Consider the following 113047-nt stretch of genomic DNA (forward strand, 5'->3'; position numbering starts at 1 on the left):
TGCCGGCGTCGCTCGATCAGGTTGCCGAAGTAGGCGTACATCTCCTCCAGGCCTTGCGCGGCGGCGCCGGGAGTATTCGCCGGGTCCAGGTTGCCGACCAGAAACATCAGGATCACATCGGTCCAGCGCCGCAGCTTGAGCGCATCTTTTTTGGGGATGCCGTAGAGCATCGCCAGCACTCTGGCCGGCACCTGATTGAACAGGCGGCTCATCAGTTCGGCGGAAGGGCCCACTGTGGCGAGGAGTTCATCGGTAACCGCCTGGATGTCTGCCCGCAGCGCTTCAATCGAGCGCGGCGTGAACGCGCGGCCGAGCAGATGGCGGCTGGTCTCATGGACTTTGCCATCCTGGGCGTACATCCAGCGCGATGCTTTTTCAATAAAGGGCTCGTACATCGCGCGTTTTTCGGGCGGCAGTTGCGCGTTTACCAACTGACGTATCCGATCTGAGGAGTAGCGGGTGGCGTCGCTCTGCGCTTTGAAGACGTCGTCGAAGCGGGTCAGCATCCACGCCTTGTGCTGGGAACTCCAATACACGGGATGATGGGTGCGTAGAAACGCGTAGGCCGGGTAGGGATCGCGAACCGTGTCGGGGTCGCGGAAGTCGGGTTTGCCTTGAGGGTTCATGGTTATTGATCCTCATACAATGCGCGGGTGAACTGCTGGATGTAGTCGGCTTTCGCGATAGGCGCGTCGACCAGTTCGTCAGGCGGCTTCAGCCAATCGCCGAGGCAGGCAATGCGCGCAATGCTGGCGCACGGTTCGTCATCGTGAGCGAGGCCCCAGCGGTGCAAATAGGCGACAAACACTGCGATCAAGTCGCGCAGCAGGCCCGGTTCGAGCGGCTGGCCTTCGAGCGCCTGAATGATCAGATCGAGGGCGCGGGCGTAAGTCAGCCCCACCGCTTGCGGGTGGGAAAAATCACCGGCGTCTCGGCACTGCCGGACAATGCTCCGCTCGATTGCCTGGCCCGGGTTACAGGGCGCAACCCGGTCAAATCGCGGACGGGACAGCGCATCCTTGATCACTTGGTAGGCCATCACGCTGTTGTCCCCGGCGAATGTCGGGCTGATCTCGAAGTCCATGCGCAGGGTGACGATCTGGTTGTAGTGGTGAAACCCTTGTGAACCACACAACTCACGGCACTGGGCGATCACTTCCAGGCCCATCCAGGTGCCGATGCATTTGCTTAATGCCGCGAGAATGTGCAGGTCTTTACGCCGTTCGGTCTGCGGCCATTGCGCTTCGAAGCGTTCTAGGATGGCTTGCTCAAGATACTTGAGGGCCAATGCCTTGAGCTGGACGTTGTACAAGCGCTGGCGAAACAGCGGGTTGCCCAGTAGCGGGCCGGCCTGTGTCAGGCGGTGGCGGGCGAATTGATAGGCCAGGTGCGCGCTCAATCCCGCACCAAGGCGCGAGGCGGCCATCAACAGCAGGCGCTCCTGGAGGAACGTCTCCAGTGCATTGATAAAGCGTTCGTTTTTGGGCAGGTCGCTGACGAACTGGCCGTTGCGGGTAAACCTGGCGTGGCGTTGCAACAAGGCGTCGGTGTTCAGCTGCATCTGGCAAAAGCGCAAACCGCCGACCTGATTGGCGTGAATGCCGCCCTTGGGGTCGCAAGCCATGACCTTGACACCCGAGCGCAACGGGCCGTTCTCTGTGTCGCGAATCACCACGCGAAACCAGTGGTGCCCCTGGTCTTCGCCATTGACCTGCAATCGCGCGAGTACCATCGCCACCTGGGCGGCATACAAACTGTTGCCGATCCAGTACTTACAGGCGCCGGCGCACGGTGAGTCGAGCACCAGGCAGTGCCGGGCAGGATCGTAGGTAACGGTTGTCTTGAGGTTACGCACGTCGGTGCCGCTGGCGATTTCAGTGCAGCCAAAGGCATACACAGCGCGCATCTGAATGACTTCATCGCGGTAGCGCGCCACTTGCTCCGGGCTGCCCTGGGTCAGTAAGGCGTTGGCGGCAATCATATGGTCGACCAGCGAGGAATACAGTGCGTAATCGTAGGCACCGATCACGCCGATCTGTTCGCACAGCGCCCTGAAATGTGATTCGTCCGGTTGGCCGAGCCACATGTCATTGTTGATCACCCCGGCATTGAAAATGGCGTGCATACGCCTGATGGTCAGGTCCATGTAGGCCCTGAGGGGGAGGTGGTGACGTTCTCGAGCAGCAAATAATGGGGTGCGAAGCAGGTGTTGCAGACATTCGTTCATGCCGTAACCCTCAGCCAGACTCTGCGTGTCTTCGCTACTGGGTTACGGCGTTCCAGACCTCAAGTGAACCACTGACATAGTTAGAACTTTAGCCGCCGTGTACTGCGTCGCAACTCTGTGGACACGCCACTCGTCGTGCGCCATACACGGGCTCAATTGACACGGCTTGCCAGCACCTCACCGATACTGCGGCGGCGCGCGTGGGTTTCTGCGGCGTGGATCAACTGTTCCAGTTCATTGGGTTCCACATCGTAGAACTGTTCCATCTCGGCCAATGCCAGCTTCAGGTCGGCGGCGGTAATCGCCGGGTCGCGCGCGGCCCTGGCATCCTTAAAGATCGCTGTCGGCGACTCGCTGGCACCTTTGGGATAGCGCGTGCGGGTGGCATTGTTGTAGGCCAGTGCGCAGGTCAATAGCGCTCCGGCGCCGAGCATCACCACCGGCAGTTCCTGCCAGCCGAGCGCCGCCGAGGCCGGATCGGCCAGTACCAGCGTCATCGCCAGGCCTCCCGCGGGTGGGTGCAGGCAGCGCAGCCAGCAGATCAGGATCACGGTCATGCCTGCTGCCAGGCAGGCGCTGCCCAAGGTGCGCCCCAGGACCCGCGCGACCAACAGCGCGACCACGGCCGCACACAGGTAGCTGCCGATGATCGACCACGGCTGGGCCAGGGCGCCGGATGAAACGGCAAACAGCAGCACGGCCGACGCGCCCAGCGGGCCAAGCAGGTGCAGGGCGACCTCCATGCCAAACACTTGGGCGCAGAGCCATACGCTGAGCAGAGTGCCCAAGGCCATGCCGATCGCGGCACGGCTCCATTCGGCAGGGCGGGTATTGATGGCGGCGGGTAACCAACGAGCGAGCATCGACAACTTCCATAAACAGCGGGCAAAAAAAAGGCTTGTCTGGTTTCCCGGAAAAGCCCTTGAAAGTTCCTGCATTTGGGGGAGGAACCTGCGTAGTGTGCCGAGCGCGATGCAAGGTCGCCAATGCATATTAATGCAGGTTAAATACAAAAATAATGGACTCAACTGGCCGGCTGCCGCCGGCGCGGTCAAGGTCGGAGGGGTTTGTCCAAGTGCAGCAGCACGTAGGGATTCTTGTCGAACGTGCCGGTGAGCGTCGGTGTGATCGAGCGCAATCGCGGGTCTTGCAACGCTTCGAAGTCGTCCTGGCTCATGACCAGCCACGCCGGGCCTTGCAACGTCGCCAGGTCGGCGGGCTGCTGTGTGAACAACGGCACTCGGTCGCAATCGAGGTTGACGATGAACTTGATGGCTTTGGCATCTTTGCCCAGCGCATGCAGCACGACGGGCGCCGGTTGCTGGTTGACCTGGGCCTGGACTTGCAGGCTGAAGGTACGCGTGTCATAGAGGCTACGCTCCAGTGGCTCGACCACCCAAATATAGGTGGTCCATACCGCCAGCACGGCAGTCAGCGCCGGCGCCAGCATGCGCAGGCGTGCCTGGAACACTGCCACCAACGCCAGCACTTGAAGCACGCCAAGCACGCCCAACACCCAGCCGATGTGCGCCAACTGCTCCGGGTAACGCGGGCGCGCCATCCAGAGCCCGGCGATCAGCAACGCAGGCAACACGGTCCACAGGCTCAGCATCAAACCGCGCAGCCAGCCGAACAACCGGCCGTGGGCGACTTGAAACGGATACGCCGCAATAATGGCCGCCATCGGCAGCATCGGCAGCACGTAACGCGCTTTCTTCGCCTGGGGCACCGACAAGCCGAGCATCACCAGCAAGCCCGCCGCGGCGCAGTACAGCACCAACTGCAACGCCGGATCAGGTGCGCGTCGGCCGCCCAGCGCTATCGCCAGCAGTACCAGCAACGCCAGCGGGTAAGCCAGCGCGTAGTTGCCCAGGGAACTGCTGAAGTAATACAACGCACCGCTGGAGCCTTCGCTGCCATCCATCCGCCCGAGGAACTGCATGCGGATCACGTCCTGCATGAACGCTTCGCCGCCACTGAGCTTGGCCAGCAGCAACAGCAGGCCGACGCACGCCCCCAGCAGTGCCAGGGCCAACAGGCCGAAGCTGAACAGTTGGCGCCATTGACGGTTGATCAGGAAGTAGCTGCACAGCACGCCTGTGGGAATCACCAGGCCAATCGGTCCACGGATCGCAAAGCCCACAATCAACAGCAGGTACAGCCAATGCAGGCGCTTGGCGGCACCGAAGTGATCATGTGCATAACCCAGGTAGAACACCGTCAGGGCCACGGCCGCGAGCATCTGGTCCAGCGACACAGCGCGGGTTTCGCTGATAAACGTGCTGCTGAGCAACAGCAGCGCAACACTCAGCAGGCCCCAACGCTGGGAGTAGGGCGCCGTCAGCCGATACACCAGCATGACGATCAGCGCCGAAGCGATGGACGTCGGCAACCAGGCCGTGAAGCTGTTGACCTGGCCCAGGGGCAAGGACAGCAGCCACGTCATCAGCGTCGAGGTCGCCAGGTAATCGGCATACGGTTGCCCGTAGGTCGTGGGGAAGAAGCTCGGCCCATGGCGCAGCATCTCCTGGGCGAATACCACGAAGCGCGAGTCAAACCCGATGATTGCCTGGTGCCAGTTACCGGCGATGAATAACAGCAACGCCAGCAGCGCCAACCCCAGCGACTGGCGCCGGATCGCTGCGTTCATCAGTTGGGGCATTTGATCGTTCACTTGTCAGGCTTCCCGTGCTTGCGGCACCCACTGTTGCTGGGGAATCGGCAACTGGCAGGAGTCGCCACGGCCCATCGGGAAGTACTGGAAGCCTTTGCGCGCCAGGCGCTCGCCGTCGTACAGGTTGCGCCCATCGAAGATCACCGGAGTGTTCAGGCGTTGGTGGATCAGGTCGAAGTCCGGTGCCTTGAACTGCTGCCATTCCGTGCAGATGATCAGCGCATCGGCGCCGCTCAGGGTGGATTCCGGAGTGCCCATCAGCATCAGCCGTGGGTCGTCGCCGTAGATCCGCAGGGTTTCCTGCATGGCTTCCGGGTCAAACGCGCGCACATTGGCGCCGGCTGCCCACAGCGCTTCCATCAACACGCGGCTCGGGGCATCGCGCATGTCGTCGGTGTTGGGCTTGAAGGCCAGGCCCCACAGGGCGAAGGTCTTGCCGCGCAGGTCGCCCTTGAAGAAGGCGTTGATGCGCTCAAACAGCTTGCTCTTCTGGCGCTGGTTGATCGCTTCGACGGCTTCGAGCAGGTCGCTCGAGCAATGGGCCTGCTTGGCGCTGTGGATCAGCGCGCGCATGTCCTTGGGGAAGCACGAGCCGCCGTAGCCGCAGCCTGGGTAGATGAAGTGATAGCCGATGCGCGAGTCGGCGCCGATGCCCAGGCGTATCGCTTCGATGTCCGCCCCCAGGTGTTCGGCCAGTTCGGCGATCTGGTTGATGAAGCTGATCTTGGTGGCCAGCATGCAGTTGGCGGCGTACTTGGTCAGTTCGGCGCTGCGCAGGTCCATGAAGATGATGCGATCGTGGTTGCGGTTGAAGGGTGCGTACAGGTCGCGCATGACTTCGCGCACTGCTTCACGCTCGCAGCCGATGATGATGCGGTCCGGGCGGCGGCAGTCGGCAACCGCCGAACCTTCCTTGAGGAATTCCGGGTTGGAGACGATATCGAACTCCAGGTGCCGGCCGGTCCCGTGCAGGGCCTTTTCGATATGGGCGCGCAAGGTGTCGCCGGTGCCGACGGGTACAGTGGATTTTTCCACCAGGATCACCGGCTCGATGCGATGGCGGGCAACCGCATCGCCGACCGACAGCACGTATTTCAAGTCCGCCGAACCGTCTTCATCCGACGGCGTACCCACCGCGATAAACAGCACTTCGCCATGTTCGACGGCGAGCTTTTCATCGAAGGTGAAGCTCAATCGTCCGCTTTCAAGGTTCTCCTTGACCATCGCCGCCAACCCTGGCTCGAAAATGCTCACATGGCCCTGCTGCAATTGCCTGACCTTGTGTTGATCAACGTCCATGCAGATGACATCGTGACCGACTTCGGCCAATACAGTGGCCTGTACCAGACCGACGTAACCACTACCAAATACACTGATTTTCATGGGGCATTCCTGGGGCTTGCTGTGCTAGCACGACGAGAGTTAATAACCAGTACACCGAGGATGACCAAGGCCACCCCCAGGGTTTTTGAAAGCGAAAAATGTTCGTTGAACACCGGCAGGCTGGCGGCCAACAGGTAGACCAGCGCGTAGCTGATGCTGAGCAGCGAATAGGCGCGGCCCAGGGGCAAATCCTTGAGCGCACAGAGCCAGCACAGCATCGACAGCGCATAAGCGAGGATTGCCAGGCTCACCACGCCGAGGGCGCCCAGGTCGATGGCGTTGCTGCTGAATGCGCCGAGCCATTCGTCCGGCAGGGGCAGGCGCGTCATGCTCCAGCGCATCCCCAACTGGGCGGCGCTGACCAGGCCGACACTGCCCAGGGCGAAGGCAAACCCGCGAGCCCGGCTCATACCTGGCGCCCCAGCAGCACGACGCCGGCAATCACCAGCGCCACACCCAGCCAATGCCGGGTGTCGATGTGCTCCTTGAATACGAAGCGCGCCATTAACGTGACCAAGACGAAATTGAGGCTGAGCATCGGGTAGGCAATCCCGACTTCAAGGCGCTGCAGCACCAGCAGCCAGACCAACAAGCCAAAACCCAGGCACAACAGCGCGGCCCACAACCAGGCAGAGCGCAGTTTCAGGGCCCAACCGTCAGGCTGGTCGCGCCAGCTTTCCACGGCGAACTTCTGAGCGACCTGGCCCATGCAAGTGAGCAGGCAGGCGGCCAATAACAGGAACAGGGTGATCATGGCGCAACCTGCGGGAAAATCAGGATCACGATATTGCCTTGCTCATAGCGCTTGCCATCCGGGGGCAGCAGGTTCACTTCGGCGATCTCCTCGTCACCCTTGACGCGCATCACCACGCCCACAGAGCCTTGCCGGCGGGCCTCGTTCATCCATTGCTGGACCTGGGTCATGTCGACCTTGCGCTGGGCGGCGTCCGGGTAGGCGAGGCCGTATTTCACTTCGCCGATGGTGTTATAGAGGGTGATGTCGGTGCGTTGCAGGCGCCAGGCCAAGGCCGATGCCGCGCCGAGGTCATTGCTGAGCAGGGCGGATGTCGGTTGCAGTTCCTGCAGGTGGTCGATGATGAATTGATCCGGCGTCTTGTTGTACACCACCGAATGGGGCAGCGCGGCCGGGGCCAATGCCAACAGCAACCAGCTGCCCAGCGCCGGTGCGGCCCACAGTTTCAGTGGGCGTGCAACCTGCAACAGGTTGGCGATGATCCAGCCGAACAGGCCGGTGAATACCAGCACCAGGCTGAGGGTTTCCTGGCCGTGTTCGTACAGCGGTTTTTTCAGTTGGAACCACGTCAGCGCGAGCAAGGCCACGACACCGAGGATCAGGTTCAGCCAGCCGTTGATGCGCAAGGCACGGTCACGGGCCTGGGCCAGTTTGTCGGTGAGCGCGTTACCCATGAGCAACGCCAGCGGCAGCAGGCACGGCATGATGTAGGACGGCAGCTTACCTTTGGCCAGGCTGAACAGTGCCAGCGGCATCAGCAGCCACAACAGCAGGAATGCGGTGCCGGGCGCGCGCTTCTGCTGCCAGGCCTGCTTGACGGTGGACGGCAACAGCGCCAGCCACGGCAGGCTGAATGCGACCAGCAGCGGCAGGTAGTACCAGAATGGCTCGGCGTGCTGCGCGTCTGCGCCGGCAAAGCGTTGGATATGCTCATGCCAAAAGAAGAAGTTCCAGAAATCCGGCTCCTGACTCTGCACCGCAAGCGCCCAGGGCAGGCTGATGACAATCGCCACGGCGACGGCGACCAGGCCGTAACCGAGCAGCTCACGCAAGCGCTTCTGCCAGATCGCGTAGGGCAGGGCGATCAGCACCGGCAGCAGCCAGGCGAGGAAGCCTTTGGTCATGAAACCCATGCCACAGGCAACCCCAAGCAGCGCCCAGGACCCGACGCGACCGTTGCGGGTGGTGCTGTCGAAGCAAAACCACAGCGCCACGCCGGTCAGGTTGACCCAGAAGGTGAACTGCGGGTCCAGGTTGGCATAACCGCCCAGCGCCACGACGCTGAAAAAGCTCATGTACAGCACTGTGCTGACCAGGCTCTTGTGCGGGTCATTCCACAACCGGCGCGACACCCAGTACACCAGTAGAATGCTGAGCCCAGTGCTCAAGGCCGACGCAAAGCGCACGCCGAACAGGTTTTGCCCGAAGATCGCCTGGCCCAGCGCGATCATCCAGTAACCGGCAGCCGGTTTTTCGAAATAACGAATGCCCATAAAGTGCGGCGACGCCCATTTGCCGGTCAGCAGCATTTCCTGGCTGATCTGTGCATAGCGGGTTTCATCCGGAATCCACAGGCCATGGGTGGCCAGGGGCAACAGATAAAATGCGCCGAATGCCAACAGCAGCAGGGGCAGCGCCCAACGGCGGATCATGCCTGCTGCACTCCGAGCCAACCCTCACGGCCGCTCAGGGCGCCGCGCACCAGTTGTTGCTGGGGCAGGGTGGAGACGTCCGCCGGGAGCAGATCGCCCAGCGGTTTGAAATGGATGCCGCGCTGCCCTGCCTGGGCGAGCAACTGGCGAAAATCGTTGGACATCAGAATCCCTTCTACTTCTGCGTGGATCGTGTAGACGTTCAGCTTCGACTCTGCGAAGCGGTCGAGAATGAACCCGTTGAAATCCTTGGCAGCCACCACCGGCCCGACGACTTCGTCGAAGGTCGGCAGGTCTACCGGAATCTGTGGGGTGCCCGCGCTGCCATCGGCCAGGGTCGGACGAAACAGGCTGGTGCCCCGGCAATCGCTGTTGTAGCGAAAGTTGAAGGCTTGCTTGGCTTGCACCACGCGTTCATCGGCGCGCCAACCGGCGGCCGCTGAACAGTCGATACGTTCACCGAGGATGTCGCTCAAGGTGTCCACACCGCGTCGGACCTGCTCGATCAACTGTGCGTCGCTCCAACGTCCGGCATTGGCCTGCCAGCCATGGTGATCCCAGGCGTGCAGGCCGACTTCATGCCCGGCGGCCTTGGCCTGGCGCATCAAGTGCCCCAGGTCACGGCCGATCGGCTTGCCCGGCCAGGCGGTGCCGGCGAGCAAGATATCCCAGCCATACAGGCCGGCGGCGTTGGAACGCAGCATCTTCCACAGAAATTGCGGGCGGATCAGGCGCCACAAGTGGCGCCCCATATTGTCCGGCCCGACACTGAAGAAGAACGTCGCTTTTACCCCGGCTTCATCCAGGGACTCGAGCAACCGTGGCACGCCTTCGCGGGTGCCGCGGTAGGTGTCGACATCAATGCGAAGACCTGCCTGCATCAGCGCTTGTCCGCGATTTCGAGCATGGCTTCACGCAGGAAGAAATCCAGGGTGTTGCCGATGGTTTCGCTCATCTCCACGGTCGGCTCCCAGTTCAGCAGGCGCTTGGCGTTTTCGATGCTTGGTTTGCGGTGGGCCACGTCCTGGTAACCGGTGCCGTAGAACGCCTTGCTTTCCACGTCGCGGAAACCGGCGAACGGCGGGAAGTTGCCGCGCAGCGGGTGAGCTTCGAACTGACGCAGCAGTTCTTCGCCCAGCTGGCGGATGCTCGCTTCGTTTTCCGGGTTGCCGATGTTGATGATCTGGCCGTTGCACGCATCGTTGTCGTTATCGATGATGCGCGCCAGGGCTTCGATGCCGTCGGCGATGTCGGTGAAGCAGCGTTTCTGCTCGCCACCGTCGAACAGGCGGATCGGCGTACCTTCCACCAGGTTCAGGATCAACTGGGTGATCGCGCGGGAGCTGCCGATACGTGCCGAGTCCAGGCGGTCCAGACGCGGGCCCATCCAGTTGAATGGACGGAACAGGGTGAACTTCAGGCCCTTGGCGCCGTAGGCCCAGATCACACGGTCCAGCAGTTGCTTGGAGACCGAGTAGATCCAGCGTTGCTTGTTGACCGGGCCGACCACCAGGTTGGAGGTGTCTTCGTCGAAGTACTGGTCCTGGCACATGCCATAGACTTCAGAAGTCGACGGGAAGATCACGCGCTTGTTGTACTTGACGCAGTAGCGCACCAGCTTGAGGTTCTCTTCGAAGTCCAGCTCGAACACGCGCAGCGGGTTGCGGGTGTATTCGATTGGGGTGGCGATGGCCACCAGCGGCAGGACCACGTCGCACTTCTTGATGTGGTACTCGATCCACTCGGTGTGAATGCTGATATCGCCTTCCACGTAATGGAAGTTCGGGTGGCTGCGCAGGCGCTCGATGGCGTCGGAGCCGATGTCCAGGCCGTAGACTTCGTAACGGTCGTCACGCAGCAGGCGTTCGGACAGGTGGTTACCGATAAAGCCGTTCACGCCCAGGATCAGCACGCGGGTGCGACGTGGCTTGCGGCCGGACTCGGCGCCGCGCAGGACGGAACCGTCTACCAGGCCCAATTCGTTGGCCAGGGACGGGCCGGCCAGGTACAGACCGTTGTCGTTGCGCTGACCGAACTTGATCACCAGCGAGTCTTCACCGCACGCGATGCGCAGCGGGTTGACGCTGATCACGCGGCCAGGCGCCAGGCCTTCGTTGCCCTGGACCACTTCGGCTTGCCACACGATCAGCTTGTGCTCGCCCACGGCGCAGAAAGCGCCCGGGTACGGTTGCGTCACGGCGCGCACCAGGTTGAACAGTTCTTCAGCCGGTTTTTGCCATTCCAACTTGCCATCCGCTGGAGTGCGGCGGCCGAAATAAGTGGCCTTGCTTTCGTCCTGGGCGGTTTCCGCCAGTTTGCCCGCGGCCAGTTGCGGCAAGGCGTCGCGCAGCAGGCTGCTGGCGGCGTCACGCAGTTTGGCGTGCAGGGTCAGGCCGGTGTCGGAACGCTCGATCGCGACTTTCTGCTGGGCCAGGATCGCGCCGGCATCGGCACGCTTGACCATGCGGTGCAGGGTCACGCCGGTTTCGGTTTCGCCTTTGACCAGCACCCAGTTGGCGGGCGCGCGGCCACGGTATTTCGGCAGCAGCGAGCCGTGCAGGTTGAACGCGCCTTTGCGGGCGGTGGCCAGCAGGGGTTCGCTCAGCAGGTTGCGGTAGTAGAAGGAGAAGATGAAATCCGGGTTGAGCTTGGCGATGCGCTCGATCCACAGCGGGTGGTTGGCGTCTTCCGGTGCATGCACCGGGATGCCTTTGCGGGCGCACAGTTGCGCGACGGAACCGTAGAAATTGTTTTCCTTGGGGTCATCGGCATGGGTGAACACGGCAGCAATGTCGTAACCGGCAGTCAGCAGGGCTTCAATGCCAGCACAGCCAATATCGTGGTAAGCGAAGACAACAGCTTTTGAATTCATGACGAAACCTGATCGGAAGGGGAAGTAGTGGTGGTATGGGAGGACACCATGCCGTCAACGACGACCACGGGTGCCGGTGCTGCCGGTTGGTTGCGCAGCACTTTTTCAATAAAGAACCGGGGGCGGGCGCGCACATCGCTGTACATGCGGCCCAGGTATTCACCCAAGAGGCCCATGCCGATGAACTGGCCGCCGGTGAACACGAACAGCACCGCGAACAGCACGAACGTGCCGCCGCCGGCCCATTGGGCGCCGAAGGCCAGGCGCAGGACGATCAGCGCAACGGCGAACAGCACGCCCAGGCCCGCCAGGCTGAAACCGACGATGGACAGCAGGCGCAGCGGGGTGGTGGTCATGCAGGTCAGCAGGTCGAACATCAGGCTGATCAGGCGCATGGCGCTGTATTTGGATTCGCCGTGTTCGCGCTCAGCATGGTGTACGAGGATTTCAGTCGTGTGACGGGCAAAACCGTTGGCCAGGATCGGAATAAACGTGCTGCGTTCGCGGCAGGCGAGCATGGCGTCGACGATGGTGCGGCGGTACGCGCGCAGCATGCAGCCGTAGTCACTCATGGCAACGCCGGTCGAACGCTGCACGGCCAGGTTGATCAGGCGCGACGGCCAGCGGCGGAAGGCCGAGTCCTGGCGGTTGTTGCGCACGGTGGCAACCACGTCGTAGCCCAGCGCGGCTTGTTCCACCAGGCGCGGGATTTCTTCCGGGGGGTTCTGCAGGTCGGCGTCGAGGGTAATCACCACTTCGCCCCGGCACTGCTCGAAACCGGCCATGATCGCCGCATGCTGGCCATAGTTGCGATTGAGGATCACCGCGACCACATTGCTGCCGTCTTCGGCGGCGGCGTCTTCGAGCAATTGGGCGGATTTGTCGCGGCTACCGTCATCCACCAGGATGATTTCGTATTCGTAGGCCAGTTGCTTGCAGGCTGCCGTCGTGCGACGCAGCAATTCAGGCAGGCTCTCTTGTTCGTTGTAGACCGGGATGACGATCGACACACAATGAATAGGGTAGGGTTTCAAAGATTCATGACCTCGGGGTTTGAGCAACTTGGAGCGTAAAGACAACAGTCACTGGCCGAAAAGGCGGGTGTCTGGTTGAACCTGCTGTGGAGTTGGTGTGTTCATCCGACCATCCTGATGGGTTATTGAGATCTTCCATGTGCCGCCGAGAGTAAAGATCAAAAATTACAAAGATAAAGACGAATCAACAAGTTACTCGGCACAGTGCGGTTCGTTCTCAAGTCCTGCGGCCAAGATTAAGCGTAAAAATGTTCAACGAATATGAAAGCCGTATGAAAAACTCGTTTATTTGACAGGTAGACAGCTAGGGTTCAGCTACACAACTAAGGCACTGAGGGCATTGTTTATTTAGCGTAATAGGAACGTTTTACATGGCGCCGGGCTCCACTGAGTAGGCGCGGATCTGCGTGCTGCGTGGCGGCAGTGTCTGCTACGTGTGTTTATTGAAGAATCTTCTCTGCATTGCGCCTCAAGTGCCGGTAAAGTAAGCCATCTCTTGCCAGGGTACTCGGATGAATAGCGTGCAGCGTTTAGGCGGCCAATGGCGGCCGGTGTTGATGGGATTGTTGATGAGCGCAGCCTGCGTCACCACCGCATGCGCCGATGACGCAGTGGCGCTGACCACGGTGGTCCAACTGCCGGAAGGGGTTGAAGTGCGCGGCAAGGAAGTTGCCGCCTACACCTGGGACGACCGCCAGGGCAAGAACCTGCTGGTGTTGGCCGAGCAAATCAGCGAACGCGAGGATGACGGCACCCAGTCGGCGTTTGTCTACGCGGCCCAGTATCTGATCGACGGTGACCGCCCCAAGCGCATGTGGATGCTCTACGACGACGTGCAGCACTGTGAATTCGATGCCGCGCTGCGCTTCGACATGGCGGCGACCAAAGTCACCGACCTTGCCGGCGACGGCACCACCCAGGCTACGGTGGGTTACACGCGCACCTGCACCAGTGATGTCAGCCCCAATGAATTCAAACTGATCATGCATGTCGGCAAGGCGCAGAAGTACCGCCTGCGCGGGGTCGACCGGGTCGGCGCCGCCTGGTGGGACGAAGAGGCCGGGGCACTGCGTGGCATGCCGCTGCCCAGGGACTGCAGCGTCGCCGGGCAACAGGCGTTGGTCAGCCAGTACAAGGAGCAGGGCACCGAGTTGCCTTTGCCGGGCTGCTACAGCGACGAGAAAGACTTTGCCAAGGCGCCGGAGGCCTACCTGACGTTCATGCGTCAGCACTGGTTCGCGCTGATGCAGAAACAGGATGCTGAATGGGGCCAGGCGCAGACCCCGTCCCAGGAGCCGACCGAGGACGAAGAGAGCGCCCCGTGATTTGGCGCCAGGGCCGATCGTGCGTTAGACTCGGCCGTCGCCAATTCAATAAATACCTCGAATAAACAATTGGTTACTCGAGGTATTTAATCCAAAGGCTGATCTACCTTGACTGAGTCTATCCGCAACCCTCTGACCCTCTACCTCACCCGCCTGGCGCCCTCCAGCCAACTGACCATGCGTTACGTGCTGCAGGATGCCGCCGACCGCCTGGGCTTCGAGGACATCAACCTTGAGGAGATCGACTGGCACCTGCTGCAACCCGAACAGGTGATCGCGCTGGTTGCGGCCTTGCGCGAGGACGGCTACGCGCCCAATACCTCATCGCTGTATGTCAACGCTGTGCGCGGGGTCATGAACGAAGCCTGGCGCATGAGCCTGATCAGCCAGGAACACCTGCTGAAAATCCGCACGGTCAAGGCTGCGCCCGGCACACGCCTGAGCCAGGGGCGCAACCTGCGTCGCACGTTGATCCGCGAAATGATGGACGTATGCGCTGCCGATCCGCGCCCTCAGGGCCTGCGCGATGCTGCAGTGATCGGCATCTTGTATGGCTCAGGCATGCGCAAGTCGGAGTCGGTCAACCTCGACCTGGCGCAGATCAACTTTGGCGAGCGCAGCCTGCGCGTGATCGGCAAGGGCAACAAGGAACTGATCAAGTACGCGCCGGGTTGGGCCTTCGCCAAATTACAGGCCTGGCTCGAATTCCGGCGCGAACAGCTCAAGGAGGGCGAGCCAGACGATGCGTTCCTGTTCAACCGCATCCGCCGGGGCAGCCACATCACCCGCGAACGCATCACCAAGCATGCGATTTACTACATCGCCCGCCAGCGCGGTCAGCAAGTCGGGGTGACGATCATGCCCCATGATTTCCGGCGGTCTTTCATCACGCGGGTGATCGAGGAACATGACCTGTCGATTGCACAAAAACTTGCGCACCACACCAATATCCAGACCACCGCCAGCTATGACATGCGCGACGACAATGAGCGCCGGCGCGCGGTGGATCGGTTTGACCTGTAGCCGCCGGCGAGCGCGGTCGCCGCGCTCCATCCTCGGGCATGGCTCAGGAGGAAGGCGGGGCGCCGGGCAGCAGGTGCGCCGGTAAACGGCGCAAGGTCCACAACGTGGTGAACATTGCCGCGACCGCACACAGGGCGATGCCAATCAACATCGGCGCCGGGGTGTGATCGGCGAAGATTCCCACCAGGGTCATGGAGACCGCGGCCGTGATCATCTGGATCGCGCCGAGCAGTGCCGACGCGGAACCCGCCACCGCGCCATGATCCTCCAGGGACAACACACCGGCCGCCGGTAACAGCAAACCGAGAAAGCCGAAACCGATAAACAGCAGTGTCATCATCAAGGCAAGGTGACTGCCCCACAGCGTGGTGGCGGCCAACACCACCATGACCGCCGCCACACCCACCACCGACCAGCGAATCAGCGGTGCCAGCCCGAAGCGTGCGCTCAGGCGGGCGGTGAGCTGGCTCATGGCAAAAAATGACGCTGCGTTCAGCGCAAAGCACAGGCTGAATTGGGTCGGGGTCAACCCGAAGTACTCGATGTATACGAACGGCGCGCTGCCGATAAACACAAAGAACGTTGCCAGGCCGAACCCGCACACCACCGATAAACCGATGAACACCGGGTCGCGCAACAACGCCCCATAACTGCTGAATGCATGCCCCAGGGTCTTGCCCAGTCGGCGCTCGGCGGGGTGGGTTTCAGGCAATTGCACGATGGTCATGCCCAGGCACAACACGGCCACCACCGCCAGCACGGCAAACACCTCGCGCCAACTCCAGAGCGCAATCACCAGGCTACCGGCCAATGGCGCGAGGATCGGCGACACACTCATCACCAACATCAGCAAAGCCATCAGGCGTGCCGCTTCATGGCCGGTATACAGGTCACGCACAATAGCCCGGGGAATCACCATCCCCGCGCACGCGCCGAACGCCTGCACGGCGCGAAAACCAATCAGCACTTCGATGCTCGGCGCCAGGGCGCAGCCGATACTGCCCACGGCGAAGATCACCAACCCGGCATAGATCGGCGGCTTGCGCCCGAACACATCACTGATCGGGCCATAAAACAGCTGGCAGACGCCGATGATCATGAAGAACACCGTGAGGCTCATCTGCACCGCTGCCGGCGAGGCCTGCAGGCTGGCGCCCAGGGTCGGCAGCGCCGGCAGGTAGATATCGATGGCGAAGGGGCCGACGGCCGTGATCAGACCTAGCAGCAAAGCAAGGCGGGCGATACGTTTAGGCATGGGCAGTTCCGGGTGAAGCAAAGGTCGGTCAGCTTAAAGAACCGCCCCCGCGCAAACAAGGCGGGCAAGGCTTTGAGTTTATCTGCGCAGATCTGCGCAATTGAGCTTCAATAACAGGGAGCCTATGCCGATAACAGTATCAGTGACGCTCTAGCGGTTGGGTTCCCAACCGGCTGTCCAGGCTACGGGGATGACCAGCATGACGATCAAATTACGCTTGTGGCTATTGATTGCGACCGGGTTGCTCACAGCTTTGATCATGAGCCTGGCCGGTTACCTGGGAAACGTCCGGATGGCCGATGCCGTGCAGGATAACGAGATCAGCATGACGGTGCTGCGCAACCACATGGAAGCCGACATGATGCACGACGCCCTGCGCGCCGATGTGTTGTCGGCGATGTTGGTCGGGTTGGGTAAAAGCACCAGCACCAAGGCCGAGGTCGGCAACTCGCTCAAGGAGCATGCCGAGCACTTTCGCCAAGTGCTGGAGGACAACCTCAAGCTGCCGCTGGGCGACACGCTCAAGACCAGCCTGGAAAAAATCAAACCCAGCCTGGATACCTATATCAGCGCTGCTGAACGCATTACGGCACTCGCGCTGGACAACCCGGAGGCCGCTCGCGGCGAACTGGAGACCTTCAATACAGCCTTCAGCCAGTTGGAAGGTCAGATGGCGAGCCTCAGCGAGCTGATCGAAAACAATACGCAGCAAACCAGCATCGGCACCCGACAAACCATCAGCAACGCCAACTTCACCTTGGGCGTGGTGTTGATTGCGAGCCTGCTGCTGCTCCTGGCGCAGGGCCGCTGGGTTTCGCGGAGCATCATGGGGCCGTTGCAGGCCGCAAGCCGCATCGCCGACAGCATCGCCCGTGGCAATTTGAGCGAACCGATTGTCGAGCCCCAGCGCAAGGACGAGGCCAGCGCGCTGATACGCAGCCTCGGCACCATGCAGCGGGACCTGCGCGGCATGATCGAAGTGGTGCGCAGCAATGCCCATGGCGTCAATGGCATGAGCGAGCAACTGAGCCAGGGTTGCCATGAGGTGGCGGGCAGCAGTCAGCAGCAAAGTAGCGCCGCCAGCACCATGGCGGCGGCGGCCAGTGAAATGACCGCCAGTATCGAGGAAATCACCCAACATGCGGCGCGCGCACTGAACATGGCCAACCAGGCAGAAGCCTTGGCCAAGGACGGCGGTCGGGTGATCCACCAAGTGGTCAGTGACATGGCCGGCATTGCCCGTTCGGCGCAGCAGTCGGCTCACGTCATCCGCACGCTGGACAAGGAGTCCGAGGCAATCTTCAGCATTATCCAGGTCATCAAGGGCATTGCCGATCAAACTAATCTGCTGGCCCTGAATGCCGCGATCGAAGCCGCCCGCGCCGGTGAACAGGGGCGCGGTTTTGCGGTAGTCGCCGATGAAGTGCGCAGCCTGGCCGGACGCACCAGCGCCTCGACCCAGGAAATTGCCAGCATGGTCGGCCGTATCCAGCAAAACACCCGCGAAGCGGTGACCAGCATGGAGGAGGGCGTCACACAAGTGGACAAGGGCATGGCCGTGACCGCCGAAGTCGAGCGCGCCATCCGCGAGATTCTCCAGGCCACCCTCAACACCACTGAGTTGGTCAACGACATCTCCCGCACCATCAGCGAGCAAAGCCTGGCCAGTAACGAAATTGCCCATCAAGTGGAGATGATTGCCAGCATGTCGCAGCGCAACAGCCAGGTGATCGGCACGACGGCCTCGACGACGGACGAGTTGTCTGCATTGGCGGGGAAATTGTCGCAGTCGGTGGATCGATTTCGGCTCTGAGCATCACCGCTGATTTAGACAACTCGACTCAATCCTAACGCCAGCAGCCATCGGCAATTCGTGATGGCTGAGGGATGAGGTTTGGCTGTTTGGTAGGCTGGCGGCTAGGGATATACGATCGTGACAGTCGTCATGGCAGCATTGAATCGGTGCTGTCTCGTTACTCAATCAAAGACTCTTTGTAAGGTTGCCTAGCATCTCTTTTGCGGTAGAGACAACTTTGGAGTTCATTTCATAGGCTCGTTGAGTGGTGATCATGTTGACCATCTCTTCAACGGTACTCACGTTTGAGGTTTCCAAGGTGCTCTGCAATGTTGTGCCGATACCATTGACTCCCGGAGTGCCGACTTGAGGAGCCCCGCTGGCGGCGGTTTCCAGAAAGAGGTTGGCGCCTTGTGCTTGCAAGCCTGCCGGATTAATGAAATCGGCTATCTGCAGATTTCCAATCACCTGCGAGGCAGGGCTGCCGGCGACAGTGATCGATACAGTCCCGTCCTGGCCCACGGTGAATGTCTGGGCGTTGTTGGGAACAACGATCGCCGGTTCCAGGGCGAACCCATTCGCTGTGACGATCTGACCGTTTGCATTTAAGTGGAACGTGCCGTCCCTAGTGTAGGAAAGGCTGCCGTCGGGTTGCATTATCTGGAAAAAACCACGGCCGTTCAGCGCCAGGTCCAGAGGTTGACCGGTCGTTTGCAGGCTGCCGGCAGAGAAGTTTTTCTGGGTGCCGACGACATGCACCCCGGTGCCTAGTTGCAGGCCAGAGGGCAGTGCGCTGTTCTGGGTTGACTGTGCGCCTGGCTGTCGTTTGATCTGATAGACAAGGTCTTGAAACTCGGCGCGATCACGTTTGAAGCCGGTAGTCGAGACGTTCGCCAGATTGTTGGAAATAGTGGTTAGGTTAGTGTCCTGGGCAGAAAGCCCCGTTTTTGCGACATACAGTGCAGGAAGCATCCAAATCTCCTTGGCGGCCGTTTTGCGTGGTTAGGATTTGTCGGGGAGGGCAAACACAATTGACTTCCGAACGAGCCTCACGTCATCTGGAGTAACGTCTTGTTGATGGTGCTTTCGGTCGAAATCGTCTTGGCGTTTGCCTGGTAGTTGCTCTGGGCCTTGATCAGGTTCACCAACTCGGTGGTCAGGTTAACGTTGGAGTTCTCCAGAGCATTGGCGACGATCGATCCCAGTGTTCCGGCCTGAGGGACGTCATAACCCGGCTGGCCAGAAGCAAAGGTTTCCTTCCAGGCAGTGCCGCCTGCCGGCTGCAGGCCTTGCTCGTTGTTGAAACTCGCCAGCGATAGCTGGCCGATCGCTTTACTTTGCTGGTTGCTGAACGTGGCGAACATCACACCGCTACCGTCGATTTTCAGGCCGGTAATTTGCCCCGTCGCGTAACCATCGGTGATCGGTGGGTTGCGATAGCTGGCTGAGTTGTACTGTGTAATGTTGGCCATGTTGATGGCAACGCCGGCCGGGTTGGCGGCAGCGCCGTTATATTTCCATGCTCCGTTTTCCAGTGCGCCCGGCTTCCAGTCGGTAATCGTCAGGGTGGTATTGGACGTTGCGGAGGGGGGGATCGTGATAGTCGAAAGAGTGCCCGACGTATCAAATGTCAAAAGGGAACCCCTCGGCGCGACACCGGCAATGCCACTGATTGCCGTACCGTCTGGGTTTCGCCCATCGATCAGGGTGTAAGACATCCATTTATTGGCGTCCGTCTTCACCATGTACTGCACCATAGCGTGCGAGTTGCCTTGGGTGTCGTACAAGGTGGTGCTGTATTGGGTCGTGAAGCTGCTGGTGTCGGTTGGGTCGAACGGCTTGGTGGCTTGGTTGATCGCCGGCGCAGACGCGTTCAGGTTGCTGGTGGAGTCCACCTTGCTGGAAGCCTTTGGCGGCAAGTTCGACAGGTTCAGCCGCAGGTCGGTCAACCCGCCCTTGATGATCTTGCCGTCGGCGTCTGCGGCGTAGCCTTGCAGGCGTGAGGTGCCCGTATTGTTGGTGATGTAGCCATCTTTGTCTGCGCTGAAGGCACCGTTACGGGTGTACTGCAGAGAGCCGTCGCTGCCTTTCTGCACAAAAAAACCACCGCCTTGGATCGCCATATCCAGTGTGCCACCACTGCCGTTGACATCGCCTTGAGTGAACTGCTGGGACACAGCGGACAGGTTCACACCATTACCGATAGCATTGTGCCCAGTACCCAGCTTGGCAGCCGCATAGATATCAGCAAATTCTGCACGGGATGATTTGAAACCGGTTGTGGCGACGTTGGCGATGTTATTGCCAGTGACATCCAACTGTTTGTTGGCCGCATACAGCCCGCTGAGCCCAATATTAAAAGACATAGCCACTCCTTATTTTGCCATTCAGTTTGAATTTGAAGCAGGGGGCTGATCTGGCCGGGATTGAAGCATGGGGTTGCTGAGGCACCCTTGGAGCATCTTTTTCAGGCCGTCAGTTAGTCATCCAAGCGCCCACCGCTTAATCGGCGATGACTTTAGAGATGCTGATTGTGCGCAAAGAATGTTGGGTTTTATGGGAGGAACCATGGAGGAATGATGGAGGCGTCAGATTTCTTGTGGGAGGCATAACTTAAACGGTGATCTGATGACCGACGTGACAAGGTACATTGTGTTCGCACTCTTCCAAGGACAGACAATGCTTATCGTATTCAGCGGCCTTCCGGGCACTGGAAAAACCACTATCGCCAAGGCCCTCGTCGCTACGACAGGCGCCCTCTACCTGCGGATCGATACGATCGAACAAGCGATTCGAAACTCCGGTGCTCTTGCGCAAGACGTGGGGCGCAGTGGCTACATGGTCGCGAATGAACTCGCCCTGAGTAATCTTCGTCTAGGCCGTATGGTCATCGTTGATTGCGTAAATCCAGTCATCGAAAGCCGAATGGCGTGGAACGAAACCGCCTCGAAAGCGGGTGTTCGGTTGGTAAATATTGAAGTGATTTGCTCGGATAAAAACGAACATCGGCGCCGCATAGAAACGAGGCTGGGTGATATTCCCGGGTTGATTCCACCAACCTGGCAATCTGTGTTGGATCACGAATATGAAGCGTGGGCCGAAGCTCCGTTTTGCATAGACACCGCGCTGACTTCGCCGGAGCAAGCAGTATCGATGCTCACCGAAGGCTTATTGTCCAGTGAGTAGTGGCGGCTAATGGGTGCTTAGTCTGCGGTGAGGGCAGGGGAGACAACGGTGAGGATTTCCGAGTCGAACTGACGCAGATTGGCTACGGCTTGGCCCCGCCATTCGTCAGCAAAGTGCCTTGCCGCTTATTGACAGCGAAGCTGTATGGGGAAATACTCGCCTCCATATTCATATATATGACTAGATGACAGGGTGAATAAAGTCGATGAGTTCTCTTTCCAGTGATGTTCGCTTGCCGCTTTACCAACGCCTGCGTGACCATTTGGCTGAACAGATCGCCAACAATCGCTGGCGTCCGGGGGAAGCGATTCCCACCGAAGCTGCGCTTTCAGCGGAATACCAACTGTCTACCGGCACCGTGCGCAAAGCGGTCGATGCATTGGTCAGTGAAGGTATCCTGGAACGTCAGCAAGGTCGAGGCACTTTCATTCGCCGGCCTCAGTTCCAATCTTCGCTGTTCCGATTCTTCCGTTTTCAAACCGCTGCCGGCGAGCGTCGGGTGCCAGAGAGTCGCATCCTGTCGATCGAACCGGTGGCCGCGCCCTCGGCGGTGGCCCAGGCGTTGGGGCTGCCACTCGACGCACCGGTGATCCGCATTGTTCGTGTGCGTCTGCTTGATGTTCAGCCGGTGCTCGCCGAAGAAATCTGGTTGCCCCGCAACCGCTTTCAGCCGCTGCTGGAGATCGACCTGAGTAGCAAAGGGCCGTTGTTGTATCCGATCTATGAAGAGGTCTGCGGTCAGGTCGTCGCCTCGGCCGAAGAAACGCTGACCGCTGAGTCGGTGAATGACGTGTACGCGCGATTGCTGCAAGTCCCGGTCAACAGCCCGGTGGTGGTGATCGAGAGGCTGGCGCGTGATTACGCCGGTACACCGCTGGAGTGGCGTCGTTCTCGCGGGCATGCCGAGCACTTCCGTTACCGCGTGGATATTCGCTGACCCGTGCCTGGGTAGCGTTTCGTTCAGCGGCGAGTCGGTCGCCGCTGGTTTGATCGTTTTGTCTGTTCTGACTGGCCTCGTAGCGGCGCGGTTCGCTCTCGGCTGCCTCACGTTCCACCTATAAGGATAAGAATCATGTTTAGCTGGTATCGCCAAGTCACTCCTCGGGAGCGCAAGACGTTTTGGGCCTGCTTCGGCGGATGGTCGCTCGATGCGCTGGAAGTACAAATGTTCGGCCTGGCGATTCCGGCGTTGATCGCCGCGTTCGCCCTGACCAAGGGCGACGCAGGGCTGATCAGTGGTGTCACCCTGGTCACTTCAGCCATTGGTGGCTGGGTAGGGGGGACGTTGTCCGACCGCTACGGCCGGGTACGCACACTTCAGTGGATGATTTTGTGGTTCTCGGTCTTCACCTTTCTGTCCGCGTTCGTGACGGGATTCAATCAGCTCTTGATCGTCAAAGCGCTCCAGGGTTTCGGCATCGGTGGCGAATGGGCTGCCGGCGCAGTGCTGATGGCTGAGACAATCAACCCTCAATATCGCGGCAAGGTCATGGGGACGGTGCAAAGCGCCTGGGCCGTAGGTTGGGGGCTGGCGGTAGGGGTGTTTACGCTGATTTACTCCTTTGTACCCCAGGACATGGCCTGGCGTGTGATGTTCCTGGTCGGATTGCTGCCGTCGTTCCTGATCATCTGGGTACGTCGCAACGTCGAGGAGCCCGACAGCTTCCAGCGCCTGCAAAAAGAAAACGCCATCCCGCAAAGCTTCTTCAAATCCCTGGCCGGCATTTTCCGCCCTGAACTCATCCGCGTGACGCTGTTCGGTGGCCTGTTGGGCCTCGGCGCGCACGGCGGCTACCACGCAGTGATGACCTGGCTGCCGACGTTCCTCAAGACAGAGCGCAACCTGTCGGTGCTGAACTCTGGCGGCTACCTGGCGGTGATTATCTTCGCCTTCTGGTGTGGCTGTGTGGTCAGCGGATTTTTGATTGACCGTATTGGCCGTCGCAAAAACATCGTGTTGTTTGCGTTGTGCTGTGTCGTCACCGTGCAGTGCTATGTGTTCCTGCCGCTGACCAATACCCAGATGCTGTTCCTGGGGTTTCCGCTCGGCTTCTTCGCGGCTGGCATTCCGGCGAGTCTTGGTGCGCTGTTCAACGAGTTGTATCCAGCGGACGTGCGCGGCGCCGGTGTCGGTTTCTGCTACAACTTTGGCCGAGTGCTTTCCGCGGTGTTCCCGTTCCTGGTCGGCCACATGAGCGACTCCATGTCCTTGGGGTCTGCAATTGGCATCGACGCAGGGGTCGCCTACGGTGTGGCGGTGATCGCGGCACTTTGCCTGCCGGAAACCCGTGGGCGCAGTCTCGTGGCCTCGACTGCACCGGTGCAAACCACGGTCGACGGCAACGAGACCGCCCGGGCCTGATGACCATTACCTTCGATAGATGAAATCCATGCCTGATACCTGTCCTGCGCCGATCACCGGCATCGACTCCCACGCTCATGTGTTCAGCCGCGAGCTGAACCTGGCCGCTGCACGACGCTATACCCCTGGCTACGACGCCACACTTGCGCAGTATCTGAAGCACTTGCAAGCCCATGGCCTGAGTCATGGTGTATTGGTGCAGCCGAGTTTTCTCGGCACCGACAATAACTACCTGCTGGCTGCGCTGAGGCAGGTGCCGGAGCGATTGCGAGGGGTAGTGGTGCTGGAGCGAGGTGTCAGCCGCGTCATGTTGAACGACATGGCTCGGCTGGGCGTGGTCGGCATTCGCTTGAACCTCATGGGCAAAGCCTTACCTGACTTTCACGACGCTGCCTGGAAGGACTTCTTCGGCCACATCGCTGAACTGGACTGGCACGTGGAGTTGCACCGCCAGGTGGAGGATTTACCGAAACTGATTCGTCAGCTGATGCCGTTTGGGATCAAACTCGTCATCGATCACTTGGGGCGTCCGGACGCGCGTTTTGGCCTTGATCAGCCAGGTTATTCCGAGGTGCTGGAACTGGGGCTGAGCGGGCAAGTGTGGATGAAGGTGTCCGGTATCTATCGACTGGAAGGTACGCCACAACAGAACCTCGAGTTTGCCCGGATGGCGTTACCGCTGCTGGAGCAAAGCTTCGGCCGTCGCCGTTTGGTGTGGGGCAGCGACTGGCCGCATACGCAACATGAAGAAGGCGTCGGTTTCGATACGGTGATCGATCAACTTCAAGCACTGGAGTGCTCGACGGAGCTTATGCGTGCGCTGCTAGTGGACTCGCCACGGATGTTATTCGGGTTTGCAAAAGGCGAACGCTGAAACTTACGCGTAAGTTTCTGGCTACTTCAGACCTTCCTTAGTTGTAGAGTAGGTAGGAAGGGATGAAGGAGCATATTAATAGCTCAACTAAATGGCTATTTAGTTGAGCTATATTCTTCCAGTTTACTGGCGTTGTTTTAAGTACTCGATAAACGGCTCGATATCAGAGGAGCACAGCAGATGTGCAACGCTGCGTACCTCGGTCTCAGGCCAATACCACCAGGCGGATTCTTCCAAGACCTGGCGAACAGGCTCATCAAAACGCCAACGGATAAACTTGGCGGGATTTCCGCCTACTATGGAATAGGGCGCGACATCTTTGGTCACCAGCGCACCGGCCGCCACAACGGCGCCATCGCCAATGGTGATACCCGAAAGAATCTTTGCATGGGAACTGATCCAGCAATCATTGCCGATCACGACGTCGCCATTGCTGCCGCCGAAGTCAGTGATGTAGGCAACTTCTTCGACCTTGGCGGGAAACGGATAACAGCTTAGCCAGTCGATGCGATGATGACCGCCCAGATAGACTTCGACGTTACCGGCAATCGACGTATAAGCGCCTACACGCAATGTGGTTCCTTCATGCCAGTCATGTACCTTGAGATCGCCATAGGTGCCAATTCCAAAGCTAAATTGCGGATAACGGTTGCGCAGTTTTTGTGTTGCACGCTCAAGCTTCGGCAGTGCACGCAGCGCTTTGCGTTCCTGACGATCGCGCCAGATGCGCAGTAGCTTCATGGGAAGAACCTTATTCAAACGTTGGAATGGGACGTTATCCTGAAGAATGAAAAACGGGGTTGCAAGCGAGCAAGTGAAATGGAGGGTTTGTTTTTTCGGCCTGTTGGGCCTCAGGTCTGAGGGCGAGAGGCAGCGCCAGGCATAAAATCTGACCACAACAGGCCCACAGTTCTGCATATGTAGGTTCGCATAATGAGGTCGACGTTATGGTAGCGAAGCCGCCCGAACGGGCAGAATCCGACGCTGGGAAAATCGCGAAGCCCCGGCGAGGATTTAGCCATAACGTTTATTATGCGAGGCCATCGTTTACACTAAGTGCCCCCATTTTTGCCGAAGAGCTTTTCCAATGGATTTGAAAAACGCTGCTGAGTTTGATCGTGTTGTAACGTGCGTCCTGACTGCTCTCGCCGAGAGTTTTCCAAGGCCTATGGATCTTAATTTCCATGCCTTGGGTCTTGCTGATGGCCCAGGTTCTAACCTTGTAAATGGTCGTTATCTTGATACGGAGAGCACGCCTCAGCATCAGTTCGCTTCGCACTGCGTCCGCTTTCTTTTAGCTGAAGAGTATATTTCTGGAACTGTTCATCCCGTCTGGGCGGCCGGTGTGCTGTTAACAGCCAAGGGGCTTGAGCTGATTAATGCGATTCCTGATTCTCTTCTGCGCGGCACGCATTCTTAACATCTCGTTCTGAAATTTCTGATAACTGCAGTTATCAGAAATTTCTGGTATCGCCTTCAAGTGTGGCTTCTGAGCCCAGGTGAAACTCATGACAGAGCAAGAAAGCTACGCCAGTGTCTGGGATGCAATATGCGATTCACCAGGTGAAGCGACCGTCATGAAGCTCAAGTCGAAGCTGCTGATCGTTTTGCAGAATCGCGTCAAAAGCTGCTCGGGAAAGGAAGCGGCTGCTTTTCTTGGCATTACCAAGCCGCGGCTAACTGAGTTAGTCCAGGGCAAAATAGATCGCTTCACCCTTGAACAGCTCGCCCAGTTGGTTGTAGCTGCTGGCCTTGACGTAGAGATACAGGTCAAACCTCGACTGCCCGAAGGGCATTAGGCGCCATAATTTTTCACGGTGAAAACTTGATCTTTCCGCGCCGATACCCGGCAACGCCGGCCGGTCTTCAGACAAAGAAAAACCCCAGCGATCGCTAGACCACTGGGGTTATCTTCGCAGGTCACGTTCCCAGGCTCACGCACCTGGTACTTCGCGCCCTAATTACTGCTTTTCGAAACGGCTTTGTTCAGTTCTTTTCTGTGAATCACCCATTAAATTAGGTCAAAATCACATGTGGTACAATATGTCAATCCGCAGAGATATTTAAATTCAACGCGGATGCACATTATTAATTGAGGAATATTTAATGGTAAATCAGCAAGCCGAAAAATTTGATGCCGCTGTGATCAACATTTTTAGCCATCTTCGAATGTCCTTTCCAGAACCTCTATTTATAAAGGCTGATTCCGCTGGATATACGGTCGTGAGCAAATCTGCTGGAGATGAAGATTTTGGATCGGGCCCTGGGATTGACTTAAGTTCTGATGAGAAGCATTTCATGGCATGCGTCCAATGGCTCGAACAAGAAGGTTACATTCGGCACTCAGGGGCAGGCTTCAATGGCTTTGATGGTGCAGTGCTCACTAGAAGAGCCATCGATTTGCTGGGTGTCCAGCTGCGATCATTTGATCCAGAAACTTATCGTGATGATTGACCGAGGTTAGATTTGAGCGTGGTCGGGGGCTTTCAGCACGTTGAAAGGCGCGCCTCTTGGCCCCCTGGTTCTTATCCGAAGGTTCGCATAATGTATATTATGTTAAATCATGTGCCAGGTTAGGAAGCCGCGGATTCGCGCTGTCCATTTCCACTTACCCCTAGTCGCTTTTCCACAAAACCCCGGTTGCTGAAAAATCAGCGCTGTTGGCGCTCCATTCTCACACCCGCCCTTAGGTCGCCCTGTCACGGAATCTCCGTTTCCGTATCTGAAGCTTTGGTGACTCGCTAGCACCCAGTACGTCTGCTAAACGTAAATGCACCACGCAAAGATTCTAGCGCGGGTTCACCAATGACGCGGCCATTCATCCCATTCCCAATCTTTCCTCCCTACAGTCATTGGCGGCCTATTTGCATCCAGGGGCTAGAAAAGATGCTCAACTATTGATAGCGGCAAATGTGGACTAGCAGATACATCGCCGATACCGGCCTCTTTCGGCTTACGGCAGAAATTATTTACCTTGCACCACTCAAACATGTGCATGGCTGATGGCTTTGTAGACACGCATCAATCTTAAAAGCGGCCACCAGTCATATAGAAAAATCTGCAGCGGTCGCCACATTGCCACCCAGCCAACGATCATCAGGCTTTCGCGCGCTGTGCCGACTACAGCGCCAGTGCCCAGTTGGCCAATGACATCGACTGCAATCAGGCAAAGGGTAACAAAGGCGATGCCGATCACCAGGCTGATGCGGCCATCTCGAAGGAGGTGTTTTAACTCACTGCGCGTGAGGCCTGCCTTATGATCAAAGTAATTGTGGATTGCCTCGATCATGATCGCACTTGGATCGCCCTCTGCTGGTAGGTGCTCAAGGTGGATTGTGATACGAAGCCGGCTGTCCGACGAAAATTCCGCCGCCCAAGTCTCAATGAACGCTTCAGCTTCGCGATCGAGATCCTTGTTAAGAAAAGGTGTCGGATCCATCGAGTTAAACAACTGCCCAAGCTCGCGTACTCGAAGTTGAAGGTGATGCTCTGGTTTTTTTCTCATGGCACTTACCGATTGTGACGACTACGTCAGCGCTAACCTGACACGGCCTATCACAACAAGACAACTCTATCGATGCTGCCCTATCGCAGCGCAGCCAAATTGCCGCCGCCAACCTGACGGAAATGTAATCACGCGCGGGCTGATGATGTGACATCTTGCTCGCAAAATGGCAGCTGGCACCGACTCTCTGAAGCGAGCCATGGCCCTACTGTGGCAGCGCTTTCGTATCTGCCTGGACTCCGACTGACTGGATACCCCTCCATGCATTCCAGAACATCAAGACGCACTTTCGTGAAAGCCTTGGCGGCAGGCGGGGTACTCGCAGGCTTTGGGCTGTGGCGCAGCCCGGTGTGGGCAATTACCAGTCCGGGGCAGCCGAATGTGCTCGCTGGCACTCATTTCGATCTGACTATCGGTGAAATGGGGGTGAACTTCACGGGCACGCCCCGCTCCGCCATGACCATCAACGGCAGCCTCCCCGGCCCGATACTGCGCTGGCGCGAGGGCGATACGGTGACGTTGCGGGTCAGGAATCGGCTCAAGGAAAACACCTCGATCCATTGGCACGGCATCATTCTGCCGGTGAACATGGACGGTGTACCGGGTCTGAGTTTTCACGGCATCGAACCGGGCGGCCTGTACGTTTATTCGTTCAAGGTCAAACAGAACGGCACCTACTGGTATCACAGTCATTCCGGGTTCCAGGAGCAGGTCGGCGTCTACGGCCCTTTGGTCATCGATGCAAAGGATCCCGAACCCTTCAGCTATGACCGCGACTATGTGGTGATGCTGTCCGACTGGACGGATGAAGACCCAGCGCGGGTCATGAAGAAACTCAAGAAACAATCCAGCTACTACAACCTGCACAAGCGCACCGTCGGCGACTTCATTGATGACGTCAGCAAGAACGGTTGGTCTGCGACCGTCGCGGATCGGAAAATGTGGGCTGAAATGAACATGAACCCCACCGATCTTGCCGACGTTAGCGGCGCCACCTACACCTACTTGCTCAACGGACAGGCTCCCGACAGCAACTGGACAGGCATTTTCAAGCCCGGCGAACGGCTGCGCCTGAGGTTCATCAACGGCTCGGCGATGAGCTACTTTGACGTGCGTATTCCTGGGCTGAAAATGACTGTCGTCGCCGCAGACGGGCAGTACGTGAAACCGGTGAGCGTCGATGAGTTCCGCATCGCCGTGGCCGAAACCTTTGATGTGATCGTCGAACCCACCGAAAATGCATACACCTTGTTCGCCCAGTCGATGGATCGCACCGGTTTCGCGAGAGGCACATTGGCTGTACATGAAGGGCTCTCGGCCCCTGTGCCGTCCCTGGATCCACGTCCGTTGATCACGATGAGCGACATGGGCATGGGGGATATGGCCGGCATGGATCATGGCGATATGACGGGTATGACCCAGGACTCGATGCAAGGCATGGAGAGTATGGATCACAGCCAAATGGCGGCCGGCGAGGACAACGGCATGCAGGGTATGACGGGCATGGACGGTGGATCGATGCAGAGCATGGATCACAGTCAGACGCCAGTCTCGGCAGACACGTCGGGGCACTCGATGCCGGGCATGAGCAGCATGGACTCGATGGAGCCTCACCCGGCCTCGGAAGCGAATAACCCGCTGGTCGACATGCAGACGATGAGTCCCACACCGAAACTCAACGATCCTGGCATGGGACTGAGAAACAACGGTCGCCGGGTGCTGACCTACTCAGACCTGAAGAGCACCTTCCAGGATCCCGATGGTCGGGAACCCAGCCGCACCATCACGCTGCACCTGACTGGACACATGGAAAAGTTCTCGTGGTCTTTTGACGGCGTCAAATTCGCGGACGCCGAACCACTTCATCTCAAATATGGAGAGCGCATCCGAGTGGTTCTAGTCAACGACACCATGATGATGCATCCCATTCATCTGCATGGCATGTGGAGTGACCTGGAGGATGAAAACGGTGATTTCATGGTTCGCAAACACACCATCGACATGCCGCCCGGCACCAAACGCAGCTACCGCGTGACCGCCGACGCCCTGGGGCGATGGGCGTACCACTGCCACCTGATGTACCACATGGAAATGGGCATGTTCCGCGAAGTCCGTGTACAAGAGTAGGAGCCAGACATGAACTTCGATAGAACCGCTAAACCGCTACTCGCCGGCCTGGCCATCCTCGGGATGGGTGTCATGACGCTTGCTTATGGGCAGACCGAGCCAATGCAAGGTATGGACGGCAACCAGATGCAGGAGATGGATCACTCCCAGATGCAGGGTATGAAACCCGCAGCGCCCCAGCAAAGCCGTACACCCATTCCGGCGCTCACCGATGCCGATCGCGCGGCGGTGTTTGAAAGCCATGCCGGCCACCAGATGCACGACAGCGCCATCAACTCATTTTTCCTGATCGATCAACTCGAATGGCAAGACGCTGACAAGGGCAGCGCATTACGTTGGGAAGCCAACGGCTGGATTGGCGGCGACACGGATCGTCTCTGGCTGCGTACCGAAGGCGAGCGAACCAATGGCGTGACCGAAAGCGCTGAGCTTCAGGCACTCTGGGGACACGCCGTCAGTCCCTGGTGGGACGTGGTCAGTGGTGTGCGACAAGACTTCAAACCTGGCGCACCGCAGACCTGGGCGGCGCTGGGGCTGCAAGGCATGGCGCTCTACGACTTTGAAACTCAAGCCACCGCTTACCTGGGCGAGGCCGGCCAGACCGCGCTGCGGCTCAAGGGTGACTACGATATTTTGCTGACCAACCGTTTGATTCTGCAACCCACTGCGGAAATCAACCTCTATGGCAAAAACGACCCGCAACGGGCCACAGGCTCAGGGCTGTCGGACACCGAGGTCGGCCTGAGACTGCGCTATGAAGTACGCCGCGAGTTCGCACCTTACATCGGCGTGACCTGGAACCGCGCCTACGGCAAAACGGCGGATTACTGCCTCGAAGAAGGCGAAGACCAGAGCGATACGCGCTTTGTCGTCGGTGTGCGAATGTGGTTCTAAACCTGACCGAAAGATACATCCATTCTAACAGTAACACCCCACCCACGGCCCAGGCCGTCAGGAGCCTTGCATGTCATCGTTTAAAGCCCTCGGTGCTGTCGCTGCACTCAGCATCGGTTTGTTGTTGAGCACTGCCGCCCAGGCGCATCCAAAACTACTGTCCTCTACTCCGGTCGATGGCGCCACCGTGGCTGCACCGGCAAAAATCGAACTGAATTTCTCGGAAAAGCTCACCACCCAGTTTTCCGGCGCGAAATTGATCATGACTGAAATGCCGGGCATGTCTACCCACTCCCCCATGGGTGTCAAAGCGAGTGTCGCGGGTAGCGACGATCCGAAAATGATGGTCATCACCCCGGCAGCGCCGCTCACACCTGGCACATACAAGGTCGAGTGGAGGGCGGTTTCTTCCGATACCCACCCGATCACAGGTACCGTGACCTTTAAAGTCAAGTGATCCAGGGGGCGTGCCGAGATAAGCCAAAAATTAGGACATTCGTTCTGTAAGTAACTGTTTTTAAGGGAACTGCTCATGTGCTGCGGAAGGACGGTCGAGAATAGAGGGTGGCCACTTGGGATTCTAACCAGCCCTGCTTACAAACCTTGGCTACGGTTTGCGTCGTAATAACGAGCCAGCCGCATTCTCCTCGAAAGCTCCAGCTTCCTCGATATAGCCGTGTACGGTGCCATCGTGCCGCCAGCCACCCTGTCGTTTGATCTCAAGGAAATCCGCCCCAGCCCGATGCGCACTGGTAGCCAGTCCCCGACGCAGACTGTGGCTGCTCAGTTCGGGCACATACAACAGCCCTGCGGCTTCGGCACGTGCCGTCAGGATGGTATTCACGCTGCCCTCGTGCAGTGCCACCTCGCCGAGTACGCCCCAGCGGCTGATGCGCCGGAACAGTGGCCCCTGAACGATCTGAGCCGCGTCCAACCACCGGCGTAGCGCTGTCGCGGGGCAGCAGATGCTGTCGCCGTATGGGATCGCCTTGTCGAGTCCCTCGCCCTCCTGATCGGTCTTGGAACGGGGCAGCGTGATCCGTAGACCTTCCTGCTCCCACTCGAGGTATTGCATCTCCAGCGTGACCAATTCGCTGCGCCGGAACGCACCAAAATACCCGACCTGGAGCAGTGCACTGTCCCGCAGTGTCGCCAGTCCGTCGAGCGTGTTCAGGTGCACCACGATGCGTTCGAGATCCTCTAGGACCAGGGCCTTGGCTTTTTGTCGAGGCCGCCCGTTCACCCGCTCAATACCGCGCAAGGTTTTGCCCACGGTGGCGCTGGCGGTAGGGTCAGGAAAACCCTGATAACGGTGCCATTGCGACAGCGCCGTGAGGCGCAGGGCCAGGGTGCGCGGGTTCAATACTTCCGCAAAAGACAATAGATAACGAATCAGCGCGGCTTCATCGCACGGCAGCACGCCGCCCCAGGCGAGAAAGTGGCGAATGGCCGAGCGGTAGGTGCGCCGGGTGTTGTCGGTTGTCGCGGCGGCGAGAAAACGCTGATGTTGCTCAGCCAATTGTTCGGGGGTGGTGAGCGTACCGGGGGTACGCGCAAGTACTGTCGGCTCTTCGTGCCGCCTGGTGGGGAGGTTTTCGTCATTATTGCCGGCTGTCATCACGAAGCGCCTGTTTAGGCCATGTGTACCGCAGATTATAGACACAACCCTCGATCGCGATGACTTAACTCACGATAACCGCGCTTATCGTGGGTCAACTGACGGTCTCAGTCGGCTGAACTATTCTGTACTTAAATCGAGGTATTACGTTTTCCATAATACGGTACGAAAAAATCCGAGGTGTTCATGGCCCGTTCCGGCGTCCTCTACCTGCATGTTGCCCAGGCGGCCACCCAACTGGTGAAGAACACCGCCCTGGCCAGGGAGTTGCGCGCCTCGCCCTTGTTCAGTCCGGCATGCACGCGGCGACGTAGCTCTACGCTTTGCAGCCAGTCGAGGATGAACAGTGTGCGCTCAATCCGGCCCAGTTCGCGCAAGGCCACGGCCAGACCGTTCTGGCGCGGGTAGCTGCCGAGCTTGCGCAGCATCAGCGAGGCAGTGACGGTGCCCTGCTTGATCGAGCTGGCCAGGCGCAGGATGTCGTCCCAGTGGGCGCGGACATGCTTGATGTTCAGGGTGCCGCCAACCATTGGGCGCAATGTCGGGTAGTCCTGGACGCTATTCGGAACATACAGCTTGGTTTCGCCGAGGTCGCGGATGCGCGGTGCGAAGCGGAAGCCCAGCAGGTGCATCAGGGCGAAGACGTGATCGGTGAAGCCAGCCGTGTCGGTGTAGTGCTCCTCAATCCGTAGGTCGGACTCGTGGTACAGCAAGCCGTCGAGCACATAGGTGGAATCGCGCACGCCGACATTCACCACGCGGGTGCTGAACGGTGCGTACTGGTCGGAGATATGGGTGTAGAACAGCCGCCCCGGCTCGCTGCCGTACTTCGGGTTGACGTGCCCGGTGCTTTCGCCCCGACCGCCCGCCCGGAAGCGCTGGCCATCGGAAGAAGAGGTCGTGCCGTCGCCCCAGTGAGCGGCGAAGGTATGACGGTACTGGTGGTTGACCAGCTCGGCTAGGGCCGCCGAGTAGGTTTCGTCTCGGATGTGCCAGGCTTGCAGCCAGGACAGCTTGGCGTAGGTCAGGCCGGGGCTCGACTCGGCCATCTTGGTCAGCCCGAGGTTGATCGCATCGCCCAGGATCGCTGCCAGCAGCAATGTCCGGTCTTTGGCCTCGGCACCGTCCTTCAGGTGGGTGAAGTGGCGGCTGAAGCCCGTCCAGTCGTCCACGTCCATCAGCAGTTCGGTGATCTTGATGCGCGGCAGCAACTGGCTGGTCTGGTCGATCAGCGCCTGCGCGGTATTGGGCACCGCGGAATCCAGTGGGGTGATCTTCAGCCCCGACTCGGTGAGGATGGCATCGGGCAGCTCGTTGTCCTTGGCCAGGCGGGTGACGGTGGCCAGCTGCTCGTCCAGCAGCTGCAAGCGCTCTTCCAGGTACTGGTTCCTGTTCGGGTTGATCGCCAGGGGCAGAGCCTGCGCATGCTTGAGCGCGGCGAACCTCTCTGCCGGCAGCAGGTAGTCGTCGAAGTCGCGGAACTGCCGCGAGCCCTTGACCCAGATGTCGCCGGAGCGCAGCGCGTTCTTCAGCTCTGACAGGGCGCAGATTTCGTAGAAGCGCCGGTCGAGGCCTTCCGGGGTTATCACTAGCGGCCTCCAGCGCTGCTTGATGAAGGCGGTGGGCGCATCGGCCGGCACCTTGCGCAGGTTGTCGGCGTTCATCTCGCGCAGGGTCTGCACGGCCGCCAGCACGCCTTGCGCAGCCGGGGCGGCGCGCAGTTCCAGCACCTCCAACAAGGCTGGCGTATAGCGGCGCAGGGTGGCGAAGTTCTCTCCAACCAGGTGCAGATGGTCGAAGCCCTCCGGCCGGGCCAGCAGCTCGGCCTCGCTGACGCTCTCGGTGAACTCGTCCCAGGGAATCACCGCCTCGATGGCGGCGTAGGGATCGCTGCCGCTTTCCTTGGCCTCCAGCAGGGCCTGGCCGATCTTGGAGTACAGGCGCACCTTGTCGTTGATCGCCTTGCCTTGCTTCTGGAACTGCTGCTGATGCTTGTGCTTCGCGCCGCTGAACAGCTTGACCAGGATGCGGTCGTGCAGATCGACCAGCTCATCAATCACGGTCGCCGTACTCTCCAGCACCACGGCGGCCAGGGTCGCGTAGCGCCGCTGCGGCTCGAACTTACAGAGGTCTTTGGGCGTCATCTGCCCACCCTCGCGGGCCAGCTTGAGCAGGCGGTTCTGGTGGATGTGCCGGCCCAGAGCTTCGGGCAAATCCACCAGCTGAAATGTCTTCAGCCGCTCGATGTGTTCGAGCATGTGCCGGGAGTTCGGTTTTAGTGGGGCCTGCCGCAACCAGGTCAACCAGGTGATGCTGCTGCCGGCCTTGAGCTTCAACAGCTCGTCCAGTTTGGCCCGATGCGAGTCCGTGAGTGGTTCGACCAGGGCGCGGTAGACCCGGCGATTGGCCCGCGCAATGGCTTCCGAGCAGGCCCGGTCAATCACGCTCAGCGCCGGCAGGATGCGCCGCTTCTGCCGCAGACTCTCCAGCGCCTGGCCGGCCAGCAGCAAACCCTTGTCGGTCTGCTGGGCCAACTCGGTCAGCTCGCGCACCAGGGCGCGGAAGTCGGACAGGCCGAACGGGGCCAGTTGTAGGTAGGTGCGCAGTTCCTGGGCGTGCTCGCGGCGAGTCACGTCGCGTTCGCCGTATTTCGCCCAACTCGTTGGGTCGGCCTGAACTTGCTTGGCCACCCACTGGATGACCGGCTCGGGCAACTCGCTGTCGCTGCCCAGCGCATAGCCTGGATATCGCAGCAGGCTGAGCTGCACCGCGAAGCCCAGGCGGTTGGCGTCGCCGCGCCGCTGGCGGATCAGCGACAGGTCGGAGTCGTTGAAGGTGTAGTAGCGGATCAGGTCATCCTGGCTTTCCGGCAACGCGAGCAGGGTATCCCGCTCCGTAGCCGAGAGGATCAAGCGACGCGGCATGTATCAATCGTCCGTGCGTAGGTACTGGTAGAGAGTTTCCCGGCTGATGTTGAACTCGCGGGCAAGCTGCGCTTTGGGCTCGCCGGCCGACGCCCGCTGTCGCAGGGTAGCAGCCTGCTCGTCGGACAGGGCCTTCTTGCGGCCCCGGTACGCGCCGCGCTGCTTGGCCAGGGCGATGCCCTCCCGTTGCCGCTCACGGATCAGGGCGCGCTCGAACTCGGCGAAGGCCCCCATCACCGACAGCATCAGGTTGGCCATCGGCGAGTCATCGCCGGTGAACACCAGGCCCTCTTTCAGGAACTCGATACGCACGCCGCGCTGGGTCAGCTTCTGCACCAGGCGTCGCAAGTCATCGAGGTTACGGGCCAGGCGATCCATGCTGTGCACCACAACGGTGTCGCCCTCGCGGACGAAGCCGAGCATGGCCTCCAGCTGGGGACGCTGGGTGTCCCTGCCCGAGGCTTTGTCGGTGAACAGCTTGCCGACCTCAACTTGCTCAAGTTGTCGTTCCGGATTCTGATCGTAACTGCTGACCCGGACATAACCGATGCGTTGTCCCTGCAAGATGCCTCCATGGGCTGTAGGGCTTACGTTGGTTTTTGGTTCCATTGCGCCCGAAGCCTTGAATTTGTCAGGCTGAAATCTATGACCTTGGCAAGCATGTGTCAAAGAATGTGAAAGCGGATTCTATTCTGACGGCGCTGTCGTTTTCAGAAGACGGCTGCACTGAACGTCAGAAGCCGACTGCACTATAGCAGCGGAGGGGTTGGATCCATCAGGCAACGACGGGCTGCTGCCGGCCATCAGCGGACGCAGGGAGGACTTTCCGCAACCGGCCGTTCGATGCGGCACCGATGGCCTTCGCGCAGGGGTAGTGAATCCGCCAGGATTGACTTGCGCTGCCCTACCTCTCACTAGTGAGGGGCGGCAGCGCATCAAGCGGTGAGCGCACTCCGGCACCGCCAACTTTCAGCACATGCGTGTAAATCATCGTCGTAGAGACGTCGGAATGGCCGAGCAGATCCTGCACGGTTCGAATGTCGTAACCGCTGCGGAGCAAGGCCGTCGCGAACGAGTGGCGGAGGGTGTGCGGTGTGGCGGGCTTCGTGATGCCTGCTTGTTCTACGGCACGTTTGAAGGCGCGCTGAAAGGTCTGGTCATACATGTGATGGCGACGCACGACACCGCTCCGTGGATCGGTCGAATGCGTGTGCTGCGCAAAAACCCAGAACCACGGCCAGGAATGCCCGGCGCGCGGATACTTCCGCTCAAGGGCGTCGGGAAGCGCAACGCCGCTGCGGCCCTCGGCCTGGTCCTTCAGCCACCATGCCCGTGCACGCGACAGCTGCTCGCGCAGGCTGGGTGCCAAGCTCTCGGGTAACATCAAGGCCCGATCCTTGGAGCCCTTGCCCTCCCGCACGATGATCGTGCCGTGATCGAAATCCAGATCCTTGACCCGCAGTTGCAAACCCTCACTGATCCGCATGCCCGTTCCATACAGAAGCTGGGCGAACAAACGATGCTCGCCTTCCAGAAAACCGAGGATGCGAACCACTTCATCCGGGGTCAGCACCACCGGCAAGCGCCGCGACGGCCGAGGTCTTCCGATCTCCTGAAGCCAGGGCAGATCCGTGCACAGCACCTTGCCGTAGAAGAACAGCAAGGCCGCCAATGCCTGACGATGCGTGGAGACCGAAACCTTGCGCTCGTTCGCCAGCCAGGACAGAAATGCCTCGACTTCGCTGCTGCCCAAGGTTGCCGGGTGACGCACACCGTGGAAACGGATGAAGGCACGAACCCAGTGGACATAAGCCTGTTCGGTTCGTAAGCTGTAATGCAAGTAGCGTATGCGCTCACGCAACTGGTCCAGAACCTTGACCGAACGCAGCGGTGGTAACGGCGCAGTGGCGGTTTTCATGGCTTGTTATGACTGTTTTTTTGTACAGTCTATGCCTCGGGCATCCAAGCAGCAAGCGCGTTACGCCGTGGGTCGATGTTTGATGTTATGGAGCAGCAACGATGTTACGCAGCAGGGCAGTCGCCCTAAAACAAAGTTAGGCATCATGGGTGAATTTTTCCCTGCACAAGTTTTCAAGCAGCTGTCCCACGCTCGCGCGGTGATCGAGCGCCATCTGGCTGCGACACTGGACACAATCCACCTGTTCGGATCTGCGATCGATGGAGGGCTGAAGCCGGACAGCGACATAGACTTGCTCGTGACCGTCAGCGCCGCACCTAACGATTCGCTCCGGCAGGCGCTAATGCTCGATTTGCTGAAAGTCTCATCACCGCCAGGCGATGGCGGAACATGGCGACCGCTGGAGCTAACTGTTGTCGCTCGAAGCGAAGTAGTGCCTTGGCGCTATCCGGCGCGGCGTGAGCTTCAGTTCGGTGAGTGGCTCCGCCACGACATCCTTTCCGGAACGTTCGAGCCTGCCGTTCTGGATCACGATCTTGCGATTTTGCTGACCAAGGCGAGGCAACACAGCCTTGCGCTTCTAGGCCCATCCGCAGCCACGTTTTTCGAGCCGGTGCCGAAGGAGCATTTCTCCAAGGCGCTTTTCGACACTATTGCCCAGTGGAATGCAGAGTCGGATTGGAAGGGTGACGAGCGGAACGTCGTTCTTGCTCTTGCTCGCATTTGGTACAGCGCTTCAACTGGTCTCATTGCTCCTAAGGACGTTGCTGCCGCATGGGTATCGGAGCGTTTGCCTGCCGAGCATCGGCCCCTCATCTGCAAGGCACGCGCGGCGTACCTGGGTAGCGAGGACGACGACCTAGCAATGCGCGTCGAAGAGACGGCCGCGTTCGTTCGATATGCCAAAGCAACGATTGAGAGAATCTTGCGTTGAGCGGCATGTGCGAAAAGTGCATCGACCCGCGCCGAGGGCATCTGATGCCTAACTCGGCGTTCAAGCGGACGGGCTGCGCCCGCCGCTCAACTATGCGTTAGATGCACTAAGCACATAATTGCTCACAGCCAAACTATCAGGTCAAGTCTGCTTTTATTATTTTTAAGCGTGCATAATAAGCCCTACACAAATTGGGAGATATATCATGAAAGGCTGGCTTTTTCTTGTTATCGCAATAGTTGGCGAAGTAATCGCAACATCCGCATTAAAATCTAGCGAGGGCTTTACTAAGCTTGCCCCTTCCGCCGTTGTCATAATCGGTTATGGCATCGCATTTTATTTTCTTTCTCTGGTTCTGAAATCCATCCCTGTCGGTGTTGCTTATGCAGTCTGGTCGGGACTCGGCGTCGTCATAATTACAGCCATTGCCTGGTTGCTTCATGGGCAAAAGCTTGATGCGTGGGGCTTTGTAGGTATGGGGCTCATAATTGCTGCCTTTTTGCTCGCCCGATCCCCATCGTGGAAGTCGCTGCGGAGGCCGACGCCATGGTGACGGTGTTCGGCATTCTGAATCTCACCGAGGACTCCTTCTTCGATGAGAGCCGGCGGCTAGACCCCGCCGGCGCTGTCACCGCGGCGATCGAAATGCTGCGAGTCGGATCAGACGTCGTGGATGTCGGACCGGCCGCCAGCCATCCGGACGCGAGGCCTGTATCGCCGGCCGATGAGATCAGACGTATTGCGCCGCTCTTAGACGCCCTGTCCGATCAGATGCACCGTGTTTCAATCGACAGCTTCCAACCGGAAACCCAGCGCTATGCGCTCAAGCGCGGCGTGGGCTACCTGAACGATATCCAAGGATTTCCTGACCCTGCGCTCTATCCCGATATTGCTGAGGCGGACTGCAGGCTGGTGGTTATGCACTCAGCGCAGCGGGATGGCATCGCCACCCGCACCGGTCACCTTCGACCCGAAGACGCGCTCGACGAGATTGTGCGGTTCTTCGAGGCGCGGGTTTCCGCCTTGCGACGGAGCGGGGTCGCTGCCGACCGGCTCATCCTCGATCCGGGGATGGGATTTTTCTTGAGCCCCGCACCGGAAACATCGCTGCACGTGCTGTCGAACCTTCAAAAGCTGAAGTCGGCGTTGGGGCTTCCGCTATTGGTCTCGGTGTCGCGGAAATCCTTCTTGGGCGCCACCGTTGGCCTTCCTGTAAAGGATCTGGGTCCAGCGAGCCTTGCGGCGGAACTTCACGCGATCGGCAATGGCGCTGACTACGTCCGCACCCACGCGCCTGGAGATCTGCGAAGCGCAATCACCTTCTCGGAAACCCTCGCGAAATTTCGCAGTCGCGACGCCAGAGACCGAGGGTTAGATCATGCCTAGCATTCACCTTCCGGCCGCCCGCTAGCGGACCCTGGTCAGGTTCCGCGAAGGTGGGCGCAGACATGCTGGGCTCGTCAGGATCAAACTGCACTATGAGGCGGCGGTTCATACCGCGCCAGGGGAGCGAATGGACAGCGAGGAGCCTCCGAACGTTCGGGTCGCCTGCTCGGGTGATATCGACGAGGTTGTGCGGCTGATGCACGACGCTGCGGCGTGGATGTCCGCCAAGGGAACGCCCGCCTGGGACGTCGCGCGGATCGACCGGACATTCGCGGAGACCTTCGTCCTGAGATCCGAGCTCCTAGTCGCGAGTTGCAGCGACGGCATCGTCGGCTGTTGCACCTTGTCGGCCGAGGATCCCGAGTTCTGGCCCGACGCCCTCAAGGGGGAGGCCGCATATCTGCACAAGCTCGCGGTGCGACGGACACATGCGGGCCGGGGTGTCAGCTCCGCGCTGATCGAGGCTTGCCGCCATGCCGCGCGAACGCAGGGGTGCGCCAAGCTGCGGCTCGACTGCCACCCGAACCTGCGTGGCCTATACGAGCGGCTCGGATTCACCCACGTCGACACTTTCAATCCCGGCTGGGATCCAACCTTCATCGCAGAACGCCTAGAACTCGAAATCTAACGTCCGTTCGGGCATCGAGGTCCATGTCGGGGTGGGACGGGCCCGTGGCTTCAAGATCACTTGCAGTCCGACCGCGATGTCTTGGTTGCGCGAGAGGTTGTCGACAGGCCATGCTGAGTGTGCGATGGTTGATCGCTTCCTCGCCGCTCTCCACGGCGACGATGGCCGCCGCCATCAGCAAGTGCGCCAGTTCCCCTATGGTGCCCTCGCTGCGTGTGAGCAGGTAGCGAGCCATGTCCAGCGTGGCAATTGGGGAAGGCCGGCGCAGCGGGAGCGAAGCGGCGAAGCTGGCCAGCAGTGAGCAGCAATCGTCGTTGGCCTCCCATACCGGCAGCATCATCGGCTCGAAGCGATTTTCCAACTGGTCATCGGAGCGGATGGCTAGGTAGGCGTCGCGCGTGCCTACCCCAACCAACGGGATGCGCAGTTCGTTGCCGAGGAAGCGCAGCAGGTTGAGGAATTCCCGGCGGTTGACGCTGTTGCCGGCCAGCACGTTGTGCAGCTCGTCGATCACCAGCATGCGCACGCCGACCTTGCGCAGCAGTGCCAGAGCCAGTTGCTCCATTTCCGGCAACCGTGGGCGTGGGCGCAGCGGCGCGCCCATCGCGGCGAGCAGCGCGACGTAGAAGCGGATCACGGACGGCTCGGACGGCATCTGCACGACCAACACCGGGATGTGCTCCTGGTCGGCGTCGGAGCTGGCCGGGTGGGTGCGGCGGAACTTCTCGACGATCATCGACTTGCCATTGTTGGTCGGGCCAACCAGCAGCAGGTTGGGCATGCGTTGCTTGTTTGGCCACGCATAAAGGGCTTCCAGCCGGTTCAGCGCCTCGACTGCGCGCGGATAGCCGATCCAGCGGTCGGCGCGAAGGCGCTGGATGCGCTCGTCCGCCGGAGGGGTCGTCTCAGAAAACGGACCGCAAAGTACGCTAAGCCGGACTACCCCGGCCCCTGCCGATGCTTGGCCAGCAGCCGCACAACGGTGGAAGGATGGACTCGAAACAAGCGGGCAGCATCAGCCCCCGTCTTCTGCCCCGACGTGATCAGGGCGACGATCTCTTTTTGCTGTTGCTGCGTCAGCTTCGGACGTCGGCCGCCGACGCGCCCATCCTTGCGCGCAGCTTCCAGACCGTGCCGCGTGCGCTCGCGTAGCATCGCCCGCTCGAACTCCGCGAATGAACCGACGATCTGCATCATCATTCGTCCAGCCGGTGTCGTGGTGTCGATAGATTCAGTGAGACTCTGAAAGCCCGCGCCCGCTTCTTCAATCTTTTCCAAGGTCAGCAGCAGGTCTTTCAAGGACCGGGACAAGCGATCCAGTTTCCATACCACCACCACATCGGCCTTGCGCAGGTGGCCAAGCAACCGATGCAGCTCCGGACGATCCCAGCGCCCACCAGAGGCCTTCTCCTGGAAGATCAACTCACACCCTGCCGATTGCAAGGCAGAGATTTGAGCTTGGTTGTCTTGCTCTTGGGTCGAAACGCGGGCGTAACCGATGCGCATGATTGCTTATTCCTATTGCCATTTGTTTTTATTTTGCAATACGTTTTAGCAACGCACAACACCTTATGGGTGTGCTGCCTCCATTGTGATTGCGCAAATGACCGTTTTTGCAATCTACTCAAGACTTTATTTTGTAGATCTTATCTCATTATTGTAGTAACATCTACGAAATGAATTTGCTTTCGCTTATCCTTTCCTTGCCTACTGAAAACGCGACCGTCCGGCAACGGACGTGGCGTGCCCTCAAAGCCTCCGGCGCTGCGGTGCTGCGCGACGGCGTGTACCTGATGCCCGACCGCGACGAATGCCGCGCGGTGCTGGATAACTTGGCCTCCGATGTGCGTGAAGGCGGTGGGGTCGCTCATGTGCTGCGTATGGAAGACCCTGAAGGGGTCAACTTCGTCGCATTATTCGACCGCAGCAACGATTTTGCTGCCTTGCTAGTCGATGTCCATCATCTCAGGCAGACGCTGACATTGGATACCGTGCAAGACGTGCTGCGGCAGGTGCGTAAGCTTCGCAAATCCTTTACTACGCTGGTTGAAATCGACTTCTACCCCGGCGAGGCTCAGCGTCAAGCGGACAGTGCGTTGTGTGAACTGGAACAAGCTTGCGCCCGCACGCTGTCGCCGGACGAGCCGCACGCTGTAGAGGGGACTATTACCCGCTTGGATCGTTTGGATTACCAGGCCCGTACCTGGGCCACTCGCGCACGTCCTTGGGTTGATCGGCTCGCCAGCGCATGGCTGATCCGGCGCTTCATCGACCCGCAGGCGCGCATCCTTTGGTTGGCAACCCCTGCGGACTGCCCGCCGGATGCGTTGGGCTTCGACTTCGATGGCGCGACGTTCAGCCATGTCGGCAGCCGTGTCACGTTCGAGGTCCTGGCGGCGAGCTTTGGGCTGGAACAGCCCGCCATCACAAGGATTGGCCTTGTGGTGCATTACCTCGACGTGGGCGGCATCCAGCCGCCAGAGGCCACTGGTATCGAAAGCGTACTGGCCGGTTTGCGGGAAACGGTTGACCACGACGATCAACTATTGGCCATCGCCTCCACTGTGTTCGATGGCTTACTGGCCAGCTTTGAAAAAGGGACCCTCACCGTATGACTCAAACCGTCGTAACCAAGGAGGCTGTGGCAGTGCCTCCCTCCCCACAAGTTGTCAGCTTTTGGCAAGCGTTTCGCCTGTGGTTAAAGATCGGGTTCATAGGCTTCGGCGGCCCCGCCGGACAGATCGCGATCATGCACCGCGAATTGGTCGAACAGCGGCGCTGGATCAGCGAGCGTCGCTTTCTGCATGCGCTCAACTTCTGCATGCTGCTTCCGGGCCCGGAGGGGCAGCAACTCGCCACATACATGGGCTGGCTAATGCACCGAACTTGGGGAGGCATAGTTGCAGGTGTCCTGTTTGTGCTGCCTTCGCTCTTCTTTCTGATCGCGCTGTCGTGGATTTACATTGCGTTCGGTGACACGCCACTGGTTTCCGGCCTGTTCTACGGCATCAAACCTGCCATCACCGCGGTTGTCGTGCAGGCCGTGCATCGGATCGGCTCGCGTGCTCTCAAGAACGGCCTGATGTGGGCGATTGCCGCTGGGGCATTCGTCGCCATCTTCGCGATGAATGTGCCGTTTCCGGCCATCGTCGCCGGGGCCGCGCTGATAGGGTATATCGGCGGTCGCGTTACCCCGGACAAATTCAGGGCCGGCGGCGCGCATCGTGCGGCCGATAAATCCTATGGCCCCGCGCTGATCGATGACAACACCCCCATACCGTCGCACGCCCTGTTCCGCTGGTCTGGCTCGCTGCGGGTTGCCGCGATGGGTTGCCTGTTGTGGCTGATCCCCATGGCATTCCTTCTCGGCACCTATGGCTGGGACCACACCCTGACCCAGATGGGCTGGTTCTTTACGAAAGCCGCATTACTGACCTTTGGGGGGGCCTATGCAGTATTGCCGTACATCTATCAGGGTGCGGTCGGCCATTACAGTTGGCTCACCCCCACGCAGATGGTCGATGGGTTGGCGCTCGGCGAGGCCAATCCGGGGCCGCTCATTATGGTGGTGGCCTTCGTCGGCTTTGTGGGGGCCTATGTACAGGCACTATTCGGCCCCGACATGTTGTTCGTTGCCGGTGCGGTCGCAGCCGCGCTGGTGACCTGGTTCACTTTCCTGCCGTCCTTCATTTTCATCCTCGCCGGAGGGCCGTTCGTAGAGTCGACGCGCGGAGATCTCCGGTTTACCGCGCCGCTGACTGCGATAACGGCAGCGGTGGTCGGTGTGATCCTGAACCTGGCCGTGTTTTTCGCCTATCACGTGCTCTGGCCCAAAGGCCTCGCCGGGCTCTTCGACTGGGTGTCGGCACTGATCACCATCGGTGCGGCAGTGGCCTTGTTCCGCTTCAAGCGAAACGTGATTCACGTCATCGCGGCATGTGCGGTGCTGGGCCTGATATTGAAGACCTTGATCTTGTGAGGTGACACCATGTCCTTCGACATTAAACCGCTGCCTTTCCCCGCAAGTACCCTAAATGGTCTGTCCGAAAAGCTGATCGCCAGCCATCACGAAAACAACTATTCCGGGGCCGTCAAACGCCTGAACGCCATCCACACCAAGCTCGGCACCCTTGACTTCACGCAGGAAGCCGGCTTCCTGCTGAACGGTCTCAAACGCGAAGAACTGATCGCCTACAACTCGATGCTGCTGCATGAGATCTACTTCGACTCGCTGGGCGGCAACGGCGTGTTGCCCGTAGGCCCGCTGTGCGAGGCGATCGAGCGCGACTTTGGCAGCGTCGAGCGCTGGCAGGCCGAATTCTCGGCGATGGGCAAGGCGCTCGGCGGCGGTTCCGGCTGGGTGCTGCTGGTCCAATCAGCGCGCGACGGCAAGTTGAGCAACCAGTGGGCCGCCGATCACTGCCACACCTTGGCTGGCGCTTTGCCAATCCTGGCGCTTGATATGTATGAACACGCGTATCACATCGACTATGGCGCCAAGGCCGGTGCCTATGTAGATGCATTCATGGCCAACATCGACTGGCAACGAGCGGCTATTCGCTGGGCTAGTCACCAACCCTCAGGAGGACTCTCATGAAATGGATTACCCGCGAACGCCCGAAGATCGATCGCATTGCCTGCCCGTGGATGGTGACGCGGTTCATCGACACGCATGCCGAGTTCCTCTACGTCCCGGCAGGCGACGTGCTGCGCATCGCTCAGGAGACCGGCGCGGTCCCGTATGACATTCCTGGAGTGGAACTTTCCCATGACGGTGAGCTTTGCAGCTTCGATGCCTTCCTGGCCAAGTACGCGATGGATGACCCTGCCCTCAAACAGCTCGCCGTGATTGTTCGCGGTGCCGATACATCCCGACTTGACCTGACGCCGCAGTCGACAGGGTTGTACGCGCTATCTCTTGGCTTGTCGCAGAACTTCAGCGACGACCATGAAATGCTCAAGCACGGCATGGTGATGTACGACGCGTTCTATGCATGGTGCAAGCACTGCCAGAGTGAGACGCATAACTGGCCGCCGAAGATGTAACCAAGCGAATTCGAGAGGGAGTCGCCGGACATGCCGCGCCGTTCGATCCTGTCCGCCGCCGAGCGCGAGAGCCTGCTGGCGTTGCCGGACACCATGGAGGACTTGATCCGCTACTACACGTTCAGCGAATCCGACCTCTCGATCATCCGGCAACGGCGCGGTCCAGCCAACCTCCTGGGCTTCGCCGTGCAGCTCTGCTACATGCGCTATCCCGGCATGATGCTCGCGGTAGATACGGAGCCGTTTCCGCCGTTGCTGCGTCTGGTAGCCACGCAACTGAAGGTGCCACCCGAAGCCTGGGCGGACTACGGCCAGCGCGCCGAGACGCGCCGCGAGCACCTGCTGGAACTGCAATCGATCTTTGGTTTCCAGGCCTTCGCAACGCGGCACTATCGCCCCAGCGTGCACAGCCTGGATGAACTGGCTTGGCAGACCGACAAAGGCATCGTGTTGGCGACGGAGTTGATCGAAGGGCTGCGACAAAAGAGCGTGCTGCTCCCGTCACCGGGCGTCATTGAACGCATCTGCGCCGAGGCCATTACTCGCGCCAACCGGCGCATCTACGAAGCGCTGTCCGAGCCGCTGACAGACCCCCACCGGCATCGCCTCGATGATCTGCTCAAGCGCCGCGAGTTCGGCAAGACGACCTGGCTGGCCTGGCTGCGCCAGTCGCCCGTCAAGCCGAACTCGCGCCACATGCTCGAACACATCGAGCGCCTGAAAGCCTGGCAAGCGCTCGACCTGCCTACTGGCATCGAACGGCTGCTTCACCAGAACCGGCTGCTCAAGATCGCCCGCGAGGGTGGCCAGATGACGCCCGCTGATCTGGCCAAGTTCGAGCCGCAACGGCGCTACGCCACCCTCGTCGCGCTGGCCATCGAGGGTATGGCCACCGTCATCGACGAAATCATCGACCTGCACGACCGCATTCTGGGCAAGCTGTTCAACGCCGCCAAACACAAGCATCAGCAACAGTTCCAGGCGTCCGGCAAAGCGATCAACGCCAAGGTGCGACTGTACGGACGCATCGGCCAGGCGCTGATCGACGCCAAGCAGTCGGGCGGCAACCCGTTCGCCGCCATCGAGGCCGTCATGTCCTGGGATGCCTTCGCCCAGAGCGTCACCGAGGCGCAGAAGCTCGCGCAGCCCGATGACTTCGATTTCCTGCACCGCATCGGCGAGAGCTACGCTACCTTGCGCCGCTACGCGCCGGAATTCCTGGCCGTGCTCAAGCTGCGGGCCGCGCCCGCCGCCAAGGGCGTGCTCGACGCCGTCGACGTACTGCGCGGCATGAACACTGACAACGTCCGCAAGGTGCCCACTGATGCCCCGACCGACTTCATCAAGCCTCGTTGGCAGAAGCTGGTGATGACCGACGCCGGCATCGACCGGCGCTACTATGAACTGTGCGCGCTGTCGGAACTCAAGAACTCGCTGCGCTCGGGCGACATCTGGGTGCAGGGCTCGCGTCAGTTCAAGGATTTCGAGGATTACCTGGTGCCGCACGAGAAGTTCGCCAGCCTCAAGCAGGGCAGCGAATTGCCGCTGGACGTGGCCACCGACTGCGACCAGTACCTGTACGAGCGGCTGACACTGCTAGAAGCGCAGCTTGCCACCGTCAACCGCATGGCGGCGGCCAACGACTTGCCGGATGCCATCATCACCGAGTCGGGCCTGAAGATCACGCCGCTGGACGCGGCGGTGCCCGACACCGCGCAGGCGCTGATCGACCAGACAGCAATGATCCTGCCGCACGTCAAGATCACCGAACTACTGCTCGAAGTCGATGAGTGGACGGGCTTCACCCGGTACTTCACGCACTTGAAATCCGGCGACCTGGCCAAGGACAAGAACCTGCTGCTGACCACGATCCTGGCCGATGCGATCAACCTGGGCTTGAGCAAGATGGCCGAGTCCTGCCCCGGCACGACCTACGCCAAGCTGGCCTGGCTGCAAGCCTGGCACATCCGCGACGAGACCTATTCAACGGCGCTGGCAGAACTGGTCAACACCCAGTTCCGGCATCCCTTCGCCTGTCACTGGGGCGACGGCACCACGTCATCGTCGGACGGTCAGAACTTCCGAACAGGCAGCAAGGCCAAAAGCACCGGCCATATCAACCCGAAGTATGGCAGCAGCCCAGGACGGACTTTCTACACCCACATCTCTGACCAGTACGCGCCGTTCCACGCCAAGGTGGTCAACGTCGGCGTGCGCGACTCGACCTACGTGCTCGACGGCCTCCTTTACCACGAATCCGACCTGCGGATCGAGGAGCACTACACCGACACGGCGGGCTTTACCGATCACGTCTTCGCGCTCATGCACCTGCTGGGCTTCCGCTTCGCGCCGCGCATCCGCGACCTGGGCGACACTAAGCTCTACCTCCCTAAGGGCGATACCGCCTATGAGGCGCTCAAGCCGATGGTCGGCGGCACGCTCAACATCAAGCATGTCCGTGCCCATTGGGATGAAATCCTGCGGCTGGCTACCTCGATCAAACATGGCACGGTGACGGCCTCACTAATGCTGCGCAAGCTCGGCAGCTATCCACGCCAGAACGGCCTGGCCGTCGCCCTGCGTGAGCTGGGACGCATCGAGCGCACGCTGTTCATCCTCGACTGGCTGCAAAGCGTGGAGCTGCGCCGCCGTGTCCACGCCGGACTCAACAAGGGGGAAGCGCGGAACGCGTTGGCCCGCGCCGTGTTCTTCAACCGGCTGGGTGAAATTCGCGACCGCAGTTTCGAGCAGCAGCGCTACCGGGCCAGCGGCCTAAACTTGGTGACGGCGGCTGTCGTGTTATGGAACACGGTCTACCTGGAGCGCGCAGCGCATGCGCTGCGTGGAAACGGTCTCGGCATCGATGATGCGCTGTTGCAGTACCTGTCGCCGCTGGGCTGGGAGCACATCAACCTGACCGGCGATTACCTCTGGCGCAGCAGCGCCAAGATCGGAGCTGGCAAATTCAGGCCCCTACGACCGCTGCAGCCGCCTTAGCGTACTTTGCGGTCCGTTTTCTGAGACGACCCCCGGAAGACGGGCCAAGCCCTGGGCCGCCGGCAGCAGGTGGGACAGGTCGATGATGGGATATTCGTCCACGGCTACCACTCCTCAATCTGGTCGAACGGTTTGGCGGGTGGCAAGTTGTCTGCCTGCGGGTCGGCAATATCCGTATCCGGCGGAACGGGCTTGTCCGGCCGAGCTGATGTCTTGAGGTGCTGGCGGCGATCCGCGTCACGCCGCGCCTTGCGTGTGGCCTTCTGCGCGCTGGTCACAATCTCACGCATCTGGCCGATCATGCGGAACAGCGCCGACTCATCCACCTGTTCGCGCCCTTGCTGCCGCAGTTTCGCCAGCGCCTGCCGTTGTTCCCAGAGGGTGACAGCCGGATGCGACAAGGTACGGTAGGGAATTTCCAGGTAATGCTGTCCCTCCGGTTCCAGGACCCAGATACGGCTGATGTCGCGCGGATCGCGCCGGATCAGAAAGGACGGCCAGCGTTCACGCCGCGCAATCCACGGCTTGAGCGCATCGGCGTAGTAGTGGATGTGGTCGATGACAAAGCCGGTGCGGGTCAGCGTGCGCCGGAGGATCGGCAGAAAATCGACCAGGAACGAAGTAGCGCGTGTGACGACGGCCGGTACGCCGACACGCGCCACGGCCTCGGCCCAGCGCGCGGCCGGCGGTTGGAGCAGGCCGTTGTGCACCGAACCGTGGTAGGTGCCGACCGCCAATGTGAGCCAGCGCTCTAGCTCGCGCAGCGTCAGGGCGGCCTTGTTTTCGGAATCGTAGTCGCCGCGCTGGTCAGGGTTGGAGAAGGTCGTTCCCGGCAGTTCGTCGTGAATCATCTGCATCGCCGTGCCGATGATCCGTTCCACGATGCCGCCATAGTGCGGCTGTCCCAGCGGGCGATAGTCCAGCCGGATGCCATGCTGCTCGCAACCCCGGCGCAGGGCCTCGCTCTTGAACTCGGCCGCGTTGTCTAGGTAGAGCAGCAAGGGCTTGCCGCTCATCTGCCAATCCATTTCCACGTTCAGTCCTTCCAGCCAAGGGCGCTTGTCGCAGGCGACATGCACGAGGCACAGGCCAACCGAAACGGCAGACGGCGCTTCCAGCGTGACGACCATGCCGAGCACGCAGCGGGTGAACACGTCGATGGCGAGGGTCAGGTACGGGCGGCCAATAGGTTGCCGGTCGCGGTCATCGACCACGATCAGGTCGATGACCGTATGGTCTATCTGCACCTGCTCCAGCGGCGCGGTCACGGCAGGAGGCTCGCCGCCCACACCTTGTAGGTCACGAGCGGCATCCTGGCCTTCCCGCCGGCGGATGACCTTGCGCGGGTCAAGGCTAGCGATCCGTAAGGCCACGGTATTGCGCGCCGGCACTCGCAGTTTTTGAGCCTTGCACACCTGAGTGACTTCGCGGTGAAAGGCCGCTAGGCTGCGCTTCTGCTTGGTCAGGAACCGCTTTTGCAGTAGCTCGTGGATGACGCGCTCGACCGGTTCCGGCAAGCGCCCCTTACCTTTACCTCCACCGGACTGGCCGGGCACCAGATCCGTCACGAGGCCGCTGCCTTGCCGGGCACGCCGGATCAGAACGTATACCTGGCGCCGAGACAAGCCCAGCGCCTGAGCCGCCATATCGGCCGCTTCGTGCCCGACCGTCTCCGACTGCGCCAACGGACTGATGATCTCCGCACGACGGCGCGCACGCTCCCAAGCCTCATCAGGCAGAGTGGCCACGCCTTGTTCTGGAATCCGTGGGGTGTCCGTCGCCATGCTCACCTCGCTTTGGTGCACACGAGTATTGAGCATAGTCGAGATTGGTGCAGATCACTTCTGATATTGAACTGTCAGGAGCTGGCTGCACAACAGCCATTACGCCCAATCAACTGGTGCAGTCGTCTTCTGAAAATGACAGGCGCGGTGCGGCCTTGCCTGACATCCAGTTAGGGTATAGCTCAGGCTGACATCCAAACAGGACGCCCTAGTCCGGGGGTGACTCGCAGAAATTGCCCTCTTCCTGTAGACTGTTGCGGCCATTGAGTTACTAAAGACACTCGATAAGACCTCATGCTTACCCTGCAAAACATGATCTGGCTGCCTACGCCGCCATAGCGCTTCGCCCCCCGCATCATCTGTGACTGCTTGCTCTGCCAGCGGTCGCGTTCTGCTGTGCTTTAGGTTTTAACACCCGCCACAGCTCCTCTACATCCGACAATTTGACCTCGTATCGACCAGCTGCACATGGCCTGCGCCATGCTGTTCTGCGCGATCCATTGCCTTGGGAATTCTGATGCTCCACTCGTTAAAACAAACCTGGTTATCCAACATCCGTGGCGACATCCTCGCCGGTATTGTGGTCGCACTGGCCCTAATCCCTGAAGCCATCGCCTTCTCGATCATTGCCGGCGTCGACCCCAAGGTCGGCCTGTACGCCTCTTTCTGTATCGCCGTGGTTATCGCCTTTGTCGGTGGTCGCCCCGGAATGATCTCGGCCGCAACCGGTGCAATGGCACTGCTGATGGTGACCCTGGTCAAGAACCATGGTCTTGAATATCTGCTGGCCGCCACGCTGCTATGTGGCGTGCTACAAATCGCTGCTGGCTACCTGAAGCTCGGATCGCTGATGCGCTTCGTCTCGCGCTCGGTGGTGACCGGTTTCGTCAATGCACTGGCGATCCTGATTTTCATGGCTCAGCTGCCCGAGCTGACCAATGTCACCTGGCACGTCTACGCCATGACAGCCGCAGGCCTCGGCATCATCTATCTGTTCCCCTATGTCCCCAAGATCGGCAAGCTCATCCCATCGCCGCTGGTGTGCATCATCGTGCTGACCGCCGTCGCCATGTCGGTTGGGCTGGATATCCGCACGGTCGGTGATATGGGTGAACTGCCGGATACGCTACCGATCTTCCTCTGGCCTGACGTGCCGCTGACATTCGAGACGCTGGCCATCATCTTCCCTTATTCGGCAGCACTGGCTGTGGTCGGTCTGTTGGAATCGATGATGACCGCGACCATTGTCGACGACCTGACCGACACCTCCAGTGACAAGAACCGCGAGTGCAAGGGTCAAGGCGTGGCCAACATTGCTTCGGGCCTAATCGGCGGTATGGCAGGTTGCGCGATGATTGGTCAGTCGATCATCAACGTTAAATCCGGCGGTCGTTCTCGTCTGTCCTCCCTGGCCGCAGGCGTATTCCTGCTACTGATGGTGGTATTCCTCGGCGACTGGCTGAAGCAGATCCCGATGGCTGCGCTGGTGGCAGTGATGATCATGGTGTCCATCGGCACCTTCAGTTGGGATTCGCTGCGCAACCTGAAGAAGCACCCGTTGTCGACCAACATTGTCATGGTCGTCACCGTGGTGGTCGTGGTCGCCACCCACAACCTTGCCTTCGGCGTGTTGGCCGGCGTACTGCTGGCCGCGATGTTCTTCGCCAACAAGGTTGGCCATTACATGGCGATCAGCTCTTTGCTGGACGAAGCCGGCGAGCATCGTAGCTATAACGTCACCGGCCAGGTGTTCTTCAGCTCGGCAGACAAGTTCGTCGCGGCCTTCGACTTCAAAGAAGCCCTAAACAAGGTAACCATCGACCTGAACCGTGCTCACTTCTGGGATATCACCGCCGTTGCCGCTTTGGACAAAGTGGTCATCAAATTCCGCCGCGAAGGCACCGAAGTTGAAGTGCTGGGCCTCAACGAAGCGAGCGCCACTATCGTGGATCGCTTCGGTGTTCACGATAAACCCGACGCCATTGATCAACTCATGGGCCACTAAGAAGGAGAACAACAATGACCCAAGTAATTGCCTGTATAGACGCTTCCGCCTCGGCTCCAGCCGTGTGCGACTACGCGGCCTGGGCCAGTCTGAGCCTGGAAGCCCCGCTGACCTTCCTGCATGTGCTGGATCAGCGCCAGTACCCGGTTACGGCCGATCTGAGTGGCAATATCGGCCTTGGCAGCCGCGAGCATCTGCTCGATGAGCTTGCTTCCCTGGATGAACAGCGTGGCAAGTTGGCCCTTGAACAAGGGCGGATCATGCTTGCGGCCGCAAAAGAGCGGGCCATTAAGGATGGCGTGGCCGCGCCGGAGTCCAAGCAACGTCATGGCGATCTGCTGGAAAGCCTGCAAGAGCTGCAAACCGAAACGCGCCTGCTGGTCATCGGTCGCCAGGGCGAATCTAGCGGTGGTCTGAGTCAGCATGTCGGAAGCCAGCTGGAGAGCGTGATCCGTATCATGCACCGACCGATTCTGGTCACCCCGGCCAACTTCCAAAAGCCTGAGAGCGCGATGCTCGCCTTCGATGGCGGCGCTACTACCCGCAAGGGTGTGGAGATGCTGGCGGCCAGCCCCCTGCTGAAGGGGCTGCCGATCCACCTGGTCATGGTTGGGCCCGTGAGCGACGAATCGTCGGCGCAGCTGGACTGGGCGCAGAAAGTGCTGCTCAACGCCGGATTCACTGTTCGCGCCGAGGCCCTGAACGGCGAGATAGAGCCTACCCTCCACGCCTATCAGAAAGAGCATGGCATTGATCTGCTGGTGATGGGGGCCTATGGCCATTCACGTATCCGGCAGTTCCTGGTCGGTAGCACCACGACCAGCATGCTCCGCACCACCACCAGTCCGTTGTTACTGCTGCGTTAATGTCCATGGACGACGCCCTGGATCTTGCCCATTTCAAGACCCTGCTGGAACAGCGGGCTGCCGAGCTGGATCAATTGCTGGAAGACGCTGAGTCTCGCTCGCAATCGGTAGAGCTGGATCAAAGCAAGGTAGGGCGTCTGTCGAGAATTGATGCACTCCAGCAGCAAGCAATGATGGCTGGTGTAACCAATGCGGCGAGTTGATCGCCTCGGGCCGTCTGGAGTTCGATCCGGCCACGCCATTGTGCATCACCTGTGCGAGTCGCACCGAGTCGGATTGAAATCGTCACGACTCGTGGCGTCAGCCCAAATAACGAGGCTCCTAATGTATTTGATGGCTAAAAACTGGCTGAGCCGAACACGGAAAGCAAGCGCTTGGATGTGGGCACTGCTGTGCCTTGTGTTGCTCACCGTATTCCAAGTCCGCACCCATCACCTTGATGATCGTTTGTACTTCTGGATAAAGACCAGCTGGCACACCGACGATTGGCAGGAGCGCTCTGTGTGGCTGCCTGGCTATCGGGTTGAACTGGATGCTAAGGCGGTCCCCGGTGTGGACAACAATCTTTCGGGTCTGACCTTTGACCCTGACCTAAACCTGCTGTGGGCAGTCACCAACGGCCCAAACGAACTATTGGCCCTTAGTCGTGACGGTGATGTGGAAAGGCGTTACAACCTGGATGGCTTCCACGATGTGGAGGCGGTCTCCTATGCCGGCAACGGCCAGCTGGTAATCGCCGAGGAGCGCCGGCAGAGCCTGGTTATTGTGGATGTCCCCATCGCCGAAGACGGTAAGCTTTCTCCCGATCGTTCATTGAGCCGGGACCAGTATCCAGCTCTGACCCTGGCGCTTGGCAAGGAGGACAACAAAGGCCTTGAAGGGCTCGCCTACGACCTGAAAGGTGATCGCTTGTTTGTGACCAAGGAGCGTGACCCTCGCCAATTGCTGGAAGTGGGCGGCCTTCGTGCCAGCCTGGCAGGAGGTTTTTCCCTGCACGTGCGCGACCTGTCCAACTTGGTAAAGGACAAGGTATTTGCCACTGACTTGTCTTCGGTCGTCTTCGACCAACAGAGTGGCCATCTCATACTGCTCAGCGACGAGTCGAAACTGCTGATTGAAATGACCGATGAGGGCAAGGTGGTGAGTTTCCGTTCCTTGGCGAGGGGTTTTGCTGGTTTGCTGAAAGGCATACCCCAGGCCGAAGGCGTAACCATCGATGATGAAGGGTATTTGTACGTGGTCAGTGAGCCAAACCTGTTCTATCGCTTTACCCGTGAACCAGATTGACCAGCCAACAAGCTACTGTCGGGCGTGGTCGGGACACTTGAGCTGTTAGCGTACGATTTTTTCCGAATTCTGCGGGCTCCCCAACAAGCGCGGGAGCAGTTTGAGCACTACCAGGCATCGGTCGCGCAACAACGCAGCGACGAGCGCCAGGCCACTGAGCAACGCCAGCAGCGCCTGGAACACGAATTGGCAGCGCTCCGGCAGCGTCTGCTCGCGCAGCAAACCCGCCTGGGCGAACTGCAGGCGCAGGAACAACGCCTGGTGCAGGACCATGATCGTCTAGAGAGCACCCTGCTCACGACGCAAGCGACGCTCGCGCAGAGTCAGATTGCGCATGAACACGTCTTACTTCAATTCACCGACTTGCAACAGTCGCATCAGGCACTGGAGCAGCGCCATGGCCAAGGTGAGCAGCGTTTGGCTGAGACGCGGACTTACCTGGCCGTCAATGAACGGGAGCGAAGCCTGCTGGCGGAACGCTTAAGCCAAACTGAAAGCCAATTGAGCCAGTTGGCCACAGAAAAGCAGCTTCTCGTGCAAGACAACGCGGTGCTGTCAAGCCAGCTCGCAGAGTCCAGAGCGATGAAGCCGAAGACTTGTTGACCGAAAAAGGCGCCTACCTCAGGCGCCTGAAACCATCCTCCAAACCAAAGGAGCCAAACAGGAGGACAGTGGAGCAATCAACTCTTCAATACACAGCCTGGCTGGAAACCAAGGTCGTAGATGAGGAGAGTCGCCATGCGTAACGCCATTACCTACACCGTCCTTGCTACCTTCATAGCCCTTGGAACTGTTGCCACGGGATTTGCCGAACAGGCCAAAGCCCCCGCCCAAAGCAGTGCCGAGACAAATAAGGGTGAGGACATGCACATGATGGACGGCAACCATATGCCGATGATGGACATGCAGGAAATGTCCAAGATGATGAAAAACTGCAATACAATGATGGAGAACATGAACCAACACATTGGAATGGAGTCCCCGAAGGGCGATAGCAAGGCACAATAGCGATCTGGTTCACGTCGGCCGTCTCCGTCCCTCGCCGGTGTGCGCCCCGACACGGAGGCCGACCTTGCCGCTCCAGATATCGTTCTCAAAACTGCCGAGGAGCTGCTTCCCCTCATCGACGGCCTTGTAGTAATTCAAACCACCGACCAAGGCGACATCATCTGCAAGCGGGTAGCTCCAGGTAGTGCCGGTATAGTATTGGTTTCAGGCATCCTTGAGACAACTGGTGTAAAGGCTGAAGCCAAGGTTGTCGTTGGGTGTGTAATCACCGCCGACTATCCACGGAGAGCCGACTTCGCCTGCGTAGAAGGTTGCAAAATCATCCCGCATGCTGCTGGAGCTGGGTTGGCTCATCGCGTGCAGGCGTCCGCCCTGTAGCACCAAGCCCTCGACACTGGTGTTGTATGCGGTGACGCCGCGGAAGCTTTCCGGAAGCAGTCGCGAATCGCCGTACTGCACGACAGGCGTGACAGGGAAGACATCGCCTACTTTGATTTCAGTGTCCAGGAAACGGGTCTTTACGGCGCCGCCGAGCTTGGAGTAATTGTCCTCGGCCTGGCCGAGCCCGACTCGAATCGGCCTATGACTCCGTGGGCCCATTCTTCCGAGTAGCCATTTCCTGTACTGCTGGACTGGCCTTTGCGAAAATCACGGTTGAAGTAGAAATTTCGATTGAGGATGCTCAGGCTGCTGCCTTCGATGAATCCCTCGCCTTTTTCCTCGGCGGCCATTGCAGCCTGCGCAGCGCTGATGCTCAAGACGATCTGAGAAAGTCCCAACAGGGCCTTGTTGTTCATAAACGCTCTTGATGTTTTGGCAGATTTTTCATTGTGCGGTTGTGTATATGCCGAAGCGCGCCGGGCATAGCCGGGTGCGCTTCTTACATACTTCCACATGCAAAATAACGTCAGGGTGACGTGAAAATTACTTTTCCGTCAGCAACACGTCAACAATGCTCAGTGCTGGCTCCTGCAGTCCGTTCCTGATACGCGGTACTCCAGAATATGCAGGTTTCCGCTCGAATCCTCGTAGGTCATTTGCGCAGGCATCACATCGCAGTTGCCATTGGTCGACGTGACGTGAATGACCTTGGCGATGTCGAGCTTCATGCCATAGCGGTAGTGAGTGACTTCTGGCGGGTTCTTGCCTTGGGCGCTAGCGTATTCGCGCATGGATTGCTCGTTGGCCTGGATCATCTTACCGTACAGGCGATCGGAACTGCCATCGGCCCATACGGTGGATGACAGCAGAGTCGCACTCACTATCAGCAGCAGTCTTAGGTGTTTCATAACGGCGATCTCCTCTCGGGTTTTCGATCCACGATTCAACTCTACCTCCGTAGTTAAGTACGGAATCAAGGAGGGAGGAGATGAAGGTCCTGGTTTATGGCGCCGAGATAAGATGGTAGGGCTTAAGTACACTTTCGTCGGGTAACAGCAGCGCATTACTGCGCCACCGCCCCCAAAGAACCGGGCATGAGAGTCGCGCCTCATCCGGCTCAAGTCTTTCGTCAGCACCATGGTCTAGTACCGGGCAATCAATCCACGTCTATCGCAGCTCGACGTTGGGCAAAGTAAGACGACCACGCAGGATCACAGGGATTGGCCAAGTTACGTAGTGCCGTTTCTCGATCCGGCTTAGGTATGTGCGCCACGTAATCACGCTTGATCGTCTTCACGAAGCTCTCGGCCATGCCGTTGCTCTGCGGGCTGCGAACTGGGGGGTCACCGGCTGCAAGCCGATCTGTCGAGCAAACAGGCACGTCTGGTCGGCGGTGTACGCCGAGCCGTTATCGCTTAGCCATTGCACCGGCGTGGCGGGCAGTTGATCACCGAAGCGCCTCTCCACGCTTTCCAGCATCAAGTCGCGGATATCATCGCCGCTGTACCCGGTCGGGCTCGCGACCTAGCCGATGGCCTCGCGATCACAGCAGTCCAGGGCGAAGGTTACGCTCAATTTGGCTCCGTCCTCGCAGCGGAACTCAAAGCCGTCCGAGCACCAACGCGTATCGCTGGTTTGCACCGCAATACGGCCTTCGTGCCGACGCGGCACGCCGGGCTGTTTTCGTAGACAGATTCAGCAGCGGTTGCAGGTGCTCGCCGCACTGGATCACCCAGCGCGCCAGGGTTTGGCGGGGGATATCGACGCCGTGACGACCGAGGATTTTTTTGAAGCGGTGCAGCGGCAGACCATCGACGTATTTGGTGATCAACAGCATCGCCAGGACGCTAGGACTGGCCATGCTCTTTTCGATCAGTTGAGCCGGTTTGTCGGCGGTGACCGGTGCGGCTTCACAGCCGCGGCAGCCGTAGACCTTGTCCGCTGGTTCCCTTCACAACCACTGGCCAACGCAGAGCGTTTTACCCATGCAGCGAAACGATTAGCGGACAGGAAACGGTCCCGTGGCTCGCACAACAGTCGTGAACCAGTTGCACCAAAACAGACTCGATCCGTCGCAGATCCGCGAGCTTGCCACGCACATCCCCAAGCTTCTGCTCGGCGAGCACGCGCGCTTCATCACAGTGAGCGCCGTCATCGAGCCTCAACAGCCCGGCCACTTCTTCGAGGCTAAAGCCCAGCCGTTGCGCGGACTTTACGAATTTCACCCGGGCGACATCGGGGGTTGGGGAGCAATGGAACTGAAAACCAACGTAAGCCGAATTAGAGTTCGTTTTACTCGTCAGCGACTGCGAATTAACGAACTTTGATTCGTGAGAAAGGTTTATTGCACTGATTTTCGGGTGTTGGTGACCTTTCCTCGCGATAGCGGAAACGGTTTCATAAAACGGTCGTTTTTCGAAACTATCCAGACGTTGCAAGGGTTTGCGGGGCAGCGACTGAGCTTAAGTGCACTTTCTGTTCCGTTGCTCCCCCAACCCCTATTTCCAGCAGCGAGGTGATGAATTCGTTTTGCTGTTGTGCGGCGGCGACAAAAGCAGCCAAAGCCGTGATATTGAAGCGGCTAAAAAACTCGCCAGCGAGTGGAGGTCAGAATGAGCGAAAAAATTTACGACTACGACCCAGCAGCAGCCCTAGACGGCCCTGAAGCAATCGCCGTCTTCATGGCGGAGCCCTGCCATTTCCTCTCAGCGCCATAATCCAGGACCTTCATCTCCTCTCTCCTTGATTCCGTACTTAACTACGGAGGTAGAGTTGAATCGTGGATCGAAAACCCGAGAGGAGATCGCCGTTATGAAACACCTAAGACTGCTGCTGGTAGTGGGTGCGACTCTGCTGTCATCCACCGTATGGGCCGAGGGCGGGAGCGACCGAGCGATTGAGCGAATTGCTGCACGCGAGAGGGCTGAAGCGACCCTGGTGGCGGAAACCGTCAAGGAGATTAAGCAACTGGGCCCCACGGCGGCAGGCCGTAGCGAAGCGCAGCCCGCCTGTCCGCCTGCAAAGTAGAGCCTGTGCTACTCGACCAGATGCAACGTGAGCCCACTCTGCTGAGGCGCGAGGGCAAATAGCAATACCAAACTGTGCCCTTTGCAAGTGCTCCTTTGGCCATTCAGCGGCGCTCATTGAGCGCCGCTTTTTTCTAAGCGCAAGCCGACCAACAGGGGCGCCTTACGCAACGGGAAATCCTCGGTTAACGCCCGAGTTGTCCCCATGCAGCGAAACGATCAGCGGACAGGAAACAGTCCCGTGGCTCGCACAACAGTCGTGAACCAGTTGCTCCAAAACTGACTCGATCCGTCGCAGATCCGCGAGCTTGCCACGCACATCCCCAAGCTTCTGCTCGGCGAGCACACGCGCTTCATCGCAGTGAGCACCGTCATCCAGCCTCAACAGCCCGGCCACTTCATCGAGGCTAAAGCCCAGCCGTTGCGCGGATTTAACGAATTTCACCCGGGCGACATCCGCCTCACCGTAACGGCGAATGCTGCCGTAGGGCTTGTCCGGTTCGGGTAACAGCGCCTTGCGTTGATAGAACCGGATGGTTTCCACGTTGACCCCGGCCGCCTTGGCGAAAGCGCCAATGGTCAGGCTTTCCAAATTGTTTTTCATACCGCTTGATTCCGTACATGACTACGGGACTAACCTTAAACCATCGATCAAATGCTCGAAAGGAGAAATGCATGTCTGAACCATCAAACGGGCGCGCCCCTCTTGTCGCCGGGGGGCTTGCGGCGATTCTCGCCTCGGCTTGCTGCCTGGGGCCGCTGGTTCTGATCGCCCTGGGGTCCAGCGGCGCTTGGATCGGCAACTTGACGGTGTTGGAACCTTATCGCCCGATCTTCATCGGCGCGGTGCTGGTTGCACTGTTCTTTGCCTGGCGGCGCATCGTCCGACCGACCGCAGCCTGCAAGCCGGGCGAGGTGTGCGCGATTCCGCAAGTGCGCACCACCTACAAGCTCATTTTCTGGTTCGTCGCCGTGTTGGTCTTGGTCGCGCTTGGTTTTCCCTACGTCATGCCATTTTTCTACTAACCAGGAGTTCATCATGAAAAAACTGTTTGCCTCCCTCGCTCTCGCCGCTTTCGTTGCCCCCGTGTTCGCCGCCACCCAGACCGTCACGCTGTCCGTACCGGGCATGACCTGCTCCACCTGCCCGATCACCGTCAAGAAGGCGATTTCCAAGGTCGAAGGCGTCAGCAAAGTTAACGTGACCTTCGAGACACGCGAAGCGGTTGTCACCTTCGATGATGCCAAGACCAGCGTGCAGAAGCTGACCAAGGCCACCGAAGACGCAGGCTATCCGTCCAGCGTCAAGAAGTGAGGCACTGAAAACGGCAGCGCAGCACATCTGACGCCCTTGTCTGCTACCACAAACGAAAAAGGATCTGTCGCATGACCCATCTAAAAATCACCGGCATGACCTGCGACTCGTGCGCGGCGCACGTCAAGGAAGCGCTGGAAAAAGTACCCGGCGTCCAATCTGCCATAGTGTCCTATGCCAAGGGCGCGGCCCAGCTCGCCCTTGATCCAGGCACAGCGCCGGACGCACTGACCGCCGCCGTGGCTGGCCTGGGCTACAAAGCGATGCTCGCCGATGCCCCGCCGACCGACAACCGCACTGGGCTGTTCGACAAGGTGCGCGGCTGGATGGGTGCCGCCGACAAGGGCAGCGGCGGCGAGCGCCCGTTGCAAGTCGCCGTGATCGGCAGCGGTGGAGCCGCGATGGCGGCAGCACTGAAGGCCGTCGAGCAAGGCGCGCAGGTCACGCTGATTGAGCGCGGCACCATCGGCGGCACCTGCGTCAACGTCGGTTGTGTGCCGTCCAAGATCATGATCCGCGCCGCCCACATCGCCCATCTGCGCCGGGAAAGCCCATTCGACGGCGGCATGCCACCCACACCGCCGACGATCTTGCGCGAGCGGCTGCTGGCCCAGCAGCAGGCCCGTGTCGAAGAACTCCGTCATGCCAAGTACGAAGGCATCCTGGACGGCAATTCAGCCATCACCGTTCTGCACGGTGAAGCGCGTTTCAAGGACGACCAGAGCCTTATCGTTAGTTTGAACGAGGGTGGTGAGCGCGTCGTGATGTTCGACCGCTGCCTGGTCGCCACGGGTGCCAGTCCGGCCATGCCGCCGATTCCGGGCCTGAAAGAGTCACCCTACTGGACTTCGACCGAGGCCTTGGTCAGCGACACCATTCCCGAACGCCTGGCCGTCATCGGCTCGTCGGTGGTGGCGCTGGAACTGGCGCAAGCCTTCGCCCGGCTGGGTAGCCAGGTCACGATCCTTGCGCGCAGCACGCTGTTCTTCCGCGAAGACCCTGCCATCGGCGAGGCCGTCACAGCCGCCTTCCGTGCCGAAGGAATCAAGGTACTGGAACATACGCAAGCCAGCCAAGTCGCCCATGTGGACGGCGAATTCGTGCTGACCACTGGACAGGGCGAAGTGCGCGCCGACAAGCTGCTGGTCGCCACCGGCCGGACACCGAACACGCGCAGCCTGGCATTGGAAGCGGCGGGGGTAGCCGTCAATGCGCAGGGGGCCATCGTCATCGACAAGGGCATGCGCACCAGTAGCCCGAACATCTACGCGGCCGGCGACTGCACCGACCAGCCGCAGTTCGTCTATGTGGCGGCAGCGGCCGGCACTCGTGCGGCCATTAACATGACCGGCGGCGACGCAACGCTCGATCTCGACGCTATGCCGGCAGTCGTGTTCACTGATCCGCAAGTTGCCACGGTTGGCTACAGTGAAGCAGAAGCCCAGCGCATCGGCCTGCAAACCGACAGTCGTACTCTCACGCTCGACAATGTGCCGCGTGCACTCGCCAACTTCGACACGCGCGGCTTTATCAAGCTTGTCGCTGAGGCTGGATCTGGACGCATTCTTGGGGTTCAGGCTGTAACACCGGAAGCAGGCGAGATCATCCAGACTGCCGCGATTGCCATCCGGGCTCGCATGACCGTCCAGGATCTTGCCAACCAACTTTTCACCTACCTCACCATGGTGGAAGGTCTCAAACTGGTGGCACAGACTTTCTCGAAGGATGTGACACAGCTATCGTGCTGTGCGGGCTAAACCAAGGACACGAAAAGAGCGACAGAGGAGTTTTTATGTTTTGCGATATTAGACTAACAGCACGTTGCACCCGTGCATGCTTAACCATTCTGTTGGCGGGTACTGCAGCGTTTGGCTTGTCAAACAATGCGCTGGCGGCCTACGACTTTTCTAAGCTGGGAGCAGCGATCGAAACATTGGCGCCGGAGACCGTCGACGGCTGGGAAAAGAAAGCGAGGGCGGGCGATGCCATGGCGCAGAACATCATGGGTCTTGCCTACAAATGCGGTATGGGCGTAAAACAAGACCATGCTGCATCGATCCAGTGGTTTCGCAGGGCGGCCGAGCAGGGTGAAGCTGATGCGCAGTTCAACCTGGGGCGCCTCTACGCAAGCGAAGTCGACGGTATGTATAAGAAAGGGCGTGCGGCTCCTGCCGACGATGCACAGGCGTTCAAGTGGTACCGCCTCTCTGCCGAGCAGGGACACACGCAGGCTCAAGTCAGGCTGGCTCAACTGTTTGCGAAGGGGCTCGGTGAGGTCGCGCGCGACCAGGTTCAGGCCTACAAGTGGATGAGTCTGGCAGCAGCGTCAGGAGAACCAACGGCAGCAAAAGTCATTGCCGACTATGCGGCTCAAATGAAGCCCGAACAGGTGCAGCAAGCGCAATTGCTGGTCCAGGAATGGAAACGCCGGCAAAGCGCACGCTGACGTGATCTTTGAAAAGCGCGGCATGTAATCGCCAAGGGTGGGTTTATGCCGCGTAACCGCTGCTTGGATGTTGGAGGTGGAAATTGGACAAGACTATATATTCCAAAAAGATTGCCGAGAGCCTCTCATCTGGCAATCATCCAGAAGAGTTCGCAACCCTCTTCGTCACCCTGCTTCGTCAGCTTGTGATGGGAAGGCCTGTGTCACGCGAAGCGCTCGGCACCGCACTCGGATGGTCTGGGCAGAGGGTTGCAACTGTACTTGAGCCGGCGCCCGGTACCGAATATGACGAGCAGGGCAATATCATTGGACTGGCCCTGACGCTACGCGAAACCCCTCACGTTTTTGAAGTGGATGGCCGCCGTTTATACACCTGGTGTGCGCTCGACACCTTGATGTTTCCCGCTTTGATTGGCAAAACAGCCCGTGTCACGTCGCGCTGTGCTGCCACCGGCAGGCCGATTACGCTCACAGTTGCGCCAGAAGCAGTGCTTCAGGTTGAACCGGCGGAAACAATGGTGTCTCTGCTAACGCCGGATGCTTCACCCGACATTCGCTGTTCCTTTTGCTGTCATGTGCATTTTTTTGCATCGCCTTCTGTTGCAAATGCATGGGCTTCGACGCACCCGGGGATAGAGCTCGTGCCTGTCGAGAATGCATTCGGTCTCGGACATCTGATCGCGCATAAGCTGTTAGAAGACAGCGAGCGAAACACGGCATGAATGCCTACTCGATTTCGAAGCTTGCTGAAGATGCAGGCGTAAGCGTGCATGTTGTGCGCGACTACTTGATGCGCGGGTTGTTGCATCCCGCCTGGCGAACCGAAGGTGGCTACAACGTTTTCGATGCCAAAACACTGGAACGGTTGCGTTTCCTGCGCGTGGCCTTCGAGTCGGGACCCAGGCTCGACGAGTTAACGCGACTTTGCAGGGCGTTGGATGCAGGCGATAGCAAGTGCGTACACGGATGTGTCGAGCAACTGCGTCGGAAGATCGATGTGCGCCGAAAAGAGCTGATGGTGATCGAGACCTCTTTAGGCGAGTTGGCGTCCAGTGCATAACCTCACTATCTGTCGCCAGTGCGGCTACGTCGAAGAGCTGCACCTTGATGAAATTAGCGATCAGCTTGCCGCCCTGGCCCAGCGCCAAGGCTTCAACGTTGAGCGCCAAACGATTGAGCTTCAGGGCTTATGTCAAGCATGCCGATCCGTGAGTAATGCCTAATGTCCCAATTTGATGAACTCGCCCCTCAACAGCTTTTTAAGGCGTTAGAGTCAGCGACCACAACAGCTTCCCTGCCCAAGCTTGCAACGCTACTAGATGCCATTCGCTTTAATGAAGACGGCCTGATTCCCGCCATTGCCCAGCAACATGATACGGGCGAAGTACTGATGATGGCGTGGATGAACCGAGAAGCCCTGGAAGAGACGTTAACAACGCAGCGAGTTTGCTACTTCTCACGCTCGCGCCAAAAGCTATGGCGCAAAGGTGAGACATCAGGACAGCAACAGCGCCTTAAAAGCGCAGCGCTAGATTGCGATGGTGATACGCTGCTGGTTCAGGTGGAGCAAACTGGTCCCGCGTGCCATTCCGGCCGTCGCAGCTGCTTTTATGTGTCGCTCGGTGCAGACAGCGCCAAGATTACCAGCGAGCCGCTGATTGATCCGGCCACGCTATACGGTAAAAAAGCGCCGTGAAAAATTGGCTGTTCGCCATTAAACAGGTTTTTCTTAAGCTGCTAACAGCAGTGATGGTGGGCTGTATTCGCGTTTACCAATACACCATCAGCCCACTGCTTGGCCCTCGCTGCCGCTTCTGGCCAAGCTGCTCTTCCTATACCATCGAGACCATCCAGGTGCACGGCCCTTTCAAAGGCGGCTGGATGGCTGTCAAACGCATCGTGAAATGCCACCCAGGCAGCCCAGGCGGCATGGATCCGGTGCCCGGTGGGCGCAGCGAAGCGCTCTGCCGTGAAAATGACGACCGCCCTACTGAGCGTTGCCGCTCAACCTTCTGCCGCCACTAACGTTTATCCTTGCTTAGCCACCTGATAGATACGCTCTAACATGGCGTGCAGGCCGTTACTGCGCGTGGGTGAAAGGTGCTTATCAAGCCCGAGATCTTTCAAGAAATGCGGCTCGGTCTGATTGATCTCTTCGGCTGTGCGCTCACTATAGATACGCAGCAATACGGCAATTAACCCTGATACGATGGCAGCATCCGATGTAGCCTTGAACACCAGTTTGTCGCCTGCCTGTTCATGGCACGTCCACACGTTGGATTGGCAGCCTTGGATTTTATATTCTTCCGTACGACGCTCCTCCGGAAAGTCAGGCAGCTGCTTTCCCATATCAATAATGTACTGATAACGGTCCATCCAGTTATCAAACATCTCAAACTCTTCGACCAGCTCCTGTTGGGCTAGCTCTGCGCCTGAAGTTGCCATGGCGTATCCTTTGCGTTGATGAATCACAGTCGCGGCTATTATAACGTTTCAGCCCCTGCTTTTGGGGGCGTTTTCAAGCGGTGGCGCTGCTGCTCTTGATGCCACTCATCGGCTTCGGTGTGCAAATAACGGCTGGTGGTATCTAGCTTGGCATGGCGAGCGCTTTCCGCTAAGTAACGCGAGTTATTGTCAAATTCTGTGTATGGCCGGTCAGGCGGCAGTCCTGTCTGACTGATCGGTCAAGGGTTCGCCGTCCTTGAACTGGACGTTGTTCACGACCAGCTCCAGCTTGTTGAACCCCTTGATCCGCTTCCAGCGCTTCTGGGCGCTCTGAAGCAGCTTGAAGACCATCGCCAGGGTCGTCGCTCTGGAGCCGCAGTTCCGGCTGCGCTTGCTCCGCAGGCGGACCGTGGCGAAGGTCGACTCGATCGGGTTGGTGGTGCGGATATGCACCCAGTGTTCTGCCGGGTAGTCATAGAACGCCAGCAGCTCCTCCCGATCCTTGGCCAGGCACTCCATGGCTCTGGGGTACTTGGCCTCGAAGCGTTTCACCGTGCGATCGAAAGCCTTGTGCGCCTCATCGCGGGTCTCGGCCATCCAGATCTCATGGAGGTCGGCCTTGACCTTGGGCTGCACGGATTTCGGCAGTTTATTCAATACGTTGGCAGTCTTATGGACCCAGCAGCGCTGGTGCTCGGTCTCTGGATAGACCTTGCTCAACGCCGCCCAGAAGCCCATGGCGCCGTCGCCAACCGCTAGCTTGGGGGCCGTCGTCAGCCCGCGCTCGCGTAGCCCCGTGAGCAGCTCTTTCCAGCTGGCCTCTGACTCACGCTGCCCATCCTCGACGACGACCAACTCCTTGCGGCCCTGCTCAGTGACGCCGATGATCACCAGCAGACACAGACGGTCATCCATGCGCACGTTGCTGTACACGCCGTCTGCCCACCAGTAGACGTAGCGCTGCTCTGATAAGCCCCGCTTCTGCCACTCGGCGTGCTCAGCCTCCCACTGCTTCTTGAGCCGCGACACAGTATTGGGGTCGTCTCAGAATTCGGAAAATAAAGCACGCTAAGGCGTAGTCACCCCGTGACTCCCCCGCGCCGATGCAGCGAGCTTCGTTCCGTCTTGCAGTGACGCAATCAGCGGGCAGGAAACGTTCCCTTTCCGCGCATGGCAGGCGCACACCAGTTCAGACAGCACGGCCTCCATGCGTGCCAAGTCGGCCATCTTCTCGCGCACATCCTTGAGCTTGTGCTCGGCCAGGCCGCTGGCTTCCTCGCAATGGGTGCCATCCTCCAGCCGCAGTAGCTCGGCGATTTCGTCCAGGCTAAAGCCCAGCCGCTGGGTCGATTTCACGAACCGCACTCGTGTTACATCCGCCTCGCCATAGCGGCGAATGCTGCCATAGGGCTTGTCTGGCTCCGGCAGCAGGCCCTTGCGCTGGTAGAACCGGATGGTCTCCACATTGACCCCGGCCGCCTTGGCAAAAACGCCAATGGTCAGATTCTCCAAATTTTTTCCATATCGCTTGACTCCGTACATAACTACGGAAGTAAGCTTAAGCTATCCAAACCAAATTTGAAAGGGCAAGCGTATGTCTGAACCTCAAAACGGGCGCGGGGCGCTCTTCACTGGCGGGCTAGCCGCCATCCTCGCCTCGGCTTGCTGCCTGGGGCCGCTGGTTCTGATCGCCCTGGGATTCAGCGGGGCCTGGATCGGTAACCTGACCGTGCTGGAACCGTACCGCCCGCTCTTCATCGGCGCGGCACTGGTGGCGCTGTTCTTCGCCTACCGGCGCATTTTCCGCCCCGCTCAAGCCTGCGCACCGGGCGAGGTCTGCGCCATCCCTCAGGTACGTACCTCCTACAAGCTGCTGTACTGGCTGGTGGCGGCCTTGGTGCTGGTCGCGCTCGGCTTCCCCTACATCCTTCCCTTGTTCTACTGATCAGGAGTTCACCATGAGAAAACTGCTCGCATCCTTAGCCCTCGCCAGCCTGGTCGCCACACCCGTCTGGGCGGCCACGCAGACCGTCACCCTGGCGGTGCCGGGCATGACCTGCGCCGCCTGCCCGATTACGGTGAAGACGGCGTTGACCAAGGTCGATGGCGTGACCAAGGCTGAGGTGAGTTTCGAGAACCGCGAGGCCATCGTCACCTTCGACGATACCAAGACCAATGCCCTGGCGCTGACTAAGGCGACCGAGGACGCTGGCTATCCGTCCAGCGTCAAGCAATAGGAGGGACTTCCGATGGCAAATCCTCTCAATCTGTTCACGCGGATCGGTGACAAAGCCGGCTCCGTCGGCGTGCTGATTTCTGCCATAGGCTGCGCCATGTGCTTTCCCGCCCTTGCTAGTCTGGGGGCCGCGTTCGGTCTGGGCTTTTTGAGCCAGTGGGAAGGCCTGTTCATCACCACGCTGCTGCCTCTGTTTGCTGGACTGGCTCTGCTCGTCAATGCCCTCGGCTGGCTCAATCATCGGCAGTGGCGACGGACTGCGCTCGGCCTGATCGGTCCTACCCTGGTACTGGCAGCGGTATTTTTTATGCGGGCTTATGGCTGGCGGAGCGGTTGGCTGCTCTATATCGGCCTGGCCCTCATGTTTGGGGTGTCGATATGGGATCTCGTGTCGCCCGCTCATCGCCGTTGTGGGCCGGATGCCTGTCCGACGCCGCCAAACCAGTGAACCTGACAAGAGACGATCTAATGAGTAACGAAATGACCGAACTGAAAATCATTGGTATGACCTGCGCCTCCTGTGTCGTGCATGTGAAAGAGGCCTTGGAGAAGATTCCGGGCGTGCATCGGGCGGATGTTTCCTACGCCAGCGGGAAGGCCGAACTGAAGGTCGACGAGGGCGCAAGCCGTGAGCAGATGCAGGCCGCTGTCGAGGCCCTGGGGTATCGAGCGGCGTTCGAAGACGCCATGGTACAAGCCCGTCCTGGCCTGCTCGATAAGGCACGGGGTTGGTTGAGCAGCACTGACGCCGGGAAAGAGGGCGACAAGCTCCACGTCGCGGTCATCGGCAGTGGTGGCGCCGCCATGGCGGCCGCGCTCAAGGCGGTGGAAGGCGGTGCCCGCGTCACCCTGATCGAGCGCGGCATCATCGGCGGCACCTGCGTCAACGTGGGCTGCGTGCCCTCCAAGATCATGATTCGTGCCGCGCATGTGGCCCATCTGCGCCGCGAGAGCCCGTTCGACGCCGGGCTTTCCGCCATGACGCCGACCGTCCTACGCGAACGTCTGCTCGCGCAGCAACAAGACCGTGTCGCCGAACTGCGCCACGCCAAGTACGAAAGCATCCTGGAGAGCACGCCGGCGATCAGCGTGCTGCGCGGCACCGCCCGTTTCCAGGACGGCCACACGCTCAGCGTGAAACTGGCCGAGGGTGGCGAGCACATCGTAGCCTTCGACCGCTGCCTGGTCGCCACCGGCGCAAGCGCGGCCGTTCCACCGATTCCAGGACTGAAAGACACGCCGTACTGGACCTCAGACCAGGCACTGGCGAGCGATACAATCCCTAAGCGGCTCGCCGTGATCGGCGCCTCCGTAGTGGCAGTGGAACTGGCGCAGGCCTTCGCCCGGCTGGGTAGCGAGGTCACGATCCTGGCACGCAGTGCGATGTTCTTCCACGAAGACCCGGCCATCGGCGCGGCGGTGACGGAGGCCTTCCGTATGGAGGGCATCGAAGTGCTGGAGCAAACGCAAGCCAGCCAGGTGTCCCACGCCAACGGCGAGTTCGTACTGGCCACCAACCATGGTGAGTTACGTGCCGACCAACTGCTCGTCGCCACCGGCCGCACGCCCAATACCCAGGGCCTGAACCTGGAAGCGGCCGACGTGCAGCTGGACGAGCGCGGCGGCATCCAGATCGACGAGCGCATGCGCACCAGCGCAGCGGATATCTATGCGGCCGGCGACTGCACCGACCAACCGCAGTTCGTCTACGTCGCGGCAGCGGCTGGCACCCGCGCGGCAATCAACATGACCGGCGGCGAGGCCAAGCTCAATCTCGACGTCATGCCGGCCGTGGTGTTCACCGATCCGCAAGTGGCCACCGTCGGCTACAGCGAAGCCGAAGCGCAGCACGCCGGGATCGAAACCGACAGCCGCACCTTGACCCTGGACAACGTGCCGCGCGCGTTGGCCAACTTCGACACGCGGGGTTTCATCAAGTTGGTTGCCGAAGCGGGCTCCGGCCGACTGCTGGGAGTGCAGGCTGTGGCCCCGGAAGCAGGAGAACTGATCCAGACGGCGGTACTCGCCATCCGCAACCGTATGACCGTGCAGGAATTGGCTGACCAGTTGTTCCCCTACCTGACGATGGTCGAGGGACTGAAACTCGCCGCACAGACCTTTAACAAAGACGTCAAACAATTGTCCTGCTGCGCAGGGTAATGAGAGAGGGAGGTTGAAACATGAGCAACACGGCAGACGATCTCGGTAGGTGCGACAGCCTACGCAAGACATGGCAGTTGGTCAGCTTCTGGGGCCTGCCTGCCGTCGTGGCGACGATAGCGATTGTTCTGTCTAATCGACGCCCCGCGTTGTTCCTGGCAGCAGGCGCCGCGCTGGCCGTGATGGGCGGCGCCTGCCTGGTCAACGCCACGCGTTGTCGCCGCCTTCACTGCTACATAACGGGGCCTCACTTCCTGTTGCTCGCAGTTGGTGCGCTATTGGCTTATGTGTTTGACCAAAACGGCGAGCATCTCTCCAGGTTGTGGCTGCTACTGGCTCTGGGAGCTGCACCGTTGCTCATCTGGCTACCTGAGCGCCTAGCCGGAAGGAAATATCTGAGCGCCCCAGTTTGCGGTGAAGGTCGGGAGTGTCGGCGATGAATGCCTACTCCATATCCAGATTGGCCGAGGACGCGGGCGTCAGTGTCCATATAGTCCGAGATTATATGCTGCGCGGCTTGCTGCACCCCGCGCGGCGCACGGAAAGCGGTTACGGCATTTTCGATGAGCGGTCCCTGGCGCGGCTGTGCTTCGTACGTGCCGCCTTTGAGTCCGGTATCGGGCTCGACGAATTGGCGCGGCTCTGTCGAGCGCTCGATGCAGACGATAGTACCGATGTGATCGGGTGTATCGACCGCTTGCTTGGGCAAATCGCGACCCGGCTGGCAGCTTTAGACGCAGTGAAAACGGAGTTGGCCGGGCTGACTCATCGTGCCATCGAAGGTCACACCCATGCGTAATACCAACCAATCCGAATCAATCAAGATGCCCCGCTGGCACGCCTACACGTGGGGTGTGCTCGCCGCGCTCACTTGCCCCTGCCATCTGCCGGTGCTGGCATTACTGCTCTCGGGGACTGCGGCCGGGGCCTTCGTCAGCGAGCATTGGAGCCTCGCGACGCTCGTGCTGACGGTTCTCTTCGTCCTCTTCCTGAGAGCGGCTCTACGGGCCTTTCGGAAGCGGGCGTGACCCGCTCGGAGCACGGCGCGGTCTCCGCTGCCGAGTTGCGGCAGGCTTGGGAGCGTTGGGAATTGTTGCTGCACTGCCAGCCGCAGGTCGATCTGCGCGCAGGTTCGATCGCAGGTGTGGAAGAGTTACTAGGTTTTCTTGGACGATGGAGAAACCCCATCATGAACGCAAACGACACCCCCACTATCAGTTGCTGCGAATGTTGCAAGGAAATTTCCCTTGACGCCGCACTGACGCCGGAAGGTACCGAGTACGTCGTGCACTTCTGTGGCCTTGAATGCTATCAGCGCTTCATATCGCGCGCGGATAAGAGAGCGGCATCCGAGCCTGATCACCCCTGCACACCAGAGGTCAGTACCCGTCACGACGACTAATCTTTGCCTCTGGAAAGTGGCTCTGGTTTTTTTTAGAAAGCGTGAGTCCATTGAGATTTAATGCAAGTCCGCTCGTGGCTAATGTAAGCCCGAAGGCTTCGTCAGTAGTTTTATCTAGGCCGATGCCCGGGAGGATGGCAGCGTGCCTACAGGGCGTCAAAACCGGCTACCCAGAGTCAAATTCACCCCACAGTACAGCGATGCTATAGAGTTACTCGTCAGTCCTGCAGCATCAGTTTTACTCTGCACCTCCATTGTATTCAGTCTGCCGGCAGCCCATTTGCACGAATAGTCTAGTCCTGATAGTCAGGAGCAAGCGCTGCCAAAGGAGCAACGTGTTTAGAACCCGCCTGCAAGCATGAACATAAAGCAGAAATATCCTCTTGAAGGGCCATCGCCTGCGCCCAAATACTGTCGACATCACTGGTAGCCACAGTGAGGGGGAAACCTTCCAGTACCGTCATGGCCATGCCATGCAGGCGTAGGAAGTCTTCTCGAATGCTGCCGACCCCTCCGATTTCAGCAAGGCAGGCATCCAGCCGGTCGACCAAGTTGAGCAACTGAGCGGTGTCGTAGCTTGCACGCAGAGAGTCGAGTACCTTGGTATCGACGTCCCCATAAGGTGTCACGCGGAACGAAGCTGGCGGGATATGCATCAGTTCGTCACCTCAACGTTGCTGTCAGACATCTGTTTCGCACGCATTGATCCCGCAGCCTGCTGGAAAATGGAATCCTTGATCCAGGGTTCCGGTGGGCGTTTGAGTTTCAGGTTGAACTCCCCAAAACGTTTGACATTGCTGGTTAGGTAGGGGCTGAGAAACGATACGTCGTCGTCAGTGAACTGCCAGCCATCACGGGCGAGCTTCTGCAGGATGCGCATCATGTCCACGGTGTTCTGCAGGATCACCGACGAGGCCACCATGTCGTTGTAGCGCAGGCGTTTCTGTTGCTCGTCCGGATCGTTTTCGGCGATCACGTCACCGCCAAAGGACAGCCACTTAGAGAAGCCGTTGTAGGACTCGATCTTATTGGTGTTGGCGGTGACTTCCTGGCGCAACTCGCGGCTGCCGATCCAGTTGAGTAGGAAGATCGTCCGGATCACGCTGCCCAGCGCTTGCGCGGCATGATAGAGCTTGTTGCGCCGACTGTAGGAGCCAAGTTTGCGCAGCAGCATAGGTGAGGAAATCTTGCCGGCCTGGATTGACAACGCGACCTGCATCAGATCCTGCCAGTGGGTTTCGATCAGGTGCCAGTCGGCGGTGTCGGTGAACAGACGGTTGATGTGTTTATACGAAACGCCGCGATCTGGCCGGCACATCACCAGGTCGCGCCAGTTGCGGATACGCGGCATCAGATTGATGCCCAGCAGATGAGTGAAGGCGAACACCGTGGCCGACTGGCCCTGGGTGTCAGAGTACACCGTATCGGGTTCGACGCTGAGGTCGACCTTGAGCAACCCCTCAATCACATAGATTGCCTCCCAGATACCAGGCGGGATGAAGTGCTGGAACACCGCGATGTAGTTATTGGCCACGTGTCGGTACGCCACGGCCCCCATCTTGCGATAGCGGAAGTGGTAGCCGGCCAGCAGATTGTCGTCATAGAAGTCGAACTGCGTACCGTCCGCGGCCACCGCCTTGCCATCGCCCCAGAGCTTGGGCAGGTCAAGTTGCAGATAGAGTTCCACCAGCTCGCGGTTAGCCTTGTCTAACTTCTCAAGCGAGAGATGGCGGCGATTCGTATAGGACAGCATGTGCGGCGTGACATTACCGGCCAGATGCCGTGCGGCCTGGTTGGGGCCAAGGTTGCAGCCCATGGCGAAGATCGTCATCAGGTAGCGCTCGGCCGGTTCTTTGAGCTTTGGCTCGTTGCCGGACATCGGCCCGAAATGCCGAGTGAACTGAATCCAATGCTCAATGTTGGCCATGATGTCGAGCACGTGCCTGGCCGGCATGCGCTGCATAAGCGCCGTCTGTAGCGAGATGGCCGAAGGCGGGATGTCCCGCGCTATCACTCGGCGTAGCACCGGTTCGCCGGCTTCATTGATCGATACGTCACCTCGGCAAGAAGGGAATTTTTCATCCAGATGCTGCGCGGTTTCCTCCAGCTGAATCTTGAGGGAGGCGACAAACTCCTTCGCCGTGCCAGGCAGCCCCACCTTTTCGCAGTAGGCCGGTAGACGATGGAAACATTCTTCCCAGGGCAGCAACTGCTTACGGTAGTCGGCGAAAGATTCCGACCCCAGCACGCACATATCACCCGAGCGCAGCTCACTGGCCAGGTAAGAGAACACGCAGACTTCCAGATAGCGCCGGTTGGTAGGTGGCCCTTCACTGGCAGGACGACGCACGACCTTAACCCAGCGCTCCGACGCAAACGACAAGTCGACATGCTCGTCGATCCACTCGCGGTGTAGATTTTCGCTGTCCTGGATGAGCTGAAGCGCCTGGATAAGTGAGCGATCCTGAGTCGTGGGTTCCAGTTGAAGAAGGTGGCTCAGACGGAACAACAGCGAGCGATGGGACTTGAAGTGCTTCCAGATCAGCGGCAGGTAGTTGTTACCGCCCGTAGCCTGGACTTCGGCGCAAGTCTCGCGCAACCGATCCAGGTTGCCATCGGGAGAGAGGAATTCCCGGATCAGACTGCCAGCCTCCTGGTCATCCGGTTCCTGAACAAGAATCTGCACCACGCCATCCAGGGTGGCCGCCAGTTGCTCCAGCTTCTGGCGTTGCCGCGCCTGGATTTGCTCCAACTCCTCCTTGGCGCGTTTGTGGATCGTCGAAATCCGTCGGATGAACATCTCGGCCAGGTGATCCCGAGTTCGCACCCGCATCCGATAGATCAAGGCCAGCATCAGTGTGTAGCGTTTCGGCAGCGAGCAGTCCTTCAGCTCGGCGACGTCCGACGCGGCGGCTTGGGTGGCGAAGTGGCGGATCTTAGCATCGACGACCCCCTCAAGAATGGCATCCAGATCTCCGAAGCTCTCTAACCACGCCAGGTGGTCGATCAACACCTCCAGGTGCTTGCGGGAAGGCTTCTTGGGTGCCTGCTTGAGTGCGTTGAAGTCACTCTGCCGACGCCCGAAATCCGTGTCGAGCAGCTCCTTTAGCTTGTAGATCACCTCGATTGGCGCTCGGAGCACGATCAGGTTGAAGGTAACTTCCTGAGCACTCGCCAAAGCGGTTTCTGCGATGTTGTTGAGCGTCGAATAAGCCGGAAGCTCATAGCCACGCTGAATCAGCTCATCAAGCATGGCATTAATGAGATCGACTCGCTGCTCAAGCACTACAGCGCAGTCACGTGCGATTTCCTCAGTGATCGCTAGCCCGTCGCTGCTATAGAAGGGTGTAACCTGCAGGTACTGCCGAACCGCCGCTTGGTGTCGGTAAAGGGTGCGGGGGTTGCTGTAGCGCGGAGCTATTCGTGCGCCGTAGCGAAGGCATTGTCGGACATGACTGATGAGCTCCTGAGGAAGCTCCTCGAACGGAACAAAATAGTGTAGCTGCTGAAACACCTTTAGTTGGATTGCCAGCCCAATCGATAGCGCTGGACTCTTAGCGGTGTTATTGACCCATTCGATCTCTGAATCAGACAGGGAATAGCATCGATGCAGCTCCTTAGCTGGCAACTGACTGGGCAAGAGCGGGTAGGCTGTCCTTTCCACCGAAGCCATTGAGTTCATCCCCCAAGTAAGGCAAAACATCAGCATAGACGGCTAGTCAGGCGGGGGATGACCAGCAATCAAGAACTCAATAAATTTCCTTTTAGTTCAATATCTTGCAGAACGAATGTCCTAATTTTTGCCTTATCTCGGCATAACCCCATCCATGGACGACTCCATCTACATAAGCCTTCGCTTCGCGCTCTATATCGACTTGATGCTGCTCTTCGGGCTGGCACTGTTTGGCCTGTACAGTCTCAGAGGAAAGGAACGTGCAGACGGCGCCGTGTTGAATTTTGGGTCGTTGCTGGTGGGAACTGCCCTCATCGGCATACTGCTATCGATGGTGGCCATGCTACAGATGGCCAAGACGATGAGCGGCGTGTCCAGCGTCATGGAGCTGCATCACCACATCCTGCAGATGATGTTGATGGACACTGACGTCGGGTTGACCTGGATGGTTCGGATAGCCTCATTGACCTTGGCGGTCATCGCCGCGACTCTCAATCGACGAAGCCCGGCATTGAGCCTCTGGCTGGCCACATTGTGTGGGGCCATCGCCCTCGCGACGCTCGCCTGGACGGGACATGGCGCCATGGATGAAGGCAGTCGACGCTACCTGCACTTCACCAGCGATATTGTCCATCTTCTGGGTGCAGGCAGTTGGTTGGGCGCTCTCGCTGCATTTGCGCTGTTATTGCGCTCAACCAACCTCACAGGCGATCTGCAGATACGGTTGCTGGCTCGAACGCTGACTGGTTTCGAATCAGCGGGGACGCTTATCGTCGCAACCCTGGCTATCACCGGGATCGTCAACTATCTGATGGTTGTCGGGCCAGCATTCGAGACATTGATCTCCAGCACGTACGGGGCTCTGCTGTCTTTGAAGGTCTTCTTGTTCGCGGGGATGCTGGTATTTGCGGCGGTAAACCGCTTTCACCTGAGCCCGCTGCTTGAGCGATCCATTCAGGCAGATACTCACACCGTCGCGATCAACGCTTTACGGCGCAGCATGATTCTAGAGTTCTCGGTCGCGGTGATCATTATGGGCCTGGTTGCCTGGCTCGGCACACTCAGCCCAGAGATGGAGATGTCCGCTGAGTCCCCATGAAGTGAATGATGAGCGACCAGCTCCGGGACAAACCACACTGCTCAATTCTAAGCCTGCCAAGTTCTGCCAGATTTTCAACCAGGTCCCAAAGCATGTTTTTTTGAACTGGCATCCATCCGCCTCTCACGCATGCTGATAAAGCGGCACCGTTCATTCATTCTTCCAGAAGCTGCTTGCGAATATTCAGCAGTTCTTGATGACGCTCCTCACTGGTCTTTGGATATGACATTTTCAGCCCATCCAGCACATCTGAAAATATCTGAGATACGATCAGTCGGGCATTTTTCTTGTCATCGGCAGGCACAACATACCAAGGCGTCTCAGTCGTGCTCGTTGCACTAAGGCATTTTTCGTAGGCCTGCATATAGTCTTTCCAATACTTGCGTTCCTCGATATCCGCAGCACTGAATTTCCAGTTTTTTTCCGGCTTGTCGATGCGATCCAGGAAGCGTTTTCGTTGCTCTTCTTTCGACAGATGGAGAAAAAATTTGATGATGCGTGTTCCGTTACCTGACAGGTGGCGCTCCAAATTGGAGATTGAACGATATCGCTCCCGCCAGACAGTACTGTTGTTTTCAAGAGCATCCGGGAGGCCCTCGCTTCGGAGAATTTCCGGATGGACACGGGCTATCAATACTTCCTCATAGTACGACCGATTGAATATGCCAATCTGTCCGCGTCCCGGTAGGTTGCGTGTGGTTCGCCATAGAAAGTCGTGCTCCAACTCAGCCGCGCTGGGATGCTTGAAGCTGAATACCTGGCAACCTTGCGGATTCACACCTGACATCACATGCTTGATGGCACCGTCTTTTCCTGCGGCATCCATCGCCTGGAAAATCAGCAGAATGGCATAGCGATTGGATGCGTAAAGAAGCTGTTGCTGCGCGCTCAATTGCGCAACATGCGCTCTCAGAAGTTTGCGATATTGTTGCTTTGACTTGTAGAAAGGTTCCACTTTGGTCGGCCACTTGTGGAGATTGACCTTGTCGCCTTCCCGTACTCTAAAATCCGCCGAATTTATTTTCATATTCCGCCTTTCGGTGCCGCCGGCGCGGTGACTGGTTGTCTTGAAGCTGCATTGGCAACTCGCCATCTGCTCAACGCAACCTTCAAAGTGTCGTTCAGAATTAGACTGGAGACTAGCGCATAACCAAATATTGCGAGCATCTGCCATCCTGGCAATACGTTGGGCCTGGTGACAGCAGTCGTCTGGCGCCCTCCTCCGCTGCGCCAGCCGCTAAGCCCGGCGGCCACGCACCAACTCAATGCCAGTGACGCGTGCCCACCCTTCACTACAGGTCGACCTTACTGGCGGCCGCACTGTCGAGCGTGGCGGCCACGCCCATTTTGCGCCCAATATCGCGGATCGCCCGTTGCGCAGCCGCGTCGTCACGCAGCGCCACCACCAGCAACCGCGTCACCTTGTCACCCGTTATCGCCTGCGTGGCTTCGCGCCGGCTGGTCAAGCCGAGGATACGCAGCTGTTCCTCAAGGTTCTTCAAGCGCGTCTCGTTGCCATAGGTGCCAAGATCCAAGCGCAGCCCTTCACCTGCCGACAGCCCCGTTACCACGGGCCGGGGCGTCCAGCACCAGGCAATCTGGGTCGGCGGTTGAATACTCGCGACATCCTGTTCGACCGGTGAACCGAGGGCAGCCAGCCGCACATTCGTCGCGGCGGCCTGGGTATCCATCGCCGCCAACTGTTCGGCGGTGGCACTCAAGCGTGCATCGATGAGATTGGCCTGGCGCTGCATTTGGTCGGCCTGGTCGTACTTGTCCAGCAACACCTGTTCGCCTTCCTGGCGGTACGTTAGTTGGATGCCGATGAGATTCTCACTGCCCATCAAATTGCGCTGGCCGGGGAAATCGTCGGCGCTGAAGGTGTGTTGCCCACCGTTGAACAGCCGCAGGAAGTCCACGAACGCCCGGTCTCCGGTCCAGTGCCGGGTCAGCTTGAAGTTGGCGAAGCTGATCTCCAGGGCGACATCGGCACAGGCCCCCGGCGCCCAGACGAAGCTGGCGCTGGTGGGGAAGTTGAAGTTGTCCAGTACCGTCGAACGGCCACTGCATTGCAGCGTCAGGCGCGTCTGCTGGGGCAGCGAACGGGCACCGAGGTTGACCTGCGACGGCGCGGCGGACAATTCCACCACCGCCGCGGTGGCCTGCAGTATGGCGATGCTCTGCTTGAGCTCCGCCCGTTGCGCCACAAGGCCTTTTTGCTCGGCTTCCAGTGCCTGTCGGCTTTGCTGCTCCGTGGCCTGCTTGGCCTGACTCTGTCGCTCGGCACCGAGCAGATCGTTGCGCGCATGCTGCATGCGGCTGACATAGGCGTAGAACGCACCGGTCAGCGGAATTTGCACACCCAGCGCCTCCCGTCCGCTGTAGCGCAGCACATCGCGTTGCACGAAGGTTTTTACCGCTCCGCTCATAAAGGCCGGCAGTTGACCGCGCTCGCCGTACAGCAGCTCGTTGAGCATGACCGGGTCCTGCACGCCCTGAATCGAGCTGAGCAACTGCCCGCTCCAGTCGCCTTGCAGGCGGCAGGCCGCCACTTCGGCGGCGTAATGCGAGGAGAAATCCAACTGGCCGGTGGCCAACGCCCAGACCGCATCTTCACGCGGGTCCGGCCCCTTCAGCGCCTGGATCAAGGCGCTGCGCACGCTGTCGGCTTCCCAGAGCGGTGCGGACTTCACCGAAGGATCGGCGCCGAAGCCCCAAGTCTCCACGGCCACCTGGAACGCTTGCGCATCGCTTTTCTGCAGATCGGCCACCACACCTTTCATCAACTGCTGGAACCTGGCCAAGGCACGGGCTTGGGTCAACTCGTCGCGCAAGCCGTTGACGCCACTCTCGATCGAACCGCCACTGGCCACGCCCTTGAGCATATCGCCGCCCAGGGCATTGGTGATTTTCAGACTGCCCAGCGCCCCCGCTTCGGCATGCAGATCGTTGTTACTGGCCAGTTCAAGCAAACGATCGAGCGACACCGCGCGGCTCGCCCAAGGTGCCCGCTGCTCGGGCGGGATCAAGGCAAACCGTTCGGCACTGCGATGCAACAGCTTCAGGAACGGATCATTGGGCGTACCGACCACACTCAGGGCCAATTGCCAGTCACTGCGCGTCTTCAAGCGTGTCTGTGCGCTGAGCAGGCTGCCCTGGATAAACCGATACCAGGCGTCCTGGGTATCGCTTTGGTACTGATCGAGGAATTTCACCCGCTGTGTCTTCCACAACGCGCTGTCACGGCTGGCGAGGCCGAGTTCATCCATGAACGCAAAAATCGCGCTGTGCCCTTGCAACGTATAGGCACCGGAAAGACTCAACCCCGGGTTATCGCTATCGCTCCAGTATTCCGTCAGCCGGATCGGTTGCAGATTGCCCTGCAGTTCCGCCCAGGCTTTCAGCCACGTCAGGGGGCGTCCTTCAAGCCCCATGCTCTCCAACTGGCCCAGCAAGGCGGCGCGTTGGCCCTGCATCTGCGCCATATCGGTTTGCCACTCCAGATAGGAGCGATAGCTGCTCCCCAGGGTGACCAGTTGCCCGGCGCTGGTCGCTTCCTTGGAACCGTAGGTCAAGTTCAGGAAACCCACCTCGGAACCCGGCAGCGGCAAGTTATCCATCGACTGGTTATTCAGGCGGGCATCGAGCAGGTTGATCCGGCGCACGAGGAATTCGGCATAAGCGGCAATCAGCCGTGGATCGCCGCTGTTCAACGCGCCGCGCAGGTTCTGCGAAATGAAACCATCGAATACCGGCGTGCGTATTTCGCTGTCGAACAACCTCACGTAGTCAGAGCGGTAGTGCTCCTGGACCTGTTCGATATGGCGTGAGAACGGCAGCAAACCATGCCATCCGCCCTGCTGCTGGTCAGATAAGCTGATCAACGCTTGGCGAAACCGACGCAGCGCATCCAGGTCGCTCTCCAGCCCACCGTTGAAGTCCTCGGCCGCTGGCGGCTCGTCCAGCGCGTCGGTGAGCACAGCTTGAGTGTGGTGGTCGGCATACGCCAGCAATGCGCCAAAGCCGATACACAGCCCCAGCCAGCCGATGACTGCGGCGTGGGCCAACAGCCTGCGCCAGCGATGCCAGCTATCGATGGGTTGATAGGCGTGGCGTTGCGCAGGCAAAAGCCTGCCGAGCAACTCATGACTGAACCAGCCTTCGCTTGTGCCGTCTGCCTCTTGCCCTTGCGCGGTCAGGAACAGTCCGCAGAGCAGTGGCAACTCGCTGTAGGGGTTGGCGTCAAACGCGGGTAACAGCAGATGCTGGAGACGCGAGCGCAGTTCAACGATGCGCTCCGGCAGGCTGAAAGCTTCTTCATCCGGCAGGCCACGCACGCCCAACTCGATGCGCAGGTCGAACAGACGCTGGCCAAGCCCGCTGAACATCTCTTCGAGAAACACCTGCGCCGCCCCCGTGCGCTGTTGGCTGAGCAGGCCAAACGGTTGCTCGCGTTGTGGCGGCGTGAGAGCGCAAGCCCACTGGGTGAAACCCGGCAAGGCTTCGGCACCGGTAATGATGAAATACACCGGCAGACGGGCACCAAAGACCTTCACCAGATCATCCAGGCGGCGGCGCAGATTGTGTCCCTGCTCGGCCAGGCGCGCATCGGAGTCGCTCAACAAGCGCTGGCAGTCGATCACCAGCAGTACACCGTTGAGGGGTTCGCGGCGCCGCGAACGCAGCAGCCAGTACAGCAACCGTCGCCATTCCGCGCCGGCGTCGCTGTTGCCCTCCGCCATGCGGCCGGCGGGGTCAATGATCACGCCACGCTCAAGGAACCACCAATCCAGAGTGCCAGTCGAGGCCGCCGGCTTTCCACCGCGGGTCGAACGCAAGGCCGAGGTCAGCCCGCTGTTGCCCAGCAACCTCCGGGTGCCGCTGCCACTCTCGCCCAGCGTCAGGAACCAAGGCAGCACATACAACGGTGAACCCAATCGACTCAGGCGCGACTGGCGCAACATCTGCACGCCGCTGTTCCAGTCCTGATCAAGCGCCGGCGCTTCATCGCGACGACTCTGGGGCAACTCGCTGTTCATCCGGCGACGCAAGCGCCAGGCGTACCAGCGTCGCCCGACCCCGCGCAGGCAAAAAACCACCAACAGCGTCACGATGCAAATCAGCGGCACGTACCACAATGGCCAGCTTTTGTAGAGCGCCAGGCCCCAGAGCAATAGCACGATGCACGCCAGCAGCAACACCCAGAGCAACAACACCCCTGCTTTCTTCAACATCAGCGCATCTCCAGCAATTGGCTGACTTGTCGACCCAGCGAGAGATCGAAACTGATGTAAAGCACGGTCAACAGAATCAACGGCACCCCAATCAGCAACAGCAGCGAAAGACCGGGCAAGCCCCGGCGCACCACACGCAGGCGCGTTGGCAGGTGGTCCTCGGGTTGTTCGAAGAGATGGCTGTTGGCATCCAGCGGCACCATCTGCCGATCGAGAATGATCCGCTCCAGGCAAAGCCGGCGGTATTGCATCAGTTCACCACCCGGGCGGGTCGCGTAACGCCCCTGGAAACCGCCGAGCAAGGCCAGGCCGAAGACCTCGCGGGCACCGACCGCCGCCTCGGGCAAAGCCTCCAGGCGTTGGAAGAACTCGACTCCGGCCCGACTGGTGGAAAAATAGTGGCGCTGCAACGGCGCCCGCCGCCATTCGGCCGCCCCGGGCCATTCGCCGGACATGGCCGCTTCGTCGATCCAGGCGACCACCGCGAACAGCGCCTCGCGCACTTCGGCTTCAGCAAAGTGCAGCTCGCGGGCCCGATTCGCGGCGCCATCGAGCAGCACGATGAGCGCCGGCGCAAGCGTCTCATAGGACTGTGCCGGATCAATGAAGCCGCGCTTGGCAGCCTCGAAACTCGACATCCAGCAGTCAGCCAGGCGGGGATTGATCATGTGCGAACCACCACCAGGTCGATACTCAGGTCAGCCGGCGGCTGGGGCAGGAAGAACGCCGCCTGACGCTCCTGCTGCAGCGTTTCCCAACCCTCGCTCAGCGTTTCCAGGCGGAAGTACAACGCGCCGGCCACCCGCGGCAAGCCCTGGGGCGGAACCTGCAGATAGATCAACTCAACCCCGGGCAAGGCGCGGTTGACCAGGCCTTGCATGACGCTGAGAGCTCCCAGCTTGCCATCCAACGGCAGGCACTCGGCCAGCCACACCGGATCGACCAGACTGCGCGCCACCAGATAGTAACGATGCCGCGCGCCGAAAAACGCGTCCGGCAATGGAGCCTGATAAAACCCGTCCTGCAGTTGCAGGTGGACCAGCAACTCTGAGCCGATGCTGATCTCATTGAGCTGCTGGCCGATCAGGGCCACCAGTGCGATCGTCGCCGCGCCCGCGTCCTCATGCTTGTAGGCCGGCACCAACAGACGGCCATCCGGGGTTTCGCCGAGCATGTCGCAGACATCGGAAAACAGACTCAACTCACCAACAAGTTGGCGCAGGGTGCCGTAAAGCTGCCATGGCGACACCTGCGGGGTTTCCAGCAAATGCGTCAGCAACGGGCCATAGCGATTCAGTACCGCCAGGGCCATCAGGTGGTTGACCTGGGCCGCGTCGAGATCGCCCCGCCGCGACTCCCCCGGCTGCTTGTACACCGACAACTGCCGCGCCCGGCCGACCAGTTCGTCGCGGACTTCGCGCAAGGTTTGCAGGAGCATCGGCGATGCCGCCAGATTGACTGACGGCGGCACGTAGCGTTGGGCCGGCCGGAGGCGATCACCGTCCAGCTCAAGCCGTGCAATCGGCAGCAGCTCGTAGGCGCTCAGATGCTCCAGCTCATCGTCCCAGAACAGCCGCAACACATAGGACATGGGGCGCACCCGCGCTTCCGGGGAGTCGCCGAGACGGTCACCGATCACTTCCGGGTCGGCCGCCACGATAAAGCGCGCTTCCGCCCGGGACCCCGCCGACAGTGTCTCGAACACTTGCGCGTTGGCGTCGCCTGGCAGCAAGCGACGTAGCCCCACAAACAGCGTGCGGCCGCCACTGAATTCGCCGAGGTCAAGGGTGCGCGACTCCAGCATCGCATTGCCCGGATATTCGGCCAGCGTGCCTTCGGCGAAGCGCACCGACAATTGCTCCAGCAGGCACTGTTTGGCAACCAGCGCGGGCTCGTTGATCTTCAGCGAGATCAAGCCCCATGGGTACGGATGGTTCAACTCTGTGGTCCGGGTCAGACGATGCTCGATACGCGCATCGTTTTGTTGAAAATGCTGAGGCTGGAGGAACAAGCCCTGGTGCCAATACAACAACTGATCGATATTCATAGGGCTCGGTTTCAGGCAAAAAATTGAAAAAGCGTGGCCACTGCAACGCTCACGACAAGCAGCTCAGTCCTGTGCGCCGGGCAGGCGCACCTCACCCTCTCGGGGCTGCACCGGCTTGGGCAACGCCAGGCGACTCTCCTTGCCACGCAACAGCGCATCGGGCCCGACGAGCAGGTCAATGGCGATGGGGCGCGGGGTGGCGGTCCAGGTATTGCTGAAAAAACCTGTCGACGTCACGTCGACGCCGATCTGATAGAGCTTGACGCTGCGCGTCGGGTCCAGGTGCGCGTAACCGGCGGCGATACCGACCATCTTCGCGCCCTCCAGTCGCGGCAGGCTCAACTGGCGGGTCTGGCCCGGCTCGATAAACAGCCGCGTCAGCCCGATCATCCCGGGCGGCGCGCTGTTCATCAGCAGCAGGCTGCTCAGTTGCTGGGAGCTGCCGGTGTAGGCGGAAAACGCACTGATCTGATCGAACTGCGTGACCACCACCAACAGGTTATGCGCCTGGCCGTCGTACTGATTGAGGTCGTTATCGGCGGTGAAGCTCAGCTCGATGGCGTTTTCGGTGTAGTCCCATTTGAGCGCAGTGAGGGCCTTTTGCTCGGGGGTGAGGTCCTGGCTGCTGCAGGCGGCGAGCAGGATGCACAGGGCCAGTCCGCCCATGGAAAACTTGATGGAGGGCGCACGCCCCGCGCTGCTCACGCCATCACCAGCACAGCGGTCTGGCTCGGCTGCGAAACCGTCCCCATGGTGTTATTGGCGTTGTGCATGGTCTGGCAGGTGACACGCACGGCGGGCTTACCGGCGACCATCACTTTGGCGCTGCCATCGATGAAGATCATTTCACCCTTGACCTTGCCGCTGGTGACGCCACCGGCCACCCCAGCTTCATCGCCACTGGTCATCAACACCTTGCTCGACATATTCATCGCTGGCATGCCGTCCACCAGCACGTCCATCACCAACCCACCCGGGTCCGCGGCGCTGGTATCGGCAGCGTTGGGATAAGGCAATGGCACTGGCCCGGCGGGCGGAACGGGCGTCTTGCAGATATCGGGCACCGTGGACAGCGCCATCGCACCGCCGTTATTGAGCATATACATAATCGATCTCACCCCAGCTTGATGCGCTCGCCATCAATGGCAACGCTACGTTGTGCATTCAGGTCCAGCGTGTCGGCCTGCACGCTCCAGTCATCGCGCACGCGCTGGCGCAAGGAGCCGGAATGAAGTTCTTCATGGCCTTCGACGCGACGGCGGCTGTCAGCAAAATCCGCCTCGTGGCGCACAGCCTTTTCGCGGTGATAAACGCTGCTGTCGTGGCGCTCGACCCAGTGGTTCTGAAGATGCTCGCCACTCATGGTCAGGGTGCCGACAGTCAGATGGGCACGCTGCATCTGCACACTGCCCTGCTCGGCGCACACCCGTAATGCGAGACCGGCGTCAAGGCTCACACCGTCGCGGGCCTGAATGCTCAGCGCGCCGGCGGGCAGGCTCAAATGCAGGTCACCCTCCAGATGCATACGCGCCGGTTGAGCGATGGCGCGTTCCAGCACGCTAAGGATGTAACCGCCTTGCGCGTCCAGGCTGACCAACACCTTGTCCCCCACTGCCGGACGCACCAGGCAACCGAATGCGGGTTTTAGCCAATAGCGGCGGCCATCGCTGCTGACCACGCCGAAACGCTCGCCATCCAGTGCGTTGACCTGCGCATGACGCAATTGAACAGCGGCAGCGCAATATTGCGGGGCTTCATTCATCTCGATTTTCCTAAAGAGGCAGGCTGCCATTGCTCGGCGGCGAGGCGTTCGGTATCTACGGGCTGGATGGCCTGGGGGTTGCTCTGCTGCCAGTCGGCCTGGGTGAAATCAGCGGCATGGGCATTCATGCCGGTCACGTCGGCGGCGACGAACGAGGCGCGTGGCGCAAGCAACGCGGTGCAATCGGCATAACGCAACAGGGCGCGGTCAAAGCGCGCGCCTGGCATCTGGGCGTCGATCAGGATGGCCATCTCCAGAACGGCATCACTGAAATCGACCGAGTCAAAATGGCTGACATTGAACAGAGCGCCCTTGAGATGGGCACCGACAAACGTCGGCGCTGTTCCCTTGCTGCGGTAGAACGACGCGCCCTCGGCCTGCACGGCATGAAAATCGGCGCCACTCAACGACGACTCATCGAAGGCACACTGCTGCAACGACGCCAGACCGAAGCGCGCCTGATCGAGTTGGCAATCGATCAACCGTGCCTTCGCAAAATGCGCCGACTGGGCATCAAGGCCCGTCAGATCGCAGCGGTTCCATTGGGATTTGCTCAACTGGGCGGCTGCCAGCCTGATACGCGGTACCCGGCACTCCGCGAGTGTAAACGCCTGTAGCTGCGCGCCCGACAGATCCAGATCCTCGCCGTGGCATTGCGCCCAGTTGGTCTTGTTCCAACGCACATTCGTGAACAATGCGCCCTGCAATGAACACCCGTTCATGTACAACGAGTCCGCAGTGCTCTCGGAAAAATTGGCGCCGTCCAGGCGGCAGTCTTTCCAGTGGCTTTGGGTCAGCATGGCGCCATTGAATTGCGCACCACGCGCATCCACTTGTTCCAGCCGCGCGTTGCTCAAATCGACACCGCGATAGTCGCCCCCGGCCAGATTCAACGCGCGCAAGGGCTGCCAATCAGCCAGCAATGCCCTTAGACGCTCGGCACTTAATACCTCAAGCATGAGTCAGGCTCTCCTTGAGTCGGCAGCGCGTCATCAATGCCTGCTCCAGGCGCACACCGCTGCCGTGTACAGCGTCACTGGCCAAGCCATGCAAGTTGCTGCCACTGAGGTTGGCCTGCTCCAGGCATACCTTGCGCAAGCGGCCGTTAAGCAGGTTGGCGCCGGACCAATCAGCGCGACTCAAGTCACATCCCGACAGGTAGACACCTTGCGCGACCAGCCCGACACCGTCGGAATCACTCAGGTCGCAACCGCTCAGCAGCGCGTCGTTAAGCCGTGCGCCGCGCAGGCTGGCGTGATTCAGATCGGCGTCTTGAAAACTGGCAGCGGTCAGGTCGGCATCGTCCAGGCGCACACCCGGCAAAACGCAGTGAGCGGCCAGGCGCAGGTTCTGCAGGTTGCACTCGCGCAAGTCCAGATCACGGCCCACCACCTTGGCGAAATCGGCTTTGCTGAGATTGGCGCGGCGCATATCCGTCGCGTCCAGTGTGCAGTCGTAGAGCTTGGCTTTGTGCAGGTTGCTGTCGGTGAGTCGTGCGCCGCTCAGGTCGCATTTATTGAGGCGTAGTTTGCTTAGATTGGCGTTGCTCAGTTGAGCCTTGTCGAGGCTGCATTCGTTGAGTTGGGCTTGTTGCAGGTTGGCTTCGGTGAAATCAGCAGCGGAGAAATCACAGTTCTGAGCGCGGATATCGATCAAGCTGGTGCCGCAGAACGAAGCGCCTTGGCATAGAACCCTATGAAACATTGCGTCCTGCAAGCGCGCCTTGCTCAGATCCGAAGCACCCAAGTCGCAGTCGATGAACTGACAGTGGCTCAGATCGGCGTTCTGCAGTCGAGTGCCATTGAGCTTGCAACTCATAAAAGTGGTATTTCTCAGGTCAGCGCTGCTCAGATCGATTTCGCAAAGATCAAGGCTCTCCAAACTGAGGTCTTGCAGCGTCTTACCTGCCGCGTGCAATGCCAGCAGCCGCTCACGGGTCAGACTGCAGTATTCAGGAAGCGGGAGAATGGGGGCGAATTGGATTCGATCAGCCGCCAGCGCTTTGTTCATGGCGCTTAAAACACGGTCTATCTCAGCTTCCACGGCTTGAGACTCTGCTATGGCGGCAGTCAGTTTTTCCTTGGCTTGCGCCTGCTGGTCTGGAGGCAGCTCCAGGCGCTCAAGCATGTCCATGATATCGACCTTCGGTGCTGGCTGTTTAGCACGCGCCAACGCTTGCTCTGCATCTATGCCCAGCCGGGTCATCATCTGCTGGGCATACTCCATGCCTTGGGCCTTAGCCTTGGCGATTTCCGAATCAATTTCCAGCGCCAATGCCTCGGGGTCAAAGGGCTTGAGGGGGCGCATCGGTTCGCGCATCAGAACCGTAAAGTCCGTTTTCGCTGATGGTGGGTAATCGGTGGGGTTGAAAGGCAGGTTCATGCGAGTCGCCATCATCTGAGCGTATTGCATGCACTGCTCATGAGTTGCGCTTAACGCTGCATATTGCGCATCCGCAGCGGCCTGCAAACTGGCGATTATCGGCCCGGAGTCGAACGGGGTTGGTTCGACAGGCGCAACCTTGACCGACTCGACGGGAGGGCGTGGCCAAAGCCGCTCAATCCAGACTTGCGCGTCCAGCACTGGATCACCCGCTCGCTCGAGGGCCATAGCCAATTTGACGATATCTTGCGCATCTATATCGAGTACCGGTACTTCGACGCGGTACAGCAGAAGAGCACTTTGCGCATCAGGGAACAGCCATACCGTATCCAGGTCCATCGACATTTCGGTAACGGGTACACGCTTATCCGCACGCTCAATAAACAGCCGTGGCCGCAGGCCCGGCAATCGCCCGGCGACCCGGGCCTCGGTAGGGTGCATGCCTGAGATCGACCAGGCTTCGTCGCCACGCCAAAAACCGGCATTGCATTGGTCCTGCGCCACTTCATCGAACCAGCGCGCATCAGTATCCGTAGGTAAGAATGGGGCGCGATAAGCAGTCCAATGCTCGTCAAGGGTGCCCATATACTGGCGGCGCTCAGCGCTTTGTACTGGCAATGGCAAAAAACTCGCCAGGGCTGGCCGATCATCGGGGTCAACAACTGTGGCATTCGCCACTTCCAGTTGTGCCAACGGCATTCCTTGCGCGGCGTCCACCTCGGGATAATGGCCTTTGCCTGTCGGATTATCTGGCCACTTATTACCGCCATAAGCGCTTTCAAAGTCCAACGGCAGGTTATCCAGTTGACCGCTCACAACGGGCGTCCAACCCAGAGGCCCTTTGCGCCATTGCCGCGGCGCGAGTACATGCAATGTTTTTTCCATATCCCCCAGACGCACCCGCACCGCCATGCCACCCCGTTGCACATCGGTCAACGGATAAGCCTTACCTTGTACGGCAAATGTGCCTCGACTTTTCTTTAAACCCCGATCAAGCATCTGCTTGCCAAGTCGCTCGGTTAACCAGGCCCAAGTTTCCCCAGCGGCCATTACCTGATCTTCAGCGTCCACCAGCAGACCCAGGGTGACGACCACGCAATGAAGGTCCAGTGGTTTGGCATTGGCGAGCAATAAAAGGCTGGCCTGTTCACATTTGAGCTGCATCGGACTCTCCGAATAGGAAACTTACGCCTCTTTTTTTCCGTATCACGGCGCGGCAGCGGGCGGTGCAGCAGCATCGCCCGCTGCCGCGACCGCATCGGCGGCGCCATCAAGCAGGTCAACGGCGCCGTTTACAACCGCATTGGCTCCGCCCGCGGCCACTTTCACTGCAGCAAGACTTGGGCGTGATGCTAGCTTCAGACTTAACAGGCTGGGGCTGGGGGCTAGTTCAAAACACGGAAATTCCTGTACTTGATCCGAAGTGATCGTTGCACCCACTATAGTGCCGCTAACTCTCATGAATTTACTAAAAAAGGCGTTACCGCAAACTTCTAAATCCCCATCCACAAGAACATCACCAGTAACATGCACCTGGCCTTCAAGATGTATAATCTCGTCCGACTTTATGACAATCCCTGCCGCATTGATAAGTATGCTATTCCCACCCAGCTTAATCTCATATGAAGTTACATTTTCATGGCAGTAAATATCTGTATTTTTCAACTCCATCTTTGAGTTGGATGCTCGAACTATATGCATTCCTTTCAGATATTCTGAATTTTTAATACTCGCCTTATGATACTCCCAGGCACTGTTGCCAACGCTTTTCTTATACAAACTGTAGTCAGCCGAAAGCGAAACCAATCCAAGTTTCACTGACACGCCAACCCCGTAGAGAGAGAGACTTCCGCTGGCTATATTTACGTCACCCTTCAACTGAAGCATTGAAGTTGTAACGTCTAATTTTGTGCTCAGTTTTGGGTTGGTTATTGCGTCTTTGAAATTATCAAATCCGCTTTTCTCTGATGCGCTATTTGTTGTGCTTGGCGCGGAGGCAAGCTTGCTGCTACTTGCGGGAGTGGGAGGCCGATCTTTAAAGTTGGCACCCATCAAACTCTCTGATGAGCTCGTCCCCGCCACCGGGGCCGGCGCATGCCCTCCCCCTATGGATTGCCAATAAACACCTGGCACCTGATGCTTATACGAACTGGACGCCAGCTGCATATGCTTGTCCGTGCGCAAATGCGCCCCACTGACATCGCCCTCACCCAAGGTAAAACTACAACCGGTGGACGCCCCCATCTTCATCATCGGCCCGGACGGGCTGTCTTCCATCGCAAACAAATGCCCACCGGGAGTGCTCAAGCCACTTTGGGTCGCGTTTTCGCCGGTGACCACATTGGGATTCTCGGAGTTGGGCACACTACCGGTGATCACCGGGCGGTCCGGGTCGCCGCCCAAGAACGAAACCAGCACTTCCGTGCCTTTGAGCAGCGGGAAATTCATGCCGTGGCTCGAACCACTGGACAGCGTGGCCATACGCAACCAGGCCGAACCACGCGTCGCATTCTTCTCACCGCGAATGAACGGGAAACTCACCCTGTAGCAACCATGCTCATTGAGCAGCGGCCGACCGGTATCTTCATCACCATCCACCACCGCACTGAGCACGCCCTGCACATAAGGCCGCGGTGTCACACAGGGTGCGCGGTACTGCACGTCGCCGGGCAAGGCGATAAACCGCGTGTTGATCCCCTGCCCCGGCCCTTCCCCCTCCGAGCCGAGGCCCGGCAACGGCTGATAACCGTCATGGTGAACTTCAATCACCTGATAACCGGCATTGAACAGCGGACGCGGGTGGCCGACTAACAGCATCGGATAACCGGCGCGCAACCCCGTGGCTCGACCGCTGCCATGAAACTCCCGCTGACGGCAACCGATGGCCTGGGCGCGGCGATTCGCCAACCATTGCCCCTGTTCGAGCGAACCGAAGTGCTCGCCATACAACCCTTGCCCGCCGATAAATACAGACGAACCAGAGACGGCCTCTCGTTGTGCGGTTGAGGCATCTGCGCCAAGGCTGGCAACTGCCACCGAAGCATTGACCTCTAACTTCAACTGCGCGTTGCTCGCGGAAAAGTCCTGGAGCGTGACCCCCGCCGCTTGCCGCACGAGTTTGCGCTCGAAGGTTCGCGCCACCGCCAGGACCCGGCCTACCTCCAGTTCCGAATCTTGGCGGCGATAGGTCAGCAGGCTGGGGAGTTGCGGCTGGTACAGTCGGTCGCCACAGAACACCAGTGCCTCGCCGTCAGGCCCCTGCTCAAAGAAGTAATACACGCCGAAATATTCAAGAAGACGTGAAATAAAGGCGAAGCTGGTTTCTTCGAACTGGCAGGTAAACGTCGCCTGAGTCAGCGGATCATCGGCCAGCGGCAGGCGGATATCGAAGTCATACGCCGCCCCGGGCACACCGTTCATACCCGGCCCTTCGACAGTCAGGTCGGCCAACTTGAGCACGTCGCGAATCAGCTCCGGCAGACTTTTGTCCAGCCAGATTTCCGAAAAGCGGAAATGCCGCAACTGCACGAAGCGCGGTTCCAGCACCACGCGGTAGTAGTAATACAAGGAGTCGGCGTCGAGATAATCCACCTCCGTGACCACGCCCTGATAGGGATGCGGCTGCCCCAACGCATCGCTCAGGGTCAATACCGCCCGGTTGCCCAGCAGCGCTTCGTCGTCGAACAATGGATTGATCGTGGCCAGCCGAACCTCGAAGCGATAGGGCTGAGAGAGCTTTTCCTCGCCCTGCCACTGCTGCACCCATAATGTTTCGAGCAGCAGCGAGGGGGCCAGGCTGGCGAAAGTGCAGAGCGCATGATCATTGAGAGCCATCAATCAATCCTTGTTCTTCAGTCGGTAAACGAGCGGTCACTCTAGGGGCTCAAGCAGCGCTTCACGCTCGGGTAAAGACCTGATCGCATCGATGTCTTGCGTGGTAATGATCCACTCGCCGCGCGCATCCACCGCCACATGCAAGCCGGCCAGGGGCCGCTGATCGGCAATCGCCCCGAGCAAGACGTCAGACAGGCGCGGTGTCAGGCTCTTACGCAAAATGAAGTCGATATTGCGCGCCCCGCTTTCCACTTCCGTGCAGCGCGCGGCGATGGCGTCGGCAACCTCTTCTGCAAACGTCAGACGGACTTTCGACGAAGCCAGCAGACGCTCGCTGAGCCGGCCCAGCTTGAGGCGCACGATGCCCGCCAGTTGCGCGCCACCCAGGGTGAAGAACGGCACGATGGTCATGCGCGCCAGCAGCGCCGGTTTGAAATGCCGGGACAGGGTCGGGCGGATTTTTTCCGCGAGGGTGTCCGGGTCGGGCCGCCCGTCGACGCACAGGTTCTGGATTTCTTCGGTGGCCAGGTTGCTGGTCAGCAGCACCACGGTGTTGGAGAAATCAATCTGCCGGCCTTCGCCGTCGGACAGGCTGCCCTTGTCGAAGACCTGATAGAAAATGTTCACCACGTCCAGGTGGGCTTTTTCCACTTCATCGAGCAGCACCACCGAATACGGACGCTTGCGCACCGCCTCGGTCAACATGCCGCCCTCGCCGAAGCCGACATAGCCGGCGGGCGAACCCACCAAGCGGCTGACGGTGTGCTTCTCCTGATACTCGCTCATGTTTACCGAGATCATCGCCTGTTCGCCGCCGAACAGATGTTCGGCCACAGCCAGAGCGGTTTCGGTCTTGCCGACCCCCGATGGCCCGACCAGCAGGAACACACCCAACGGCTGTTGCGGATCGCGCAGGCCGGATTGCGCGGCCTTGAGGATTTCCGCGATCTGCTCGACGGCGGTGTCCTGACCGCGAATGCGCGTCTTGAGGTTGTCGGCCAGGGCCAATACGCCGCCCGCTGCATCGCGCAGCACTTTGCCCAGCGGCACGCCGGTCCAGTCGGAGACGACCTGGGCAATCGCATCGGGACTGACTTCGGTGAACAGCAACGGCGCGTCGCCTTGCAGTGCGGCCAGGGCTTCACGGGCCTGATCCAGCTCGGCCTGACGTTCCTCCAGCGAGGCCAGTACCTGCACAACCTCGCCTTCGGCCGGAACCGGCAGATCCTGTGCTTGCCGGGTCAGTTGCTTGCGTGCTTCAAGGACGCGCAGCGCCGCGTCGCGCTCGGCCAGCCAGCGGACTTCCAGCGCAACCCGACGCTCGTCAATCTCAGCCTGTTCGTCGGCGATATCCGTCAGGCGCTGGTCTTCTACGGGGAAACCATTGCCACGGTCGCGCTCCAGTGCGCTCTGTTCACGCGCCAGACCGGACAACTGCCGCTCCATGCGCTCCAACTCGGCAGGCTTGATGCCCAGGCCGATGCGTACCCGGGCGCTGGCGGTGTCGAGCAAGTCGACGGCCTTGTCCGGCAGCAAGCGCCCGGTGATGTAGCGATCCGACAATTCGGCGGCGGCGACGATGGCGTCGTCGCGCACGCTGACCCCGTGGACTTTCTCGTAGTGCCCCTTGAGCCCGCGCAGGATCAACACCGCGGTTTTGACACTCGGCTCGTCCAGCTTGACCAGTTGGAAACGACGCGCCAGGGCCGGGTCTTTCTCGAAGTACTTCTTGTACTCCGACCAGGTCGTGGCGGCGATGGTGCGCAACTCGCCACGGGCCAATGCGGGTTTGAGCAGGTTGGCCGCATCCGAGCCACCCGCCGCGCCGCCGGCGCCGATCAGCATGTGCGCTTCGTCGATGAACAGGATCACCGGCGTGGTGGACGCCTTGATCTCTTCGATGACGCCACGCAGACGGTTTTCGAACTCGCCCTTGACGCTGGCGCCCGCTTCCAGCGCACCGAGATCCAGGCTGAGCAAACGTGTGTTTTTGAGGAAGTCGGGGACTTCGTCCTGGCTGATCAACAACGCCAGCCCCTCCACCACGGCGGACTTGCCCACACCCGGCTCGCCCACGGCGATGGGGTTGTTTTTACGCCGCCGGGCGAGGATGTCGATCATCTGGCGAATCTCATCATCGCGCCCGAAAATCGGGTCGATGCGCCCCGCCGCTGCCTTGGCGGTCAGGTCTTCGCAAAAGCGCGCGATATTGTCTTCGGCTGCGGGCGCATTGCCGCCGGCGCCGGCCAACGAAGCAGAGGCCGTGCCGGTCTGCAGGCTGTCCAGCGGACCTTCGCTGGAGCCGCCCAACAGTTGAGCGAACTCTGCGGTCAGGGCATCGGTGGAAATCGGCTTGAGCAGTTCGCCGTAACGCGTGCCAGCGCTGTAGTAGCCCAGGCGCGATACCAGCGCCAGCAGCAGCGAACCGCCACGGATCCGCCCGCTGCCGACCACCAGCGAGGCAATCAGCCAGGCGTCCTGAATCCATTCGGTGAGCAGGCCAGCGAACACCGGACGTCCCGGGTTGCCGTTTTTCAACTGCGCCAGGCCCTCATCCAGCAGCGCACGCAAGCGCATCGGATCGATCTCGAAGCGCGCGAGAATGCGCGTCGTATCGGCATCCGGATCTTCCAGCAACTGGCGCAGCAGGTGCTCCAGGGAAATCTCGTAGTGAGCGCGCGCCAGGGTCTGGCCCGCCGCGTTCTCCAGGGCCTTGGTGCTGTACACATTGAGCCGTGCGAACAGCGGTTTGAGTTCTACCTGAATCATCTAGCGAGCCCTCTCTTCGAGCATTGGTCCGTGTTCGGCCGTCAGCATGAATACAACGTCGTCCTGTGTGTCTCCGTCACCGAGCCAGGTATCCAGGCCCAGCCGCTGCCAGCCGCCGCCCAGCGAAGCGCACTGCTGCTTATCTGCCGCAAGACGCATGACCAGACGGCTGCGTAGCGGTGTCTGCAAATACAATCCCACCAAGCGTTCGAGCTTTTGATACAGCGCCTGCCCCGGCAATAACCCGTGAAAACGCTCGGTACTCAGTGACGTCAGGCGGATATCCAGGGTGCCGCTGCGGTCCATGACTTCACGACCGAGCAGGCTGTTTTCGCCCAACACACCGCACTGCGTGCCCAGGTAAGTGCGTGCCGTGCGGTCGATCCGCAAGCGCGTCTCGACACACGGCACGACTTCCACCGTCACATCGCTGAGTACCGCCTTGACCAACTGCTGCAGACCCAGGGCCGAGCGCGGGTACTGGTTGAACAACCCGGCATAACGCAGCAAGTCGATGGATTGATCGCGCTGCTCCGGACGCGCATCCGCAATGCCGATCAGCGCCTGCAACTGACGCAGGCTCTTGACGTCGCGCCGCTCGGTAATGTCGATCCAGATCCGGTGCTTTTCCCAGGAACGGAACAGCAACGGATAGAGCGAGGCATGCAGGATGTCGAGAAAGTCACGTCCCGCCGAATGGCCCAGCAGTTGCTCGTCGATCAGGTCTTCGGTGTAAAACGTCGGCAACGGCGAAGTAACGCCATACAGCCCGAAGAAGTTGGCCTCGATCCGATAACGACCGTCGTCGTCCTGCTCGATCCCTTCGATATCCCGCAGCGGAAACCCGAGCCCCAGCCGCGGCCGGACCCGCACGTTGTCGACGAAGTGTTTTTCGCTCGGAAAACGTAGGCGCAACAGGCGCAAGGCCTGGAAAAACCCGAACTCGCCGCCGTCATCGAGCAGCGGATCGATCACAACAGGCGTTGGTGCCCGATCTTCGCTGGCCATTTCAAGGTCTCGTGGTTGACGCTGTCGAACAGCGTGAAGGCGGTAAAGCTGTTGATGGCCGTACAGCCGGCGAAAAACTCATCGAGCACGCAACCGAACAGGTAGAAATTGCCGGGGCTGAGAAAATAGTCGCCCCGGCACTCGACCCGGACCACACTGCCTTCGATCGGCAGCCCGCGAATAAAACGCCGCTCGTGGCTGACGGTGACTTTTTCGATGGCATCGATGCGCCGCTGGTTGGCGTCCTGGGCCCCTTCGCCGACGCTCGGCAGATACAGCGCGAGCAGGCCGCGCAGGTAGTCGCGATCGGCCAGGCGGAAGTGGTTGGCATTGAGCTGCGAGAGCATGCGCCACAGCAACTTGTCGTCGAACTTGGGCGGCTGGCACGGTGTGATGCCACGGATGCTCTTGAACTCGACCCTGGGCGGCGTGTTGTCGGTCGGCTGGTTCAAATCCCCCAGGCGCAGGCTTTCCGGCAGCTTGCCATTGGTGCAGAGCAAGCCGATGGACAAGGTCATCTCGCCCGGCACTTTGCCTTCGCTGTAGGGCAGGCTCAGATAGTGGTCATAACCTTGGGCATCGATACTCGAGGCGCGGATGCGCAGGTTATAGGTGTCGCGCTGCGAGAAGGTATTGAACGGCTCCAGCAGCCGCTCCCCGCCTCCAGCGGAATAAGCACTGACCTTGAGCACCGAATGAATCCGCATGCTCATGCGCTGGCCATGGTCGGCAGGCTGGATGCGATAGTCGACTTGCTTGTGGTCGATGCGCAGCGGGTGTGCGTCCTGGGCGAACAGATTGATCGCCGGCGTCACCCCCAGCAAAAAGCTGTTGGCCGACAGGTTCGGTGTCCAGTCCGGCAGGTTTTCGAACATCAGGCGCACGCTGAAGCGCCCGTCTGCGCCTCTGGCTCGCCACTGTTTGAAGCCGCGAAGCTCGATAAACAGGAATTTCTCGGGCAGCGCGAAGTATTCCTGCAGGCACCGATAGGCCGGGTGCGCGGTATCGGGAAACGGCAGCAAGGCGTTGCTCGCATCGAATCCCAGGCCACGCAAATGGCTGGCCGGCAATACGGTCATGGGCTGCTCTTGCGCAGAGATGCGAATCTCGCGCAGGTTGAGCTGCAACAGACGCAATAACTTGGAGCCATCGACCAGGCCATCCCCCAGATAGAAACGCAGGCTGTCAGCCAGCCAGCTATTCGGGTCGGCGGTGGTAAAAGCGAAGTCCAGGACCAGGCTGCGCTCTTCACCGGCGCCGCCGTCCCAGCGGCTGCCGAGCAGTTGCAGCGGTTCCAGGTCGACCGCCGCGGTGCTGCTGAAGCGCACGCGCTGGCCATCGACCGGCACCGAGGCAATTTCGCAGCCGGGCTCGATACGCGTAACCTCCTGCAATGCCGTGCGCGGCTGAAATTGCAGCAGCGTCAGGCAGGGCAACGGTTGCAGGTAATGGGGATAGAGCAGCTGCGCCAACTCTTGAATGAACTCGGGAAACTCGTCATCCAACCGTTGGCGAACCATCCCGGTAAGAAACGCCACACCTTCGAGCAAGCGTTCGACGTCCGGGTCATTGGCCGAGTCCACCCCCAGCAGCGGCGCCAGGGCCGGGTTACGGCGGGCAAACTCATCGGCCAGACGCCGCAGTTGGTTGAGTTCACTTTGATAATGGCTGTTGAGCATGACTTAGTGCATCGCCAGGGACACGCGACCGTCCGAAGACACACGCGTTGCCAGGTGAATAGGAATGTCCCGGTCATCGATCGACACCACGCCCTCAAGACTGAAACTCAGCGACAACACTTCCTGGGCACCTTCGGCGACCAGGATGCGCGGCGATTTCAAGCGAGGCTCGTAGCGGGCGATCATGCGCGTCATGTTCTCGATTATTTGCGTGGTCTCGCCGGTCGCAAACGAACCGGCCAGATTGGTGAAGTCGGGTACGCCAAACTCGGCGTCAATCCGCACGCTGCCGCGCCGGGTATTCAAAATGCGTTGCAGATGCTGGACGATCGACTGCGTCAACACTTCAGCCTGGGTCAGGTGCGTGCGACCGGTTTCGGCCTGCAGGCTTGTGATGCGCTCCAGCAATCGCTTTTCTCTCAACGCGGTGTACCTTCTGCAGTAACAAGAACACCGCCCTGGACCAGGGCGGCATTGAACCGTCGAGCCGGGCTTACGCTTTTGGCGCCAACCACGAGTCTTCGGCTTCGATACCGTCCGGCACCCAGGTCCAGACGATTTTTTCGTAGGTGATGCCGATGTCTTCCATATGGCCCATTTGCTTGAACTCAGGGCTCAACACGTTCGGCACCCAGGTGCGGGCCGAAACGAGCACGGCATTGCTCAGGGTGATGGTGTAGTACTTTTCTTCGGTGCCTTTAGGCGAGATCCGATAGAACTCCAACACAACAGACTTGAGCTGCTCGCCGGAAGTCAGGGCTTGCAGCAGCTTTGGAGAAGACTTATCGATTTCCTTGGTCAGGGTCATGCCCTGGTGGACACGCTTGCCGGCCGGCAGGCCGGTTTGCGCGTTCTTGGGAATATCGATCAGGTGTTCGACGGCCTGGACAAGGATCTTTCCTTCATGACCGGTAACCGTGCTGGAACCTTCGATCTTGCCTTGGTTCTGGCCTTCGATACTCAAGTAGCATGGCATTGGCATAACGTGTACTCCGGGTTTAATCAGTGAGTTTTCAGGCATCGATCAGCGCCTCTGGCCCTGTCTCGCTGCGTTGAATCCATCTTATGGAAACGCCGAGGCAATGACCCTCGGGTGAACACCTGAATGGGCAACGGCGGCGTTGCCCATTCGCGCTACCGATCAGCTCTTGTCGAGCTTGCCCACCAGCGACAGCGTGAAAGACGCGCCCATGTACTTGAAGTGCGGACGGACTTTCAAACCGACGCGGTACCAGCCTGGATCGCCTTCGACGTCGCTGACGGTAATCTCCGCCTGACGCAGTGGGCGACGGCTGCGCACACCGGCGGCGGGGTTATCCATGTCGGCCACGTACTGGCGAATCCAGGTATTGAGTTCCGACTCCAGGTCGCCACGCTCTTTCCAGGTGCCGATGTTTTCGCGCTGGATGACCTTGATGTAATGGGCCAGGCGGCTGACCACAAAGATGTACGGCAGTTGGGTGCCCAGCTTGTAGTTCAGCTCGGCTTCCTTGCCTTCTTTGTCATTGCCGAAGAACTTGGGCTTCTGGCACGAGTTGGCGGAAAAGAACGCCGCGTTATCGGTGTTCTTGCGCATGGTCAGCGCGATAAACCCCTGCTCGGCCAGCTCGAACTCGCGGCGCTCGGAAATCAGCACTTCGGTCGGGATCTTGGTCTGGGTTTCGCCCATGGCCTCGTAGTTGTAGATCGGCAAATCACCGACGGTGCCGCCGCCCTGTGGGCCAATGACGTTGGCGCACCAGCGGTACTGGGCAAAGCTGTCGGACAGGCGACTGGCAAAGGCAAACGCGGCGTTGCCCCACAGGAAGTCCTGGTTGCCGCCACCGACGTTCTCGTTGTAGCGGAACGTCTTGGCAGGGACCGTGTCTTCGCCATAGGGCGTGCGCAGCAGGAAGTGCGGCAATGTCAGGCCAACGAAACGCGCGTCGTCGCTTTCACGAAAGGCATTCCATTTGGTGAACTGCGGCCCCTCGAAGACGGCTTGCAGATCCTTGAGATTGGGCAGGTCGGCAAAGCTGTCGATGCCGAAGAACTGCGGGCCGGCCGCGGCGATGAAGGGCGTGTGGGACATGGCCGAAATCGCGGCGACCGACTGCAGCAACTTCATGTCCTGCGGGCCGGGGTTGAACTCGTAGTTACCGATGATCGAGCCAAACGGCTGGCCGCCGAACTGGCCGAACTCGGCGGTGTACACCGCCTTGTACAGACCCGAACGGGTGATCTCCGGCGCATCCTCGAAATCTTCGAGCAGCTTCTCTTTGGACACGCTGAGGATTTCCAGCTTGTTGTTCTCGCGAAAATCCGTGCGGTCGACCAGAAACTTCAGCGAGCGCCAGGACGACTCCAGCTTCTGGAACTGCTGGTGGTGAATGATCGCGTCGACCTGCCGGCACAGCTTGGCATCCAGCGTGGCGATCATGTCGTCGATCAACCCGGCGCTGACCTTCTCGGCCTGCCGGGCCGGCTCGAGCAGTTCGGTGACAAACGCTTCGAGGCCCTGACGGGTGACGGCATACGCCTCGTCGCCCGGCTTGACGCGCGTCGCTTCCACCAACTGATCCAACAGGGAAACCGACTCGACCGCCTGGCCGGTCGTGCTCGCTGCCTGACTCTTTTCTTCGCTCATGGGTTATTCCTTGTCCTTTACGCCAAGTTCCGAGAGCAAACGCTCGCGGGCCCCGTCATCGTTCATCAGGGCCTGCAGCTGCTTGCGAAACTCCGGCAAGTTACCCATCGGCCCTTTCAAGGCCTTGAGCGAATCCCGCAGGGCGATCAGTTGCTGCAACTCGGGAACCTGGGCCACGATGGCATCCGGCTCAAAATCGCGAATGGACTGGAAGGTCAGCGAGACTGGGATCTGCTCGTCCTCCGGCGCGTTTTCCGCCAGATGATTGGGCACCGCCAACTGCAGGCTCAGGTTCTGGCCCTTGAGCACATCGGTGAAGTTGTCTTTGTCGACGCGGATCGGTTTGAGGTCTTCAACCGGCGTGTCGTCTTCACGCAAGGTGAAGTCGCCGATCACCAGTTGCTTGAGCGGCAGCTCGACCTGTTCCTGCGCGCCGCCGGTGTCAGAGCTGTAAACAATATTGACGCGCTCTTTAGGCGCGACCGAACCTTCACTAGCCATTAAATCTCACTCCTGTTTACCGGACTCGCTCAACGCAGCCGTTAGAAAACTCATGGCATGGATATGCACACGCCTGCCAGGTATTGCCTGTTGCCCATTCAACTTGCCGGCGGGCTGGCCAAACGCCAGAACGCCGGCAAATCCATTGCCGCCAACTGTTGCGCCCACAGCGCTCTCGAACCGCCGTCGTCATGCGTCAGTGCCAACTCCAACAACGGCCGGACCAGCTCCGGCTCCCAACGATCGAGGCCCTGCTCCGTCGCTTCCTGGAGCAACACATCCAAGGCAACACCCAACTGCGCGCGCGGGTCGAAACGCTGTAGCAGATGGCATTGGGCAGCGCGCAGGCGAAACCGCTCGCGGCCGCTGCCCGCCTCTCGCACGGCGCTCTGCAAGCGCGCCAACGATTCGTTCAAACGGCCTTCGGCGGCATCACGCGCGACTTCATCAATCAGCGTTTGCAGCCCATCCGTGGCGCCGCTGCCGGCCGCCGGTGCCAAACCTTCGAGCCAACTGCGGGTCGCGCCGTCGGCGAACGGCTGGCCGTCGGCGAATGTCAGCTCGACCAGCGCCGGCAGGCGCGCCAGAAAATGACGGGTTTCCAGGGCCAGGCTGGCAGCACCGGCCTGCGCCGCCGAACCGAGCCTCAAGAGCGCGGCGTGACTGGCCCGATTGAGGTCCAGCCAGCACGGATAACTTGGTAACCGACCTTCGCAAAAACGCACGATGTCCAGCGGCTCGCCAACGCTCTGCAAGCGGCTGAAACTTTCGAGTTCCGCGTCCGAAGGCGGCGGCACGCGCGTCGTGTAGCCTTGCGCAGGAGGGACCTGCTCCAGCGTCGTCCACGCCAATTGGCGATTGAGGCGAAACAGCAACGGCAAGGTCGCCCGAGACTCCAGGCAAAACCCCAGCAGCGGTGCAAGCGCGGCAAACACGCTATTGACCGCGTTCTCGATGGCTTCATCGCTCTCAAGACGGCCCAATGGCGGAGCCGGCACCAGGGCCGGGAGCGGCGCCGAAGGGGCGTGCGCAACCGGCGTCGGGAGCGCTGTAGGCGCATCGACTGCCGCTGGAACCTCTTCCGCCGTCACCGCTATTGGCTCGACACCCGCTTGCACGGGCAACTGCGATAGGCGACGACGCAACGCAAAAAAACTCGGGCCGTCGGCGTCCCGGTCGCGCCAATAGCGATCGATGGCGTCCCAGTCTTCGAGCAACTGCGCCAATTGTTCCCCGGGCACCGCTTCGAAGTTGGCTTCAAGTTTTACGGCGAGCCACTCGAGCATCCACTCGGCCTGGTTGCGGCGGGCACGCAATCGAGCCGGCGGCGGGGTCAGGGTCTCCCAATACAACTCGAGCATTTCGCGCACTATATGCACGCCGGTCGCCAGGCCGGAAATGCCTTGCAGAGTGGTCCAGGCACATAACAACCAGACCGCGGCATTAAAGTCCTTGCCCTCTTCTCGCAGCACTTTTACACAGGCATCGGCGACTTTCTGCCAATCCACTCCGGACTCGGCGTGGATATTGTTCAATTTATCCACTTCGATTTGCGCGAGGGAAAAAGCCAGCCCTTCCCGAGGATTAACGCCAGCAGGATGAGTCAAACTGATCGCAAACGAACCTACTTCCCGGTCGAGGCAACTCATCCGTTACTCCTTACTTCAATAGGTTGTTTGATACATCGTTGCCGCGTAAAAAAATCGCCGCTGATGCCGGGTTGATTTATGCAGCGGTGACGATCTTCATTGATTGATCCAAGGCCCGATATTCCGCCCACCGCGGCTGTAATCTGCCAAGCCAAAGCCCCGCGCGTTGGACCGTCGGACAAGCATGTGTCAGCCAAGGCGCCGGGGCCATCGGGCGAACACCTGAAGTTCTCACCGGTTTAACGTACCCGTTCAGATCATCGCGCCGAAAATAACAAGGCCAATACCCAGCGCACTTTGCTTGAGAAACAAGCGCACGCATTCACAGCGTGGAAACACATAAACGCTGTCAAATGCGAATTTGCGTCAATCTATCAAGCGCCTTGCAGATGGCTTGACCCTGCGTTGCAACTTTTCAATTATTTTCAGGCGCCCTGCCCCGCTCTTACCGCCGCCAGAAAGTGCGCAACAAGTTGGATACAAGAGGGATTGTCATTACTTTCATGGAGAAACCGGTTATAAGGAGCACCACAACCCATTCTGACTGGCTACCGCTAGGTAGCACGGACGTACAGTGGGAAGATGCAACGCCTGTTCACGGGGCGTGAACATAGGCTTTCCGGGTTGTAGTGAATCCATGAATAAACCAGCTTCACTCATATGCGCCCCTAAACACGTCGGCTCCAGGCACGCCCATGATCACTTCGAGGTCAGCGCCGAGCCGGTTGCCAACCAACTGCTGGCCTGGCGTGATCGGGTCGGACACGTCATCGACGTCCTGCCTACATCCCACGCAACCACCACGCCCTTCAACGCGAGCATTGACCGCTACAAATTGGGTGATCGCGTCTTCACCGACTGCTCAAGCGACGCCTTGTTGCTCGACCGTTCGATTGCGCGCATCTCTACCGACAAGGTCCGGGACTATGTTTTCCAGGTCTTCACCCAAGGCGCAATGGAGTCCATTCGAGGCGGCCCCCAGGAACATGGCGTGTCCGCCAGGGCGAGCATCGTTGCCATGGACATGAACCAGCCGATCAAAATGAGCCGGGGGCGTTGCCGCGTATTGACCTTCTTTGTCTCGCGCACGGTGGTGGAAGCGGCGCTGCCGCATGCCGAGTCGATCCACGGGCGTGTCTTCGAGAATACGACGCCTATGACCCAATTGATGATCGAGCATGTCGAGGCGTTTTCCAGAAAACTGCCGGTTATCAGCAGCGCCGAGGCCGCGTCGACATTCGATACCGCCGTTCAACTCATGCTCGCAGCCTTCTCGAAACAGGCCAAGCTGGGTGGGCACGTGCGGGCGGCGGCGCGCAGTGCGATGTTCGATAAAGCCAGGCGTTATGTGCAAAACAACCTGTATCAACCCTGGCTGACGCCAGAGTACGTGCTGATGGCCATGCAACTGCCTCGTGCCACGCTCTACCGTCTGTTCCAGCATGAAGGAGGGTTGGGTCGCTACATCCTCAACTGCCGCCTGCGTGAAGCCGCGGACGAACTGGTGCGCTATCCGGACCGCCAGGTGATTGAGATCGCCTACAGCCTGGGCTTTAACAGCGCATCGGCGTTTACCCGCGCGTTTCGTCGTCGCTATGACCTGGCGCCGCAGGACCATCGCCTGATGGCGGCACAGCGAATGGGCAACGCTATGCCGGGGCACCGTAACGTCGCTGGCCGAATCGATCAGTGAGCCGGCTGCCGCGCTGGAAATTTCACCAGTGCGAACAGGCTGACCAATAGCGCGCCCAGCAGATACCAGGAAGGCGCCATTGCGTTCTGGGTAACTCCGATCAACCACGTCACAAAAAACGGGCAGAACGCCCCGAAGATCGTCACGCCGAAACTGTAGACCATCGACATCCCTGTGGCCCGGTGATGCGCCGGAAAAGCCTCCATGATCATGACGGTAGCGACGCCGTTGTTGCCCATCGCGACAGCCGAATAGATGCCGATGATCAGCAAGGAAGCCAGCTCTCCGACCCCATGAGTCAAGGCCAGGAACACCGGATAGACCAACAGGATGCTGAGGATCATCGTCACGTATTGGGTCGGCTTGCGTCGCGGCAGCCGGTCGGCGAACCGCGCAAACAATGGCGCGGCAATGAACAGCATCGCGCTGGAAAAGCACGCCGAAAGCAAGCTCATGCTCGGCGACAGGCCTAACGTGCGGACCAGATAGGTCGGCATGTAGAGCACCATCAGGTAGATGCTTGCGGTGGGGGTTGCCATCATCAAGATCCCCAGCAATAGCTGGGGGCGGTGGTTTTTCAGCAAGACACGCAGCGACGGCGACTGGATACCACGCCGTGTTGTCTCCACCATATTGCGCCGAATGAACCACCCGAACGGCGCAATCAAAAGCCCAAGCACGAAAGGAATACGCCAGCCCCAGGCCAGCAACTGTTCGGGGCTCAGCAATGCGGTCGTGGTGGCACCGACAACCGCCCCCACCAAAACCGCGGCCGCCTGGCTGGCAGAACGCCAACTGACCAGATAGCAGCGTTGATTGCGCGCCGCCAGCTCCATCAGCACCACGGACGACACGCCGATCTCCCCTCCGGTCGCGAACCCCTGCAGCAACCGCGAGAGCACCAGCAACACCGTTGCGGTGACGCCGATCGATGCATGCGTCGGCATGAACGCGATCAAGGCGGTACCGGCTGCCATCAATAGATTGGTGACATTCAAGCCGGCTTTTCGCCCTTTGCGGTCGGCGAGGTTGCCGATCACGATTGCGCCCAGCGGGCGCATCGCGAAACCGATGCCAAACGTCAACAATGCCATCAGCAACGAGGCGAACGAACTGTCCGATGGGAAAAACAGCTTGCCGATGATCACGGCAGAAAAGCTGTATACCGTGAAGTCGTAGATCACCAGGCCATTGCCAACGACTGTCGCGACTATCACCTTCTTCGATTGCCTGAAGGTCACCGGGCAATCGCCAGATTCAAGATAAGACATTTAGGCCGAGGTCCCGTCGAGTCAATCAAAGCGCGCTGGGTAGCGAACACGTGGGCCCAAAAGGCCCCTCATGGGCACGTTGGGCGCTAACAGCTCGATCGACGGGCTATTGATTTGTAGTAGCGTCCTGGCGGGAGCATCCTACGGAACAATATCAGGCTTGTATGTACCCCTTTTATAACGCCAGCAGGCGCGCACTCACTGCGGCTCCGCGCCGCACGCTTGATGATCGGAAGATCACGAGCGCTCGCACTGATTGACCCGTTGAGCGCCTTTGACGATCGCCCAACCTATCAATCAGCCCGCGGCCCTTTCCCCCACACGTTGACGTGACACATTCAACGCCACCAACGACGCCAGGATCGCCATCACCATCCCCGCAAGAAACCCACCGCTATACCCCGCCTGCGCAGTCAACCCCACCAGCAAGGTCGAAGACAGCATTTCCCCCAGATCACGCGTGCTTTGCACGGCGGTCATGTCCGTACCGGCCTGGTCGCTTTGCGCGGCGAAGGCCATGGAGGCAGTCATGATCACCACCGAGGTGGCGCCCGTCGCGAACGAGCCCAGGCCCACGGCCAACCAGATCAGTCCGGTTTGCGTGGCAAGCATGCCGTTGGCTTGCAGCAGCCAGGTCAACGCGGCAGCGCCGGCCATGCCCACCGCCAGGATGAACGTCGGCCACAGCCCCAACACCCGGATCAACCACGCACCACCGCCGCAGCCGAGGACGATGGTGACCACGCCGCCGCTCATGCCCAGTTGGCCGATAGCCTGCAAGGACCAACCGGCGTCATTCAGGAACAGCTTTGACAAACCAAAACCCGACACTGACGTCATGGCCGACAACAAGGCGAGTACCACCAGCGCCAGCGCCTTCGGCCGCTTGATAAACCGCCATAATGAGGCATGCGCCACATCTGGCTGTTTTTCCTTGGCCGGTGCCACGTGCAGCCAGCCGACGCACACCAGACTCAACAGCGGCACCAAAGCCAGCAGACTGAACGCGGTGGTTTGCCCCAGGTAGCCGCTAAGCAGCAAGGTGCCGGCGCCGCCAACGAAGAAGCCGACCATCGTGCCGCCCACTTGGATGGCGTTAATCCGCGCGAGCATGTTGCCGCTAAAGTACTCGGCCGCCATGCCGTCGGTGGCGATGTCCTGGGTGGCGCTGGCCAGCGAGGCAACAATCAGCAGGCCCACGGCGATGCCCGCCGTCTCGACGCGCAGGCCGATGCTTGCCAGGCAGGCAATGCACAGCAGCACCAGTATCTGCATGGGAATGATCCAACTGCGGCGCCGTCCCAGGCGTGGGCTCCAATGGTTATCCACCTGGGGCGCCCAGAGGAACTTGACCACCCACGGTATCCCCACCAACGGCAGGAAGGCCAAGGCGTGGAGCGCCGCGCCGTCATGACGCAGCAGGGTCGGCAAGGCGTCCATGGCGATGCCGAAGCAAATGCCTTGGGACAGGTACAACAGTGCAAAGGTCAGCACCATGCGCCAATGTTTCAACAGATCCAGCATTACAAGTCTCCCCTCAGGCAACATTGGCGGCGGCAGCCCGTGCCGCACGCGTAAAAGAAATCAGGCGCCGCAATGCCCACAGGGCACTGGCCGCGCACAGCAGCAACACAAGATCGATGGGCCACAGCGGCACGCTGCCTTGTTTCAGGCTGCCGGCCAGGTGCAGCAGCGCCGCCGCCAGGAAGCCCAGGCCCGTCACGGCCAGCAGCAGGTGCAGCGGTTGACGCCTGGGGGGCATCAGGCAGGCCAGCAGCAGGCTGGCAAGCCAACCGCCCCAGAACCACCACGCCAGGTTGGCACTGCCCAGCGCCCCCGCGCAGAGCAATACCGCCGTGGCCGCCAGCAACCCGCCGCCGCCGCCGATCACCAGGCGCAGTAGCACCTGCCAACCGCCGCCGGCCTTGAGGCGCCGACGCTCCAGCCACAGGTACAAGCCGCTGAGCACCAACCCCGCCGCCGCCAACGCCATGCCGAAATGCACGGCACGCAGCAGTGACCCGCCAACAGGCACCCAGCGGTAGTCGGCAAAGTGCAGCGGCTGCACCGCAATAAACGCCTGCAACCACAGACCGCGCCCGCTGGCGCTGCTGGAACCGACGGCGAGGCCGTCAGCGGCGCGATAGGCATGCCGTTCAAAGACGGCCGTACTGGGCAGGCCTTGTTGGATACCGCTCACTTCCACCCAGGCATCCGGCTCACCCCAGTGGTGCAAAGCGACGTTTTGAGCAGAGAACCCCGGATGGGCGACGGCGTCCTGGTGCAGCAACTGATCCAGATCGACCGCCGGCGCCGAAGCCGTTGTTCGGTCGACCTGCGGCGGTGCCCCCAGCAACTGCATGAACGCTTGCTGCGGCGCGCCCGGGAACGCCTGCGCGGCAAGCCCCAAGGTGCCGAGCGCCCCCAGGCCGGACAACGCGCCAGTGATACCAAACAGCAGCAACCAGGGCCCGCACCAACGGCCGATCAGGCTGTGCAAGTCATGGGCGAACACCCGTGCCCCACGGTCGCGCCGCAGGCGCTTGAGGTCTTGCAGGCGCCCACTGTGTAATGCACTGCCTGCCCAGATCATCAGCAACAACACCACGCCCAACAAGCTGATCAAAATCCGGCCGGGAAAACCGATGAACAGACTTTTGTGCAGGTTGAACAGGATATCCGCCGCGTTGCCTGACGCCAGCTCACGGCCGCTGACGGGGTCCAAGGCGACCGTGCAGTCCTTGGGCGATGCACACAACTCGACCACCGAGTGGCTACTGTCCGGCAAACGAATGCGCAATTCACCGAGCGCCAGGCCGCGCTCGCGAGCGATAGCCGGCCATTGCGCGACCGGTAGCGCTGGCCCGTGAGCCAACGCCGCCGGGCCGCGAAACCAGGCGCGCAAGTCTTCATGGGCCATGCTCCACGCCCCCGTCAGCAGGATCACGAACAGCAGTACCCCAAACACCCCGCCTGCCCCGGCGTGTACACGCTGAACCAATGCCCTCGGTGCGCCCATCTGGTTCATCGCCAGGCTCCATCCCAAAGCAGCCAGGGCGTAAACAGCAGCAGCCAGACGCTGGAGCGATACACCACGCGTTTGCGATCCGGCGCCAGCAACGACCACAGCAGTACCGTCACCAGAAACCCCAAGCCCAGGAACACGCCGGCATACAGCCGCTCCAGCCCACCGCCCCACGGATAATGCCGCGCCAGCAGGACGGCCAGTTGCAGGCTGCTGAGCACACTGCCCGCCAGCGCCAGACAAATGCGCAGCGGCCAGGAACCGAGGGCCGGCGCGGCCATCAGAACGTACCTCGCAGGGTCAGATTGAGGCTGCGCGGTTCGCCATAGCGGTTGTTCCAATTGACGTTGGACAGGCTCTGGTAGTACTTGCGGTCCGCCAGGTTGTTGCCGTTGACCGCGGCAGTCCAATGCTCGTCGATGCGGTAGGCGACCCGCGCATTGAGTAAGGCATAGCCGCCCTGCTCCAGGGTTACGGCACCGGATTGGGTGGAGTAATCACTTTGCGCCTGCACGCCGGCACCGACGCTCCAGCGGCGGTCCTGCCACGGCAACTCGTACTGGGTCCACACCCGCGCCATGTGGCGCGGCGTGAAGCTGGCATAGCGCTCACCCGAAGCGTTGGTGTCCTTGAGGTACTCGGTGCTGGTGTAGGTATAACCGGCGGAGACGTTCCATTCGGGGGTGATATAACCGCTGCTCTCCAGCTCGAAGCCCTGGCTGCGCACCTTGCCACCGCTGATGTAATAGGTGGTCGGCCCCACACCCGGGTGGTCCGGATCGACCTGCGGATTGTTCTCCAGGTCGATACGGAACACCGCCAGCGACACATTCAAACGCCCGTCCGCCAACTCGCCCTTGATCCCGGTTTCATAGGTCTTGCCCTCCACCGGCTTGAGCAGGTCGCCGCTCCAGGTTTGCCCGGTCTGCGGCTGGTAGACCTCGGCGTAGCTGGCGTACCACGACCAGTTCTGCGCAAAGTCCCAGATCAAGCCGCCATACGGGGTTATTTCCCGGCCGGGGGTGAAGTGGCTGGTCGGCGCGTTCTGGTCCCACCAACTGGCCCGGCCGCCGATGACCAGGGTCAACGGATCGAGCAGTTTGTAGCGGGTCAGCGCGTAGACGCCCTTGGAAGTGGTCGTCGTGGAACCGGGCGACGTGTAGGCGCCGATACCGGGTTTGGGCACACTGCTCGGGTCCCAGCGATAGACATTCACCGGCACGTTTAGCGGCGTGGTGAACTGGGCAGTGCGCTGCTCGGTTTCGCCGTGGCTGTAGTTGGTGCCCAACAGCAACTCATGGCTGCGGCCAAACAACGAATACGGCCCATTGACCGAGGCATCCACGCTCTTTTGAGTGCTGCTGAATTTATACGCAGCGCCCATCAAGCGACCGCCATCGCCGGTGAGCGGGTCGATGGCGCCAAAAGCACCGGCATAGCGCAGGCTTGAGTCGGCATCCTGGTATTCGGCGGCGACCTTGGCTTTCCAGTCGTGATCCAATTGCTGCTCGAGAGAGCCGAACACCCGGCGCGTGGTCCACTTGAAGCGGTCCCAGTCCACGTCCAGATAGGTGGAGCGCGACAGGTTCAGGCTCGACCCGTCCTTGGCCATGGGCACGCCGGCCATGTTGGTCACCGAATCGATGGTCTGGTATTGCGCGCCCAGGGTCAGCAGGGTGTCGGGGCTCAGGTCGAATTCGGTGATGCCGTAGAGCAACTGGGTGTCTTGCTTGCCGACATCGTAGAAGTAGTCGCGATCCTCGTAGGCCGCCACCACGCGCCCACGCACGTTGCCAGTCTGGGTCAGCGGCCCGCCGACATCCACTTCGCCACGGTAACGGTCCCAGGTGCCGCCGCTGAGGGTGGTGCTGGCGGCGAATGCCTTTTGTGGGCGCTTGCGCACCAGGTTGACCGTGGCCGCCGGGTTACCGCTGCCGTGCAGCAAACCATTGGAGCCACGCAGGATTTCGACGCGCTCATACACCGCCATGTCCTGAGGCGAACCGGCGGTTTCACCGAGCATCGCCGGCACACCGTCCAATTCGAAAGAGTTGATCTTGAAGCCACGCACGTAGTACGCGGTGGTCAGCAACTGGAACGGCTGCACCGTCACGCCAGTGGCCTGCTGCATCACTTCATCGAGGCTGAACAGGTTTTGCTGCTCGATGCGCTCATGGTCGATGACGCTCACCGACTGCGGCGTTTCCCGCAGTTTGAGCGGTAGCTTGCCGATGGTGGTCACGCCGGGCGGGGTCACCTCGCCCGAGGTGTCGTCACCCGCGACCTTGATGTCAGGCAATTGCACGGTCGCAATCGCCTGTGCCAACGGGCTCAGGCCCAGCACCAGCACCATCCCCAGTTGCGCCCCATTACGTTGGAAACCCCGCCCCGCCTTTGTTGCTCCCCGGTGTGACATTGCCCAGCCTCTTTATCGATAATAATTCGCATTAGTATCGTTTAAACGAACGCTGCGACTTTTCGATTAAGGGACTTTTTCAATGGCTGCCCGGCAGGTTTTGCTCGACGAACTGCGCATACCAGCGGTGCGTGGCCAGCAACTGCTCATGACTGCCGCAGCCACTGACGCTGCCGCCTTCTAGCACCAGGATCTGATCGGCACCGCGCACCAACATCGGATTGTGCGACACCAACACCACGGTGCGCCTGCCATGCAGCGCCTGCAGGCTGCGATTGACCCGTGCTTCGCAGCGCGCATCGAGGCTGGCGGTGGGTTCGTCAAGCAACAGGATCGGCGCCGGGGACAGCAGCGCGCGCGCCAGGCCGACCCGTTGCCGCTGGCCGCCCGAGAGTAATGCGCCGCCCGGCCCTACCTCACTGTGCCAACCCTGCGGCAGGCTGCTGAGCACCTCATCCAATGCAGCATCCTTGGCGGCGTGTTGCAGTTGCGCAGGCGTGGCTTGCGGCCGGGCCATGCTGACATTCCACAGCAGGCTGCCGGTAAACAGTCCGCTATTCTGGAACACTTGCGTGAGGTGGTTGGCCAAGGTGTGTTCGCTTAGCTGGCGAATGTCCACCTGGCCGAGTCGTACTGCGCCGGTCTGCGGGTCCATGCCACGCCCCAGCAAGGCCAGCAGAGTACTTTTACCCGCGCCCGACGGACCGACAATCGCCGTGAACGTTCCCGGCGCGCAATGGATGTCCACATCCTTGAGCAACTGCTCGCCGCCTTCGCCGCAGATATTCAAGCCTTGCCCTTGCAAACTTGCATCCTGAGGCTGCTCTCCGGGGTGCGGGCTGTGCAGCGTCGGCATGGCCAACACCGCGAGCACTTGAGATAACGCCTGCCACGCCATACGCAAAGCCTGGTCCAGATAAGCCAGTTGCGACAGCGGTTCGATGAAGCGCACCAGCAACACCAACACCGCTACCAACAGCGCGCCGGATAGCTGCCCCGCCGCCACCGCCAGCACGCCACCTGCCAACACCAGCGAAAACACCACCTGCACCGCCGCCGCAAAGCCAAGCCCGCTGGGCAACGCGCGGCGGTTGAGACGGTGCGTGGCCTGGTGTTGCTCGTGCAAGGCCTGACGCAACGCCAACTGGCCCTGGCTGGCATCACCGGCGCTGCGGATCAAGGCCTGTTGCTGCGCGAATGTCTGCAACAGCTGCCCGGCGCGACGGTCGACTTGCTGGCGCAGTTGCTCCAGCGCCAGGCTACGTCGCCCGGCCCAACGCAGCAGAGCGAACAACGGCAGATAAGCCAGGGCCAACGCCAGCGCCAAACGCGGTTCAATAAAGATCAGCCCCAGCACCACCATCGTCGGCGTCACCAGCGCCGTTACCAGCGGCGCCAGCAAGTGCGCCGGAATGCCCATGCTGTTGAACACCGGCCCGCGCACCAAGTCTTCCAACTGGCCCTGACGCGCCAATGGCAAGCGCGGCAGCTGTTGCACCAGTTGCGAGACCAGGCCGGCCGCCAACCCGGCTCCCGCCAGATAACCACGGCGCTGGGCAACGTAGCTGACCAAGGCCTGCAGCAACGTCAGCCCCAGCAACAGCAGCACACTTGGCTGCACACTCTGTTGATCGAACCAGGCCAGTATCAGCGGCACCAGCGCCAACCCCGCCAAGCCATCCAGCACGGCGGCCAGTAGCATCCACCCCAGGGCGCCGCGCAGTACGCGCCGGGCCTGGTCGGGCAAATGACGCAACGGCGAAAGTACACTCATGACACGAACTCCAGTTGATCGGCCGTCGACATTTGCTCGTCCCACAGCTGGCGGTACAGACCGTCCACGGCCAACAACTGTGCATGACATCCGCGCTGCACAATGCGCCCTTCGCAGAGCACCAGGATCTGCTCGGCATGGGCGATGGTTTCCAGGCGATGGGCGATGATCAGCCGCGTGCGCCCGGCTGCGTCGTCGCGCAGTGCAGTACGCAAGGCGCGCTCGGTCTGCGGGTCGGTGGCGGAGGTGGGTTCGTCGAGCAACATGATCGGCGCCCGCGACAGCAGCGCCCGCGCAATCGCCAGGCGCTGCAATTCGCCGCCGGACAGCCGCACATCATCGTCCACCACGCTGGCGTAGCCCTTGGGCAACCCCATGATCCAGTCATCCAGGCAGGCCGCCTTGGCCGCGGCGCGAATCTGTTTTTCACTGGCGTGCGGCTGATACAGGGCGATGTTTTGCGCCAGTGACAGGCGCAATGCCCCCGCCTGCTGAAACACCAGCGCCAGATGCTGCTGCAATTGGCGGCTGGCGATCTGCCGAACATCCACGCCGCCCACGCGCACATGCCCGCTGTCGACGTCCATAAAGCGGGCGATCAAACCGGCCAAGGTGCTTTTCCCCGCGCCGGACGGCCCCACCAGTGCGGTGGTAGTGCCCGGCTCCAGGCGCAGGTTGATCGCCTTCAGTACCGTGACATCACCCAGGGAGAAGCTCACATCGAGCATCTCCACGCTGGCGTCCCGAGGCGATTGCGGCGTGTCGGGCTCGATCAACGGCGGTGTACTCAACACCTCCTGTAGGCGCCGGGCACTTGCGCGCGCGTTGTTCAGCGCATCAAAGCCGTGCCCCAGCGCCAATACCGGCGCTGCCATGGCGCGCACCAGCAGCAAAAAGCCGCACACCTGCACGGCGCCTACTTCGCTCACGCCGATAAATAGTGTGCCAAGTACCACCCAGGCCAACAGCCACGGTGCGCTGAGCAGGACCTGGATCAGCGCAGCAAGATGACCGGCGCGACTCACCCAATGGCTGAAGCGCTGATCAAACTGCTGCACCGCCTCTTGCACACGGCGATGAATGCCCGCGCTGGGAAATTGCCGGACCAGGCCCAGGTTGCCGGCGAACTGGCTGTAGTCGCTGAACAACCGCTGGATTGCGCCATTGCGCTGGGCCACGTCCTCGCGGTAATGCGCCGAGCCCAGGCGCCAATAGCCCAACACGCCCAATGCCAACGGCAGCAGGCACCAGAGCGCCAGGGCACTGTTGCTCGACAGCAGGTAGGCCAGGGTGGCCATGGGAATCAACAGCAGGTTGACCAGGTCGGTCGGTGCATGGCCCACCAGTTGGTGCAAGGCCCGCACATCCTGCTCGGCGTAACGGGTGACGCCCTCGGGCCCCAGCCGTGCAAACCAGCCCAAGGGCAAGCGTTGCAGATGCTCGGCCAGGCGCACGCGCAGACGGTCACACAGGTCGGCGTCCACCTGATGGGTCAGGTGCAAGGCCAGGGTCTGGCCGCACAACCACAGCGCTGACGCCACCACCGCCACCACCACCCAGTTCAGTGCCGAAGACGCCAGCGGCGGCGCCTGGCGCAAGCTGTCCGCCAGTTGCGCCAAGGCTATCAGCGGCAGCAGCGAGCAGATCCCGGCGACGGCCTGCAACGCGATCGCCGCCCCTAAGCGCGCACGGAAAGGACGCAGCATTTCGCTCAAGTGGCTCATCGGACGTGCTCCAATGCCTGGGCCAGGCCGGCAGCCGGTAACGTCAGCGACGGCTGCTGCGGGAACCCGAGCGCCGCCGTCACCTGTTGCCATAGCCTCACCACTTCCAGGCTGCGCTGTTGCAGGC

At 60.1% G+C, this 113047-nt stretch carries 104 protein-coding genes and 8 pseudogenes (2 of these 112 running past the window's edge); 51 read left to right on the top strand and 61 right to left on the bottom strand.

Going from position 1 to position 113047, the window contains the following annotated elements:
• The 11 genes from MOQ67_RS15885 to arnC all read right to left on the bottom strand — a co-directional run.
• Positions 1 to 626 carry the beginning of a cytochrome P450 gene (locus MOQ67_RS15885; protein ID WP_198718036.1) on the bottom strand. Its footprint begins 1000 nt before the window's first position, so the window shows 626 of its 1626 coding nt (coding positions 1-626); its start codon is at positions 624 to 626; its stop codon lies off the left edge, out of view.
• A gap of 2 nt (positions 627 to 628) precedes the next feature.
• Complete coding sequence (locus tag MOQ67_RS15890; protein ID WP_198718037.1) at positions 629 to 2146, bottom strand: acyl-CoA dehydrogenase family protein; 1518 nt, start codon at positions 2144 to 2146, stop codon at positions 629 to 631.
• A 233-nt stretch (positions 2147 to 2379) separates the two neighbouring features.
• Positions 2380 to 3090, bottom strand: coding sequence for an HPP family protein (locus tag MOQ67_RS15895; protein ID WP_046383498.1), 711 nt, complete (start codon positions 3088 to 3090; stop codon positions 2380 to 2382).
• 188 nt (positions 3091 to 3278) lie between these two features.
• Positions 3279 to 4889, bottom strand: a complete 1611-nt coding sequence (locus MOQ67_RS15900; protein WP_102617088.1) for an ArnT family glycosyltransferase — start codon at positions 4887 to 4889, stop codon at positions 3279 to 3281.
• Between the two features lie 15 nt (positions 4890 to 4904).
• Entirely contained in the window at positions 4905 to 6284 is a 1380-nt protein-coding gene (locus MOQ67_RS15905; RefSeq protein ID WP_017846252.1) for a UDP-glucose dehydrogenase family protein, read from the bottom strand.
• Positions 6281 to 6694, bottom strand: coding sequence for a 4-amino-4-deoxy-L-arabinose-phosphoundecaprenol flippase subunit ArnF (gene arnF, locus MOQ67_RS15910; RefSeq protein ID WP_046489489.1), 414 nt, complete (start codon positions 6692 to 6694; stop codon positions 6281 to 6283). The genes MOQ67_RS15905 and arnF overlap by 4 nt, the downstream gene beginning before the upstream one ends.
• A complete protein-coding gene (arnE, locus tag MOQ67_RS15915; RefSeq protein ID WP_017846250.1) occupies positions 6691 to 7038 on the bottom strand; it encodes a 4-amino-4-deoxy-L-arabinose-phosphoundecaprenol flippase subunit ArnE in 348 nt (115 codons plus the stop codon). Before arnE ends, arnF begins: the two co-directional genes overlap by 4 nt.
• Positions 7035 to 8690 (bottom strand): lipid IV(A) 4-amino-4-deoxy-L-arabinosyltransferase, encoded by a 1656-nt coding sequence (arnT, locus tag MOQ67_RS15920; protein ID WP_126585236.1) that lies wholly within the window; start codon positions 8688 to 8690, stop codon positions 7035 to 7037. The genes arnE and arnT overlap by 4 nt, the downstream gene beginning before the upstream one ends.
• The gene (arnD, locus tag MOQ67_RS15925) at positions 8687 to 9571 is read right to left on the bottom strand and encodes a 4-deoxy-4-formamido-L-arabinose-phosphoundecaprenol deformylase (RefSeq protein ID WP_017846248.1); all 885 of its coding nucleotides are present in this window, start codon (positions 9569 to 9571) and stop codon (positions 8687 to 8689) included. Before arnD ends, arnT begins: the two co-directional genes overlap by 4 nt.
• Positions 9571 to 11562 (bottom strand): bifunctional UDP-4-amino-4-deoxy-L-arabinose formyltransferase/UDP-glucuronic acid oxidase ArnA, encoded by a 1992-nt coding sequence (arnA, locus tag MOQ67_RS15930; protein WP_104903216.1) that lies wholly within the window; start codon positions 11560 to 11562, stop codon positions 9571 to 9573. The genes arnD and arnA overlap by 1 nt, the downstream gene beginning before the upstream one ends.
• Positions 11559 to 12596, bottom strand: coding sequence for an undecaprenyl-phosphate 4-deoxy-4-formamido-L-arabinose transferase (gene arnC, locus MOQ67_RS15935; RefSeq protein ID WP_046489492.1), 1038 nt, complete (start codon positions 12594 to 12596; stop codon positions 11559 to 11561). Before arnC ends, arnA begins: the two co-directional genes overlap by 4 nt.
• Positions 12597 to 13108: 512 nt before the next feature.
• On the opposite strand from arnC, the gene MOQ67_RS15940 reads away from it, so the two are divergent.
• On the top strand, positions 13109 to 13921 hold the full coding sequence (locus tag MOQ67_RS15940) for a M949_RS01915 family surface polysaccharide biosynthesis protein (protein ID WP_017846245.1): 813 nt from the start codon (positions 13109 to 13111) through the stop codon (positions 13919 to 13921).
• A gap of 108 nt (positions 13922 to 14029) precedes the next feature.
• The gene (locus tag MOQ67_RS15945) at positions 14030 to 14944 is read left to right on the top strand and encodes a site-specific integrase (protein ID WP_017846244.1); all 915 of its coding nucleotides are present in this window, start codon (positions 14030 to 14032) and stop codon (positions 14942 to 14944) included.
• 43 nt (positions 14945 to 14987) lie between these two features.
• On the opposite strand, the gene MOQ67_RS15950 is transcribed toward MOQ67_RS15945, so the two are convergent.
• Positions 14988 to 16199, bottom strand: a complete 1212-nt coding sequence (locus tag MOQ67_RS15950; protein ID WP_198718479.1) for a multidrug effflux MFS transporter — start codon at positions 16197 to 16199, stop codon at positions 14988 to 14990.
• A gap of 199 nt (positions 16200 to 16398) precedes the next feature.
• On the opposite strand from MOQ67_RS15950, the pseudogene MOQ67_RS15955 reads away from it, so the two are divergent.
• Positions 16399 to 17154 (top strand): annotated as a pseudogene (locus tag MOQ67_RS15955) (MCP four helix bundle domain-containing protein); the annotation flags it as partial.
• 132 nt (positions 17155 to 17286) lie between these two features.
• A complete protein-coding gene (locus tag MOQ67_RS15960; RefSeq protein WP_370737550.1) occupies positions 17287 to 18012 on the top strand; it encodes a methyl-accepting chemotaxis protein in 726 nt (241 codons plus the stop codon).
• 168 nt (positions 18013 to 18180) lie between these two features.
• Here the strand turns inward: MOQ67_RS15960 and flgG are convergent, their stop codons facing one another.
• Entirely contained in the window at positions 18181 to 18966 is a 786-nt protein-coding gene (gene flgG / locus MOQ67_RS15965) for a flagellar basal-body rod protein FlgG (RefSeq protein WP_017846228.1), read from the bottom strand.
• Between the two features lie 77 nt (positions 18967 to 19043).
• Positions 19044 to 20360: a flagellar hook protein FlgE gene (gene flgE, locus MOQ67_RS15970; RefSeq protein WP_017846227.1), complete on the bottom strand. Its 1317-nt coding sequence runs from the start codon at positions 20358 to 20360 to the stop codon at positions 19044 to 19046.
• Between the two features lie 313 nt (positions 20361 to 20673).
• On the opposite strand from flgE, the gene MOQ67_RS15975 reads away from it, so the two are divergent.
• From MOQ67_RS15975 to MOQ67_RS15990, 4 genes are all read left to right on the top strand, one after another.
• Positions 20674 to 21180, top strand: a complete 507-nt coding sequence (locus tag MOQ67_RS15975) for an AAA family ATPase (protein ID WP_198718480.1) — start codon at positions 20674 to 20676, stop codon at positions 21178 to 21180.
• Positions 21181 to 21385: 205 nt separating this feature from the next.
• Entirely contained in the window at positions 21386 to 22117 is a 732-nt protein-coding gene (locus tag MOQ67_RS15980; protein ID WP_017846225.1) for a GntR family transcriptional regulator, read from the top strand.
• A gap of 135 nt (positions 22118 to 22252) precedes the next feature.
• Positions 22253 to 23542, top strand: a complete 1290-nt coding sequence (locus MOQ67_RS15985) for an MFS transporter (protein WP_046489496.1) — start codon at positions 22253 to 22255, stop codon at positions 23540 to 23542.
• Positions 23543 to 23570: 28 nt separating this feature from the next.
• Positions 23571 to 24416: an amidohydrolase family protein gene (locus MOQ67_RS15990; protein WP_169883590.1), complete on the top strand. Its 846-nt coding sequence runs from the start codon at positions 23571 to 23573 to the stop codon at positions 24414 to 24416.
• Positions 24417 to 24539: 123 nt separating this feature from the next.
• Here the strand turns inward: MOQ67_RS15990 and MOQ67_RS15995 are convergent, their stop codons facing one another.
• Positions 24540 to 25157, bottom strand: a complete 618-nt coding sequence (locus MOQ67_RS15995) for a CatB-related O-acetyltransferase (protein WP_169883589.1) — start codon at positions 25155 to 25157, stop codon at positions 24540 to 24542.
• Positions 25158 to 25503: 346 nt separating this feature from the next.
• On the opposite strand from MOQ67_RS15995, the gene MOQ67_RS16000 reads away from it, so the two are divergent.
• The 3 genes from MOQ67_RS16000 to MOQ67_RS16010 all read left to right on the top strand — a co-directional run bounded on the left by MOQ67_RS16000 (position 25504) and on the right by MOQ67_RS16010 (position 26870).
• Complete coding sequence (locus tag MOQ67_RS16000; protein WP_198718858.1) at positions 25504 to 25836, top strand: hypothetical protein; 333 nt, start codon at positions 25504 to 25506, stop codon at positions 25834 to 25836.
• A gap of 88 nt (positions 25837 to 25924) precedes the next feature.
• Complete coding sequence (locus tag MOQ67_RS16005) at positions 25925 to 26215, top strand: helix-turn-helix domain-containing protein (protein WP_198718857.1); 291 nt, start codon at positions 25925 to 25927, stop codon at positions 26213 to 26215.
• A 307-nt stretch (positions 26216 to 26522) separates the two neighbouring features.
• Positions 26523 to 26870, top strand: coding sequence for a hypothetical protein (locus tag MOQ67_RS16010; RefSeq protein ID WP_198731683.1), 348 nt, complete (start codon positions 26523 to 26525; stop codon positions 26868 to 26870).
• 529 nt (positions 26871 to 27399) lie between these two features.
• Here MOQ67_RS16010 and MOQ67_RS16015 read toward each other — a convergent pair.
• On the bottom strand, positions 27400 to 27921 hold the full coding sequence (locus tag MOQ67_RS16015; RefSeq protein WP_198717552.1) for a hypothetical protein: 522 nt from the start codon (positions 27919 to 27921) through the stop codon (positions 27400 to 27402).
• A 261-nt stretch (positions 27922 to 28182) separates the two neighbouring features.
• Between MOQ67_RS16015 and MOQ67_RS16020 the strand changes: the two genes are divergently transcribed.
• The 3 genes from MOQ67_RS16020 to copC all read left to right on the top strand — a co-directional run bounded on the left by MOQ67_RS16020 (position 28183) and on the right by copC (position 31399).
• Positions 28183 to 30048, top strand: a complete 1866-nt coding sequence (locus MOQ67_RS16020; RefSeq protein WP_198717551.1) for a copper resistance system multicopper oxidase — start codon at positions 28183 to 28185, stop codon at positions 30046 to 30048.
• Between the two features lie 9 nt (positions 30049 to 30057).
• Complete coding sequence (locus MOQ67_RS16025) at positions 30058 to 30942, top strand: copper resistance protein B (RefSeq protein WP_198717550.1); 885 nt, start codon at positions 30058 to 30060, stop codon at positions 30940 to 30942.
• Between the two features lie 70 nt (positions 30943 to 31012).
• Positions 31013 to 31399 (top strand): copper homeostasis periplasmic binding protein CopC, encoded by a 387-nt coding sequence (gene copC / locus MOQ67_RS16030; RefSeq protein ID WP_198717549.1) that lies wholly within the window; start codon positions 31013 to 31015, stop codon positions 31397 to 31399.
• Positions 31400 to 31549: 150 nt separating this feature from the next.
• On the opposite strand, the gene MOQ67_RS16035 is transcribed toward copC, so the two are convergent.
• The 4 genes and pseudogenes from MOQ67_RS16035 to intI1 form a co-directional block, all read right to left on the bottom strand.
• On the bottom strand, positions 31550 to 32560 hold the full coding sequence (locus MOQ67_RS16035) for a tyrosine-type recombinase/integrase (RefSeq protein WP_077747747.1): 1011 nt from the start codon (positions 32558 to 32560) through the stop codon (positions 31550 to 31552).
• Between the two features lie 242 nt (positions 32561 to 32802).
• Positions 32803 to 35484, bottom strand: a pseudogene (locus MOQ67_RS16040) (Tn3 family transposase); the annotation flags it as partial.
• Positions 35485 to 35487: 3 nt separating this feature from the next.
• The gene (locus tag MOQ67_RS16045; protein ID WP_011645023.1) at positions 35488 to 36048 is read right to left on the bottom strand and encodes a recombinase family protein; all 561 of its coding nucleotides are present in this window, start codon (positions 36046 to 36048) and stop codon (positions 35488 to 35490) included.
• Between the two features lie 340 nt (positions 36049 to 36388).
• On the bottom strand, positions 36389 to 37402 hold the full coding sequence (gene intI1, locus MOQ67_RS16050; protein WP_000845048.1) for a class 1 integron integrase IntI1: 1014 nt from the start codon (positions 37400 to 37402) through the stop codon (positions 36389 to 36391).
• A gap of 145 nt (positions 37403 to 37547) precedes the next feature.
• Here intI1 and MOQ67_RS16055 point away from each other — a divergent pair, with 145 nt between their 5' ends.
• From MOQ67_RS16055 to MOQ67_RS16070, 4 genes are all read left to right on the top strand, one after another.
• Complete coding sequence (locus tag MOQ67_RS16055) at positions 37548 to 38336, top strand: ANT(3'')-Ia family aminoglycoside nucleotidyltransferase AadA5 (protein WP_000503573.1); 789 nt, start codon at positions 37548 to 37550, stop codon at positions 38334 to 38336.
• Positions 38337 to 38541: 205 nt separating this feature from the next.
• Positions 38542 to 38889, top strand: a complete 348-nt coding sequence (locus MOQ67_RS16060; protein ID WP_000679427.1) for a quaternary ammonium compound efflux SMR transporter QacE delta 1 — start codon at positions 38542 to 38544, stop codon at positions 38887 to 38889.
• Positions 38883 to 39722, top strand: a complete 840-nt coding sequence (gene sul1, locus MOQ67_RS16065; RefSeq protein ID WP_000259031.1) for a sulfonamide-resistant dihydropteroate synthase Sul1 — start codon at positions 38883 to 38885, stop codon at positions 39720 to 39722. The genes MOQ67_RS16060 and sul1 overlap by 7 nt, the downstream gene beginning before the upstream one ends.
• Positions 39723 to 39849: 127 nt before the next feature.
• On the top strand, positions 39850 to 40350 hold the full coding sequence (locus MOQ67_RS16070) for a GNAT family N-acetyltransferase (protein WP_000376623.1): 501 nt from the start codon (positions 39850 to 39852) through the stop codon (positions 40348 to 40350).
• Here MOQ67_RS16070 and MOQ67_RS16075 read toward each other — a convergent pair.
• The gene (locus MOQ67_RS16075; RefSeq protein ID WP_448675949.1) at positions 40319 to 41230 is read right to left on the bottom strand and encodes a TniB family NTP-binding protein; all 912 of its coding nucleotides are present in this window, start codon (positions 41228 to 41230) and stop codon (positions 40319 to 40321) included. The two genes, MOQ67_RS16070 and MOQ67_RS16075, sit on opposite strands and share 32 nt — an antisense overlap.
• A 59-nt stretch (positions 41231 to 41289) precedes the next feature.
• On the bottom strand, positions 41290 to 41856 hold the full coding sequence (locus MOQ67_RS16080; RefSeq protein WP_075657560.1) for a recombinase family protein: 567 nt from the start codon (positions 41854 to 41856) through the stop codon (positions 41290 to 41292).
• Between the two features lie 170 nt (positions 41857 to 42026).
• Here MOQ67_RS16080 and MOQ67_RS16085 point away from each other — a divergent pair, with 170 nt between their 5' ends.
• Genes MOQ67_RS16085 through MOQ67_RS16105 form a run of 5 tightly spaced genes read left to right on the top strand, consistent with a single transcriptional unit; the run spans position 42027 to position 48393 of the window.
• Positions 42027 to 42965 (top strand): chromate resistance protein ChrB domain-containing protein, encoded by a 939-nt coding sequence (locus tag MOQ67_RS16085; protein WP_034367493.1) that lies wholly within the window; start codon positions 42027 to 42029, stop codon positions 42963 to 42965.
• Entirely contained in the window at positions 42962 to 44329 is a 1368-nt protein-coding gene (gene chrA / locus MOQ67_RS16090) for a chromate efflux transporter (protein ID WP_448675518.1), read from the top strand. Before MOQ67_RS16085 ends, chrA begins: the two co-directional genes overlap by 4 nt.
• A gap of 9 nt (positions 44330 to 44338) precedes the next feature.
• Entirely contained in the window at positions 44339 to 44947 is a 609-nt protein-coding gene (locus tag MOQ67_RS16095) for a superoxide dismutase (RefSeq protein ID WP_034367502.1), read from the top strand.
• On the top strand, positions 44944 to 45396 hold the full coding sequence (locus MOQ67_RS16100) for a chromate resistance protein ChrB domain-containing protein (protein ID WP_448675519.1): 453 nt from the start codon (positions 44944 to 44946) through the stop codon (positions 45394 to 45396). The genes MOQ67_RS16095 and MOQ67_RS16100 overlap by 4 nt, the downstream gene beginning before the upstream one ends.
• 30 nt (positions 45397 to 45426) lie before the next feature.
• Positions 45427 to 48393, top strand: a complete 2967-nt coding sequence (locus MOQ67_RS16105; RefSeq protein ID WP_448675520.1) for a Tn3 family transposase — start codon at positions 45427 to 45429, stop codon at positions 48391 to 48393.
• A 104-nt stretch (positions 48394 to 48497) separates the two neighbouring features.
• Here MOQ67_RS16105 and MOQ67_RS16110 read toward each other — a convergent pair whose 3' ends face one another.
• On the bottom strand, positions 48498 to 50177 hold the full coding sequence (locus MOQ67_RS16110; RefSeq protein WP_000179844.1) for a Mu transposase C-terminal domain-containing protein: 1680 nt from the start codon (positions 50175 to 50177) through the stop codon (positions 48498 to 48500).
• Positions 50178 to 50694: 517 nt separating this feature from the next.
• Here MOQ67_RS16110 and MOQ67_RS16115 point away from each other — a divergent pair.
• The 5 genes from MOQ67_RS16115 to MOQ67_RS16135 are packed head-to-tail and all read left to right on the top strand — an operon-like array spanning position 50695 to position 54335.
• A complete protein-coding gene (locus tag MOQ67_RS16115; protein ID WP_011645024.1) occupies positions 50695 to 52182 on the top strand; it encodes a SulP family inorganic anion transporter in 1488 nt (495 codons plus the stop codon).
• A gap of 14 nt (positions 52183 to 52196) precedes the next feature.
• Entirely contained in the window at positions 52197 to 53048 is an 852-nt protein-coding gene (locus MOQ67_RS16120; protein WP_011645025.1) for a universal stress protein, read from the top strand.
• Between the two features lie 5 nt (positions 53049 to 53053).
• The gene (locus MOQ67_RS16125; RefSeq protein ID WP_425335724.1) at positions 53054 to 53251 is read left to right on the top strand and encodes a hypothetical protein; all 198 of its coding nucleotides are present in this window, start codon (positions 53054 to 53056) and stop codon (positions 53249 to 53251) included.
• Entirely contained in the window at positions 53248 to 53328 is an 81-nt protein-coding gene (locus tag MOQ67_RS16130; protein WP_425335727.1) for a hypothetical protein, read from the top strand. Before MOQ67_RS16125 ends, MOQ67_RS16130 begins: the two co-directional genes overlap by 4 nt.
• Before the next feature lie 44 nt (positions 53329 to 53372).
• Entirely contained in the window at positions 53373 to 54335 is a 963-nt protein-coding gene (locus MOQ67_RS16135) for an SdiA-regulated domain-containing protein (RefSeq protein ID WP_011645027.1), read from the top strand.
• A gap of 45 nt (positions 54336 to 54380) precedes the next feature.
• Here MOQ67_RS16135 and MOQ67_RS16140 read toward each other — a convergent pair whose 3' ends face one another.
• Positions 54381 to 54608, bottom strand: coding sequence for a hypothetical protein (locus MOQ67_RS16140; protein ID WP_177333796.1), 228 nt, complete (start codon positions 54606 to 54608; stop codon positions 54381 to 54383).
• Between MOQ67_RS16140 and MOQ67_RS16145 the strand changes: the two genes are divergently transcribed.
• Positions 54597 to 54938: a hypothetical protein gene (locus MOQ67_RS16145; RefSeq protein WP_033979953.1), complete on the top strand. Its 342-nt coding sequence runs from the start codon at positions 54597 to 54599 to the stop codon at positions 54936 to 54938. The two genes, MOQ67_RS16140 and MOQ67_RS16145, sit on opposite strands and share 12 nt — an antisense overlap.
• Before the next feature lie 135 nt (positions 54939 to 55073).
• Positions 55074 to 55343 carry a hypothetical protein gene (locus tag MOQ67_RS16150; protein WP_033979952.1) on the top strand — a complete coding sequence of 90 codons (270 nt, stop codon included), beginning with the start codon at positions 55074 to 55076 and terminating at the stop codon, positions 55341 to 55343.
• A 36-nt stretch (positions 55344 to 55379) separates the two neighbouring features.
• Here MOQ67_RS16150 and MOQ67_RS16155 read toward each other — a convergent pair.
• The 5 genes and pseudogenes from MOQ67_RS16155 to MOQ67_RS16175 form a co-directional block, all read right to left on the bottom strand.
• Positions 55380 to 56140 (bottom strand): annotated as a pseudogene (locus tag MOQ67_RS16155) (OprD family outer membrane porin); the annotation flags it as partial.
• Positions 56141 to 56299: 159 nt separating this feature from the next.
• Positions 56300 to 56632, bottom strand: coding sequence for a DUF2790 domain-containing protein (locus MOQ67_RS16160; protein WP_033979951.1), 333 nt, complete (start codon positions 56630 to 56632; stop codon positions 56300 to 56302).
• 314 nt (positions 56633 to 56946) lie between these two features.
• A pseudogene (locus MOQ67_RS16165) lies at positions 56947 to 57401 on the bottom strand (DDE-type integrase/transposase/recombinase); the annotation flags it as partial.
• A gap of 13 nt (positions 57402 to 57414) precedes the next feature.
• Positions 57415 to 57660 (bottom strand): annotated as a pseudogene (locus MOQ67_RS16170) (IS66 family transposase); the annotation flags it as partial.
• A gap of 43 nt (positions 57661 to 57703) precedes the next feature.
• A pseudogene (locus tag MOQ67_RS16175) lies at positions 57704 to 57961 on the bottom strand (MerR family DNA-binding protein); the annotation flags it as partial.
• Positions 57962 to 58223: 262 nt separating this feature from the next.
• On the opposite strand from MOQ67_RS16175, the pseudogene MOQ67_RS16180 reads away from it, so the two are divergent.
• Together MOQ67_RS16180 and MOQ67_RS16185 are read left to right on the top strand one after the other, a co-directional pair.
• Positions 58224 to 58340, top strand: a pseudogene (locus tag MOQ67_RS16180) (type II toxin-antitoxin system RelE/ParE family toxin); the annotation flags it as partial.
• Positions 58341 to 58535: 195 nt separating this feature from the next.
• Entirely contained in the window at positions 58536 to 58751 is a 216-nt protein-coding gene (locus tag MOQ67_RS16185; RefSeq protein ID WP_017849619.1) for a co-regulatory protein PtrA N-terminal domain-containing protein, read from the top strand.
• A 162-nt stretch (positions 58752 to 58913) separates the two neighbouring features.
• On the opposite strand, the gene merR (MOQ67_RS16190) is transcribed toward MOQ67_RS16185, so the two are convergent.
• Complete coding sequence (gene merR / locus MOQ67_RS16190; RefSeq protein WP_003131870.1) at positions 58914 to 59354, bottom strand: Hg(II)-responsive transcriptional regulator; 441 nt, start codon at positions 59352 to 59354, stop codon at positions 58914 to 58916.
• Between the two features lie 71 nt (positions 59355 to 59425).
• Here merR (MOQ67_RS16190) and merT (MOQ67_RS16195) point away from each other — a divergent pair, with 71 nt between their 5' ends.
• The 9 genes from merT (MOQ67_RS16195) (at position 59426) to yidD (ending at position 64536) form a co-directional block, all read left to right on the top strand.
• Entirely contained in the window at positions 59426 to 59776 is a 351-nt protein-coding gene (gene merT / locus MOQ67_RS16195) for a mercuric ion transporter MerT (protein WP_054914137.1), read from the top strand.
• Between the two features lie 13 nt (positions 59777 to 59789).
• Positions 59790 to 60065 carry a mercury resistance system periplasmic binding protein MerP gene (gene merP / locus MOQ67_RS16200; protein WP_003131872.1) on the top strand — a complete coding sequence of 92 codons (276 nt, stop codon included), beginning with the start codon at positions 59790 to 59792 and terminating at the stop codon, positions 60063 to 60065.
• Positions 60066 to 60136: 71 nt separating this feature from the next.
• Positions 60137 to 61822: a mercury(II) reductase gene (gene merA, locus MOQ67_RS16205; protein ID WP_034036508.1), complete on the top strand. Its 1686-nt coding sequence runs from the start codon at positions 60137 to 60139 to the stop codon at positions 61820 to 61822.
• Positions 61823 to 61857: 35 nt separating this feature from the next.
• A complete protein-coding gene (gene merG, locus MOQ67_RS16210; protein ID WP_033869423.1) occupies positions 61858 to 62511 on the top strand; it encodes a phenylmercury resistance protein MerG in 654 nt (217 codons plus the stop codon).
• Positions 62512 to 62594: 83 nt separating this feature from the next.
• On the top strand, positions 62595 to 63233 hold the full coding sequence (merB, locus tag MOQ67_RS16215) for an organomercurial lyase MerB (RefSeq protein ID WP_063977244.1): 639 nt from the start codon (positions 62595 to 62597) through the stop codon (positions 63231 to 63233).
• Positions 63230 to 63571 carry a mercuric resistance transcriptional repressor MerD gene (merD, locus tag MOQ67_RS16220; protein ID WP_033869424.1) on the top strand — a complete coding sequence of 114 codons (342 nt, stop codon included), beginning with the start codon at positions 63230 to 63232 and terminating at the stop codon, positions 63569 to 63571. Before merB ends, merD (MOQ67_RS16220) begins: the two co-directional genes overlap by 4 nt.
• The gene (locus MOQ67_RS16225) at positions 63564 to 63734 is read left to right on the top strand and encodes a transcriptional repressor (RefSeq protein WP_196484667.1); all 171 of its coding nucleotides are present in this window, start codon (positions 63564 to 63566) and stop codon (positions 63732 to 63734) included. Before merD (MOQ67_RS16220) ends, MOQ67_RS16225 begins: the two co-directional genes overlap by 8 nt.
• Complete coding sequence (hisI, locus tag MOQ67_RS16230) at positions 63734 to 64207, top strand: phosphoribosyl-AMP cyclohydrolase (protein ID WP_034389874.1); 474 nt, start codon at positions 63734 to 63736, stop codon at positions 64205 to 64207. Before MOQ67_RS16225 ends, hisI begins: the two co-directional genes overlap by 1 nt.
• A complete protein-coding gene (gene yidD / locus MOQ67_RS16235) occupies positions 64204 to 64536 on the top strand; it encodes a membrane protein insertion efficiency factor YidD (protein ID WP_448675521.1) in 333 nt (110 codons plus the stop codon). Before hisI ends, yidD begins: the two co-directional genes overlap by 4 nt.
• A 3-nt stretch (positions 64537 to 64539) precedes the next feature.
• On the opposite strand, the gene MOQ67_RS16240 is transcribed toward yidD, so the two are convergent.
• The 3 genes and pseudogenes from MOQ67_RS16240 to merR (MOQ67_RS16250) all read right to left on the bottom strand — a co-directional run bounded on the left by MOQ67_RS16240 (position 64540) and on the right by merR (MOQ67_RS16250) (position 66498).
• On the bottom strand, positions 64540 to 64956 hold the full coding sequence (locus MOQ67_RS16240; protein WP_033869425.1) for a SufE family protein: 417 nt from the start codon (positions 64954 to 64956) through the stop codon (positions 64540 to 64542).
• 210 nt (positions 64957 to 65166) lie between these two features.
• A pseudogene (locus MOQ67_RS16245) lies at positions 65167 to 65991 on the bottom strand (IS256 family transposase); the annotation flags it as partial.
• A gap of 33 nt (positions 65992 to 66024) precedes the next feature.
• Positions 66025 to 66498 carry an Hg(II)-responsive transcriptional regulator gene (gene merR / locus MOQ67_RS16250; protein WP_023102386.1) on the bottom strand — a complete coding sequence of 158 codons (474 nt, stop codon included), beginning with the start codon at positions 66496 to 66498 and terminating at the stop codon, positions 66025 to 66027.
• A 52-nt stretch (positions 66499 to 66550) separates the two neighbouring features.
• Here merR (MOQ67_RS16250) and merT (MOQ67_RS16255) point away from each other — a divergent pair, with 52 nt between their 5' ends.
• From merT (MOQ67_RS16255) to MOQ67_RS16290, 8 genes are read left to right on the top strand one after another with little or no spacing between them, the layout of a single operon-like run.
• Positions 66551 to 66901, top strand: coding sequence for a mercuric ion transporter MerT (merT, locus tag MOQ67_RS16255; protein ID WP_023102385.1), 351 nt, complete (start codon positions 66551 to 66553; stop codon positions 66899 to 66901).
• A gap of 13 nt (positions 66902 to 66914) precedes the next feature.
• Positions 66915 to 67193: a mercury resistance system periplasmic binding protein MerP gene (gene merP, locus MOQ67_RS16260; protein ID WP_003131880.1), complete on the top strand. Its 279-nt coding sequence runs from the start codon at positions 66915 to 66917 to the stop codon at positions 67191 to 67193.
• A 12-nt stretch (positions 67194 to 67205) separates the two neighbouring features.
• Positions 67206 to 67640: an organomercurial transporter MerC gene (merC, locus tag MOQ67_RS16265; protein ID WP_003131881.1), complete on the top strand. Its 435-nt coding sequence runs from the start codon at positions 67206 to 67208 to the stop codon at positions 67638 to 67640.
• A 32-nt stretch (positions 67641 to 67672) separates the two neighbouring features.
• Entirely contained in the window at positions 67673 to 69352 is a 1680-nt protein-coding gene (gene merA / locus MOQ67_RS16270) for a mercury(II) reductase (protein ID WP_031633059.1), read from the top strand.
• Between the two features lie 20 nt (positions 69353 to 69372).
• Positions 69373 to 69792, top strand: coding sequence for a hypothetical protein (locus MOQ67_RS16275; RefSeq protein WP_017849615.1), 420 nt, complete (start codon positions 69373 to 69375; stop codon positions 69790 to 69792).
• On the top strand, positions 69789 to 70151 hold the full coding sequence (gene merD, locus MOQ67_RS16280; RefSeq protein ID WP_017849614.1) for a mercuric resistance transcriptional repressor MerD: 363 nt from the start codon (positions 69789 to 69791) through the stop codon (positions 70149 to 70151). Before MOQ67_RS16275 ends, merD (MOQ67_RS16280) begins: the two co-directional genes overlap by 4 nt.
• Complete coding sequence (gene merE, locus MOQ67_RS16285; RefSeq protein WP_017849613.1) at positions 70144 to 70380, top strand: broad-spectrum mercury transporter MerE; 237 nt, start codon at positions 70144 to 70146, stop codon at positions 70378 to 70380. The genes merD (MOQ67_RS16280) and merE overlap by 8 nt, the downstream gene beginning before the upstream one ends.
• Positions 70377 to 70754, top strand: coding sequence for a DUF3330 domain-containing protein (locus tag MOQ67_RS16290; RefSeq protein ID WP_425274543.1), 378 nt, complete (start codon positions 70377 to 70379; stop codon positions 70752 to 70754). Before merE ends, MOQ67_RS16290 begins: the two co-directional genes overlap by 4 nt.
• A 293-nt stretch (positions 70755 to 71047) precedes the next feature.
• On the opposite strand, the gene tnpC is transcribed toward MOQ67_RS16290, so the two are convergent.
• Positions 71048 to 71410, bottom strand: a complete 363-nt coding sequence (tnpC, locus tag MOQ67_RS16295; RefSeq protein ID WP_017849612.1) for a Tn3 family transposase post-transcriptional regulator TnpC — start codon at positions 71408 to 71410, stop codon at positions 71048 to 71050.
• On the bottom strand, positions 71410 to 74427 hold the full coding sequence (locus tag MOQ67_RS16300; RefSeq protein WP_026140367.1) for a Tn3 family transposase: 3018 nt from the start codon (positions 74425 to 74427) through the stop codon (positions 71410 to 71412). Before MOQ67_RS16300 ends, tnpC begins: the two co-directional genes overlap by 1 nt.
• Before the next feature lie 154 nt (positions 74428 to 74581).
• Here MOQ67_RS16300 and copD point away from each other — a divergent pair, with 154 nt between their 5' ends.
• Positions 74582 to 75526 carry a copper homeostasis membrane protein CopD gene (gene copD, locus MOQ67_RS16305; RefSeq protein WP_198717548.1) on the top strand — a complete coding sequence of 315 codons (945 nt, stop codon included), beginning with the start codon at positions 74582 to 74584 and terminating at the stop codon, positions 75524 to 75526.
• Between the two features lie 154 nt (positions 75527 to 75680).
• Here the strand turns inward: copD and MOQ67_RS16310 are convergent, their stop codons facing one another.
• From MOQ67_RS16310 to tssA, 18 genes are all read right to left on the bottom strand, one after another.
• A complete protein-coding gene (locus MOQ67_RS16310; protein ID WP_198717547.1) occupies positions 75681 to 76553 on the bottom strand; it encodes an ADP-polyphosphate phosphotransferase in 873 nt (290 codons plus the stop codon).
• 265 nt (positions 76554 to 76818) lie between these two features.
• Complete coding sequence (locus MOQ67_RS16315) at positions 76819 to 80760, bottom strand: type VI secretion protein IcmF/TssM N-terminal domain-containing protein (protein ID WP_198717546.1); 3942 nt, start codon at positions 80758 to 80760, stop codon at positions 76819 to 76821.
• Positions 80760 to 81428, bottom strand: coding sequence for a DotU family type IV/VI secretion system protein (locus MOQ67_RS16320; protein ID WP_017849111.1), 669 nt, complete (start codon positions 81426 to 81428; stop codon positions 80760 to 80762). The genes MOQ67_RS16315 and MOQ67_RS16320 overlap by 1 nt, the downstream gene beginning before the upstream one ends.
• On the bottom strand, positions 81425 to 82807 hold the full coding sequence (tssK, locus tag MOQ67_RS16325) for a type VI secretion system baseplate subunit TssK (RefSeq protein WP_046489506.1): 1383 nt from the start codon (positions 82805 to 82807) through the stop codon (positions 81425 to 81427). Before tssK ends, MOQ67_RS16320 begins: the two co-directional genes overlap by 4 nt.
• Positions 82808 to 82870: 63 nt before the next feature.
• A complete protein-coding gene (gene tssJ / locus MOQ67_RS16330) occupies positions 82871 to 83473 on the bottom strand; it encodes a type VI secretion system lipoprotein TssJ (RefSeq protein WP_198717555.1) in 603 nt (200 codons plus the stop codon).
• 35 nt (positions 83474 to 83508) lie between these two features.
• Entirely contained in the window at positions 83509 to 83913 is a 405-nt protein-coding gene (locus MOQ67_RS16335) for a DUF4150 domain-containing protein (RefSeq protein ID WP_102617110.1), read from the bottom strand.
• Between the two features lie 8 nt (positions 83914 to 83921).
• Entirely contained in the window at positions 83922 to 84569 is a 648-nt protein-coding gene (locus MOQ67_RS16340) for a DUF3540 domain-containing protein (RefSeq protein WP_198717545.1), read from the bottom strand.
• The gene (locus MOQ67_RS16345) at positions 84566 to 85528 is read right to left on the bottom strand and encodes a pentapeptide repeat-containing protein (protein ID WP_198717544.1); all 963 of its coding nucleotides are present in this window, start codon (positions 85526 to 85528) and stop codon (positions 84566 to 84568) included. The genes MOQ67_RS16340 and MOQ67_RS16345 overlap by 4 nt, the downstream gene beginning before the upstream one ends.
• Positions 85521 to 88115, bottom strand: a complete 2595-nt coding sequence (locus MOQ67_RS16350) for a DUF2169 family type VI secretion system accessory protein (RefSeq protein ID WP_198717543.1) — start codon at positions 88113 to 88115, stop codon at positions 85521 to 85523. The genes MOQ67_RS16345 and MOQ67_RS16350 overlap by 8 nt, the downstream gene beginning before the upstream one ends.
• Positions 88116 to 88157: 42 nt before the next feature.
• Positions 88158 to 90785: a type VI secretion system Vgr family protein gene (locus MOQ67_RS16355; protein WP_448675522.1), complete on the bottom strand. Its 2628-nt coding sequence runs from the start codon at positions 90783 to 90785 to the stop codon at positions 88158 to 88160.
• Between the two features lie 36 nt (positions 90786 to 90821).
• Complete coding sequence (tssH, locus tag MOQ67_RS16360) at positions 90822 to 93554, bottom strand: type VI secretion system ATPase TssH (RefSeq protein WP_198717542.1); 2733 nt, start codon at positions 93552 to 93554, stop codon at positions 90822 to 90824.
• Entirely contained in the window at positions 93555 to 94562 is a 1008-nt protein-coding gene (tssG, locus tag MOQ67_RS16365) for a type VI secretion system baseplate subunit TssG (protein WP_198717541.1), read from the bottom strand.
• Positions 94526 to 96241, bottom strand: coding sequence for a type VI secretion system baseplate subunit TssF (gene tssF / locus MOQ67_RS16370; RefSeq protein ID WP_104903192.1), 1716 nt, complete (start codon positions 96239 to 96241; stop codon positions 94526 to 94528). Before tssF ends, tssG begins: the two co-directional genes overlap by 37 nt.
• A gap of 3 nt (positions 96242 to 96244) precedes the next feature.
• A complete protein-coding gene (gene tssE, locus MOQ67_RS16375; RefSeq protein WP_448675523.1) occupies positions 96245 to 96664 on the bottom strand; it encodes a type VI secretion system baseplate subunit TssE in 420 nt (139 codons plus the stop codon).
• 70 nt (positions 96665 to 96734) lie between these two features.
• On the bottom strand, positions 96735 to 97223 hold the full coding sequence (locus MOQ67_RS16380) for an Hcp family type VI secretion system effector (RefSeq protein ID WP_448675524.1): 489 nt from the start codon (positions 97221 to 97223) through the stop codon (positions 96735 to 96737).
• 159 nt (positions 97224 to 97382) lie between these two features.
• Positions 97383 to 98867 carry a type VI secretion system contractile sheath large subunit gene (gene tssC / locus MOQ67_RS16385; RefSeq protein ID WP_017849098.1) on the bottom strand — a complete coding sequence of 495 codons (1485 nt, stop codon included), beginning with the start codon at positions 98865 to 98867 and terminating at the stop codon, positions 97383 to 97385.
• A 3-nt stretch (positions 98868 to 98870) separates the two neighbouring features.
• Positions 98871 to 99368 carry a type VI secretion system contractile sheath small subunit gene (gene tssB, locus MOQ67_RS16390; RefSeq protein ID WP_017849097.1) on the bottom strand — a complete coding sequence of 166 codons (498 nt, stop codon included), beginning with the start codon at positions 99366 to 99368 and terminating at the stop codon, positions 98871 to 98873.
• A gap of 98 nt (positions 99369 to 99466) precedes the next feature.
• Complete coding sequence (tssA, locus tag MOQ67_RS16395; protein WP_198717540.1) at positions 99467 to 101017, bottom strand: type VI secretion system protein TssA; 1551 nt, start codon at positions 101015 to 101017, stop codon at positions 99467 to 99469.
• A 637-nt stretch (positions 101018 to 101654) separates the two neighbouring features.
• Here tssA and MOQ67_RS16400 point away from each other — a divergent pair.
• Positions 101655 to 102710, top strand: a complete 1056-nt coding sequence (locus MOQ67_RS16400) for a helix-turn-helix domain-containing protein (RefSeq protein WP_198717539.1) — start codon at positions 101655 to 101657, stop codon at positions 102708 to 102710.
• Here the strand turns inward: MOQ67_RS16400 and MOQ67_RS16405 are convergent.
• The 8 genes from MOQ67_RS16405 to MOQ67_RS16440 form a co-directional block, all read right to left on the bottom strand.
• Positions 102704 to 103981: an MFS transporter gene (locus tag MOQ67_RS16405; RefSeq protein WP_198717538.1), complete on the bottom strand. Its 1278-nt coding sequence runs from the start codon at positions 103979 to 103981 to the stop codon at positions 102704 to 102706. The two genes, MOQ67_RS16400 and MOQ67_RS16405, sit on opposite strands and share 7 nt — an antisense overlap.
• 297 nt (positions 103982 to 104278) lie before the next feature.
• Positions 104279 to 105505 carry a RhtX/FptX family siderophore transporter gene (locus MOQ67_RS16410; RefSeq protein WP_198717537.1) on the bottom strand — a complete coding sequence of 409 codons (1227 nt, stop codon included), beginning with the start codon at positions 105503 to 105505 and terminating at the stop codon, positions 104279 to 104281.
• A 13-nt stretch (positions 105506 to 105518) separates the two neighbouring features.
• Positions 105519 to 107009 (bottom strand): PepSY-associated TM helix domain-containing protein, encoded by a 1491-nt coding sequence (locus MOQ67_RS16415; protein ID WP_232925445.1) that lies wholly within the window; start codon positions 107007 to 107009, stop codon positions 105519 to 105521.
• Positions 107006 to 107287 (bottom strand): hypothetical protein, encoded by a 282-nt coding sequence (locus MOQ67_RS16420; protein ID WP_126585247.1) that lies wholly within the window; start codon positions 107285 to 107287, stop codon positions 107006 to 107008. The genes MOQ67_RS16415 and MOQ67_RS16420 overlap by 4 nt, the downstream gene beginning before the upstream one ends.
• Positions 107287 to 109359: a TonB-dependent siderophore receptor gene (locus tag MOQ67_RS16425; protein ID WP_017849090.1), complete on the bottom strand. Its 2073-nt coding sequence runs from the start codon at positions 109357 to 109359 to the stop codon at positions 107287 to 107289. The genes MOQ67_RS16420 and MOQ67_RS16425 overlap by 1 nt, the downstream gene beginning before the upstream one ends.
• A 142-nt stretch (positions 109360 to 109501) precedes the next feature.
• Positions 109502 to 111196, bottom strand: a complete 1695-nt coding sequence (locus tag MOQ67_RS16430) for an ABC transporter ATP-binding protein (RefSeq protein ID WP_198717536.1) — start codon at positions 111194 to 111196, stop codon at positions 109502 to 109504.
• Positions 111193 to 112920 carry an ABC transporter ATP-binding protein gene (locus MOQ67_RS16435; protein WP_198717535.1) on the bottom strand — a complete coding sequence of 576 codons (1728 nt, stop codon included), beginning with the start codon at positions 112918 to 112920 and terminating at the stop codon, positions 111193 to 111195. The genes MOQ67_RS16430 and MOQ67_RS16435 overlap by 4 nt, the downstream gene beginning before the upstream one ends.
• Positions 112917 to 113047, bottom strand: partial view of a Gfo/Idh/MocA family oxidoreductase gene (locus tag MOQ67_RS16440; RefSeq protein WP_017849087.1) — the end only. The gene runs 919 nt beyond the window's last position; the window shows 131 of its 1050 coding nt (coding positions 920-1050); its start codon lies off the right edge, out of view; the stop codon is at positions 112917 to 112919. Before MOQ67_RS16440 ends, MOQ67_RS16435 begins: the two co-directional genes overlap by 4 nt.

It is taken from the genome of Pseudomonas sp. LY-1 (assembly GCF_053502595.1).

What these genes read in the sequence shown, in the direction of transcription:
- MOQ67_RS15900 (WP_102617088.1), bottom strand. Translation starts at nt 4,889, where the DNA reads ATGCCCCAACTGATGAACGCAGCGATCCGGCGCCAGTCGCTGGGGTTG.
- MOQ67_RS15895 (WP_046383498.1), bottom strand. Translation starts at nt 3,090, where the DNA reads ATGCTCGCTCGTTGGTTACCCGCCGCCATCAATACCCGCCCTGCCGAA.
- arnF (WP_046489489.1), bottom strand. Translation starts at nt 6,694, where the DNA reads ATGAGCCGGGCTCGCGGGTTTGCCTTCGCCCTGGGCAGTGTCGGCCTG.
- MOQ67_RS16135 (WP_011645027.1), top strand. Translation starts at nt 53,373, where the DNA reads ATGTATTTGATGGCTAAAAACTGGCTGAGCCGAACACGGAAAGCAAGC.
- MOQ67_RS15940 (WP_017846245.1), top strand. Translation starts at nt 13,109, where the DNA reads ATGAATAGCGTGCAGCGTTTAGGCGGCCAATGGCGGCCGGTGTTGATG.
- merA (WP_031633059.1), top strand. Translation starts at nt 67,673, where the DNA reads ATGACCGAACTGAAAATCATTGGTATGACCTGCGCCTCCTGTGTCGTG.
- merP (WP_003131872.1), top strand. Translation starts at nt 59,790, where the DNA reads ATGAAAAAACTGTTTGCCTCCCTCGCTCTCGCCGCTTTCGTTGCCCCC.
- MOQ67_RS16140 (WP_177333796.1), bottom strand. Translation starts at nt 54,608, where the DNA reads ATGGTCCTGCACCAGGCGTTGTTCCTGCGCCTGCAGTTCGCCCAGGCG.
- MOQ67_RS16435 (WP_198717535.1), bottom strand. Translation starts at nt 112,920, where the DNA reads ATGAGCCACTTGAGCGAAATGCTGCGTCCTTTCCGTGCGCGCTTAGGG.
- MOQ67_RS16425 (WP_017849090.1), bottom strand. Translation starts at nt 109,359, where the DNA reads ATGGTGCTGGTGCTGGGCCTGAGCCCGTTGGCACAGGCGATTGCGACC.
- tssB (WP_017849097.1), bottom strand. Translation starts at nt 99,368, where the DNA reads ATGGCTAGTGAAGGTTCGGTCGCGCCTAAAGAGCGCGTCAATATTGTT.
- arnD (WP_017846248.1), bottom strand. Translation starts at nt 9,571, where the DNA reads ATGCAGGCAGGTCTTCGCATTGATGTCGACACCTACCGCGGCACCCGC.
- MOQ67_RS16300 (WP_026140367.1), bottom strand. Translation starts at nt 74,427, where the DNA reads ATGGCTTCGGTGGAAAGGACAGCCTACCCGCTCTTGCCCAGTCAGTTG.
- MOQ67_RS16035 (WP_077747747.1), bottom strand. Translation starts at nt 32,560, where the DNA reads ATGACAGCCGGCAATAATGACGAAAACCTCCCCACCAGGCGGCACGAA.
- MOQ67_RS16240 (WP_033869425.1), bottom strand. Translation starts at nt 64,956, where the DNA reads ATGGCAACTTCAGGCGCAGAGCTAGCCCAACAGGAGCTGGTCGAAGAG.
- MOQ67_RS16410 (WP_198717537.1), bottom strand. Translation starts at nt 105,505, where the DNA reads ATGCTGGATCTGTTGAAACATTGGCGCATGGTGCTGACCTTTGCACTG.
- MOQ67_RS16025 (WP_198717550.1), top strand. Translation starts at nt 30,058, where the DNA reads ATGAACTTCGATAGAACCGCTAAACCGCTACTCGCCGGCCTGGCCATC.
- MOQ67_RS16055 (WP_000503573.1), top strand. Translation starts at nt 37,548, where the DNA reads ATGGGTGAATTTTTCCCTGCACAAGTTTTCAAGCAGCTGTCCCACGCT.
- MOQ67_RS16185 (WP_017849619.1), top strand. Translation starts at nt 58,536, where the DNA reads ATGAAACACCTAAGACTGCTGCTGGTAGTGGGTGCGACTCTGCTGTCA.
- MOQ67_RS16120 (WP_011645025.1), top strand. Translation starts at nt 52,197, where the DNA reads ATGACCCAAGTAATTGCCTGTATAGACGCTTCCGCCTCGGCTCCAGCC.
- MOQ67_RS16400 (WP_198717539.1), top strand. Translation starts at nt 101,655, where the DNA reads ATGAATAAACCAGCTTCACTCATATGCGCCCCTAAACACGTCGGCTCC.
- tssA (WP_198717540.1), bottom strand. Translation starts at nt 101,017, where the DNA reads ATGAGTTGCCTCGACCGGGAAGTAGGTTCGTTTGCGATCAGTTTGACT.
- merR (WP_023102386.1), bottom strand. Translation starts at nt 66,498, where the DNA reads ATGTACGGAGTCAAGCGATATGGAAAAAATTTGGAGAATCTGACCATT.
- arnE (WP_017846250.1), bottom strand. Translation starts at nt 7,038, where the DNA reads ATGATCACCCTGTTCCTGTTATTGGCCGCCTGCCTGCTCACTTGCATG.
- merT (WP_023102385.1), top strand. Translation starts at nt 66,551, where the DNA reads ATGTCTGAACCTCAAAACGGGCGCGGGGCGCTCTTCACTGGCGGGCTA.
- merD (WP_017849614.1), top strand. Translation starts at nt 69,789, where the DNA reads ATGAATGCCTACTCCATATCCAGATTGGCCGAGGACGCGGGCGTCAGT.
- flgG (WP_017846228.1), bottom strand. Translation starts at nt 18,966, where the DNA reads ATGCTTCCTGCACTGTATGTCGCAAAAACGGGGCTTTCTGCCCAGGAC.
- MOQ67_RS16080 (WP_075657560.1), bottom strand. Translation starts at nt 41,856, where the DNA reads ATGCGCATCGGTTACGCCCGCGTTTCGACCCAAGAGCAAGACAACCAA.
- MOQ67_RS16005 (WP_198718857.1), top strand. Translation starts at nt 25,925, where the DNA reads ATGACAGAGCAAGAAAGCTACGCCAGTGTCTGGGATGCAATATGCGAT.
- MOQ67_RS16105 (WP_448675520.1), top strand. Translation starts at nt 45,427, where the DNA reads ATGCCGCGCCGTTCGATCCTGTCCGCCGCCGAGCGCGAGAGCCTGCTG.
- MOQ67_RS16340 (WP_198717545.1), bottom strand. Translation starts at nt 84,569, where the DNA reads ATGAATGAAGCCCCGCAATATTGCGCTGCCGCTGTTCAATTGCGTCAT.
- MOQ67_RS16310 (WP_198717547.1), bottom strand. Translation starts at nt 76,553, where the DNA reads ATGAAAATAAATTCGGCGGATTTTAGAGTACGGGAAGGCGACAAGGTC.
- MOQ67_RS15980 (WP_017846225.1), top strand. Translation starts at nt 21,386, where the DNA reads ATGAGTTCTCTTTCCAGTGATGTTCGCTTGCCGCTTTACCAACGCCTG.
- MOQ67_RS16070 (WP_000376623.1), top strand. Translation starts at nt 39,850, where the DNA reads ATGGACAGCGAGGAGCCTCCGAACGTTCGGGTCGCCTGCTCGGGTGAT.
- tssF (WP_104903192.1), bottom strand. Translation starts at nt 96,241, where the DNA reads ATGCTCAACAGCCATTATCAAAGTGAACTCAACCAACTGCGGCGTCTG.
- MOQ67_RS15985 (WP_046489496.1), top strand. Translation starts at nt 22,253, where the DNA reads ATGTTTAGCTGGTATCGCCAAGTCACTCCTCGGGAGCGCAAGACGTTT.
- MOQ67_RS16350 (WP_198717543.1), bottom strand. Translation starts at nt 88,115, where the DNA reads ATGCAGCTCAAATGTGAACAGGCCAGCCTTTTATTGCTCGCCAATGCC.
- MOQ67_RS16315 (WP_198717546.1), bottom strand. Translation starts at nt 80,760, where the DNA reads ATGTTGAAGAAAGCAGGGGTGTTGTTGCTCTGGGTGTTGCTGCTGGCG.
- arnT (WP_126585236.1), bottom strand. Translation starts at nt 8,690, where the DNA reads ATGATCCGCCGTTGGGCGCTGCCCCTGCTGCTGTTGGCATTCGGCGCA.
- merE (WP_017849613.1), top strand. Translation starts at nt 70,144, where the DNA reads ATGCGTAATACCAACCAATCCGAATCAATCAAGATGCCCCGCTGGCAC.
- MOQ67_RS16275 (WP_017849615.1), top strand. Translation starts at nt 69,373, where the DNA reads ATGAGCAACACGGCAGACGATCTCGGTAGGTGCGACAGCCTACGCAAG.
- MOQ67_RS15990 (WP_169883590.1), top strand. Translation starts at nt 23,571, where the DNA reads ATGCCTGATACCTGTCCTGCGCCGATCACCGGCATCGACTCCCACGCT.
- MOQ67_RS15890 (WP_198718037.1), bottom strand. Translation starts at nt 2,146, where the DNA reads ATGGACCTGACCATCAGGCGTATGCACGCCATTTTCAATGCCGGGGTG.
- MOQ67_RS16345 (WP_198717544.1), bottom strand. Translation starts at nt 85,528, where the DNA reads ATGCTTGAGGTATTAAGTGCCGAGCGTCTAAGGGCATTGCTGGCTGAT.
- MOQ67_RS16010 (WP_198731683.1), top strand. Translation starts at nt 26,523, where the DNA reads ATGGTAAATCAGCAAGCCGAAAAATTTGATGCCGCTGTGATCAACATT.
- MOQ67_RS15995 (WP_169883589.1), bottom strand. Translation starts at nt 25,157, where the DNA reads ATGAAGCTACTGCGCATCTGGCGCGATCGTCAGGAACGCAAAGCGCTG.
- MOQ67_RS16015 (WP_198717552.1), bottom strand. Translation starts at nt 27,921, where the DNA reads ATGAGAAAAAAACCAGAGCATCACCTTCAACTTCGAGTACGCGAGCTT.
- MOQ67_RS16335 (WP_102617110.1), bottom strand. Translation starts at nt 83,913, where the DNA reads ATGTATATGCTCAATAACGGCGGTGCGATGGCGCTGTCCACGGTGCCC.
- tnpC (WP_017849612.1), bottom strand. Translation starts at nt 71,410, where the DNA reads ATGCATATCCCGCCAGCTTCGTTCCGCGTGACACCTTATGGGGACGTC.
- merT (WP_054914137.1), top strand. Translation starts at nt 59,426, where the DNA reads ATGTCTGAACCATCAAACGGGCGCGCCCCTCTTGTCGCCGGGGGGCTT.
- MOQ67_RS16000 (WP_198718858.1), top strand. Translation starts at nt 25,504, where the DNA reads ATGGATTTGAAAAACGCTGCTGAGTTTGATCGTGTTGTAACGTGCGTC.
- MOQ67_RS16415 (WP_232925445.1), bottom strand. Translation starts at nt 107,009, where the DNA reads ATGAACCAGATGGGCGCACCGAGGGCATTGGTTCAGCGTGTACACGCC.
- tssC (WP_017849098.1), bottom strand. Translation starts at nt 98,867, where the DNA reads ATGAGCGAAGAAAAGAGTCAGGCAGCGAGCACGACCGGCCAGGCGGTC.
- copC (WP_198717549.1), top strand. Translation starts at nt 31,013, where the DNA reads ATGTCATCGTTTAAAGCCCTCGGTGCTGTCGCTGCACTCAGCATCGGT.
- MOQ67_RS16420 (WP_126585247.1), bottom strand. Translation starts at nt 107,287, where the DNA reads ATGGCCGCGCCGGCCCTCGGTTCCTGGCCGCTGCGCATTTGTCTGGCG.
- MOQ67_RS16355 (WP_448675522.1), bottom strand. Translation starts at nt 90,785, where the DNA reads ATGGCTCTCAATGATCATGCGCTCTGCACTTTCGCCAGCCTGGCCCCC.
- merR (WP_003131870.1), bottom strand. Translation starts at nt 59,354, where the DNA reads ATGAAAAACAATTTGGAAAGCCTGACCATTGGCGCTTTCGCCAAGGCG.
- MOQ67_RS15960 (WP_370737550.1), top strand. Translation starts at nt 17,287, where the DNA reads ATGGCGGCGGCGGCCAGTGAAATGACCGCCAGTATCGAGGAAATCACC.
- MOQ67_RS16115 (WP_011645024.1), top strand. Translation starts at nt 50,695, where the DNA reads ATGCTCCACTCGTTAAAACAAACCTGGTTATCCAACATCCGTGGCGAC.
- hisI (WP_034389874.1), top strand. Translation starts at nt 63,734, where the DNA reads ATGTCCCAATTTGATGAACTCGCCCCTCAACAGCTTTTTAAGGCGTTA.
- MOQ67_RS15905 (WP_017846252.1), bottom strand. Translation starts at nt 6,284, where the DNA reads ATGAAAATCAGTGTATTTGGTAGTGGTTACGTCGGTCTGGTACAGGCC.
- merG (WP_033869423.1), top strand. Translation starts at nt 61,858, where the DNA reads ATGTTTTGCGATATTAGACTAACAGCACGTTGCACCCGTGCATGCTTA.
- arnA (WP_104903216.1), bottom strand. Translation starts at nt 11,562, where the DNA reads ATGAATTCAAAAGCTGTTGTCTTCGCTTACCACGATATTGGCTGTGCT.
- merC (WP_003131881.1), top strand. Translation starts at nt 67,206, where the DNA reads ATGGCAAATCCTCTCAATCTGTTCACGCGGATCGGTGACAAAGCCGGC.
- MOQ67_RS16380 (WP_448675524.1), bottom strand. Translation starts at nt 97,223, where the DNA reads ATGCCAATGCCATGCTACTTGAGTATCGAAGGCCAGAACCAAGGCAAG.
- MOQ67_RS16160 (WP_033979951.1), bottom strand. Translation starts at nt 56,632, where the DNA reads ATGAAACACCTAAGACTGCTGCTGATAGTGAGTGCGACTCTGCTGTCA.
- MOQ67_RS15975 (WP_198718480.1), top strand. Translation starts at nt 20,674, where the DNA reads ATGCTTATCGTATTCAGCGGCCTTCCGGGCACTGGAAAAACCACTATC.
- MOQ67_RS16110 (WP_000179844.1), bottom strand. Translation starts at nt 50,177, where the DNA reads ATGGCGACGGACACCCCACGGATTCCAGAACAAGGCGTGGCCACTCTG.
- MOQ67_RS16125 (WP_425335724.1), top strand. Translation starts at nt 53,054, where the DNA reads ATGGACGACGCCCTGGATCTTGCCCATTTCAAGACCCTGCTGGAACAG.
- MOQ67_RS16405 (WP_198717538.1), bottom strand. Translation starts at nt 103,981, where the DNA reads ATGTCTTATCTTGAATCTGGCGATTGCCCGGTGACCTTCAGGCAATCG.
- merD (WP_033869424.1), top strand. Translation starts at nt 63,230, where the DNA reads ATGAATGCCTACTCGATTTCGAAGCTTGCTGAAGATGCAGGCGTAAGC.
- MOQ67_RS16430 (WP_198717536.1), bottom strand. Translation starts at nt 111,196, where the DNA reads ATGAGTGTACTTTCGCCGTTGCGTCATTTGCCCGACCAGGCCCGGCGC.
- MOQ67_RS16100 (WP_448675519.1), top strand. Translation starts at nt 44,944, where the DNA reads ATGAAATGGATTACCCGCGAACGCCCGAAGATCGATCGCATTGCCTGC.
- MOQ67_RS16320 (WP_017849111.1), bottom strand. Translation starts at nt 81,428, where the DNA reads ATGATCAATCCCCGCCTGGCTGACTGCTGGATGTCGAGTTTCGAGGCT.
- MOQ67_RS15950 (WP_198718479.1), bottom strand. Translation starts at nt 16,199, where the DNA reads ATGCCTAAACGTATCGCCCGCCTTGCTTTGCTGCTAGGTCTGATCACG.
- copD (WP_198717548.1), top strand. Translation starts at nt 74,582, where the DNA reads ATGGACGACTCCATCTACATAAGCCTTCGCTTCGCGCTCTATATCGAC.
- merA (WP_034036508.1), top strand. Translation starts at nt 60,137, where the DNA reads ATGACCCATCTAAAAATCACCGGCATGACCTGCGACTCGTGCGCGGCG.
- tssH (WP_198717542.1), bottom strand. Translation starts at nt 93,554, where the DNA reads ATGATTCAGGTAGAACTCAAACCGCTGTTCGCACGGCTCAATGTGTAC.
- merP (WP_003131880.1), top strand. Translation starts at nt 66,915, where the DNA reads ATGAGAAAACTGCTCGCATCCTTAGCCCTCGCCAGCCTGGTCGCCACA.
- MOQ67_RS16020 (WP_198717551.1), top strand. Translation starts at nt 28,183, where the DNA reads ATGCATTCCAGAACATCAAGACGCACTTTCGTGAAAGCCTTGGCGGCA.
- flgE (WP_017846227.1), bottom strand. Translation starts at nt 20,360, where the DNA reads ATGTCTTTTAATATTGGGCTCAGCGGGCTGTATGCGGCCAACAAACAG.
- intI1 (WP_000845048.1), bottom strand. Translation starts at nt 37,402, where the DNA reads ATGAAAACCGCCACTGCGCCGTTACCACCGCTGCGTTCGGTCAAGGTT.
- MOQ67_RS16095 (WP_034367502.1), top strand. Translation starts at nt 44,339, where the DNA reads ATGTCCTTCGACATTAAACCGCTGCCTTTCCCCGCAAGTACCCTAAAT.
- MOQ67_RS16085 (WP_034367493.1), top strand. Translation starts at nt 42,027, where the DNA reads ATGAATTTGCTTTCGCTTATCCTTTCCTTGCCTACTGAAAACGCGACC.
- sul1 (WP_000259031.1), top strand. Translation starts at nt 38,883, where the DNA reads ATGGTGACGGTGTTCGGCATTCTGAATCTCACCGAGGACTCCTTCTTC.
- chrA (WP_448675518.1), top strand. Translation starts at nt 42,962, where the DNA reads ATGACTCAAACCGTCGTAACCAAGGAGGCTGTGGCAGTGCCTCCCTCC.
- tssK (WP_046489506.1), bottom strand. Translation starts at nt 82,807, where the DNA reads ATGAATATCGATCAGTTGTTGTATTGGCACCAGGGCTTGTTCCTCCAG.
- MOQ67_RS16060 (WP_000679427.1), top strand. Translation starts at nt 38,542, where the DNA reads ATGAAAGGCTGGCTTTTTCTTGTTATCGCAATAGTTGGCGAAGTAATC.
- MOQ67_RS16150 (WP_033979952.1), top strand. Translation starts at nt 55,074, where the DNA reads ATGCGTAACGCCATTACCTACACCGTCCTTGCTACCTTCATAGCCCTT.
- tssG (WP_198717541.1), bottom strand. Translation starts at nt 94,562, where the DNA reads ATGGCCAGCGAAGATCGGGCACCAACGCCTGTTGTGATCGATCCGCTG.
- tssJ (WP_198717555.1), bottom strand. Translation starts at nt 83,473, where the DNA reads ATGGGCGGACTGGCCCTGTGCATCCTGCTCGCCGCCTGCAGCAGCCAG.